Source organism: Paludisphaera soli (assembly GCF_011064595.1).
Taxonomy (GTDB): domain Bacteria; phylum Planctomycetota; class Planctomycetia; order Isosphaerales; family Isosphaeraceae; genus Paludisphaera; species Paludisphaera soli.
In genome coordinates this window covers 1-115,343 of record NZ_JAALJI010000018.1, presented here as the reverse complement: position 1 = coordinate 115,343, position 115,343 = coordinate 1, and the positions used below count along the sequence as shown (strand labels likewise).

Annotated in this window: 87 protein-coding genes and 2 pseudogenes (1 of these 89 running past the window's edge); 52 read left to right on the top strand and 37 right to left on the bottom strand. The window is 71.1% G+C overall.

The features are described from left to right. The 6 genes from G6O68_RS20945 to G6O68_RS20920 all read right to left on the bottom strand — a co-directional run. Window positions 1-1,842, bottom strand: the 5' portion of a protein-coding gene (locus tag G6O68_RS20945; RefSeq protein WP_165250591.1) for a type II secretory pathway, component PulD. 2,658 nt of this gene lie to the left of the window's left edge; only the first 1,842 of its 4,500 coding nucleotides appear in the window; the start codon lies at window positions 1,840-1,842; its stop codon lies beyond the left edge, outside the window. Window positions 1,843-2,243: 401 nt separating this feature from the next. Further along, complete coding sequence (locus G6O68_RS20940; RefSeq protein WP_165250590.1) at window positions 2,244-4,340, bottom strand: hypothetical protein; 2,097 nt, start codon at window positions 4,338-4,340, stop codon at window positions 2,244-2,246. Between the two features lie 86 nt (window positions 4,341-4,426). After that, window positions 4,427-6,250 carry a hypothetical protein gene (locus G6O68_RS32440; RefSeq protein ID WP_206108170.1) on the bottom strand — a complete coding sequence of 608 codons (1,824 nt, stop codon included), beginning with the start codon at window positions 6,248-6,250 and terminating at the stop codon, window positions 4,427-4,429. 102 nt (window positions 6,251-6,352) lie between these two features. Next, window positions 6,353-8,854 carry a type IV pilus assembly protein PilM gene (gene pilM, locus G6O68_RS20930; RefSeq protein ID WP_165250589.1) on the bottom strand — a complete coding sequence of 834 codons (2,502 nt, stop codon included), beginning with the start codon at window positions 8,852-8,854 and terminating at the stop codon, window positions 6,353-6,355. A gap of 502 nt (window positions 8,855-9,356) precedes the next feature. After that, window positions 9,357-12,692, bottom strand: coding sequence for a hypothetical protein (locus tag G6O68_RS20925; RefSeq protein ID WP_165250588.1), 3,336 nt, complete (start codon window positions 12,690-12,692; stop codon window positions 9,357-9,359). A gap of 700 nt (window positions 12,693-13,392) precedes the next feature. Continuing rightward, window positions 13,393-13,575, bottom strand: a complete 183-nt coding sequence (locus G6O68_RS20920) for a hypothetical protein (RefSeq protein ID WP_165250587.1) — start codon at window positions 13,573-13,575, stop codon at window positions 13,393-13,395. Window positions 13,576-13,756: 181 nt separating this feature from the next. Here G6O68_RS20920 and G6O68_RS20915 point away from each other — a divergent pair, with 181 nt between their 5' ends. Beyond that, a complete protein-coding gene (locus tag G6O68_RS20915; protein ID WP_165250586.1) occupies window positions 13,757-14,311 on the top strand; it encodes an RNA polymerase sigma factor in 555 nt (184 codons plus the stop codon). A 281-nt stretch (window positions 14,312-14,592) separates the two neighbouring features. Beyond that, on the top strand, window positions 14,593-15,216 hold the full coding sequence (locus G6O68_RS20910; RefSeq protein ID WP_165250585.1) for a hypothetical protein: 624 nt from the start codon (window positions 14,593-14,595) through the stop codon (window positions 15,214-15,216). 45 nt (window positions 15,217-15,261) lie between these two features. Here G6O68_RS20910 and G6O68_RS20905 read toward each other — a convergent pair whose 3' ends face one another. Beyond that, window positions 15,262-16,989: a calcineurin-like phosphoesterase C-terminal domain-containing protein gene (locus G6O68_RS20905; RefSeq protein ID WP_165250584.1), complete on the bottom strand. Its 1,728-nt coding sequence runs from the start codon at window positions 16,987-16,989 to the stop codon at window positions 15,262-15,264. A 601-nt stretch (window positions 16,990-17,590) separates the two neighbouring features. On the opposite strand from G6O68_RS20905, the gene G6O68_RS20900 reads away from it, so the two are divergent. The 6 genes from G6O68_RS20900 (at window position 17,591) to G6O68_RS20875 (ending at window position 23,831) form a co-directional block, all read left to right on the top strand. Beyond that, window positions 17,591-18,217, top strand: coding sequence for a PEP-CTERM sorting domain-containing protein (locus tag G6O68_RS20900; protein ID WP_240911420.1), 627 nt, complete (start codon window positions 17,591-17,593; stop codon window positions 18,215-18,217). A gap of 144 nt (window positions 18,218-18,361) precedes the next feature. Beyond that, window positions 18,362-19,102 carry a YqjF family protein gene (locus G6O68_RS20895; protein ID WP_165250582.1) on the top strand — a complete coding sequence of 247 codons (741 nt, stop codon included), beginning with the start codon at window positions 18,362-18,364 and terminating at the stop codon, window positions 19,100-19,102. Between the two features lie 279 nt (window positions 19,103-19,381). Continuing rightward, window positions 19,382-19,864 (top strand): hypothetical protein, encoded by a 483-nt coding sequence (locus tag G6O68_RS20890; protein ID WP_165250581.1) that lies wholly within the window; start codon window positions 19,382-19,384, stop codon window positions 19,862-19,864. Between the two features lie 401 nt (window positions 19,865-20,265). Next, on the top strand, window positions 20,266-21,123 hold the full coding sequence (locus tag G6O68_RS20885) for an SPFH domain-containing protein (protein WP_165250629.1): 858 nt from the start codon (window positions 20,266-20,268) through the stop codon (window positions 21,121-21,123). A 145-nt stretch (window positions 21,124-21,268) separates the two neighbouring features. Then, window positions 21,269-23,275 carry an SHD1 domain-containing protein gene (locus G6O68_RS20880; protein WP_165250580.1) on the top strand — a complete coding sequence of 669 codons (2,007 nt, stop codon included), beginning with the start codon at window positions 21,269-21,271 and terminating at the stop codon, window positions 23,273-23,275. Window positions 23,276-23,459: 184 nt separating this feature from the next. Then, window positions 23,460-23,831, top strand: coding sequence for a hypothetical protein (locus G6O68_RS20875; protein ID WP_165250579.1), 372 nt, complete (start codon window positions 23,460-23,462; stop codon window positions 23,829-23,831). A gap of 398 nt (window positions 23,832-24,229) precedes the next feature. Here the strand turns inward: G6O68_RS20875 and G6O68_RS20870 are convergent, their stop codons facing one another. Together G6O68_RS20870 and G6O68_RS20865 are read right to left on the bottom strand one after the other, a co-directional pair. Next, the gene (locus G6O68_RS20870) at window positions 24,230-24,970 is read right to left on the bottom strand and encodes a YebC/PmpR family DNA-binding transcriptional regulator (protein WP_165250578.1); all 741 of its coding nucleotides are present in this window, start codon (window positions 24,968-24,970) and stop codon (window positions 24,230-24,232) included. A 175-nt stretch (window positions 24,971-25,145) separates the two neighbouring features. After that, window positions 25,146-27,599: a tetratricopeptide repeat protein gene (locus G6O68_RS20865; RefSeq protein ID WP_165250577.1), complete on the bottom strand. Its 2,454-nt coding sequence runs from the start codon at window positions 27,597-27,599 to the stop codon at window positions 25,146-25,148. Window positions 27,600-27,835: 236 nt separating this feature from the next. On the opposite strand from G6O68_RS20865, the gene G6O68_RS20860 reads away from it, so the two are divergent. Both G6O68_RS20860 and G6O68_RS20855 read left to right on the top strand, forming a co-directional pair. Further along, a complete protein-coding gene (locus tag G6O68_RS20860) occupies window positions 27,836-28,228 on the top strand; it encodes a BlaI/MecI/CopY family transcriptional regulator (RefSeq protein ID WP_165250576.1) in 393 nt (130 codons plus the stop codon). Continuing rightward, on the top strand, window positions 28,225-35,181 hold the full coding sequence (locus tag G6O68_RS20855) for a M56 family metallopeptidase (protein WP_165250575.1): 6,957 nt from the start codon (window positions 28,225-28,227) through the stop codon (window positions 35,179-35,181). Before G6O68_RS20860 ends, G6O68_RS20855 begins: the two co-directional genes overlap by 4 nt. A gap of 9 nt (window positions 35,182-35,190) precedes the next feature. Here G6O68_RS20855 and G6O68_RS20850 read toward each other — a convergent pair whose 3' ends face one another. Then, a complete protein-coding gene (locus tag G6O68_RS20850; protein ID WP_165250574.1) occupies window positions 35,191-35,757 on the bottom strand; it encodes a hypothetical protein in 567 nt (188 codons plus the stop codon). Between the two features lie 285 nt (window positions 35,758-36,042). Here G6O68_RS20850 and G6O68_RS20845 point away from each other — a divergent pair, with 285 nt between their 5' ends. Both G6O68_RS20845 and G6O68_RS20840 read left to right on the top strand, forming a co-directional pair. Then, a complete protein-coding gene (locus G6O68_RS20845) occupies window positions 36,043-37,176 on the top strand; it encodes a DUF1559 domain-containing protein (protein ID WP_165250573.1) in 1,134 nt (377 codons plus the stop codon). A 37-nt stretch (window positions 37,177-37,213) separates the two neighbouring features. After that, a complete protein-coding gene (locus tag G6O68_RS20840; protein ID WP_165250572.1) occupies window positions 37,214-37,447 on the top strand; it encodes a hypothetical protein in 234 nt (77 codons plus the stop codon). A 75-nt stretch (window positions 37,448-37,522) separates the two neighbouring features. Here G6O68_RS20840 and G6O68_RS20835 read toward each other — a convergent pair whose 3' ends face one another. The 4 genes from G6O68_RS20835 to nusA form a co-directional block, all read right to left on the bottom strand. Then, on the bottom strand, window positions 37,523-38,371 hold the full coding sequence (locus G6O68_RS20835; RefSeq protein WP_165250571.1) for an endonuclease: 849 nt from the start codon (window positions 38,369-38,371) through the stop codon (window positions 37,523-37,525). A gap of 80 nt (window positions 38,372-38,451) precedes the next feature. Then, on the bottom strand, window positions 38,452-38,952 hold the full coding sequence (rbfA, locus tag G6O68_RS20830) for a 30S ribosome-binding factor RbfA (RefSeq protein WP_165250570.1): 501 nt from the start codon (window positions 38,950-38,952) through the stop codon (window positions 38,452-38,454). 164 nt (window positions 38,953-39,116) lie between these two features. Continuing rightward, a complete protein-coding gene (infB, locus tag G6O68_RS33345) occupies window positions 39,117-42,317 on the bottom strand; it encodes a translation initiation factor IF-2 (protein WP_261345609.1) in 3,201 nt (1,066 codons plus the stop codon). A 352-nt stretch (window positions 42,318-42,669) separates the two neighbouring features. Next, window positions 42,670-44,304, bottom strand: coding sequence for a transcription termination factor NusA (gene nusA / locus G6O68_RS20820; RefSeq protein WP_165250569.1), 1,635 nt, complete (start codon window positions 44,302-44,304; stop codon window positions 42,670-42,672). A gap of 430 nt (window positions 44,305-44,734) precedes the next feature. Here nusA and G6O68_RS20815 point away from each other — a divergent pair, with 430 nt between their 5' ends. The 3 genes from G6O68_RS20815 to G6O68_RS20805 all read left to right on the top strand — a co-directional run bounded on the left by G6O68_RS20815 (window position 44,735) and on the right by G6O68_RS20805 (window position 46,524). Beyond that, window positions 44,735-45,259, top strand: coding sequence for a Fur family transcriptional regulator (locus G6O68_RS20815; RefSeq protein WP_165250568.1), 525 nt, complete (start codon window positions 44,735-44,737; stop codon window positions 45,257-45,259). Next, window positions 45,256-46,128 (top strand): TatD family hydrolase, encoded by an 873-nt coding sequence (locus G6O68_RS20810; RefSeq protein WP_165250567.1) that lies wholly within the window; start codon window positions 45,256-45,258, stop codon window positions 46,126-46,128. Before G6O68_RS20815 ends, G6O68_RS20810 begins: the two co-directional genes overlap by 4 nt. Window positions 46,129-46,290: 162 nt before the next feature. Next, on the top strand, window positions 46,291-46,524 hold the full coding sequence (locus tag G6O68_RS20805; RefSeq protein WP_165250566.1) for a hypothetical protein: 234 nt from the start codon (window positions 46,291-46,293) through the stop codon (window positions 46,522-46,524). A gap of 45 nt (window positions 46,525-46,569) precedes the next feature. On the opposite strand, the gene G6O68_RS20800 is transcribed toward G6O68_RS20805, so the two are convergent. Beyond that, entirely contained in the window at window positions 46,570-47,310 is a 741-nt protein-coding gene (locus tag G6O68_RS20800) for a radical SAM protein (RefSeq protein ID WP_165250565.1), read from the bottom strand. Window positions 47,311-47,519: 209 nt separating this feature from the next. Continuing rightward, the gene (locus G6O68_RS20795; RefSeq protein ID WP_165250564.1) at window positions 47,520-49,274 is read right to left on the bottom strand and encodes a hypothetical protein; all 1,755 of its coding nucleotides are present in this window, start codon (window positions 49,272-49,274) and stop codon (window positions 47,520-47,522) included. A 353-nt stretch (window positions 49,275-49,627) separates the two neighbouring features. Between G6O68_RS20795 and G6O68_RS20790 the strand changes: the two genes are divergently transcribed. From G6O68_RS20790 to G6O68_RS20770, 5 genes are all read left to right on the top strand, one after another. Next, complete coding sequence (locus G6O68_RS20790; RefSeq protein ID WP_165250563.1) at window positions 49,628-50,593, top strand: SGNH/GDSL hydrolase family protein; 966 nt, start codon at window positions 49,628-49,630, stop codon at window positions 50,591-50,593. A 158-nt stretch (window positions 50,594-50,751) separates the two neighbouring features. Continuing rightward, on the top strand, window positions 50,752-51,135 hold the full coding sequence (locus tag G6O68_RS20785) for a hypothetical protein (protein WP_165250562.1): 384 nt from the start codon (window positions 50,752-50,754) through the stop codon (window positions 51,133-51,135). Window positions 51,136-51,197: 62 nt separating this feature from the next. Further along, window positions 51,198-53,486, top strand: a complete 2,289-nt coding sequence (locus G6O68_RS20780; protein WP_165250561.1) for a glycosyltransferase family 4 protein — start codon at window positions 51,198-51,200, stop codon at window positions 53,484-53,486. Window positions 53,487-53,573: 87 nt separating this feature from the next. Then, window positions 53,574-55,070 (top strand): glycoside hydrolase family 130 protein, encoded by a 1,497-nt coding sequence (locus tag G6O68_RS20775; protein ID WP_240911413.1) that lies wholly within the window; start codon window positions 53,574-53,576, stop codon window positions 55,068-55,070. Window positions 55,071-55,114: 44 nt separating this feature from the next. Beyond that, the gene (locus G6O68_RS20770; protein WP_165250560.1) at window positions 55,115-55,336 is read left to right on the top strand and encodes a hypothetical protein; all 222 of its coding nucleotides are present in this window, start codon (window positions 55,115-55,117) and stop codon (window positions 55,334-55,336) included. Between the two features lie 19 nt (window positions 55,337-55,355). Here the strand turns inward: G6O68_RS20770 and G6O68_RS20765 are convergent, their stop codons facing one another. From G6O68_RS20765 to G6O68_RS20755, 3 genes are all read right to left on the bottom strand, one after another. Beyond that, window positions 55,356-56,420, bottom strand: coding sequence for a glycoside hydrolase family 130 protein (locus G6O68_RS20765; RefSeq protein ID WP_165250559.1), 1,065 nt, complete (start codon window positions 56,418-56,420; stop codon window positions 55,356-55,358). 171 nt (window positions 56,421-56,591) lie between these two features. Further along, window positions 56,592-57,023, bottom strand: coding sequence for a hypothetical protein (locus G6O68_RS20760; RefSeq protein ID WP_165250558.1), 432 nt, complete (start codon window positions 57,021-57,023; stop codon window positions 56,592-56,594). Between the two features lie 101 nt (window positions 57,024-57,124). After that, window positions 57,125-58,252, bottom strand: coding sequence for a Gfo/Idh/MocA family protein (locus tag G6O68_RS20755; RefSeq protein WP_165250557.1), 1,128 nt, complete (start codon window positions 58,250-58,252; stop codon window positions 57,125-57,127). A 212-nt stretch (window positions 58,253-58,464) separates the two neighbouring features. On the opposite strand from G6O68_RS20755, the gene G6O68_RS20750 reads away from it, so the two are divergent. The 7 genes from G6O68_RS20750 (at window position 58,465) to G6O68_RS20720 (ending at window position 66,303) form a co-directional block, all read left to right on the top strand. Continuing rightward, window positions 58,465-58,944, top strand: coding sequence for an MOSC domain-containing protein (locus G6O68_RS20750; protein WP_165250556.1), 480 nt, complete (start codon window positions 58,465-58,467; stop codon window positions 58,942-58,944). Between the two features lie 45 nt (window positions 58,945-58,989). Beyond that, entirely contained in the window at window positions 58,990-59,487 is a 498-nt protein-coding gene (gene purE / locus G6O68_RS20745; protein ID WP_165250555.1) for a 5-(carboxyamino)imidazole ribonucleotide mutase, read from the top strand. Beyond that, a complete protein-coding gene (locus G6O68_RS20740) occupies window positions 59,484-60,647 on the top strand; it encodes a 5-(carboxyamino)imidazole ribonucleotide synthase (RefSeq protein ID WP_165250554.1) in 1,164 nt (387 codons plus the stop codon). Before purE ends, G6O68_RS20740 begins: the two co-directional genes overlap by 4 nt. A 226-nt stretch (window positions 60,648-60,873) precedes the next feature. Continuing rightward, window positions 60,874-61,836 carry a DUF3883 domain-containing protein gene (locus G6O68_RS20735; RefSeq protein WP_165250553.1) on the top strand — a complete coding sequence of 321 codons (963 nt, stop codon included), beginning with the start codon at window positions 60,874-60,876 and terminating at the stop codon, window positions 61,834-61,836. A 79-nt stretch (window positions 61,837-61,915) separates the two neighbouring features. Then, on the top strand, window positions 61,916-62,920 hold the full coding sequence (locus G6O68_RS20730; protein ID WP_165250552.1) for a vWA domain-containing protein: 1,005 nt from the start codon (window positions 61,916-61,918) through the stop codon (window positions 62,918-62,920). Between the two features lie 30 nt (window positions 62,921-62,950). Beyond that, on the top strand, window positions 62,951-64,720 hold the full coding sequence (locus tag G6O68_RS20725) for a VWA domain-containing protein (RefSeq protein ID WP_165250551.1): 1,770 nt from the start codon (window positions 62,951-62,953) through the stop codon (window positions 64,718-64,720). A 284-nt stretch (window positions 64,721-65,004) separates the two neighbouring features. Next, the gene (locus G6O68_RS20720; protein ID WP_165250550.1) at window positions 65,005-66,303 is read left to right on the top strand and encodes a BatD family protein; all 1,299 of its coding nucleotides are present in this window, start codon (window positions 65,005-65,007) and stop codon (window positions 66,301-66,303) included. Here the strand turns inward: G6O68_RS20720 and G6O68_RS20715 are convergent. Continuing rightward, window positions 66,278-67,504 (bottom strand): DEAD/DEAH box helicase, encoded by a 1,227-nt coding sequence (locus tag G6O68_RS20715; protein WP_240911412.1) that lies wholly within the window; start codon window positions 67,502-67,504, stop codon window positions 66,278-66,280. The genes G6O68_RS20720 and G6O68_RS20715 overlap by 26 nt on opposite strands. A gap of 341 nt (window positions 67,505-67,845) precedes the next feature. Here G6O68_RS20715 and G6O68_RS20710 point away from each other — a divergent pair, with 341 nt between their 5' ends. The 7 genes from G6O68_RS20710 to G6O68_RS20680 all read left to right on the top strand — a co-directional run bounded on the left by G6O68_RS20710 (window position 67,846) and on the right by G6O68_RS20680 (window position 73,841). Then, window positions 67,846-68,055 carry a hypothetical protein gene (locus G6O68_RS20710; protein ID WP_165250549.1) on the top strand — a complete coding sequence of 70 codons (210 nt, stop codon included), beginning with the start codon at window positions 67,846-67,848 and terminating at the stop codon, window positions 68,053-68,055. Between the two features lie 176 nt (window positions 68,056-68,231). Then, complete coding sequence (locus G6O68_RS20705; RefSeq protein WP_165250548.1) at window positions 68,232-68,624, top strand: hypothetical protein; 393 nt, start codon at window positions 68,232-68,234, stop codon at window positions 68,622-68,624. A gap of 294 nt (window positions 68,625-68,918) precedes the next feature. Continuing rightward, window positions 68,919-69,458 carry an RNA polymerase sigma factor gene (locus G6O68_RS20700; protein ID WP_165250547.1) on the top strand — a complete coding sequence of 180 codons (540 nt, stop codon included), beginning with the start codon at window positions 68,919-68,921 and terminating at the stop codon, window positions 69,456-69,458. Window positions 69,459-69,512: 54 nt separating this feature from the next. After that, window positions 69,513-70,301 (top strand): hypothetical protein, encoded by a 789-nt coding sequence (locus G6O68_RS20695; RefSeq protein ID WP_165250546.1) that lies wholly within the window; start codon window positions 69,513-69,515, stop codon window positions 70,299-70,301. A 4-nt stretch (window positions 70,302-70,305) separates the two neighbouring features. After that, on the top strand, window positions 70,306-72,210 hold the full coding sequence (locus G6O68_RS20690; protein WP_165250545.1) for a hypothetical protein: 1,905 nt from the start codon (window positions 70,306-70,308) through the stop codon (window positions 72,208-72,210). A 128-nt stretch (window positions 72,211-72,338) separates the two neighbouring features. Further along, a complete protein-coding gene (locus G6O68_RS20685; protein WP_165250544.1) occupies window positions 72,339-73,040 on the top strand; it encodes a hypothetical protein in 702 nt (233 codons plus the stop codon). A 57-nt stretch (window positions 73,041-73,097) separates the two neighbouring features. Then, on the top strand, window positions 73,098-73,841 hold the full coding sequence (locus G6O68_RS20680) for an endonuclease/exonuclease/phosphatase family protein (RefSeq protein ID WP_165250543.1): 744 nt from the start codon (window positions 73,098-73,100) through the stop codon (window positions 73,839-73,841). 19 nt (window positions 73,842-73,860) lie between these two features. Here the strand turns inward: G6O68_RS20680 and G6O68_RS20675 are convergent, their stop codons facing one another. The 11 genes from G6O68_RS20675 to dinB form a co-directional block, all read right to left on the bottom strand. Next, entirely contained in the window at window positions 73,861-75,165 is a 1,305-nt protein-coding gene (locus G6O68_RS20675; RefSeq protein WP_165250542.1) for an MFS transporter, read from the bottom strand. Next, a complete protein-coding gene (locus G6O68_RS20670) occupies window positions 75,162-75,935 on the bottom strand; it encodes a creatininase family protein (protein ID WP_165250541.1) in 774 nt (257 codons plus the stop codon). Before G6O68_RS20670 ends, G6O68_RS20675 begins: the two co-directional genes overlap by 4 nt. 129 nt (window positions 75,936-76,064) lie before the next feature. Continuing rightward, a complete protein-coding gene (locus tag G6O68_RS20665; RefSeq protein ID WP_165250540.1) occupies window positions 76,065-77,492 on the bottom strand; it encodes a redoxin domain-containing protein in 1,428 nt (475 codons plus the stop codon). A 9-nt stretch (window positions 77,493-77,501) separates the two neighbouring features. After that, complete coding sequence (locus G6O68_RS20660) at window positions 77,502-80,027, bottom strand: carboxypeptidase regulatory-like domain-containing protein (protein WP_165250539.1); 2,526 nt, start codon at window positions 80,025-80,027, stop codon at window positions 77,502-77,504. Further along, window positions 80,027-80,437, bottom strand: a complete 411-nt coding sequence (locus G6O68_RS20655; protein WP_165250538.1) for a BlaI/MecI/CopY family transcriptional regulator — start codon at window positions 80,435-80,437, stop codon at window positions 80,027-80,029. The genes G6O68_RS20660 and G6O68_RS20655 overlap by 1 nt, the downstream gene beginning before the upstream one ends. 285 nt (window positions 80,438-80,722) lie before the next feature. Then, the gene (locus tag G6O68_RS20650) at window positions 80,723-81,268 is read right to left on the bottom strand and encodes a hypothetical protein (protein WP_165250537.1); all 546 of its coding nucleotides are present in this window, start codon (window positions 81,266-81,268) and stop codon (window positions 80,723-80,725) included. 1 nt (window position 81,269) lies between these two features. After that, window positions 81,270-82,094: a sugar phosphate isomerase/epimerase family protein gene (locus G6O68_RS20645; RefSeq protein ID WP_240911410.1), complete on the bottom strand. Its 825-nt coding sequence runs from the start codon at window positions 82,092-82,094 to the stop codon at window positions 81,270-81,272. A 94-nt stretch (window positions 82,095-82,188) separates the two neighbouring features. Next, window positions 82,189-83,736, bottom strand: coding sequence for a glycine--tRNA ligase (locus G6O68_RS20640; protein ID WP_240911408.1), 1,548 nt, complete (start codon window positions 83,734-83,736; stop codon window positions 82,189-82,191). Window positions 83,737-83,805: 69 nt separating this feature from the next. Beyond that, window positions 83,806-84,582, bottom strand: coding sequence for a 2-phosphosulfolactate phosphatase (locus tag G6O68_RS20635; protein ID WP_165250535.1), 777 nt, complete (start codon window positions 84,580-84,582; stop codon window positions 83,806-83,808). A gap of 464 nt (window positions 84,583-85,046) precedes the next feature. Continuing rightward, a complete protein-coding gene (locus G6O68_RS32435; protein WP_206108167.1) occupies window positions 85,047-85,862 on the bottom strand; it encodes a DnaJ domain-containing protein in 816 nt (271 codons plus the stop codon). A gap of 45 nt (window positions 85,863-85,907) precedes the next feature. Continuing rightward, window positions 85,908-86,993, bottom strand: a complete 1,086-nt coding sequence (gene dinB / locus G6O68_RS20625; RefSeq protein ID WP_390625388.1) for a DNA polymerase IV — start codon at window positions 86,991-86,993, stop codon at window positions 85,908-85,910. Between the two features lie 272 nt (window positions 86,994-87,265). Here dinB and G6O68_RS20620 point away from each other — a divergent pair, with 272 nt between their 5' ends. Beyond that, window positions 87,266-87,490: a hypothetical protein gene (locus tag G6O68_RS20620; protein WP_165250534.1), complete on the top strand. Its 225-nt coding sequence runs from the start codon at window positions 87,266-87,268 to the stop codon at window positions 87,488-87,490. Window positions 87,491-87,585: 95 nt separating this feature from the next. On the opposite strand, the gene G6O68_RS33340 is transcribed toward G6O68_RS20620, so the two are convergent. Next, the gene (locus G6O68_RS33340; RefSeq protein ID WP_261345608.1) at window positions 87,586-87,714 is read right to left on the bottom strand and encodes a hypothetical protein; all 129 of its coding nucleotides are present in this window, start codon (window positions 87,712-87,714) and stop codon (window positions 87,586-87,588) included. Window positions 87,715-87,875: 161 nt separating this feature from the next. After that, a complete protein-coding gene (locus tag G6O68_RS20615; RefSeq protein WP_165250533.1) occupies window positions 87,876-88,427 on the bottom strand; it encodes a hypothetical protein in 552 nt (183 codons plus the stop codon). Between the two features lie 410 nt (window positions 88,428-88,837). Here G6O68_RS20615 and G6O68_RS20610 point away from each other — a divergent pair, with 410 nt between their 5' ends. Beyond that, on the top strand, window positions 88,838-89,725 hold the full coding sequence (locus G6O68_RS20610; protein WP_165250532.1) for a hypothetical protein: 888 nt from the start codon (window positions 88,838-88,840) through the stop codon (window positions 89,723-89,725). 47 nt (window positions 89,726-89,772) lie between these two features. On the opposite strand, the gene G6O68_RS20605 is transcribed toward G6O68_RS20610, so the two are convergent. Further along, window positions 89,773-90,618: a hypothetical protein gene (locus tag G6O68_RS20605; RefSeq protein WP_206108166.1), complete on the bottom strand. Its 846-nt coding sequence runs from the start codon at window positions 90,616-90,618 to the stop codon at window positions 89,773-89,775. A 649-nt stretch (window positions 90,619-91,267) separates the two neighbouring features. On the opposite strand from G6O68_RS20605, the gene G6O68_RS20600 reads away from it, so the two are divergent. The 12 genes from G6O68_RS20600 (at window position 91,268) to G6O68_RS20545 (ending at window position 107,349) form a co-directional block, all read left to right on the top strand. Beyond that, complete coding sequence (locus tag G6O68_RS20600) at window positions 91,268-92,614, top strand: hypothetical protein (RefSeq protein ID WP_165250531.1); 1,347 nt, start codon at window positions 91,268-91,270, stop codon at window positions 92,612-92,614. 165 nt (window positions 92,615-92,779) lie between these two features. Then, window positions 92,780-93,532: a 3-oxoacyl-ACP reductase FabG gene (gene fabG / locus G6O68_RS20595; RefSeq protein WP_206108165.1), complete on the top strand. Its 753-nt coding sequence runs from the start codon at window positions 92,780-92,782 to the stop codon at window positions 93,530-93,532. Next, the gene (locus G6O68_RS20590; RefSeq protein ID WP_165250530.1) at window positions 93,529-95,079 is read left to right on the top strand and encodes an acyl CoA:acetate/3-ketoacid CoA transferase; all 1,551 of its coding nucleotides are present in this window, start codon (window positions 93,529-93,531) and stop codon (window positions 95,077-95,079) included. The genes fabG and G6O68_RS20590 overlap by 4 nt, the downstream gene beginning before the upstream one ends. Continuing rightward, entirely contained in the window at window positions 95,079-96,233 is a 1,155-nt protein-coding gene (locus tag G6O68_RS20585; RefSeq protein WP_206108164.1) for an acetyl-CoA C-acyltransferase, read from the top strand. Before G6O68_RS20590 ends, G6O68_RS20585 begins: the two co-directional genes overlap by 1 nt. A gap of 30 nt (window positions 96,234-96,263) precedes the next feature. After that, window positions 96,264-97,652, top strand: a complete 1,389-nt coding sequence (locus G6O68_RS20580) for a GntP family permease (RefSeq protein WP_165250529.1) — start codon at window positions 96,264-96,266, stop codon at window positions 97,650-97,652. An 86-nt stretch (window positions 97,653-97,738) separates the two neighbouring features. Continuing rightward, entirely contained in the window at window positions 97,739-98,266 is a 528-nt protein-coding gene (locus G6O68_RS20575) for a c-type heme family protein (RefSeq protein WP_165250528.1), read from the top strand. 399 nt (window positions 98,267-98,665) lie between these two features. Further along, window positions 98,666-99,775, top strand: a complete 1,110-nt coding sequence (locus tag G6O68_RS20570) for a fatty acid desaturase (RefSeq protein WP_165250527.1) — start codon at window positions 98,666-98,668, stop codon at window positions 99,773-99,775. A 1,019-nt stretch (window positions 99,776-100,794) separates the two neighbouring features. Then, complete coding sequence (locus G6O68_RS20565) at window positions 100,795-102,006, top strand: endo-1,4-beta-xylanase (protein WP_165250526.1); 1,212 nt, start codon at window positions 100,795-100,797, stop codon at window positions 102,004-102,006. Window positions 102,007-102,068: 62 nt separating this feature from the next. Next, window positions 102,069-102,284, top strand: coding sequence for a hypothetical protein (locus tag G6O68_RS20560; protein ID WP_165250525.1), 216 nt, complete (start codon window positions 102,069-102,071; stop codon window positions 102,282-102,284). A 138-nt stretch (window positions 102,285-102,422) separates the two neighbouring features. Continuing rightward, a complete protein-coding gene (locus G6O68_RS20555; RefSeq protein WP_165250524.1) occupies window positions 102,423-103,325 on the top strand; it encodes an alpha/beta hydrolase in 903 nt (300 codons plus the stop codon). A gap of 66 nt (window positions 103,326-103,391) precedes the next feature. Further along, complete coding sequence (locus G6O68_RS20550; RefSeq protein ID WP_390625387.1) at window positions 103,392-104,993, top strand: glycoside hydrolase family 43 protein; 1,602 nt, start codon at window positions 103,392-103,394, stop codon at window positions 104,991-104,993. Between the two features lie 391 nt (window positions 104,994-105,384). Further along, on the top strand, window positions 105,385-107,349 hold the full coding sequence (locus G6O68_RS20545) for an alpha-L-arabinofuranosidase C-terminal domain-containing protein (protein ID WP_206108163.1): 1,965 nt from the start codon (window positions 105,385-105,387) through the stop codon (window positions 107,347-107,349). Between the two features lie 94 nt (window positions 107,350-107,443). Here the strand turns inward: G6O68_RS20545 and G6O68_RS20540 are convergent, their stop codons facing one another. Next, window positions 107,444-108,634, bottom strand: a complete 1,191-nt coding sequence (locus tag G6O68_RS20540) for an AraC family transcriptional regulator (RefSeq protein WP_165250522.1) — start codon at window positions 108,632-108,634, stop codon at window positions 107,444-107,446. Window positions 108,635-108,787: 153 nt separating this feature from the next. Between G6O68_RS20540 and galT the strand changes: the two genes are divergently transcribed. From galT to G6O68_RS20520, 4 genes are read left to right on the top strand one after another with little or no spacing between them, the layout of a single operon-like run. Next, window positions 108,788-109,840: a galactose-1-phosphate uridylyltransferase gene (gene galT / locus G6O68_RS20535; protein ID WP_165250521.1), complete on the top strand. Its 1,053-nt coding sequence runs from the start codon at window positions 108,788-108,790 to the stop codon at window positions 109,838-109,840. After that, entirely contained in the window at window positions 109,833-111,284 is a 1,452-nt protein-coding gene (locus G6O68_RS20530) for a galactokinase (RefSeq protein ID WP_165250520.1), read from the top strand. Before galT ends, G6O68_RS20530 begins: the two co-directional genes overlap by 8 nt. 1 nt (window position 111,285) lies before the next feature. Beyond that, window positions 111,286-112,794 carry a phosphoglucomutase gene (locus G6O68_RS20525; protein WP_165250519.1) on the top strand — a complete coding sequence of 503 codons (1,509 nt, stop codon included), beginning with the start codon at window positions 111,286-111,288 and terminating at the stop codon, window positions 112,792-112,794. Window positions 112,795-112,854: 60 nt separating this feature from the next. After that, window positions 112,855-114,636: a sodium:solute symporter gene (locus G6O68_RS20520; RefSeq protein WP_165250518.1), complete on the top strand. Its 1,782-nt coding sequence runs from the start codon at window positions 112,855-112,857 to the stop codon at window positions 114,634-114,636. A 159-nt stretch (window positions 114,637-114,795) separates the two neighbouring features. Here G6O68_RS20520 and G6O68_RS20515 read toward each other — a convergent pair. Together G6O68_RS20515 and G6O68_RS20510 are read right to left on the bottom strand one after the other, a co-directional pair. Beyond that, window positions 114,796-115,185 (bottom strand): annotated as a pseudogene (locus tag G6O68_RS20515) (DUF1501 domain-containing protein); the annotation flags it as partial. Window positions 115,186-115,202: 17 nt separating this feature from the next. Continuing rightward, window positions 115,203-115,343: pseudogene (locus G6O68_RS20510) on the bottom strand (IS5/IS1182 family transposase); the annotation flags it as partial.

The window sequence follows — 115,343 nt, the reverse complement described above, 5'->3', positions numbered from 1 at the left end:
GACGCTCTCGACGTCGCTGGCGCTCTGCATCCGGTCGTTGACGACGGCCCGACCGGCGGGATCGCCGATCTGGTCGGTGGTCAGGGACTTGAGCAGCTCCTGGACCTTGGCCTGGAGGCTCTCGTCGAGGACCGAGCCGGCCGAGGCGACCTCGGTCAGCAGGTTCCTGGCCCGATCCTTCTCACCCTGCCGCATCGCGGTGAGGGCGGACTCGTACAGGCTGAGGGCGCCCCCCTGCTCGGCGAGGCCGACCTGGGCGGACAGCTCGTCGGCCTCGTCCTCGAGGCCGAAGCCGCCGGCCTTGACCTGCTCGGCGAGCTGCCGGGCGGCCGCGTAGTTGCCTTCGGAGTAGAGGGCCTTGGCCTGGGACAGCATCCGATCGCCGGGCTTGCCCGGGGCCGCGTCGGCGTCGACGTCGGCGAGGGCCGGGGCCGCGGCCGGAGCCGGGGCGGCGAGGTCGTCGGCGTCCGCCGCGAGGGCGGGGGCCGGGGCCTCGGCCGGGGCCGGGGCCGGGGCGGCGAGGTCGTCGGCGTCCGCCGCGAGGGCGGGGGCCGGGGCGAGTTCGAGTCCCGGCGCGTCGAGAGCGGGCTCCTCGGCCCCGCTCTTCTGCACCTGGTCGTCGATCCGCGGGGAGGCGACGGCGAGGGCCGGCAGGCCGGCGCCCTGGGCGCGGAGCCGGTCGGCCTCGGCGAACTTGGCGGCGGCCGCGGCCTGGTCGCCCTTGGCGAGCAGGGCGTCGGCCTCGCGCTCCACGGTCTCGGCCGGGGCGGCCGCGACGGTCGGGGCGGCGTCGCCGGCGGCGCGGGCCATGGCGACCTCGTGCAGCACGGCCTCCGCCCGGTCGGCGGTCAGGGCCGGGACGACGTTCATGCGCTGGGCCTGGCGGGCCTTGGACTCGGCCTCCGCCAGCTTGCCCGCCTTCAACAGCTCGCGGGACTCCTGGACCAGCACGTCGTAGACGCCCGGGCTGGCCTGGTCCCGGCTCGGCGTGCCGCGGATCGCGTCACGCTTGCGGAGGGCGCGGGCGGCGGCCGCCACCTTCTCCGGGTTGTCCTCGAACATGCCGTACGACAGGTTCCAGCCCTTGACCTCCAGCGCGATGGCCTCGGCGACCTCGAACTTGCGGTCGTCCAGGGCGGTGCGGGCCTCCTTGAGCTTGGCCTTGGCGGTCTTGTGGTCCGCCACCTGCACGGCCTTGCCCGCGGCGGCCGGGGCCCCCTTCGGGCGGGCCTTCGCCAGCGACGCGCGGGCCTTGGCCGGCGTCACGTCGAAGAGCCCCCACTTGACGTTCAGGGCCTCGGCCTCGGCGATCTTCGCCTCGGCGGCGTCGTAGTCGCCGAGCAGGATCTGCTCGCCGGCCTCCTGCAGGAGCCAGCGGCCCCGCTGCTTCGCGTCCGGGTCTTCGGGCCGGGCCGAGGCCGGGGCCGATTCCGTACGCGAGACCGGGCGGGCCTCGGCGATCGCCGGCGACGAGGCCGACGGCGTCACCGCCGCGGCGGCCGGCGTTGCGGCCGGCGCCGGGGCCGGGGCGGCCGCCAGGACCGTCCCCTTGACCTTCTTGAGCTCCCTCGCATATTCGTCGAGCAGGGCCTGGTGGGCCGGCTCCAATTGATCGCGATACAGCTGGGCCGCATCGAGATACTTGGCGGCCAGGTCGAACTGCCCGCCGTTGAAGAGCTTGGCCCCCGCCTCCAGATACTTGACCGGGGGCGCCGGCGACGGCTTCCGGGCCGTCGTCGATGACGGCGAGGCGACCGCGTCGTCGAGGGTCGCACCTTCCGTGGACGCTCCCCCCCCTGCACCGAGGACCATGATGAAAGTGAGCGTTCTGAGCCTTCTCAACGCGACCTCCTTTCGCCGCCACGCGGACGACCGCCTACATCCCTGAGAGCGGCCTTCGTTCGAGTCCCACGGCGAGAGACAATTTGTGCGGCAGCTGCGCCCGGAACCCGTCCAGGTACACCAGGACGGGGTCTTCAACCCAAGTGAAACGAAAATCCCTCCCGACGCGTCGAGTCGAGGTGTTCATCCAAAGGGGCGCGTCGAGAACGGGAGAAGATGCGGCGGTGTGTACCTCTAATGAGAGTTTCGGTCAAGACGGGGGGTCGACTTTTCCCGAAAACGCGGAAAATGCCGGCCGCTCCGACGAGGCAAGAAAAAACGCCCCCGCCGGCTGTACGGCGGGGGCGTCTCGGGTCGTTCGGTCGGTCGGTCGAATCGGACGGGTCGGAGAATCTCGGGGATCAACGACGGCCGCGGCCGGTGCCGCCGCCCATCATCCCGGAGCCGCCCATCATCCCGGAGCCCATCCCGCCCATCATGTCGCCGTAGCCGCCCCCCATGGAGCTGGAGCGGACCTTGTCGGACTCCTTGAGCTCGCGCTTGTAGTTGCTCTCGACGTCCTTGCGGACCTCGTCGGGACGGTCCTCGGCCTCGTCCCGGAGCTCCACGGCCCCGTCGGGACGCAGCAGCAGGGCGACGGCCGGCTGGGCGATCACGTTGCCCGGGAAGTCCTCCGGCAGCGGCTTGAGGCCGCCGGCCACGTCCAGCACGATCAGGTGGCTGTTGAAGTCCACGAGCTTCGTCTTCTGGCCCGTGCCGTCCGACGTCGGGATCGGGGCCGATCGCGGGTCGCCGATGATCTCGCCGGGGCTGGCCTCGAAGTTCCGGGGCAGGATCATGCCGTCTTCCGGGTTGAACTTCACGACCTGGAACACCACCTTCATCTCCGACTTGGGCGTGGCGGGGAGCGTCCCCATCGCGTAAGCGGTCACGTCCGGCGGCATGTGGACCTCGGCCGTCGTCTCGCTCCAGGGGCCTGGCAGCGTCTCGGACTTGGTGTCCACGCCCGGCGAGACGTCGTCCCGGCTCAGGTTCGGGTTGTAGACCACGATCCGGACCCGGTAGCGGTAGCTCTCGTCCGGCTGGGCGGTGAAGTCCAGGGCGCGGATCATCACCTTCTCTTCCTCGGACCGCCAGAAGTTGGCCAGGGTCTCGGTGGCCCCGCCCCCCATCATGCCGGAGCCGCCCATCATTCCGCCCATCTCACCTTCCATGCCCATCATGCCGGCCATGCCCATCATGCTGCCGGAGCCCCGGCCCATCATGCCGGAGCCGCCCATCATGCCGGAGCCGCCCATCATGCCGCCCATCTCACTTTCCATGCCCATCATGCCCCCCATCATGCTTCCCATCATGCCGCCCCGGCCCATCATGCCTCCCTGGCCGGCCGCGGTCGGGTCGGGGATGTCCTTCAACTCCTTGGGGACCAGGCTGGCGATGTGGACCTTCTCCCAGAGGCCGGTGGTCAGGAACGGCAGGGGGTCGACGAGGTTCGAGGGGCGGACGGTATCGGGGGCGAGTTCCTCGTCCTCCATCGGCAGGTTGTCGAGGATTTCCAGGTTGCGGTCGGCCGAGACGTCGGCCCAATCGCTCCAGGAGCCGTCCTTCTGCTTCGCCTGACGCTGGACGTCCAGGCGGGAGTAGTTGGGGTGGGCGATCGCCGGGTTCTTGAGCGCCGAGCGGTAGTTGTCGAGCATCTGCTTGTGGTCGAGGGTCGCGGTCAGGGCGACCCAGCGCAGCCCCTTGGTGATCTCCTTGGCGGGCGGGCCCTGGCCCTTCGTGGCCGGATCCTCGGGCTCGTCCTTGGCGGGCGCGTCCTTGCCGGCCAGGCGGGCCTGCATTTCACGCTTGCGGCGTTCGTACTCGGCCTTCTGGGCCTTCTCCTCCTCAGGGGTCCGAGGGGCCCCGCCCATCATGCCTTCCATGCCCATGCCGCCCATTCCGCCCATCATGCTTCCCATCATGCTCGACGAGCCTCCACCGCCGCGACGACCGCGACGGTTGCGGCGGAAGGTGGTGGACTTCGGCGGCTCCTTCGTCTCGGTCTCGACGATCCGGTTCCCTTCGGCGTCGAGGGCGTACACGAGCGCCCCGCCGCGGCCGGGATAGGCGAAGACGTCGGTCGGCGCGATCAGTTCGGGCTGGTCGCGGATCAGGCCCGCGCCCGGTTCAGGTACCACCCACTCGCGGCGGGGCTTGAAGTCGGCCGCCACGAGGACCATCTGCGACGACTTCTCGGCCTCCTTGGCGAAGTCGGAATTCTTGAGGCCCCCCTCGGCCAGGGTCTCGACGATCTGATCGGTCGGGACCTTGCGGCGCAGGTTGGAGTCGGACTGCTCGGCCGCCTTCTTGATCTGCTCTGGCGAGACGTCGATCGTCGGCCGCTGCAGGGCGCTGACCAGACACAAGACGAAGAGGACCGAGGCCAGGGCCACGGCGATCTTGTCGCCGAACCTCAGGCCGAAGTTCTTGAGCTTTTCCGCAGTGGCGTTGGCCATGCGAGGATCTCCGTGAGAAGTGAGCCCCCCGGGTTTGGGGAGGACCGTGGTCGATCGGGTGGTTCGCTCCGCCGCGAGGCGAGGGGTCAGGGTTGGGGGGCCGCCGCATCCGCCTCGGCCGGCTGGGCGGGCGCGGCCGGGGTCGCTTCCGCCTTCGGCGCCTCGGCCGGCTGGGCGGGCGCGGCCGGGGCCGCTTCCGCCTTCGGCGCCTCGGCCGCGGGGGTCTCGGCCGGGGGCGCATCCGTCTTCGGCGCGTCCGCCGGGGCCGCTTCCGCCTTCGGCGCCTCGGCCGGAGTGGCCTCCGTCGGCGAGGCGTCGGCCTTCGGGGTCTCGGCGGCCGGAGTCTCGACGGCCGGGGTCTCGGCGGGGGCTTCGCCCGGGGTCGTTTCCGCAGTCGGTTCCGCGGGCGTCTCGGCCTCGGCACCGGCCTCGCCCAGCGAATCGGTCGCCGCGGGCTCCAGGGCCGGATCGTTATAGAAGCGGGCCTGACCGTAGACGGTGACCTCGACGATGTTGAAGTAGGCGTCGAAGTTGACGACGGGGCGGGAGGCCGCCAGGGCCTTCTCGTCTTCCTTGCGCTTCTCGGCGCGGTTCTCGCCACGCTTGTCGACGCCCTTCCGGGTGTTCATTCCTCCCATGGCACCCATGCCGCCCATGCCGGGGCCCATGCCCCCCATCATTCCGGCCATTCCCATCTCGTCCATGCGGCCGCCGCGGCCACCCATCATGCCGGACATCATCCCACCATAACCCTGCATGCCGCCGCGACCGCGGCCACCCATCATCCCCATCATTCCCATCATGCCGTAGCCACCCATGAACTGCTCGCCCTTCTCGGGTTTCGTGACCTTCTCGGTGGGTCGGAGCAATTCGAAGTCACGGACCTCGATGGACATGGGCGAGTTTTCCAGCTCGACGAGCAGATCCTGGACGTGGTCCTGATCGACGAGCACGGTCAGCATGATCGGCAGGATCTTGTACTGGGTGGCGTTCTCGGGCTTGAGAAAGAGGACGCTCTCGGCCTCGTTGGTGCCGGCCGCGGGGCCGCCGCCGCCGCCCATCATTCCACTACGGCGACTCATCGCCTCGCCCATCATGCCGCCCATCATCCCCATCTCGCCCATGCCGCCGGTTTCTTCCTCTTCCTCGGTCTCACCCGGGGCGAGGATGGATTCGGCTTCTTCCAGCTCCTCGCCGGCGGCGAGCGAACGCTGGTCCTGGGCCAGGGCGCTGCCGACTTCCAGGGCCTTGATCTCCTTGATGTAGGCGGAGTTCCAGTCCTTGGCGCCGCGGTTGACGGCGGCGATCACCTCGAGGGCGGTGCGCTGGACCCAGAGCCGTTCCTGGGCGGACCAGACGTCGCCGAGGCGGGGGGGCTTGGAATTGAGGTCGAACTTGACGGGGCGGAGGAGTTGCTCCTTGGGTGCCGAGGCGACCACCCCCTCACCGGTCTCGTAGTCGAACGGCCGGAAGACCTTGAAGACCTGATCGACGTAGGGGTCGTAGGCCTCGACGTAGTCGACGATGGCGAGCGTCACGGCGCTCGGGGCGACGTCCTCAGGCCACTTGCGGCCCCACTTGGTGAACCGCTCCGAGACGGTCTCGGGCCAGGTCAGGAGGGGTGCCTGGCGATCGTAGAGCTTCCGCCAGGCGGTGTCGACGTCCTTGGTCAGGACGGCCGTCTTCTGCTCCACGATCGGGGCGAAGTCGCCGGTGGGGACGGTGCTGCTGGCATACTGCTGGACGTCTTTGTAGGCCGACGTGATCTTGCCGGTCTCGTCGGCGGTCTGCTTCTGGACCGGGCCCGAGCCGAGGACGTACGCCCCGGCCGAGAGCATGGCCGCGATGCAGACGGAGATCCAGAATCGGTACCGGGCGATCTGCCGGAGGATATCCTTGACTTGATCCATGATGGGCAACCTCGATCGATGGGCCGGGGAAGGGAAGGGGCGAGGCCGCCGGCCGTCCCGGGGCCGATTCGGCCCCGGGGACGGCGACGGCGTCTCGATGGATCAGGACTTGGGGGCGGCCTCGGCCGGTGCCGCCGCGCCCTTGGCGGCCGGGGGCGTCGCGGCGCCCGGGGCGGCGGGGGGCGTCGCTCCCTTGGCGGCGGGGGCACCCGGGGTCCCCGGCGCGGGGGCGCTCAGGGCCTTGGTGATGGCGCTGTCGATCTCGTCGGACTTCTTGGTGGAGGCCTTCTCGATCTCGGCCTCGGACACCGGGATCGTGACCGCCGAGTTCCCCTTCTCGGCCTCGCTCATCTTGCCGACGATCTCCTGGAGCTGGGCCTTGCGGGCTTCCAGCAGCTCCTCGGGGGTCTTGTCCTTGTCCTCCTCGCTGGGCGCGGGAGGGATCCAGACGAACTGGAGCAGGAAGTCGGTGCGGGTGAGCTTGCGGATGTTCTTCTCGGCCTCGGCGTTCGGTCCGCCCATGCCGCGCATCCCGCCGGGGCCCATCATGCCGGGCATCATGCTCCCCATGCCCATCATACCTTCCATGCCCATGCCGCCCATCTCACCCATTCGGCCGCCCCGGCCTCCCATCATGCCGGAACTCATGCTCCCCATCATACTCCCCATCATCCCGCCCATCATTCCCATCTCGCCTGCGCCGCCTTCTTCAACCGGAGGAGCGGCGCGGTCGAGGAGGGGGACGGTCCGGCTGGCGAGGTTGTTGGTCTGGCTCCCCTTCTCGTTGGTCCAGTTCTTGTCGGTGTTCATCCAGGCCAGGGCGACGTGGGTGACGCCGTAGAGCCGCAGCGAGGGGGAGTTGAGCTTGCGGAGCACCTTGCGGACGAGAAACTCGTAGGGGCCGAAGTCGACCCGGCGGGGGTCGTCGACGGGGAGACGGAGCTGCTCGGCGTTGGGGTACGGGTTGTAGTGGTGCGCCACGACCTGGACGATCCAGCCTTCGCCGGTCGGCGGGTTCTCGGCGTCGTAGGGGTGCATGAGCCGCTTGTAGAGCGGGTCGAGCTCGTCGAACCAGTCGACGGCGAGGTCGGTGCGCCAGACCGGCATGATCCGGTCGATGTGGAGGCGGAGCTTCTCGATCAGGTACTCGTTCTTGGGCTCGTTGGGGTTGAGCCCGTAGTCGGCGACGGGGTCGGGGAAGTAGCCGCTGACGGTCTTGAGGAAGGCGGGCCACATCCCCTTGTTGGAGGGGTCGATGATCAGGGCCTTGCCCTCGTCGTACTTGGCCTGCCACTCGGACTTGGCGGTGTCGAGGCCGCTCTTGATCGACGCCCCGTTCTTGGAGACGCCGGTCGCCTGGTCGACGGCCGACTTGAACTGCGGGGTGGAGATCTTGGCGAGCGCCCGGTAGTCGCCCAGCACGAACAGCGAGCTGAGGCCCAGCATGATCAGGGCCGAGGCGGCCAGCGCCCAGGGCTTCTTGGCCCGGATCAGGCGGATGGTCTCCATCTCCGGCGGCAGCAGGTTGGTCCGCAGGGCCGACCGGCCCGCCCCCTGCAGCGCCAGGCCGTAGGCGACGGCGAACGACGCCAGGTTGTCCTGGAACTGGGGCGCCGCCTTGACCTCGTCGCCTTCCAGCCTCTTGAACTCGTCGACCTTCTCGACCTCGTGGCTGAGGTTCTGCTGGAGGAACTTCTGGAGCCCCGGCAGCTTGAAGCCGTTGCCCAGGCCCACCACCTTGCGGATCTTGGCCGTCCGGTTGATGCTCGAATAGAAGCCGATCGAGCGGTTGACCTCGCTGGCGAAGTCGTTGAACACGCCCCGCATGGCGGTGAAGATGGCGCGGGGGTCGGGGGCCTTGGTGGCGTTCCGCTTCAGGTGCTCGGCCTTGGCGAAGGTGAGCTTCAGCTCCTTGGTCAGGGCCCGGGTGAAGTGGTTGCCGCCGATCGGCACGTTCCGCTGCCAGATCCGCACGCCGTCGGTGATGATCAGGTCGGTGTTGTCGGCCCCGATGTCCAGGAGGACCACCGAGTCCTTGGAGCCGCTCCCCTTGATCTGGTCGTAGGTGATGTAGTTGTACAGGGCGATCGGGGCCATCTGGACGACGTCGACCTCGATGCCGGCGACGGTCAGGGGGAGGATGGCGCGGGCGATCTGGTCCCGCTTCATGGCGAAGAGGCCGACCTCGGCCATCATGAACTCGTCGTCGTCCCCCTCCTCGTCGTCGTCGCCGATCTGCTGGTAGGCCCAGACGACCTCCTCGAGGGCGAACGGGATCTGCTGCTTGGCCTCGAATTTGACGATGTCCGGGATCCGCTTCTTCTCGACCGGAGGCAGCTTGATGAACTTCACCAGGCCGGCCTGGCCGGGGACGGCGATGGCCACCCGGCAGCCCTTCAGGTCGTTGCGGTCGGTGAACGTCGCCAGGGCCTCGCGGACCAGCTCCTCGGGGTCGGCGTCGGGCTGGCTGAGGAGCTTGGGATACTCGATGAAGTCGAACGCCTCGGCGGTGACGTGCTCGGCGTCCCCCCCGGGGGCCAGCTTGAGCGCCTTCAGCGCGGCCTGGCCGATGTCGATCGCCCAGACGGACTGGATCTTCGCCATGAGGTGAGACTCCTCTCGGGTCGAGCGGACGGGAGGCCCCGATCGGCGTCGGGCCGCCCGCCGTATCGTCAATATGCGTCGTGGATTCGGTTCGTGAATGCGAGAATGGCGGCGGCGGGGGAGGGGCGTCCGGCCGGCGTGTCGGCCCGCGCCCTCCCTTTCTCAATTCCTTCGATGCGGCGCCGGGGCGGAAAGTTCCGACGTCTCCCGGATTTCCGGGGCCGACGACGGGGCTTTCGGCCCGCGCCGGCGCGGCCTCCCGGCGAGCCGGGCCCTCGAACGAGTTTAGCACAACGCCGAGGGGCCGCTTCGGCTTCCGGCGTCCGAGGACCGTAAGTGCATCATCCCCGGGGCCCGCTGTCAACGACGGAGCGGCGACGGGCGTCCGCGGGCCCTGCCCGGAAACGCCGTCGATCGCCTTTCGGCCACGCGCCGCGACGCCCCGCTCGCCGGCCCCCTTCGACGTGACGGGTAGGGGCCGGGCGGCGGGAACGACCTTCTTTCAACGTCGGCGGGCGGGGTTTTGTTCAGGCGACCCGGCCGTGGCGGGGAGCCGGGGGTCGGGCAGGCGGGGGACGCGGGACTCGCGGCGGGGGTCGGGGGCGGAATCGGCCGAGGCGGCGGAGGTCGAGGCGGCGGCGGCGTCCTCGGCGGCGGGTTCGTCGCCGGCGAGGCCGTCGGCCGGGTCGACCGGGAGGTCGCCCCGATCCTGCTCGACCAGCTCCACGCGGAAGTCGTCGAACCAGGCCTGACCGTAGCCCGCCAGGCCGAGGGTCACGTTGAACTCGCCATCGGCCGGGGCCTTGCGGAACAGGACGACCCGCGACCAGTTGACGATCGGGGCCGTGCTCCGGAACTGGAGGGCCTCGCCGCCGAGCGAGTCGCGGACGATGATCCCCCCCGCGCCCGCGGCCGACTCGATCGGCCGGCGGACCAGCACCGAGATCCGGATCAGGTTGTTGGCCCGGACCTTCAGGGTCGGCGAGCGGACGGCGACCAGGGGGTGGTCGACGAACGGCGGCAGGGTGGTCTCCAGGTCCTTGGGGTTGATCGGGGTGGCGTTCATGCGGATCGCCGTGTTGCCGTCGTCGGACGGGGCGTCGGGGGAGGCGTCGGGGTCGGTGCGCGAGACCCCCACGTCGGGGGCGACGACGGCCATGGTCGGCTTGATCCCCTCGGCCTCGTAGCTCATGTTCATCCAGCCCTCGTCGGCCATCGCCGCGGGGTCGTCGAACGCCCCGGAGGGGACGCGGTTGGCCCCGAACTCGTAGCCGGCCGCGCCGCGGATCCAGTCGAGCCAGACGTAGAGCTCGGGGAGGGTGGCGAACGTCGTCAGGGGGGGGCAGCTCGTCGGCTTCATCAGGACCGGCGGGTCGGACCGCTTGACGGCCCGGAACTCGCGCGGGTCGGGCGAGAAGGCGTCGGACGGCACCGCCTTCGACAGGGCGGTGTAGGCCTGGACCCAGTGGGCGAAGGCCAGGATGCGGAGCGGACGGTGGGCGCGCCGGGCCTCCTTCCAGGCCAGGCCGAAATCCTCGCGGTCGCGGGCCTCGCGGGCCGACTTGATGCTGGCCTCGGCCCGCGCCAGCAGCTCGGCCGCGTCGTTGAAGGGCTTGTCCAGCCCCAGCGCCCGGCGCTGGGCCACGTCCTCCTGGGAGGTGATCGTCACGCCGTCGGCGGCGAGCCGGCCGTTGATCTCGGCGACCTGCTGGAGCATCAGCTCGGCCTGCTCGATGGCCAGTTGCACGGCCGTCGGCCGGGCCCGCGCGATGGCGACCTCGATCCGGTCCTTCAGCGCCATGTCGGTCGTGCAGAGGATCATCGAGGTGACCCCGAACTCCCCGAGCGTGACGTAGGTCCCGCCCGGGCCCCGCTTGTGCTCCAGCACGTCCACCCCGCCGGGGCTGACGTCGAACGCCTCGACCCCCTCGGGGAGGATGGCGCGGACCACCAGGTCGCGGGTGGCCAGCTGGTGGGGCTGGTACTGGACGTGGTCGGAGTAGTCCGACATCAGCAGCAGGGCGCCACGGCGGTCCACCGAGATCGCCGCCGCCTTGTGCCAGGGCTTGGCCTTGGCCTCCGGTTGCAGCCGCACCCGCGTCGTCGGCATCGACCCCGGCGGCGGCAGGTCCGACGGCGGGGGGTCGAAGACCGAGTGGACCGGGATCGGGTCGGCGCTCCGGGCGAGGATCCCCTGGACCAGGTCGATCTCCATGTTGAGCAGGGCCGACTCGATCAGCAGGGGCCGGCCGGCGGGGCGGGTGAGGTCGGCGTCGCCCTGGAAGATCAGCCCGCGGTAGCCGGCCGCGAGCGCCAGGTAGGTCATCAGCCGGAGGTGCTCCGGCAGGGGCCGGGGGACGCCCCAGGCGGGGGGCGGGGCCTCTCCCCAGATGTTTTCCACCAGGGCCCGGGGGGCCGCGGCCGGGATCATCGCCCAGTAGAGTTGGCCGGCGTTCGCCCGGGCCGTCAGCTCCCGGCGCTGGAGGAGGAAGCGGTGGAACTCGGTCTGGTCCTGGGCGGCGGCCCAGTGGTTGGTCGGGATCGCGATCGTGTCCAGGTTCGAAGGCGCGCGGGCGTAGAGGGGGAGCTCGCCCCGGACCTCGCCGACGGTCAGGCGAGAGAAGGTCGGCGGCAGGGCGTGGAGGGACTGGATCAGCTCGCGGGTCCGCTTCAGCTCCTCGTCGCGGAACTTTCGCTCGCGGTTCCGGCCCAGGTCCTCGCCGATCATCCAGAAGGCGGCGGCGTCCTTGAACGGATACTCCTTCACCTCCCTCAGCCGGGCGTCGGTCCCCTCGCCGGCCTTCGGACGCGAGAGCCGGGGCATCAGCGAGAAGCCGTGGTCGACGGCCTCCTGCAGGCGGTCGCGGTCGGCGTCGTGGGAGTCGACCAGGACGTCGAACCCGTATCGCCGAAGCTCCACCACGTCGGCCCCGGGGGCCTCGACGGCGGTCGGGAACCAGGGATGCCGGCGCTGGTCGTCCTCCAGCCGGCTGAGGTAGTTGCGGTCGAGCCGGATGCGGTCGTACTTCCCTCGCGGGGCGTCCTCGGCCACGGCCGCCGGGGCCGACGCCGGCGCGGAGGCGTCCGGCAGGGCCTCGGCCTCGGGGCGTTCCGGCCGTACGCCGGGGGGCGTCCACGAGGCGGCGACCTCGGGCGCGACGGGGCCGACCTGGAGGTCGTCCAGGAAGACCTCCGCGCCCCCCTGGCCCCCCATCAGGTTGACCACCACGCAGTCGATGTAGGCCCCTTCCAGCGGGACCGGCCGGTTCGACGACGCCCGCAGCACGCGGGCCTGACGCTCGACCGCGGGGGGGATCTGGGTCACGTCCAGCGTCTGCCAGCGGTCGACCCGGTCGAAGACCGTGCCGGGGACCAGCACGAACGACGGGGCCCGGCTCTCCGGGTCCACGTCCTTGGGGAGGACGACCCGGACGAACAGCTGCGCCCCGGCCCGGTTCGCCCGGACGCTCAGCGACGCCTCCAGGGCGTCGGTGACCGGGATGTTCGGCAGCGGGTAGCTCACGAAGAACTGGCTGCCCGGCTCGGCCTCGAACTGGAACCGCTCCGACAGCCGGCCGTCGTGCGCGGCGCGGTCGGACCGCTCCTGGGCCAGGAGGTTGATGGTAGTGTCGGTGTGCTCCCGACGCCAGACGGCGGCCGAGCTCTCGAACCCATCGTGCAGGACGCCCGGCGGCGGCGCGGCCGCCGCCTCGGGCGCGTCCGCGGGCCCCACCGACGCCGGCCCCTGGGCCGAGGCCCTGGTCCCGATCCCCGTCCCCGCCAGCCCGGCCGTCAGGACCAGGCACCAACCCACGCGCGATCGTCGCCGGCTTCGCATCGGCTCGAGACCTCCCTGTACTCGGGCCACCCTCCACGGAATCCTTCAGGATCGCGGATCTTATCCGCCCCCCCGAAAACCGAGAAGGGCAAGAGCCGCCCCTCGCCGAGGGCCCACCCCGCGCCTTCGTCCCGAAGCCCTGGGCCGCTCCCGCCTGTCGCCTGCCGTTGGCTTCGATTGGGTTCGTTCGCCAACAGAAAATCAACCGTAAACCTATACCCAACAATGCTTTAACATCGATACAAAATTGGGTTCGTTCGACGCTTCCTCACTGGCTTTTCGCTCGGACACGCCGAGATTCGCGGGGCTCCGGGCCCCTCGCGGGGTCCGCCGTCGCGTGGGCTCGAAAAGCTGGAGACGGATTTTCCACCCGGCCCCAGGAGGAATTGTGCGCGCGCAGGGGCCACGTGGGATTCGGAGGGCGGAAAAGCGACGTCTCGGCGGGGACGGGCCGAAGGTCATCCGCCTGGGACGCTCCTCACTCGACACCACCGCCTCGAGGTCGTCGACGGGCGTTGAACCGGGTGCCACGGGTTCTGCGAACCCGTGAATCGGCGTCGGGCCGGTCCCGAGCCACGGCCGAGGTCCCCGGCCGGTCCACGGGTTCTCCGAACCCGTGGCACCCTGAGGCTTTCCGCCACGCCTTGGTGGTGTTGAGCGAGGGGCGTCCCGCCTTGCCGTCGCGGGATCGAAGTCGTCGTCAGCCCTTCTTGGGCTCGCCGGCCTTATGGTGCTCGCCGCGTTCGCGCTCCTTGTCGGCTTCCTCGGGCGCGGGCCCGGGATGGCCCATGTCGCGGTTGCCGCGATCGGTGGTGGCGCCGCCGCCGTCGATGGCGTCGGCGTCCTTCTCGAACTGGTCGTGCTTCTTGGGATCTTCGGGCATGGGATCGCTCCGTTCGCAGTCAGGGGGTCTGTTCTGGGAGAGGACTCGACAGGTGAGGGCAGGGGAGCAACTCCCGGACCCATCGGAATCTTTTCCCCTGCGTGAGCCTCGGATTGAACCGACGGGGGTCGGGGTGCGACCTTGATCCAGGCGGGCCGGCGAGCCCGTCGACGAGGGCCCCATGACGACCGACGCCCCCGAAAACCTGCGCGAAGAGATCCTGGTCCTGAAGCACCGGCTCGGGGACGCCTCGGCGTTCGACGAGCTGATGCGCCGTTGGGAGCCCCGGCTCCTCTACTATCTCCGCCGGACGACGCCCCAGGAGGCCGACGCCTGGGACGCGCTCCAGCGCACCTGGATGGCCGCCTTCCGCGACCTCCGGGACCTGAAAGACCCGAGAGCCTTCCGCGCCTGGATCTACCGCGTGGCGCGGAATCAGGCCGTGAGCCACCTCCGCTCCGAGCAAGCCCGACGAGGCCGCATTGAGGAACTCGACCCGGACGAACTCCTCGACGACGCCTGGGCCCCCGACCCGGCCGACGCCGAGGCCGTCCACGCCGCCCTCGCGACGCTCAGCCTGGCGCACCGCGAGGTCGCGACCCTGCACCTCCTGGAGGACATGCCCCTGGCCGAGATCGCCGAGGTCGTCTCCGCCCCGATCGGGACGGTCAAGTCCCGCCTCCACCACGCCCGGCGACGGCTGAGAGCGGCGCTGGCCCCGTCACGGGCGCCGTGAATGCCTGCCGGAGGGGGAACGTAATCGGAATTCGCATATCTCCCCTTCCCCCCCGGGTGGGGGAAGGTGGCCGAAGGCCGGATGAGGGGGACCATCAAGGCGGACGCACCGAGAGCCTACGGTCTCGATTCGTCTCCCTGACGGCGGGCCCGCCTGATCCTCCGGACGGCTCCCGTGCTGGTCTTCCCCCTCATCCGGCCCTACGGGCCACCTTCCCCCGCCAGGGGGGAAGGGCGTTTTCGCACAAATCCATCGTGCTCATACCAAGGGACATTTCAGCCATGAATACGGGTAACGATCTCACCCTGGGCGAGCGACTCATCCGCGTCGAGCCCGAGGACGCCGAACTCCGGCGCCGTTACGAGGAGGGCAAGCTCGCGCTCCGGGAACGGCGGCTGACCCCGGCCCAGAAGGCCGCCGGCTGGTTGAGCGCCCCGCTGAACCTGGGGCTGGCGCTCCTGGTCGTCTGGCGGCTGGGGGGGGCCGGGCCGGGGATGCCGCCGGAATGGATCGCTTTCCACGTCGCGGGCGCGGCGGGGTTGCTGGCGGTCGGCGGCTGGACCTTGCACGTGCTGCTCGGCGGCGGGCGCGTGACGTGGCGGGCCGATCGGGCGTTTCAGGTCGTCGGCGTGGTCGCGGTCGTCGCCCTGGCCGCCGCGGCCTTCGAGGTCGGCCGCTCGCTGGACGACCGTCGAGCCGCGTTCGGGATGCTCGGCGTCGCCGTCGTGATGCTGGCCGGCGCCGGCGCCGGGCTGGCGGTCGAATGGGCCCGTCGCCTCCGGCTTGAAAGCCGGGTCGCGGCGCTGGAGAACGAGCTGCGGCTCGCCGAACTGTCTCGCGAGGTGGCGGGGCCTCGCGACGGTCGGGCCAGGCCCGGGAGCGACGAGAGCCCGGCCCCCTCGTGATGGAGGAGGGCCGGGCTCGTCGGGGCTTCAGGCGGTCGGCGTCGGTCAGTTGCCGGCGGCGGCCGGCTGGGCGGGGGCGGAGTCGGAGCCCCCGGCGATCCGCACGGCGCGGCGATCCTCGAACGTCTTGCCGAACATGTCGGTGGCGCGGACGTGGATCAGGTGGGTGCCCGGGGCGGGGACCTCCGCGCCGGCGGCCAGCCTGGCTTTCCACAGGTGGGTGGACTTGGCCGGATTCGGGAGCTTGCGGCCGGGCGGGGGGTTGGGGCCCTCCTCCAGCTTCTTCATGGCGAGGTAGTACGGGTCGGCCTCGCGAACCTGCTCCATCGGCCGCCATTCGCCCGAGTCGCCGAGGCGGATCTCCACGGTCGACTTCTCGTTGCCGGCGAAGACGTTGACGATCGCGTCGGTCTCCGCGAGGGCCCCGGAGGCGACCTCCTCGGGGGCGTGGATGTTCATCTGGTGATCGGCGGGGCGGCGGGCGGCGTGGAACTCCACGTCATATTTGGGCCCGTCGAACGTGACGATCGAGTAGCCGTTGGGGGCGCCGTCGGACATCGTGGCGTTGGGGATGCCGTTCTCGTCCGGCGCGCCGGACCACCAGCTCCCGCAGACGGTTCCGTGGACCAGGTGGTGGTGGGGGTTCTCGGCGGAGAAGCCGTCCTCGGGGCCGAGGAACCGGTGCTGCTGCTGGTGCAGGTGGGCCGAGATCGACAGCGAGTGCGGGCGCTCGGCCAGCAGCTTGAAGATCTCGCGGCGCTCCTCGACCTCGGTGATCGGGATGTGCATGGTCAGGACGACGAGCTGGTCCTTGGGGGTGTTCGCCAGGTCGTTGCGGAGGAACTCCATCTGCCTGGCGCCCAGGCCGCCGTGGTACTTCCCCTTGGATTTCTTGTCGTTCGGGTCGGCGGCGACCCAGATCACGTCGTCGAGGACGACGAAGTGGACCGGGCCGTGGTCGAACGAGTAGTACGGCGGGCCGAAGTAGTGCTCCCAGGTCTCGTCCGAGTAGCGGTCGTCGGCCGCGTCGAAGTTCATGTCGTGGTTGCCCAGCACGTTGTACCAGGGGAGGCCCAGGAGCGCGATCGACTGCTTGAGGGGCTCGAAGACGGACAGGTCGTTGAAGACCACGTCGCCCAGGGTCATGCCCAGGACCGCCCCGTGCTTGCCGGCGGCGATCAGGGGCTCGATCACGTCGTGGGTGATGTACTCGACCTCCTTCACGTCGCGCGGCTGGGTGTCGCCGAAGAGGAGCAGCTTGAACGAGTCGGGCTCCTCCCGGGGGACGAGCGCGAAGTCGACCGAGGCGGGCAGGGGGCCGGTCGGCGCGACGCCGGGGAAGTGGGTCTTGGGCGAGCCGCCGGGCTTGTGGTTGTAGGAGAACTTCGGCAGCTGCTCGCCGTCGACGGGCGTCATCCAGTTCCGCGGCTTGATGACGAACAGCATCGTGTCGTCGTCGACCGGCAGGGTGTAGCGGCCCGAGTCGTCGGTGCGGACGACGTCGCGGCCGTTGGAGACCCGGACGCCCGGCAGGCCCGGCTCCCCCTCGTCGCGGACGCCGTCGCCGTCGCGGTCGTGGAAGACCAGGCCGGTCGCCGCCTGTCCGACGGGGGCCGCCGGGGCGGGGCTCGGCGAGGCGTCGGCCGGGACGACGGCCTCCGTCGGGTTCTTCGGCGCGCCGGGAGCCGGCGCGTTGGGCGCCTGCTGGGCCTGCGCGAGGCCGAGGGCGGCCATCAAGGCCAGGGCCAGGGCGGCGGGGGGGACCATTCTCATGACGGCGGATCTCCGGCTGCGGGTTCCAGGCTGGCGTCGGGACGGACGGTCCATTATGGGCCCGTTTCGAGAGGGTTTCACGAAGCGTGGGAGAAAATCGGGGGGCGATCCGACCTCGACCGCGTCGCGAGTCCGGCGGGATCCGGACGGCCGGGGGCTCCGCGAAACCCCCATCCGCGGCGGGGCCGCCTCGCAGGGCTCACCGAAGTCGACATGAACAACTCATGATGCCTCTACAAAACATCGCGTGGGATCCCCGAATCATCCGGAGTCACAGCCGAAACTACTGCCCAATATCAACTTGCGGAGGAACCGACCGATCCTCGATAAGGCCGGCGGATTCTCGCTCATCCTCGGATGGCGAGGGCTCCGAGCCCCGGCTATCGTTCAACACAGATTCACCCGAGCGATCCGTTGGATGTCGGACCTTGGATCGGACGACCGATCCGGGCGACGGCTCGGGAGCTCGGCGGACAGGGGTCGCGAGGCGGACGATTTGTCGAACTCCGAAGCGCTCGGTCCAGGAAGTTTCGGTCGATTTCCCCACCACCTTCGATTTGCGATTGGAGAACTGGCACCTATGAAGATTTCTCGCTTGTCCGTGCTCTCGCTGGCCCTCGCCCTGCTGGGCTTCGCAGCGGCCCCCGGGCTGTCCCGGGCCGATTTCGTCGTCGTCAAGGCGAACGTGCCCCAGGTCGACGAGAACGTGCTGCTGACCAGCGGCGAGGTCGGCAACACGATCACCGGAGTCACCAACCAGACGAACACCGGCGTGTTCATCACGTCGGCCGCCCAGGTCCTGGAGTCGCCTTCGAGCGGCCAGGCTCGGGTCGAGGCGGAGACCGGCGACCTGCTCGGGCTCGATTCCATCAACCTCGCCGGCGGTGCGACCTTCACCAGCCTGATCTTCAACCTGTTCAGCGGCAGCGGCAGCGTGGTCTTCACGATCAACGGCTTCGACGCCTTCAACAACCCCGAGCAGTACACGTCCTCGGCTTTCGCCCTGGGCAACGGGCAGAACTTCTTCACCATCACGGCGATCAACGGCGAGCGGATCAGCAGCGTCGGCTTCTCGTCGCCCGGCGGGATCGACGACGTCCGCCAGCTCCGCATCGGCGGGATCGCCCCCGCGGTGCCCGAGCCGGCCTCGGTCGCCATGTTCGGCCTCGGGGCGGGCGCCCTCGGCCTCGTCGGGGCCGTCCGTCGCCGCCGCGCCACGACCGCCTGAACCAAGCCGCAAGCGGATCTCGACCGAAGGCCCGGCCCCCGCGATGGGGCCGGGCCTTTCGCCGCGCGAAAGAGACGGATGGCCGGCCCCTCCGCGGCACGCTAGACTCGGCTCCTCGCCCTCACGGCGAAGGGGAGCCGCGACATGACGGACGCGATCGACCGCATCGGCCCGACCCTCCGCCCCGCCGGCCGCACCTCGATGCGCCAGCGCTGGGCGGACCTGCTGTTCCTCCACTGGCCCGTCCCGGCGGCGGTCCTCCGGCCCTTGATCCCCGAGGCTCTGGAGGTCGACGAGCACGAGGGCGTCGCCTACGTCGGCCTGGTCCCGTTCACGATGACCGGGATCCGCTTTTCGTGGTCGCCGCCGGTGCCGGGGACCTCGCGGTTTCACGAGGTCAACGTTCGCACCTATGTGCATCACCAGGGTCGCGATCCGGGCGTCTGGTTCTTCAGCCTGGACGCCGCCAACGCGCTCGCCGTACGGGTGGCGCGGCGGTTCTGGAGCCTGCCCTACCATTTCGCCAGGATGGGCCTGAGCCGGGCCGCCGGAGGGATCGCCTACCGCTCCGAACGCCTCTGGCCGGGCCCGACCCCCGCCGGCTGCGACCTGGCTTACCGCCCCAAGGGGACGCCCCGAGCCTCGGCCCCCGGCACGCTCGAACACTTCCTCGCCGAGCGTTACATCCTCTACACGACCCACCGGGGCCGGCTCCTCGCGGGCCGCGTCCACCACGCGCCCTACCCGCTCCAGCCGGCCCGCGTCGACGGACTGGAGGAGTGCCTCCTCGCCGCCGCCGGGCTGCCGCGTCCGGACGTCGCGCCCCTCGCCCATTACGCGAGCGAGGTGCGCGTCCGCGTCTTCCCGCTGCGCCCCGCGGGGTGAATCCGGCCCGGCGGTCGATTCGCGGCTTCCCCCGTTCGCCAGCTTGTCCCGGTCGCGATCGACGACCGACGTCGCGTCCCTGACGTCGACGGATCAGACCGGCCCGGCCCCGGCCGCCGAGGGCGCGGGGGACGAGGTCGCCCGGCCCCGCCGGAATCCTCATCGCCCCGGATCCTCCAGCGGCGAGCGGCCCTCCGGCCGGCTTCGGTCCTTGCTTTAGGACGAAATCCGGCTAATCATGAACGCATGGATTCCACCACTTTGTAAGGGGGAGGAGCCATGACGAACACCAAGTTGGTTACGGGCTACATAACAAGGGAGCGATGGGTCCTCGGAAAGACCCCCAGGGAGATGGCCTGGCTGCTGGGGTTCGACGAGAGACGGATGGCCGAGGGGGCGGAGATCTTCGCGCTGCTCATGCTCCCCTCGAACGACCATTTCGCGTTCGTTGGACACACGCACTGGTCGGGCGGGAAACCGGCAGGCGGGCCGGTCGAGTTGTGGCCGGCGCAGTACGAGGAGATCGATCGCCGTTTCATGCGGGGCCCCGAGGTCCGGGCGAAGGACAACGTCCGGGCGACCTGGACGTTGACGGGGCCGGACCGGCTGATCAAGGTCGAGACGAAGACGAAGCACGACAAGAACTTGCCGTCGAAGGTCCAGTACCCTCCGGGCGCGGGCGTCGAACAATGGAAACTGCTCGTCGGTTGCCTCGCCGAGTTGGTCCGGGAACTGGGCCCCGACGAGAAGTACCGACCTTGAGTCGACGTCCTGTCGTTGCGAAACGGGTGAAAAACGGTCGATTTTCGCTTCCGCCGACCGGGGCCCCGTTAGGGTCCGGTCCGAAGGCTCAGGACGAAGCTGCACCCGGTCGTCGACTCGCGCGGCGGACCACCGTCGGCCGTCGCCACGGCGGGCCGCGCCCGGCCGCGACGGCGGCGGAGGCGGGTCTCCATCCGTTCCCGCGCGGCCGCCGCCGGCCTTCGCGTCGAGACAGGGGACGCCCCTCTTCGGCCGCGTCGTCGTCCCGCGCCCATTGCGGGCAATAATTCCGGGTCCCTGGCGAAGACACGGGCGAGAACGACGCAACCCAACATCAGAAACAAACAGGAATTCCGACGATGGATGCGGATTGGGAAGGTACCGGCAAGGCGACGATCCAGATGCGCGAGGTGCTCGTCGAGCCGCGGTCGGGCATGAGCGTGCTCTCCTGGTTCGGGGCCTTGCTGGCGGCCGGGCTTCTGTTCCTGGCCGTGGCGATCGGCACCGAGAACGGCGTCTTCGTGGTGCCGGCGCTGGCGGCGGGGGTGGCCCTCTTCTTCGGGCTCATCGGGCTGTTCACGGTGGGGCCGAACGAGGCCAAGGTGCTGCAGCTCTTCGGCGACTACCGCGGCACGGTCCGCGAGCCGGGGCTGCGATGGGTCAACCCGTTCTTCACCAAGCGCAGCGTGTCGCTGCGGGTGCGGAACTTCGAGAGCGAGCGGCTGAAGGTCAACGACCTGGCCGGCAACCCGATCGAGATCGCCGCGGTCGTCGTCTGGCGGGTCGTCGACACGGCCGAGGCCCTCTTCCACGTCGACGACTACAACGACTTCGTCCACGTCCAGAGCGAGGCCGCGCTGCGGAACCTGGCCCTGAACTACCCGTACGACCCCCACGTCGACGGCGAGATCGCCCTGCGGAGCCACACGGCGGAGGTCGCCGAGCACCTCAAGACGGAGATCCAGGAGCGGCTCGTGCAGGCGGGCGTCCTGGTGCTGGAGGCCCGCATCAGCCACCTGGCCTACGCCCAGGAGATCGCCCACGCGATGCTCCAGCGCCAGCAGGCGGGGGCGGTGATCGCCGCCCGGACGATGATCGTGGAGGGCGCGGTGGGGATGGTCGAGATGGCCCTGGACCGGCTCTCTCACCACAACATCGTCGAGCTGGACAACGACAAGAAGGCCGCCATGATCGGCAACCTACTCGTCGTCCTCTGCTCCGACCGGGGCACCCAGCCGACGGTCAACGCCGGCAAGTGAGGCCCCCGCGAAACCCGCAACGTTGCACGCTTGAACCTCCCGCGCCGCCCCGATAGATTCGACGCCTCGGCACGCCTCGATCCCACGTCGCGGATCGGGGACGCGGCCGGGGCGTCTCTCCATTTCGCGTCTCGGGGGCCTGGTCATGCGCGGATTCCCCTCTTGGGGTTCGTGGCGGCGGTGGGCGATCGGCTGCACGTTCCTGCTGGCGACGGGCCTCGCCCCGCCGGTGACGGTCCGGGCCGACGAGCCCGAGTTGCGCATCTGGAAGGACGTCAGCGGCCGGTTCAAGATCGAGGCCCGGTACGTCGGCGTGGAGGGGGAGAACGTCACCCTCCGTAAGGCCGACGGGAAGGAGATGCAGGTCCTGCTGGATCGACTCTGCTCGGCCGACCGGAATTACGTCGCCGAGCAGCAGAAGAAGCTGGCCGACGAGGACCCGTTCAAGCCCAAGGAAGCCGCCGATCCGTTCCAGCCCAAGGCCCCCGCCGGCCGCCCCGGCGCGATGGCCCGGCCATCCCGAGCGACCGCGGCGAGCCCGCGTCAGCGCCCGGCCCCGACCAGCGGCGAGCCCGAGGAGATCGAGCCCGACTGGTCCTCGGCCCAGCTCGCGGGACTCCCTCCCGACGGCGACTGGAAGGTCGCGATCGCGCCCGCCGCCCCATCCGATCCCGCCGCCGCCGCCGCGCGGCCCCGAGGCGTGCCGATCCCCGGGACGACCAACTTCTTCGAGCGTCGCAAGGGCTACGTCCTGAACGCGCCCGGCACCCACGCCGCGATCGGTTACACGCTGGACGACCCCAAGCCCGGCGTCACTCGGCTGGTCCTCTGCGACCTCAAGGCCGGCAAGACCCTGGGCGTGGCGAAGGCCGAGGGCGTCATGTCGCCCGTGGCGCTCTCCGACGCCGGCGACCGGGCTCTGATGCGCAAGGACGAATTCGGCTTCGGCAACGCCGACAAGCTGGAGTTGTGGGAGCTGACGCCCCAGGGGCCGACGCGGGCCTGGCGCATGGCCCCCTACGGCGACGTGCAGGGGCCGGCGCGTGACGTGAAGTGGGCCGCGTTCCTCGGGCCGGATCGGTTCGCGACGGTGGGGGGCGGCAAGCTCGTGGTCTGGGACGCCGAGCCGGTGCGTCCCACGCTGACCCTCTCGGTGGCCGACGGCTGCCTGCCGGCCCTCTCGCCCGACGGCAAGTTCCTGGCGTTCGCCGGCGACGGCAAGGTCGGCCTGCTCGACGTCGAGGCCGGCCAGGTCGCCGCGCTCCAACCCCTTCCGGTCCAGCACGCCCCCTGGCCGACTTTCGGGTTCAGCCCCTCGGGGAAGAAGTTCGCCTGCATCACGGCCGGCAAGGCGTTCGTCTGGAACGCCGAGGACGGCGTGCTCCGGCGCGAGATCGCCCTCCACCCGATCGCCGTCACCCCCGACCAGCCCCCCGCCTGGGTGGACGACGAGCATTTCCTGGCGGGCGGCCGCTACCTGATCGACGTCGAGAGCCAGGTCAAGCTCTGGGAGTACCAGGGGCCCGAGGCCGCCGTCTGCGACCGCGACGGGCTCTGCTGGTTCCTCCTGGGCGCGGGGCACAACCAGCCCGGCGCCCTGGTGCCGGCCCGCCTCCCCCAGCCGAGCGTCCTGCAGACGCTCAAGCAGGCGCTGGCCGACCCGAACTTTTTCATCCTCCGCCCGGGGGCGACCGTCTCGATCGACGCCTCGGCCGTCCCCGACGCCTCGCGACGGGGCAAGGTGGTGGAGTCCCTGACGGCGAAGCTCGCCGCGATGCAGGTGAAGGTGGCGCCGGGCGCGGCCCTGGTGCTGCTCCCGGCGGTGGAGGCGGGCAAGGAGGAGGAGATCTCCTACCGGACGATGGGGCTGGGGTTCCGGACCGACACCTTCAAGGTCCGCCCCCAGATCAGCCGGATCAAGATGACGTATCAGGGCAAACCGGCGTGGGAGTCCGGCTCGTCCACGCTGCCGCACTTCGAGATCGCCCATCTCGGCCCGAACGAGTCGCTGGCCGACCACGTCAAGAAGTTCGAGCAGCCCAACTACGCGTTCTTCGAGAACGTCGAGCTGCCCCGCCTGCTCGCCCGGCCGGGCCCCAGCGGCTCGTCCACGCTGGGCGTCTCCCAGGTCTCCACGGCGGGGGTGCGCTGACCTCAACCGGCCTCGGAGATCATCGGGACGGCCTGCGCTTCAAGACCGTCCCGGGATCGAATCGATGACCCAGCAGCCGCGAGCGTGCTCGCCGGGTTCGCAGCAGTGCGATGCCGTTCCCTCGCTGCTGTCGAGGGTATGATGGCTTTCCGCCAAGCCTGTACTTGCATCGGAGGAATGCAGGATGCCCGTCATGCCGGAACCCTCCCTCCAGCCGCTCCGGATTCCGACCGGCTGGGAGATCCAATGGAACATGTTCCTTGATACCGAATCCGGATTTGAAGCCGACGATCATGCTTCAATTGGATTCGGCGAGGACCTTCTCCAACTGGTACATGGGCGGAATTCGGTCCTTATCGACCTCGGGTGGTATCCCGACGGCGACCCTCATGGCACCTTCCGCCTTCTCGCGATCCGGAAATCCCCCGACGACACAAAGATGTCAGTCTCTTGGGCTAATCCACTGAAGATGTTGGAGAGTCGCTCCAAGGCAGAGATCGTGCAAGCGGTCGAAGACTGGCTTCGGCATTTTGCTGAAGTCGCCAAACAAGGCTAATGGCGATCAGGGCTCCGCTCCTAAAATCAACGTATTTATATACAAATAAATTTTCTCCTCGACTCGTGAACGCTTTCGGACGGGGGAGACGGACGGATTGTAGGAGGATGACTGGCCCCGACCCTGACAACGACAGATCCGCAGGACCCGGCCTTCACCGCGTGAGCCTCCGCCACGCCCCGGTTCTCGGCCGACGCCCTCCGCGCGATCGCCGAGGTCGGCGCCTCGCACCTGGCCGGGTTGTACGTCTCGTCCGCCCGATCCTGATCGGGCCTGCCCTCCGTGACGAGGGGTTGGCGAGAGGGGCTAGGCCGCCCCCCCTACGGGCCAACGATCGACGGCGCCGCTGACCTTCCCTCCGGGCGACTCAGGACCGGGAGCGGAGGTCCGGGCTGGCCTCAGTCCGCGAGGACTTCCTCGGGGATGTTGTCGTTGGCGTAGACGTTCTGGACGTCGTCGTTCTCGTCGAGGAGGTCGCGGAGCCTGAGCATCTTCCGACCGGCGTCGACGTCGAGGTCGACGTAGGTGGAGGGGATGTAGCTGGTCTCGGCGCTCTCGGTGGGGATCTTGGCGTCTTCGAGGGCCTTCTGGACGACGTCGAACTGCTTGGGGTCGCAGGTGACCTCGAAGTAGTTCTCGACCAGTTCGACGTCGTCGGCGCCGGCTTCGAGGGCGACTTCCATCAGGGCGTCCTCCTCGACGTGCTTGGGGTCGACGAGGAAGAGGCCCTTGTAGGTGAACAGGTAGTTCACGCAGCCGGTGGCGCCGAGGTTGCCGCCGGCGTTCTCGAAGATCCGCCGCAGGTCGCCGGCGGTGCGGTTGCGGTTGTCGGTGAGGACCTCGCAGAGTACGGCCACGCCCGAGGGGCCGTAGCCCTCGTACATCACCTCTTCGAAGTTCTCCGCGCCCAGCTCGCCGGTGGCCTTCTTGATCGAACGCTCGATGTTCTCCTTGGGGCAGGAGAACTGCCGGGCCTTGTCGATCGCGTAACGAAGGCGGAGGTTGGCGGCCGGGTCGCCGCCGCCGTTGCGGGCGGCCACGTAGATCGCGCGGCAGAGCTTGCTGAAGAGCTTGCCCCGCTTGGCGTCGACGGCGCCCTTGCGATGGGCGATGTTCGCGGAGTGGGAATGTCCTGCCATCGGGGATCTCGGCTCCTCTCTCGGGCGGCCGCGCGGCCGGTTCGCTTCACGCGTCACGTCGAAGTTCGGTCGGCGTCGACGACGACGGGCCGGCGACTCGATTCGATTCGAGCGCCGGCCCGGGGGGGGGTCTATAGGGGGCCGGGTCGACCGGACGCGGCCCCGGGGATGCGGGTCAGGGGGTCTGGCCCGTCGAGGGCATGGGGCCCTGTTCGAGGGAGTCGAGCGAGGCCAGCTTCTTGCGGATCTCCTCCAGGCGCTTGTCCGGGGGCTCGCTGCGGGCGGCGGCCTGCTCGGCCTCGCGCCACCAGGTCCGGGCCTTCTCGACCTCGCGGAGCTGCAGGTAGACGTCCCCCAGGTGGTCGGGCAGGGTGGCGTCGGGCGAGGAGAGGCCGCGCTTCTCGGCCTCCTTGTGCAGCTCGACGGCCTTCTCCAGTGGCTCGACGGCCTCCTGGTACTTGCCCTGCTTGAACAGCGCCCAGCCCAGGCTGTCGAGGTACGCGAAGTTGTCCGGGTCCTCCTTGAGGGCCTTGCGGATCATCGCCTCGGCCTTCTCCAGGTTCTTGCCCTGGTCGGCGTAGAGGTAGCCCAGGTCGTTGTTGACGCCGGGGTCCTCCGGGAACTGCTGGAGGACCGTCTCCAGCTCGGCCTCGCCCTTGGCGTAGTCCCCCTGGTTGACGTAGACGATCGACAGGTTGGAGCGGATCAGCTTGGCGATCTCGTCCTTGCCGGCGTTGCGCGTCAGCATCTCCTGGAAGAACTTGGCGGCCTCGTCGTTGCGGCCGTACTTGGTGAGCAGCCCGCCGAGCATGAACTCGTACATCGGGTTGCCGGGCTCATCCTTGATGAGCTTCTCGAAGATCGGCACCGCCTCGTCGATCTTGCCCAGCTCGGCCAGGAGGTTGGCGGCCTGGGCGCGGGTCTCGGAGTCGGTGGGCTCGATCTTGACGGACTCGCGGGCGATCTCCAGGGCCTTCTCGGCGCGGTCGGTCTTGCGGTAGAAGCTCGCCAGGAAGAACAGGTAGCGGGGCTTGCGCTCGCCGGGATACTTGGCGAGCATCTGCTCCAGGGTCTCGGCCGCGTCGCCGAACCGCTCCAGGCGGCGCTGGGTGTCGACGACTTCGAGGTAGATCTTGGGGTTGGGCGAGCGTTCCAGCATCAGCCGCTGGAGCTTGAGCAGGCGTTCGAGCCGGGGGGCCTTCTGGTCGCCGCGGTCGGGGTTGGCGATGATGCTCAGGACGGTGAACGCGGGGGCCTGGGGGAGCGCCGGGGGGTCGGCGGAGAGGAGCTTGATCCCCTCGTCGAGCAGCTCCTCGGCCATCGCGTCGTCGGTCGCCACGGCCTGGAGCTGGGGCATGACGGCCTCGAACCCCTGGGGCCGGCCGATGGCTTCGCAGAACACCTTCAGCAGGTCGCCGGGCTTCTTCCGCTTGAGCAGCGACGCGGCCAGGGCGCGGTAGGTCTGGGGGTTCGGCTGGCTGGCCAGCAGGCCCTTGTAGAGCGCCTCGGCCTTGTCGACCTGGCCGGTCTCGCGGTAGCGGTCGGCCAGGACGTATTGCAGCGGCACGTTCTTGGCGTCTCGCTGCGCGGCCTCTTCGAGCCGGGGGGTGATCTGGTCTTCCTGGTTGAGGGCCTTGAGCACCTTGGCGAGCAGCTCATAAGCCTCGACGCCCTGGGGCTGCCGCTTGATGTAGCGGTCGACCAGCGCGAGGGCCTTGTCCCCCTGGTTGGCCTTCAGGTAGGTCTCGGCCAGGAGCAGGGGGATCTGGGGGTTGGAATCGTCGTAGACCAGCCCGCGCTCGAACGCCTTGACGGCCAGGTCGTCGCGCTTGGCGGCGAGGAAGACGATGCCGAAGTCGCGGTAGGTCGAGGCCGGTTCGTTGCCGAGGATCCGCGCCACGTCGGCCGGGGCGAGCTTGTTCGACTCCTTGTCGTCCAGCTCGGCCATGACCTTGGCGTAGGCGTCGGCCGCCTTCTCCGGGTCGCTCAGGCCGGTGGAGTAGAGCCGGCCCAGCTCGAACCAGGCCACGATCCGGCCCGGCGAGTGGGGCTCCAGCTTGGGGTTGGCGAGCACCTCCTGCAGGAGCGTCTCGCAGGCCCGCAGGTCGTTGCGCTGGAGGTGGAACTGGAATAGGCGCTCGAGCGTGTCGGTGTCGCCGGGCTCGGCGGTCAGGGCCTTCTTGCCGAACTCGACGGCGAGGTCGGGCCGGGCCAGGGGGCCGACGTAGAGCCGGCTCAGGCGGCGGGCGATCGCCGTCGATTCGGGGTCGAGCTTGTACGCCTCCTGCAGCACGTCGGCCGCGTCGGCGAAGGCCCGGCGGTCTTCCAGGGCCCGGGCGGCGGTGTAGAGCCGAACGGCCTCGATCCGCTTGCGGTCCTCGACCGTCTGGGGGTTCTGGGGCACGAAGGGCTTCGGCGGGTCGTCGCCGAGGCGTTCGTAAAGCTCCGTCACGTCCGGCCTGGGGGCGGCCTCCGCCGGGGCGGCCCCCTTGGGAGCGGGGGCCTCGGCCTCGGGCTTCGCCTCCTGGGCGCGGGCCCGGCCCGCGCCGGGGCCGACCGTCCAGGCCGCCAGCGCGACCGCCGTCCAGCCCGCCCGACACGTCGCAGACCATCGGATCGGCCCGACCATGTTCACCTCTCCCCGTCCTCGATGGAGCCCGTCGGGATGACGGTCCCTCGTCCTCATCCCAGCCCGGCGGGATCGCCGCCGAGACTACCAGTCCATCGTATCAGCACCCGACGGAGCCTGCCAAGACGTCCTCAACCCCCGGACCCTCCCCGCCCGAACGCCGCCCCCTTGACCGGATCGTTTACTCTGGTAAATTTACCCCAGTCAACGAACCGAGGCTCCGGGAGGGACCCGCCATGGGCGAGACGCAGCTGGGCCGGATGCAGTTCCGGATCATGCAGGTGTTGTGGGACCGGGGCAGGGCCAGCGCCCGGGAGATCACCGACGCGCTCAACGAGCGCGAGCCCGTCGCGCACAGCACGGTGCAGACGCTCCTGCGGCAGCTCGAAGCCAAGGGGGCGGCCGGCCACGAGGCCGACGGCCGGACGTTCGTCTTCTTCGCCAAGCTCAAGGAGGACCGCGTCAAGCGGACGGCCACCCGCGACCTGCTGGAGCGGGTCTTCGGCGGCAACGTCGGCAGCCTGGTCGCCCACCTGATCAAGGACGAGGGCCTGTCCCGCACCGAGCTGGACGCGCTCCGCAAGCTGATCGACGAGACCCGCAAGGGCGGGGAAGGGGGTGCGAAATGAGCGACGCATTCCTGGGCGCCGCCCTGGCGGCGGGGGGCTTCGGCCTGACCTGGCTGGCGCAGTCGTCGGCCCTCCTGCTCCTGGGGTTGGCCGCCGGGCGATGGGCGAAGGCCCGCGGCCCGGCGCTCCAATCGATCGTCTACCGGACCACGCTGGCGGCCGTCCTGCTCGGCCCCGTGGCCTCCGCGGCGCTGGCGGCGATGGGCTTCGACGGGATCGCGATCCGGCTGCCGGAGTTCGCGCCGGCCGAGCCGCCGGCGGCGACGATCGCCGCGATCGAGCCCGAGCCGGCGCCCCGCACGGAGCCGATCGCGGTGCGGGCGGCCTTCGACGAATCCCCGCGCGAGCCCGCGCCCGAGCCGTCGTGGACGCCCCCCGCGAGGGAAGCCCAGGCCCCGATCGAGGCCGTCGCGCCGACGACGCCGGAACCGGAGCCCGGCCGTCCCGAGACGATCGCGAGGGCCGCGGCCGCCGGCGTGGCGGCCTGGGCCTTCGGGACGCTGTTGCTCCTGGCGCGGATGCTCGTCCAGCAGATTCGGATGCGAGGGCTGCGGGCGACGGCGGCGCTCGTGGAGCCGGAGCTGCAGGCGACCTGCGACGAGATCGCCGGCCGGCTGGGCGTGGCGCCCCCCCCGGTGCGGCGGAGCCCGTTCCTGCCGAGTCCCTGCCTGGACGGCCTGCGACGGCCGATGATCCTGCTGCCGGAGGGGGCCGACGACCCGCGCGACGCCTTCGTCCACGAACTGGCGCACCTGGCCCGCCGCGACGCCTGGTGGAACCTGGCGCGTCGGCTGGCCGTCGCGGCGCTCTGGTTCCAGCCCTTGCTGTGGGCGCTCTCGCGACGCCTGGAGTCGTCGGCCGAGGAGGTCTGCGACGACGTGGTGGTGGCCTTCGGCGCCGACCGCGCCCGCTACGCCGAGCTGCTCGTCGACCTGGCCGGCCGGGCCCTGCCGCCGCTGGGTCCGGGCATGGTCGGCATGGTCTCGCCGCGGTCGCTGCTGGCCCGCCGCGTCGCGCGGATCCTCGACGCCTCCCGCCCGCTCATGACCCGCGCCGGCCGCCGCGCCCTGCTCACCGTCTTGGCCATCGGCCTGGCCTCCACCGCCGTCGCCGGCCTCCTCCGCGTCGGCGACCGCCCCGCCGCCGAGGAGTCGGCCCCGATCGAGGACGACCAGGCACCCGCCCCCGCCGATCCCACTTTCAAAACCGAACCGATCCGGGGCCGGGTCGTCGACCAGGCTGGCAGTCCCGTCGCGGGGGCGGGCGTCACGGCCTGGAGCATGCGGGAGGGGCGCGTTGGTCCGGGCGGGGTGAAGCTCGGATCGTACGAAGAACGACGAGGGACGACCGACGACGAGGGCCGCTTCGAGCTGGCCGGGTTCGACACGCCGCCGGCCGATCCGAAGTATCCGATGCGCCTGGTCGCCGTCGCGAAGGGGCACGGCCCTGGGACGCTCGGGGAAGACGGGACTGTGAGGCTCGGCGTGCCCGGTCCGCCGATCGACGGCCGCGTGGTGGACGCACAAGGCGGGCCGGTCGCCGGCGCGAAGGTCCGGCCCCAGAACGTGTACTTCCTGCCGGCGGGGAAGCAGGCCGACCCGGCCGAACCCTGGCGGATCGGCGACCGGACCTTCCTGGACGACCTGCCGCCGTCCGGGTCCGAAGTGTCAACCGATGCCGAGGGCCGCTTCCGCATCGAAGGGTTGGGGCGCGATTCCGTGGCGATCCTGGCGATCTCCGGGCCCGTTGCGGCGAGCCGATACGCCCTCGTACTGACCCGGGCGATGGACCGGGCCGAACTCCCGAACACCCATTCTTTCCAGGACGGCCGGCTCGGCGATCGGTCGTTCACCGAGATCCACGGCGCCGCCTGCACGCTCGTCGTCGAGTCGTCGCGGCCGATCGAAGGGTTCGTCCGCGACGCCGACGACGGATCGCCGATCGCCGGCGCGTTCGTCACCGCGAAACCGGTCTTCAACTGGCCGAGCCCGGTCGACGAGGCGAGCGGATGCCGAACCGACGCCGAGGGCCGCTACCGGCTGGAAGGCATCCCGATCGCGGGCGACCGGGCTCGCAATCTGTTCGTCTACCCGGCCGTGGATCGGCCCTACTTCGCGGCGGAACGGCTGGCGCTCCCGCCCGCCCCCGAGGCCGGTCCGACTACGTTCGACGTGAAGCTCAAGCGCGGGGCCTGGATCGAGGGCCGGGCGCTCGACCAGGCCGACGGCAAGCCGGTCGCCGCGCGGGTGGACTACGTCCCGATGGAGGACAACCCGCACGCGCCGGACTACCTCCCCGCACCGCCGGGCGCCGTCTTCACGTCGCGGCTGCACGGCGAGCGCTTCCGCACCGACGCCGAGGGCCGCTTCCGCGTGCTGGGCATGCCCGGGCGCGGCGTGGTCCTGGTCAAGGCCGACGACCTGGGCTACCGCGTGCGGATCGGCGCCGAGGCGATCGAGCGCCTGAACGACGTGGACCGACTGGCCACCTACCTGCGGATCGCCCCCGGCTCGTTCCACGCGATGAAGGCCGTCGAGGTCGCCGACGCCGCTCCGGCGTCCGTGGGGGACGTCCGGCTCGTCCGGGGCGGCTCCGTGCTCCTCAGGTTCGTCGACGAGGCCGGCGCGCCGGCACCCGCTCGGCTCGTCTCCGGACGTCTGCCGAACAGCCTGGACGAAGAGGGTTTCGTACTGGAACAGGCCGAGGCTCGCATCCTGGGCCTCGACCCGGGCGAGGTCCGCACGGTCATGCTGCAGAACTTCGACAGGAACCTGGGAGCGATCCTCACCGTCGCCGAAGGCGATCCCGAGCGAACCGTCGTCGTGCCCCCGACCGTCCTGGTGACGGGCCGCATGGTACATTCCGACGGAAGACCGGCGAAGGGCCAGGTGGAGGTGGAAGCGCTGGCCCCCGACCGCCGGCCCAGGCCGTCGATGGCGATCTCCTCGTCCGACATCGACGCCGAGGGGAGGTTCCGCTGCGTCGCCTACCGAGGCGCCCCGATCCGGGTCTTCGCCATGAACCTCGTCCGCGAGAATCCGAACGGCGGCCGCAGCCATTCCACGAAGAAGGTCCCCGGCGGCTTCGAGGGCTTCGACCTCGTGCGGGATCGGGAGGTCGACGCGGCCGGGCCGATCGACCTGGGGACGTTCGACGTCGATACGGGCAAGCCGGCCGAGGCCGTCGCCGGGGCTGAGGCCCCGAAGCCCAAGCCGATCCGGGGCCGCGTTCTGGACGCCGACGGCCGGCCCGTCGCCGGTGCGGCGGTGGTCGGCTGGCGGTATCTTCCGGCGAAGGCTCGGGCGGTGGAATTGCGGGAGGATGCGTCCACCCAGTCGATCGAGGTGCATCGCGCCACGACGGATGCGGACGGAAAGTACGAGATCCCCGGCTTCGCGCCGATCGCCGAGGAGGGCCCCCGCGACCCGAGGCAGAGGGACGCGCAGGTGAGCGTGCTGGCGGCCGCGCGAGGCTTCGGCGCGGCGCTGGCTCGCGACGGGGAGGCGCGACTGCCGGGCGGGGATCAGCCGATCGACGGCCGGGTGGTCGACCCGCAGGGAAAGCCCGTCGAGGGGGCGCGGGTGCGGATCGCTTCGGTCGAGGCGCTCGCGGCGGGCGCGACGGCCGACGCGGTCGAGCCCTGGAAGCTGACCGGCCGATCCCAACTCCCCGGCGAGCCCCTGGCGGCGGCGATCGGGGCCGAGGGCCTGACGACCGACGCCGACGGCCGATTCCGCGTCGAGGGCCTCGGCCGCGACGCGCTGGCCTACGTCGAGGTGACGCGACCGGACGTCGCAACGACGACCTTCCTCGTCCTCGCGAGGGCCATGGAGCCGAGGCGTCCCCAGGAGCCCAGGCAGGTCGGCGGGACCCGGGTCGTCGACCGGCTGTCGGGTCGGCTGATCCACGGGTCGACATGCACCCTAACCGTCGAGCCGGGCTGGATCGTCGAGGGGGTCGTCCGCGAGGCCGGGACGCGCGAGCCGATCGCCGGCGTCGTCGTCGGGGTCGAGTCGGAACGGTCGCCGCAGATCCCCCCGCGATTCTCGGCCGCGACCGACGAGCAGGGCCGTTATCGGATCGTCGGCGTCCCCCGCGTCGTGGGGGACGGCCCCCGGCTGTCGGTCCATCCCCGGGCCGAACAGCCTTTCTTCATCCGGCGGGGCGTGGAGACGAAGCCCGACGTCGACGGCCGGGCGACCTGCGACGTCGAACTGCACCGCGGCGTCTGGATCACGGGCCAGGTGATCGACAAGGCCGACGGCAAGGCCGTCGCAGCCACGGTCGACTACGTCCCGGCCATCTCGAACCCCAGGGCGGGGGACTACCTGGAGCCGCCGTCGATCGGCGGGCACACCGAGAAGACCGAGCTGCACGGCAAGCGGTTCCACACCGACGCATCCGGCGCCTTCCGCGTGCTGGGCATCCCCGGCCGAGGGATCGTCGCGGCCCGCGCCGAGGACGAATCGTACCGGCTCGGGACCGGGGTCGAGGCCGTCGGCAAGAGCCGCCAGGGTACGACCCTGCCGTGGGACTACTTCGGCATGGTGCGCGCGTTCCACGGCTACCAGACGGTCGACGTCCCCGAAGGCGCGACCACCTTCGCCTGCGAGGTCTCGGTCGAACGCGGCCGGTCGGTCGTGTTGAAGTTCGTCGATGAGGCGGGGGCGCCGGTGTCGGCGCGGATCGTGAGCGGTCGACAGCCGGAGAGGAGCGGGATCCCGTCCCGCTCCCCGGCTACCGACGGCGTGACCGAGGAAGCGGTCGAAGGGCTCTCCCCGGGCGAGGTGCGGAAGATCGCGATCCAGTCGCCGGACGGGCAGCGGGGGGCGAGGCTGACCATTGCCGCCGACTCCCCCCACCGTACGGTGCTCGTCGGTCGGAAGGTCCCCATCACCGGCCGCCTCGTCCGGGCCGAGGGCCCTCCGTTCCAGGCGCGGATCCTCGTCTCGTTCAGCACCAACCCGAACGGTTTCGGCGAGTTGATCGAGCCGATGAACCCCATCGACGAGCAAGGTCGGTTCCGATTCCTCGCCGACGTGGGGGGGCCCTACAACGTCTCCGTCGCCAACGCCCAGGAACAAGGCAGCGGTCTCCGGGTCGCCAGGGACAGGCTCACGAACGGTTTCCAGCGTTTCTTCCTCACCCGCGACCTGGTCATCGAGCCCGGCAAGCCGATCGACTTCGGCACGTTCGACGTCGACAAGGGGAAGCCGGTTTTGATCGACGCCGGTGCGGGGGCCGTCCCGATCACCGGACGGATCGTCGACCGCCAAGGGAGGCCGGTCGCGGGGGCGATGGCGACGATCGAGGGGATCCGGGCCCCGAAGCAAGGGGACCTGGCGGCGTGGCTCGAAGAGGCGAGGGCGGGGGAGGACGGGTCGATCGCGGGCCGCCTGCTGGCCGAGGCGGGGGAGGCCAAGGCGCTCCTGGGTCGCCGGTTCGCCACCGACGCCGACGGCCGGTTCCGGATCGACGGGATCCCGGCGGAGCGAGTGGTGCGGTTGGCGATCGCGGGCGACGCGATCGCCTACGCGGAGATCGACGTCGTCACCCGGCCGGGACCACCGACGCCCGCGCCCGGCTTCTCGAACCCATACGGGGCCGAGCCGATCGTCGTCCACGGCCCGGACTTCACGCATACGTCCGCGCCGAGCCGGCCCATCGAGGGGATCGTCACGGACGCGGCGACCGGCGTTCCGATCCCCGGCGCGGAGGTCCGCAGCTACCGCTTCGCGGGCTCCAACTTCGTCGCGATCACCAGCCTGAGGACGACGGCCGGGCCCAACGGCCGGTTCCGCCTCGTCGGCATGCCGTCGGGCGAGGGGAACGTGATCCTCGCGATGCCCGCGACGTCGATCGCGCCTTCGTCCCCGACCACCTCCGCGACGCCCCACATGTTTCGCGAGATCCCGATCCCCGACGCGCCGGGAGACGGCCCGATCGAGGTCTCCGCGGCGCTGCACGAGGGCCTCTGGATCCTGGGACGCCTGACCGACGAGGAGACCGGCGAGCCCATCGCCGGCGCCGACGTGCACTACCTGCCGCTGCGGACCAACCCGTTCACGCGCGAGCTTCCGGAGTTCGACGAGTCCGAGTTGGGCGCCTCGCGCCCGGAGGGCCGCGACTTCCGCGAACTCAACCGCACCCGGGCCGACGGGTCGTTCCGCATCGTCGGCCTTCCCGGGCCCGCCGTCGTCGGCGCGGTGGAGCCTTCGCCGATGCGTCACATGCAGGGCCAGGGATATGACGAATCGACCCGGAAGCTCGCTCCCGGCGGTCGGCTCGACACCTACAGCAACCCGAATCAGCCCAGCTCGGCCTGGCCCACCGTGATGAAGCCCATCGACCCGCCGGCGGGCGCGAAGACCGTGGTCGTCGAGCTTGCGGCGACGCGCGGGGCGTCGGTGCGCGTCCGGGTCGTCGACGATCGGGGCGAACCCGCGACCGGGGCGGAGATGTACGGCCGGACCCGGCAGGGGGAGCCGGCGTCCGAGACGCAGGAGGCGAGCGAGTTCGAGGTCCTCCACCTCCGCCCCGACGAGACGCGCAGCCTGTCCCTCCGCCACGAGGGGAAGGGCCTTGGCGCGGTCGTCGAACTGCGGCCCGGGGACGACACGAAGGGCCCCGTCGAGGTCAAGCTCGTGCCGCTGGCCCGGATCGTCGGCAAGGTGACCGACGTGGACGGCTCGCCGGCCTCGGCCGCCGCGGTCCACGCGATCGTCGCCGCGGGCGTCAACTTCGGCTTCCGGTCGATCGCGAGCGTCGCCGACGCCGAGGGCCGGTTCGCCGTCGCGGCGCCCGCCGGGTGCAAGTACGTCCTGATCGTCTCGAAGGGTGGGCTGGCCGCGCCGTTCGCGGGCCGGAAGGACGCCCTTCGGACCGCGCAGCGCGAGGTCGAGGTCGAGCCCGGCCGGACCGCCGACGCGGGCGAGATCCGGCTCGGTCGGTAGGCGGGCCGGTCAGGGCGTCTTCAGCTCGACGACGGTCATGGTCGTCGTCTTCTTCGCGGCGGGGACGCGGGTGACGGACTTGACGAGGAGGCCGGGGAGGTCGTCGGCGTACCAGGCGCGGACGTGGGAGGGTCCGGCCTCGGTCTGGCCCTTGGTGTCGAACCACTCGGCGTGGTAGGTCCGGCCGGCGGCCTCGACGTCCTCCTCGCCCTGGGCGTCGAATTTCTGGGGGCGGCCGAGGCGGGCCCGGTCGACGCCGGGGAGCAGCGCGAACGTCCGGCGGTGGGTGAACTCCTGGGGCTCGGAGCGGGTCGAGCCGGCCGCCGACTCGGTCTCCACCACCTCCTCCACGACGGCCTTCCGGTCGTCGAGCGACTTGAGCGTGCGCCTCCTGGTCGCGACCAGGCGCTCGCCCCCGGCGTCGCCGGCGGTGTCCTCGCGGACGACCACGGTCGTCCCCGGGCGTTGCCGCGCCCAGCTCGCGTAGATCGGGTTCTCCACCTCCTCGGCCCCCGCCAGCGACGTCCCCAAGGCGGCGAGGGGGATCAGGACGGCGAGCATATCGACGCGACGCATGGCGATTCTCCACGGCGAGGGCGACGGCGCGAGGCCCGACCGTCGGTGCCTCGACCCGTGCGAGGATAAGCGAGCGTGGATCGCCTCGCCACGCGATTCGAGGTGTCCGGAGCGGACTTCTCCAGAGCTTCTTCGCTTAACCATGCGACATTCCCCGACCCCGCGCGGGACCTTCGAAACCGGGGGATAGGATGCGACGCGTGGGCTGCTCCCGCCCCCATCTTCGTGTCTTCCGATCGATCGTTCCCCTGGTTGCGAGGTGACGAGACCGTGTCGAGGAACCGCATGAGCCTGCGCCCGACCCCGAGCCCCCGCCCGTCGCGGGCCGCCTTCACGCTGATCGAGCTGCTGGTGGTGATCGCGATCATCGCGGTCCTTATCGCGCTTTTGCTCCCCGCCGTGCAGTCGGCCCGCGAGGCCGCCCGGCGGACCCAGTGCACGAACAACATGAAGCAGATCGGCCTCGGCTGCTTCAACTTCGAGAGCGTCAACGGCTACTTCCCCCAGGGCCCGTTCGACGGCCACCCCCAGGCCGTGACCAGCTCGGGCGCGCCGGACCCCGGCGGCTACAACTACGACGAGGTCTCGCCGGCCTACGGCGGCACGACCTGCTGCAACTCCTGGCACCCCGAGGGCTGGAACCAGTTCTTCAAGATCCTCCCCTACGCGGAGCAGCAGGCGGTCTACAACCTCGCCAACTTCTCGATGCTCCCCTACAACGGCGGCCAGAGCTTCAACGGCGACCTGGACGTCTCGCGGGTGGCGATCGCCTACCAGTACTGCCCGAGCCGCCGCTCCCCCCAGCGCTACGGCACCGACCAGGCGACCGCCGTGGGCAAGAACGACTACGCCGGCTGCGCCGGCTTCTTCACCGGGCAGTCCATCGACTGCGACTTCGGCGTCGCCGAACCCGGCCGGTTCATCCCCCCCGCGCCCAACGGGGCGACGCCCAACAGCGACGAGCGGTCGACGATCAACCAGGCCAATACCGGAGGCCGGAAGGGGGCGATCGCCTGGTCCGGGCGCGGGGCCAAGCGTCGGCTCGCCGAGATCTCCGACGGCACGAGCAACTCGATCCTGATCGGCGAGAAGGGCCTCCCGCCCGACCGTCACGCCGCCGAGGGGGGCGACAACGAGCGCTGGAACAACGCCGGTTGGGATGAAGACGTGGTCCGATGGCATTTCGTGCCGGTCGCCGATCGGCAGGCGCCCAACGGGGCCGGGGCCTGCGCCACGCCGCCGACGCCGGGGGGCAATTCGATCTGGCGTCGGACCTTCGGCAGCTCGCACCCCGGCGGGGCGAACATGCTCCTGTGCGACGGCTCGGTCCGGTTCGTGAAGTTCACCGTCGACGCCGGGACGTTCCGCAAGCTGGCCGTCATCGACGACGGCGAGCCGATCAGCAGCGACTCCTACTGACGCCGACGCGACCCATCACCCGCGAGGGACCGACGCCATGAAACGACGCCGACACGCCGCGATCTTCCTGCTAGCCGCGGTCATCCCGGCGGCCTGCGACGAGGGGGGACACCCCCCGATCGGGCCCGACAAGCTCCCGCCGCTCTCGGCGGAGGACCTTCAGACGATCCGCGCCGAGGACGCGCGGATCGAGGCCGAGGAGCGGGGCACGCCCGTCCTCCCCGTCAAGAAGTCGAAGGCGACCGCGAAGCCGGCCCCGGCCGCCGACTGACGCTCGCACCTCGCCACGCCCTGGGAGGCCCCGCGTCGGGATCGGCGCGGGGCCCTCGCACTCGCGGGTCGGGGGTCATTTGCCGCCGGGCTTGCCCTTGCCGCCGCCCTTCTTGGGGGGCGTGGGGGGCTCCTCCTTGGGCGGGGACTTCTTGGCCTTGGGGGCGGGCTCGGGGGCCGGGGGGGGGGCCTCCTTCTCCCGGGCCTTGTCCTTCTCCTTGGCCTTGGCTTCCTTGGCAGGGGCCGCGGCGGCCTCCTTGCCGGGCTTGGCGGGCTTGCCCGCGTGCTCCCAGCGGGGGGCCTTGGGGTCGGTGGCGACGGCCGCGTCGCGGGCCAGCTCTTCCAGGAGGTCGACGAACTCGGCGCCGCGGTTTTTGGGGATGGCGCGCTCGATCAGGCCGCGGAGCGAGGCGACGTCGGGCTCGTGGAGGCCGAGGCTCTCGAGCGCCTTGCGGGTGGCCTCGTCGATCGGGATGGCGTGGCCGCCGAGGGCCTGATGGACGACGGTGGCGGTGACGTAGTCGGAGTGGAAGGCCTCGAACGGCTGGAGGGTCTTGAGGGCCTCCTTCAGCGGCTTCTTGGCGAGCTGTTCGAGGGCCGTGAAGCTGTACGTCTTCTCGAAGAGCTGGCGGAGGAACCGGCGGATCCGCTGGGCGCGGGCGGCGGGGTCGGGCACGTCGGCCAGGGTCTCCTGGAGTTCCTCCAGCGGGCTGACGCGGACCTCGTTCCAGTCGACGAACTGGTCCTTGAACCGGGAGAGGGCCTGGTTGGCCTGCTCGCGGGTCGTGTCCTCGTGGCAGATCCCGTAGACCACGGCGTCGATCACCGAGAGCCGGGCGGATGCCGGCTCGGCCTTGGGCTTGTACCGGCGTTTCAGGTAGGCCTGGAGATCGGCGAGATACTGGGTTTTGCTTTGAGTCGCCATGGACCTGTCGGGGGTTGGGTGCGCTCGCGTCCGGGCCGGGCGGGCGACGCCGGCTCCGCCGTCGGGGGGGGCGGGGACGCTCAGGAATTCCGGGAGTGGTCGTCTTGGTTCGAGGATCCGGGCCCGTCGGGGGCCTCGTCGTCCTCGTCGAGTTCGTCGTCGTCGTCGTCGTCGAGTTCGTCGTCGTCGAAGCCGTCTTCATCCTCGCCGAGTTCGTCGTCGGGGCCGGGCTTGCGGTCGGCCGAGACGGCCTCTTCGATCAGCCGGCCCATCTCGACCGACTTCTTGACGCTGTCGTCGAGCTTGAAGCCGAGGATCGGGGTGTAGCGGATCTGGAGCCGGGCGGCGACCCGCGCCTGCAGGAAGCCGCAGGCGCTGCGAAGGCCCTTCATGGCCAGGTTGCGCTCGGTCTCGTCGCCCATGACGGTGACGAAGACGGTCGCGCTGCGGAGGTCCTGGCTGACCTCGACGTGGAGGACGGTGACCCCCCGGATGCGAGGGTCGGCCACTTCGAACAGGACGGCCGAGGCGACCACCTCGCGAATGGCTTGGGCGATCCGGAGGCTGCGGTGGGAGGGCATCGGCGGTGCGTTCCTCGGTCGGTCGGTCTGGTCTCGGTTGGTCGGGTCGGGCCCGCGTCCCCTCCGACGACGAGCGGGCCGGCCGGCGGGCGTCGGGGGACGCTCCGGCCGGCACGGCCCGGCGTGTCGCGGCGGAGGCGGGGGGGCCCGCCTCGGCCCGGCGATCAGAGGGTGCGGCGGATCACGTCGACCCGGTAGGCCTCGATCACGTCGTCGGCCTTCACGTCGTCGAAGTTGGTGATCTTGATGCCGCACTCGAAGTTCGCGGGGACTTCCTTGACGTCCTCCTTGAACCTCTTGAGGGCGTCGACGGCGCCCTTGTAGATCTCGCGGCCCTCGCGGATCAGGCGGACCTTCGCGGAGCGTTCGATGACGCCCTGGGTGACGAAGCAGCCGGCGACGGCGCCCACCTTCGAGATCCGGAAGACCTGGCGGACGACGGCGCGTCCCAGGTGGACTTCCTTGATCTCGGGGACGAGCATGCCCTCGACGGCCTTCTTCACGTCGTCGGTGACCTGATAGATGATGTCGTAGCGGCGGATCTCGATGTCTCGCTCGTCGGCGAGGGAGATCGCCCGGTCCTCGGGGGCGACGCGGTAGCCGATGATGATCGCCTGCGAGGCGTCGGCGAGGATGACGTCGCTCTCGCTGATGCCGCCGACCCCCTTCAGCAGGATGCGGATCGGGACCTCGGCGTTCTCGAGCTTCTCCAACTCCTTGATGATGGCCTCGATCGAGCCCTGGACGTCGGCCTTGACGATCAGGTTGAGCGACTTGACCTTGCGCTCGGCCATCCGGTTGTAGAGGTTCTCGAGCGTGACGGTCTGGCGCTCGGCCTGGGCGGCGTCGCGGGTGCGGAGCCGGCGGGTCTCGGCGACCTCGCGGGCCCGGCTGAGGTCGTCGGTGACGGCGAAGTTCTCGCCGGCGACCGGGACGACGTCGAGGCCGGAGATCTCGACGGGGAACGACGGGCCGGCCTTCTCGACCGGGCGGCCCCGGTCGTCGAAGAGGGCCCGGACGCGGCCGTAGCCGTCGCCGCAGACGACGACGTCGCCGACCTTGAGCGTCCCCTCGCGGACCAGGACCGTGGCGACGACGCCGCGGCCCTCCGAGATCGAGGCCTCCAGGCAGGTGCCGGTCGCCGGCCGGTCGGGGTCGGCCTTCAGCTCGTGCAGCTCGGCGATCGTCTCGAGGGTCGCGAGCAGGTCGGAGACGCCTTGGCCGGTGGTGGCCGACGTCTTGACGACCTCGACGTCGCCGCCCCACTCGACGGGGTTGAGCCCCTGCTGGGCCAGCTCGCCGTAGATCTTGCTGATGTTGGCGTTGGTGTCGACGTTGGGGATGTCGATCTTGTTGAGGGCGACCACGATCGGCACCTCGGCCGCCTTGGCGTGGGCGATGGCCTCGACCGTCTGGGGCATGACGCCGTCGTCGGCCGCGACGACCAGCACCACGATGTCGGTCACGTTGGCGCCGCGGGCCCGCATGGCGGTGAACGCCTCGTGGCCCGGGGTGTCGACGAACGTGATCGGGTTGCCGTTGTAGTCGACCTGGTAGGCGCCGATGTGCTGGGTGATGCCGCCGCTCTCGCTCTCGACGACCTTGGCCGTGCGGATCCGGTCCAAAAGCGAGGTCTTGCCGTGGTCGACGTGGCCCAGGATCGTGATGACCGGCGGCCGGGGCTTGAGGTTCTCGGACTGCTCGACCGGCGCGAAGGCTTGCATGAAGTCGTCCTCGGCCGTGCGCTCGTGCGTCACGTCGAGGGTCATGCCGAACTCCATCGCCAGCATGATGGCCAGCTCGTCGTCCAGGTTGGCGTTGATGGTCGCCATCTGGCCCATCGCCATGAGCTTGCGGAGCAGGTCGTTGGCCTTGACGCCGAGCGCCTCGGAGAGGGTCCGGACGGTGATCGGGGCCTCGACCTCGGCGTGGGACTTCCGCGCCTGGGCGGCCGAGGCGTGGCGGCCTCCGGACTTGTGGTGGGGCCGGCGGCCGGAGCGGCCGCGGCGGGCCTCTTCGTCCTCGTTGAGCAGCGCGGCGGCCGGCTGGGGCGAGCTGACCCGGCGGTCCGTGGCCCGCTCATTGCGGCGGGCGCGACGGCCGGCGCGGTCGGCGGAGGAGCCGACGCCCTTGCCCTTCTTGCGGTCGTCGTCCTCCTCGGCGGGCGGCGCGAGCGGCGGCGGGGCCTGGCCGAGGGGCCCGGGGGACGGGCCCCGGGCGACGGGGCCGCGGCTGGGGCCGCTGGCGGGGCCCGACGGCGGCGCGCCGGGGCGGCCGGGGGCGGGACGCGCCGCGAGGCCGCCGGGGCCTCCCGGCCGGAGCGGGCCGCTCGGCCTGGGGGCCGCCGTGGCGTTGGGGCCGATCTGGCCCGCCCGCATCATGGCCAGCATGTCCTCGCGGGTCATCCGCTTCTCGGGCCGCTGGGTCTTCTCGGCCGCGGACGAGGCCGAGGCCGGCCGCGACGGCGAGCCCGCCTGGGGGCGGGGCGGCCCCGACGACTGCAGGGGGGGCGCGACGGGGGGGAGCGGGCGGCGCGGCCCGGAGGCGTCGCGACGCGCGGCCTCGGCGGTCTCGTCGGCCGGGCGTCGGCCCTCCTCGCCGGCGCGGCGGGCGGCGGGCGGGGGGGCCGAATGCGAGCCGGTCCGCTGGACCGGGGGGCGGATTCCCGCCGAACTCATGTATTCGCTCCGCTTCAGAGGTTGGAAGGAGGGGGGCCCGCCCCCGGCCTGCTGGGGGGAGGTCGGCGAGGGGGACTGGCCGGCGGCGGGCTGCGGGGCCCGGGATTCGCCCGGACGCGGGCCGGCGCCGGCGGCGCGGTGCGGCGTGTGGCCGGAGAGCGGGCCGCTGGGCCGGGAGACCGGCGGAGAGCCGGCCCCGGCGCGACCGGGGGCGGGCGTCGGCGTGGGGCCGAGCCGGCCGGCCGACGGGGCCGGGGTCGTCGCGGCCGACGCGGCGGGGGCCGGGGCGGCCGTCGCGGCGGTCGAGGGCGTCGCCGTCGTGGCGGCGGCCGGAGACGTGGCGGCGGGGGGGGGCGTCGCGGCCGCGGGCGTGGGGGCCGAAGCCTCGACGGCGGGCGCCGGGGGCGGGGCGGCCTTGGGGGTGGGGGGCGTCTTCGTGGGCGGGGCTTCGGCGGCCTTGGCGGCCGGACGCCGCGGGGATTCCTCGACGGGCGCGGACTTGGCGGCCGGCGCGGGGCCCCCCTTGGTCTCGCGCGTCATCAGGTCCCGGATCTGCTCCACGGTTGGGGGATCGACCACGGCCAGGGCGTTCGCCTTCACGTCCAAATTCCACTTCTGGATCCGATCCAGCAAGTCCTGGCTCTTCAATCCCAGCTCTTTCGCCAACTCGTGAACACGCGTGGACAAAGGCAACTCCTCCCGGAACCGGCTCCGGCTGGCCGCGACGGCCGCGACCCCATACGAAAGTCTCTGATCGATTCGATTGTAGCGTGGCGACCGGCCGCGCGGCGAGCCCGTTCGCGGGCGTCGGCGACCTTCCGGGTGTTCCAAAGGGCACCCGGGGGCGGCGGGGCGCGTCGCCGCGAGGGGCGTCGGGGCCGAGGTCGGGGGCCGGCTCGCCTCGGGGCGCGAGTCGGTGCGGTATGGTCCGGGTCGGTTTGGGGGAGTCGAGTGCGGCGATCCTCGATTACTGGGGCTGCGTTGCCGCCGGCGTCCGCCGACGGTCGGATCCTCGCCCGGGGCCCGGGCCGGCCGGGGCTCAGGGTTCCTCGTCGTCGGCGGTCTCGGCGACCTCGGGGTCGCGGCCGGGGTCGGCGTCCAGGGTCGGCGGATCCTCCCCTTCGACCGCGTCGGTGACGAGCCGGAGCGTCTCGGTCTGCTCGGCGTCGTCGGGCGCCGAGGTCACCTCGCGGCCGTTGGACGTCAGCCTGCCGGTCTCCTCGGCCAGGGCGACGTCGCGCCGCTCGTCTCCCCCTTCGGACTCGCCCCCGTCGGGGTCGTCGTCCTCGGAGGCGTCGGGGTCGACCGCGTCGCGGAGGTCGGCGGGCAAGGCCGACTCGAGATCGCCGTCCGTCCCCGGATCGGATTCGTCCTCGGGCCCGTCGAGCGGGCCCCCTTCGCCGTCGGCTTCGACCTGGCCTTCGCCCTCGAACGCCTCGCCCTCGGCGGGGGCGGCGGCTGGGGCCGACTCCTGGCCGTCGGCCAGGGCGGCGGCGGTCCGGCCCGACTTGCGTCGGGGGAGGTCGTCGGTCTGTTCCTCGGCCAGCTCCTCGGCGCGGGAGACGACGGAGGCCGCCAGCTCCTCGTCGAGGCCGTCGATCGTGTTGACCAGGTCGGCGATCTCCATCACCGACAGGTCGTCGTAGCTGAGGATCCCCTGCTCGACGAGCCGCTCGGCCAGCTCGACGTCGACCCCCTCGATCTTGGAGAACGAGCCGACGGCCTTCTCGATCACCTCGTCCAGCTCCTCGGCCGTCATGATCTCGACGTCCCAGCCCACCAGCTTGGACGCCAGGCGGACGTTCTGGCCCCGGCGGCCGATCGCCAGCGAGAGCTGGTCGTCGCGCACCAGGACGATCGCCCGGCCCAGCAGGTGGCAGAGCATGACCTCGTCGATCTCGGCCGGCTGCAAGGAGTTGGGGATGAGCACCTGGAGCGACTCGTTCCAGCGGACGATGTCGATCCGCTCGCCCCCCAGCTCGTCGACGATGTTCTTGATGCGAGTCCCCCGCACGCCGACGCAGGCGCCGACCGCGTCGATCTTGGCGTCGATCGAGGTCACGGCCACCTTCGAGCGGTATCCGGCCTCGCGGGCCAACGCTCGGATGGCGATGGTCGAGTCGGCGATCTCGGGGATCTCCAGCTCGAACAGGCGGCGGACGAAGTCGGGGTGGGTCCGGCTGAGGATGATCTTGACCCGCTGGCCCACCTTGCGGACGTCCAGGATGATCGCCCGGATCCGCTCGTTGGGGTGGTAGCTCTCGCCGGGGATCTGCTCGCCGCGGGGGAGGATCGCGTCGGTCTTGCCCAGGTTGACGATGACCGCGCCGCCTTCGAAGCGCTGGACGGTCCCCGTCATGAGGTCGCCGCGCTGGTCCTCGAACTCGTCGAACAGGCTGTCGCGCTCGGCCTCGCGGATCTTCTGGATGATGACCTGCTTGGCGGTCTGGGCGGAGATCCGCCCCAGCTCGGCGGGGTCCATCCGCACGCCGTCCTTGGTCGCCTCGATGGCCCCGCTGTCGCGGTCGATGCGGACCTCGATGTCGCCGGCGTCCGGGTAGTGCTTCCGCGCCGCGGTGGCGAGCGCCGACTGGATCCCGTCGAACAAGATCTCCTTGGAGATGTTCTTGTCGCGATGGATGCTATCGACGATCCGGACCAAATCGACGCTCATTCCTTCCCTCCGAGGCGTGCTTTTGAGGTTCACTCGACGGCGGCGCGGCGGATCCGGCGTCGGCCGGGGCGGTTGGGCCGCCTCGGCGAGGCCGGGCCTCGCCCGGGGACGGGCGGGGCTCGGGTTGATGCCGCGATACCATCGAGTGGGCAGCGCCTCCTGGGTCGACCGCCTGCGCGTCCGCCGGCCGCACGTGCCGGACGAAGGCGCAGGGACGAACCCAACCCCGCACGGGCCGAGCCGGAATCCACCGCTTTCCGGAGGCCCCGGCCCTGTTGCATCCTACCCGCGTGTTGACAGTTCTGTCAAGCGTCCGCACAATAGCGTGGAGAGCCCCGACCCCGGGGACGTCGATCCCGACGGGGATCGAGCCGGCGTCCGACGCGGCGGGGTCGTCCGGCCCCGCCCCATCGTCCGCCACGGAACCGCGATGACGCCATCCCGCCTCGATCACGACGCCGTGCGCGACGCCCTGGAGGCCGCCGGGCTGCGTCCCACGCCCCAGCGGCTGGCGGTCTACGACCAGCTCGCGGCGATGGACGAGCATCCCACGGCCGAGGAGGTCTTCCGGGCCGTCCGTCCCCGAAGCCCGCGGATCAGCCTGGCCACCGTGTACAAGGCGCTCGAGGCCCTGGTGGCCGTCGGCGCGGCGGACCGCCTGGGCGCCGAATCGGCCGCCGGGCCCGCCCGCTACGACGCCCGGGGGGATCGCCACTACCATTTCCGATGCCTCCGCACCGGGACCATCCACGACCTTCCCACCCAGTACGACCCCAGGCTGATCGAGCAACTCGACCCCACCCTCGCCGAGGACCTCCGCCGCCGAGGCTTCCAGGTCACCGGCTATCGCCTGGAACTCCTGGGCTTCCAGGTCCCCGGCCGCGATCGCGAACGCCCGGGCGAGGACGAAGACGAGCCCGAGACCGAGCCGCGCCAGGGCGACCACGACGCATGACCGACACCCCGCAGGCCCCCCGCAGCCGTCGCGAGCCCGGCCCGACGCCCCCTCTCGAACCCCTGGTGGACACGCACGCCCACCTCGACGACCCCCGGCTCCGCCCCCAGCTGCGCGAAATCCTCGCCCGGGCTCGCCGCGCGGGGGTGATGCAGGTCGTCGCGATCGGCACGACGGCGGCGGACTCCGCCGACGTCGCGGCCCTGGCGTCCGAGCACCCAGGGGTCTTCGCCGCCGTCGGCTTCCAGCCCAACAACGTCGTCGAGGCCGTGGAGGGGGACTGGGCCCGGATCGTCGAGCTGGCCTCGGCCCCTCGGGTGGTCGCCCTGGGGGAGACGGGCCTCGACCGCCATTGGGACCGGACGCCGTTCGACCTCCAGCGGGACTGGTTCCAGCGCCACCTCGACCTCGCCCTCGAGCGCGACCTGCCGGTGGTGATCCACTGCCGGAACTGCGAAGCCGACATCGTCGCGCAGCTCGCCGCGATGGGAAGCCCGGTGCGCGGGGTCCTGCACTCGTTCACGGGCGACCGCGACCAGGCCGAGGCGTTCCTGGCCCTGGGGCTCCACATCTCGTTCGCCGGCATGCTCACGTTCGGGAACAGGAACCTCGACGCGCTCCGCGAGGCCGCCGCCGCCGTGCCGCTCGACCGCCTGCTGGTCGAGACCGACAGCCCCTATCTGACGCCCCAGCCGCTCCGAGGACGCGGCAACGAGCCGGCCTACGTCGCCTGGACCGCGCGCAAGCTCGCGGAAGTCCGAGGGATCGACGAACGCGAATTAGCCCGTGCCGTCACCGCCAACGCCCGGGCGTTGTTCCGGCTCCCCGAGGCCGACGTCCTGGTCGGACATCCCCCGGAAACCCCCTAAATTTTCCGTTTCGGCCCGGCATTTGCCATATCCTTTCAGCGATCCTATGATACTCCGTCTCGACGGATCGACCGGGTTCGCGTTTAATACGCGCGGTGCGATCCTTCGAAGCCGCAACATGTCGAACTGTCGCCGCGCCTCCAGGCCGGGAGCGTTCTCGAGATGGACCTTAAGCACATCATCGCCGTGTCCGTCGTTTCGATCCCCGTCCTCGCCCTGCTGCTGAGCGGCGCGTTCATCGCGTCGCGGAGCGGCGTCGCCCGGGTCTCGTCCGCCAAGGACGTGCGCGTCATTGCCGGCAATTTCTCGGCGATGCTGCTGCGCGTAGCAGGCTACGTCGTGGGGCTCATGCTGGTGCAGCACTTCATCGGGCTGCGGTCGACCTTCGGCTGGTGAGCCGGCGTCGGGTCGATCCCCGCTGAGATCCTGCGACCGGCGCGATCAGACCCCACGCGCCTTCGGGTGCCAGAGGATCTTGTGGAGCTGCACCTGGAGCCGGATCGGCAGGCGCGTCTCCAGGATCCAGGTCGCCAGCTCGGTCGGGTCCACGCGGCCGAAGACCGCGCTCATCAGGACGGGGCAGCGTCGGGCCAGCTCGTGGCGGCGGACGACGTCGACGGCCCACTCGAAGTCCTCGCGATCGCCGAGGACGAACTTGACCTCGTCGGTCGGCCGGAGCCGGTCGAGGTTGCTCCAGACGTTGGCGTCGACCTCGCCCGAGGCCGGCGTCTTCACGTCCAGGATCACGCGGACGCGCGGGTCCACCCGATCCGTGGCCACGCCGCCGCTGGTCTCCAGCAGCACGGTCCAGCCCCGGTCGGCCAGCTGCGCCATCAGAGGATAGGCCTCGTCCTGGAGCAGGGGCTCGCCGCCGGTCAGTTCGACGAGCCCTCCGCCCAGTTCCTCGACGGCCGCGACGACCGCGTCGAGGCCCATCGGCTCGCCCTGGTTGAAGGCGTGGGGCGTGTCGCAGTAGACGCAGCGCAGGTGGCACGCGGTGAGCCGGACGAAGACGCAGGGGAGGCCGGCGAACGTGCTCTCCCCCTGGATGCTGCGGTAGATCTCGTGGACCATCAGGGTCCCCGCCGTCCTCCCCGCCAGCGGCCTGAGCCGTCGCGCGAGCGCGGCGTCGCGGGCTTCGGGGGAGGCGGTCCGAGGATCGGGCGGGGCGACTTCGTGCATGGGGAGATCGCGGGGCTTTCCTGCGGCGTCGAGGGACCTCGCGCGGCCCGTCCGCGACGGCCGCGCCTCCACTCCGAGGCGCGCGACCGTTCGCCGACGCCCCAGTCAAGCGTAAGGTTTCGCCCTGAGGAACGCCATGCCAGCTCAGAGCGGACCGGCCGCCGGCGTGGTCGCGACGGCGGCCGGGGGCCGTGGGAGCCTGGCGAAGCTCAGCGCGGGGCCTGCCCCTGCAGGTTCTGGAGGACCGGCAGCATCCCCTTCTCGAAGACGGGCACGACGGGGCTCGGGACGGAGAGCCGGAATTCGTACCCGTTGGGGGCGGCCGGGGTGAGCGAGAGGCCGAAGTAGGCCGGCTCGCTGGGGAGGTCGGCGAGGTCCTTCAGCTCGGGCTTGTTCGCGGTCGCGGCCAACTGCGTCGCCATCATCCGGACGAGACCCTGGGCGCTGAGGATCATCAGGAAGCTCGCTCGATCGGCCAGGGCGGACCGCACGGCCTGGAAGGCGGGCTGGTCGCCGACGGACTTCCCGCCGTCCAGGAACTGATCGATCTGGGCCCGGGCCCGATCCCAGTCCGGCGTGGTCGCCTGGATGACGCGGCGGTCGTCGGTGCCGATCCAGTAGCCGAGGGCGTCGCCGCCCATCATCGCCTTGAGGCTCGCGGAGCCTTGCGGGTTCCCGGCCGCGAGCTTGGCGAGCTTCTCCTCGTCGAACGTGGCGACGATGTGGGTGAAGCGAATCCCCCGGTGTTCCTGGACGTCCCGCTCGATCTTCACGTCCTTGTAGACGTTGAGCGGACCGTCCGAGCCTTTCATCCCCGTGAGCATGGCCTCAGTCGCGGCGATGTAAGCCTTGGGATCCGACGTCTTGATGACATTGAACCCGCGTAGGCCGCCGTCGAACGTCATGGTGCCGAGCGTCTCCAGGCGGCCCAGCTTCTCGAAGCCTTCCAAGGCCCGGGCCGTCGCGGGGTCGAGCTTGCCGCCCGGGTTCATCATGCTCAGGCTCATGGCCTGCCATTTCTGGATGGTCGACGCCTGCATGTTCATGAAGACGTAGAAGCCGGCGTCCGCGGGGAGCCTGCCCAGGTCGGCCAGTGTCGCCCCGTCGTCATCGGCCGGCTGCGCGGAGTCGGCCGCCGCCTTGAGGTCGAGCCGCCCGGCGAGGCGGAGGCCCTCGGCGGCGAAATCGAGGCCGAGGGTCAGGGCCTCGGCGTCGCCGAGCGAGTCGAAAAGGCCTCCGTAGAGGTTCTTGACGAAGTCCATCGAGCCCGGGTTCGGCGACGCCTGGGCGGCCTGGTCGAGTGCCGCCATGAACGTCTGCCGGCCCTGCGCGATCTGGTCGGCGTAACGCGTCGCGAGCCGGGCGACGTTGACGTAGAGGCCCACGTCTCCCGACAGGAAGGGCCCGGCCAGGCCGGGGGTGAGGGTCGCGTCGAAGGCCTTCTCCGCGGGACTCGCCACCGCGGCGACCAGCGAGCGGTCCGGGCCGACGGCCGTGAAACCGGCCCCGTCGAAGGCGTACCACGAACCCTCGCCATGGGGATCGTCGAACTCGTCGACCCCCCCGTCCTGCGGCCGGAGCGCGGGCTCCTTACCGGAGCCGAGCGCCTTGAGCACGGCCTTGGAATCGTCCTCCATCACCAGCACGGCGAACGGCAAGACGCCGTCGGGCCCGGGGGGCACGGCGCGGATGAGGGCCGCCCAGGGGGTCTTCGCGGCGTCCTCGCCGAGCTGGCCCCGGAACTGGTCGAGGAGCTGGGTCAGGGCGGGGACCGCCGTCTCGGCCGCGCGGGGGCTCATAGCCCGGAGCATGTCGGTCAGGTCGCGGGAGGTCGACTCGATCCCCCGGCTGCGGACGACCACGTCGATATCGCCCGGGACGACCTTGAGCCAGGCGGGCGCCGGCTCCGTCGGGGCCTGCGCCAGCGTCACAGTCAGGAGCCACGCAGACAGTTGCGCGATCATGATGGGTCTCTCCGCTAATTGCGAAGGGCGAGCCGGGGACTCGTCCGGTCCCGGGCTTCTCGTCCGCACGAACCGACGAGTCGTCGCGGCCCTCGTGTGCCCATCACTGTAGAGGGGGCCATCGATGACTGCAAGCGAACCAACGACCGAGCCCGCCCCGGATTCCGCGGAATTCGACCGAACGGATCGTGATCACTCGTTATGGACTTGCGAAGGTCCCAAAATGTCCCTAGAGTGCCACCCTCGCCATACCTTGGAAGGATGCATGGCGGGGGCCTCCGCCCCGGAGGGGCGATCGGCCGGACGTGCGAACGTCTCGACTCGAAGCGACGAAGACGAGGAGCCTGAAGATCATGGACGTGACGAAGCGTGGGAAGTCGGCCCGGCCGGCGATGTGGGCGGCCTGCCTGATGGTCGTCCTCGGGATGGGCGTCGAGGCGGAAGCGGGGATGTACTCGGGGCTCGTCGTCTTCGGCGACAGCCTCTCGGATTCCGGAAACACGTTCGCCGCGGCGGGCTTCCCGCCGTCGCCGTACCACGAAGGTCGGTACTCGAACGGGCCGATCTGGACGGATTACCTGGCGGCCAAGCTGGGGGTGGCCGCGCCGACGCCGAGCGTCCTGGGCGGGACGAACCACGCCTGGGGATACGCGCAGTCGGGCGACGGCTTCAGCTATCCGCTGGGCCCCGGCGGGCCGGGCGTCCCGAACCTGCTGACGCAGGTCGGCGGGTTCCTCCTCGGCGGCGGCACGCTGGCCCCGGACCAGCTCGTTTCGGTCTGGGCGGGCGCGAACGACTTCCTGAACAACGGCGTGACCGACTACCTCCAGGTGGCCGACAACGTGGCGACGGCGATCACCGCGCTGGCCGCCGCGGGGGGGTCGAACTTCCTGGTGGGCAACCTGCCGCTGCTCGGCCTGCTCCCGCTGGAAGCGACCACCACCCCCGAGCAACGGGCGGGCCTCAACATGCTCACCCTGGCGTTCAACGCCGCGCTCGCGGCGCGGATCGAGGGCCTGAAGGCGACCTTGCCCGGCGTCCGCATCTTCTTCAACGACGTGAACGCCGAGTTCCAGCAGATCCTCGCCGACCCCGCCGCCTACGGGCTGACCAACGTGACGGACGGGGCGCTGCCGAGCGGGGTCCTGGACGGCCAGGGCTACCTGTTCTGGGACGCGGTGCACCCGACGACCGCGATCCACCAGGTGATCGCCGCCCGCGCCTTCGCCGCCGCCGTGCCCGAGCCCTCGTCGGCCGCGCTTTTGGCGATCGCCGGCGTCGCGGCTTTCGGCGCGGCTCGGCTTCGCCGCGCGGCCTGAAGCCGACGCCCGATCCGGGGGCCGTCGCCCGCCCGCCCGCCCCGCGCCGCCCCGCGGCGGGTTTCGTCCCTCTGGCGGAAGAGGCGGGCGACGGGTATCCTCAAGCCGGTGCCTCGCCGGTTTTGTGAACCGTCGGCGGGTCCGAGGGGGGTCGTCCCATGAGGCTCGCGAGCGTCTTCGTGCTGATCGTCCTCGCGATGCGGGGCGGCGAGGCGTGCGCCCAGTCGGCGCCGGGCTCGCACTTCAACCGCACGACGAGCGGGGGGGGCGGAGCCTCGACGTCGTCGCCCACGGCGTCGCGACGGGCTTACGCCGGGTTCGAGCGGACCGCGTCGGCGTCGCGGCTCGGGGCCGATCCGCTGGCTCCCTACACGTCGAGGCCTCGCGCGGGCTCCGGGAGCCCTTCGGTCGCGACGCCCCCGCCGGCGCGCGGGCCGGCCCCCGTCGTCGTCTCCCGGAACTACTTCCCGAGCGGGAGGTCCGGCCAGGTCCGGCACCACTGCACGCCCTCGCGGGCGGGCGTCTACGGGAACCGTCGTTGAGTCCGACAAGGAAAGCCGCCGGCCGGCCCGTCAGGTCCCCCCGGCATGGTCCGTCAGGTCCTATGAACCGAACCAGCGAAGTCCGGAAGATCGCGTTCCTCGGCGACTACCTGCCGCGCAAATGCGGGATCGCCACGTTCACCCACGACCTCTGCACGTCCACGGCCACTCAGTTCCCCTCGGCCGACTGCTTCGTGGTCCCGGTCAACGACCTTCCCGAGGGGTACGACTACCCCCCCGAGGTCCGGTTCGAGATCGAGGAGCAGGAGCTGGACTCCTACCTTCGCGCGGCCGACTTCCTCAATTTCAGCAACGCCGACGTCGTCTGCCTCCAGCACGAGTACGGCATCTTCGGCGGCCCGGCGGGCAGCCACGTCGTCCGGCTGCTCCGCAACCTCCGGATGCCGATCGTCACCACGCTCCACACCGTCCTCAAGGAGCCCGACGCCACCCAACGGCGGGTGATGGACGAGATCCTCGACCTGTCGGCGCGGGTGATCGTGATGTCGGAGCGGGCCAAGGCGTTCCTGCTGGACGTCTGGAAGACGCCCGAATCGAAGATCGACCTGATCCCCCACGGCATCCCCGACATGCCGTTCGTGGACCCGGCGTTCTACAAGGACCAGTTCGGCGTCGAGGGGAAGCACGTCGCCTTGACCTTCGGCCTGCTCTCGCCCAATAAGGGCATCGAGTACATGCTGGAGGCGATGCCGGCGATCCTGGAGGAGTTCCCGGACTTCGTCTACATCGTCCTGGGGGCGACCCACCCCAACCTCGTCCGCGAGCAGGGGGAACGCTACCGGATCAGCCTGGAGCGGCTGGCCCGGAAGCTGGGCATCCGCGAGAACGTCAGCTTCTACAACCGGTTCGTCGAGCTTCCCGAGCTGATCGAGTTCATCGGCGTGGCCGACATCTACGTCACGCCCTACCTGAACCCGGCGCAGATCACCTCGGGGACGCTGGCCTACGCCTTCGGCTGCGGCAAGTCCGTGGTCTCGACCCCCTACTGGCACGCCGAGGAGCTGCTGGCCGACGGCCGCGGCGTGCTGGTGCCGTTCGCCGACTCGCAGGCGCTCTCGACCGCCATCCGCGACCTGCTCCGCGACGACTCGCGGCGGCACGCGATGCGGAAGCGCGGCTACCTGATGGGCCGCGAGATGATCTGGAGCCGGGTCGCCCACCAGTTCGTCGAGTCCTTCCAGCAGGCGCGGCGGAGCCGGCTGGACGTGCCGATCAAGCCCCTGGCCGTGCGGACGCTGGCCGAGCAGCCCCTGGACCTCCCCGGCTGGCGGCTCGACCACCTGGCGCGGATGAGCGATTCGGCCGGGATGATCCAGCACGCCACGTTCACCATCCCCAACTTCGCCGAGGGCTACTGCACCGACGACAACGCCCGAGCCCTCCTGCTGACGGTGCTGCTGGAGCAGCTCGGCCAGAACTCGTCCCAGACCGCGCGGCTGGCGTCGACCTACGCGGCGTTCCTGAACTACGCGTTCGACCCGCCGCGGGGGCGGTTCCGCAACTTCATGAGCTTCGACCGCCGATGGCTGGAGGACGTCGGCTCGGACGACAGCCACGGCCGGACGATCTGGGTCCTGGGGGCGTGCGTCCACCGTTCGCAGCGGCACGACCTCCAGTTCTGGGCCTCGCACCTGTTCGACCGGGCCCTCCCCGGTCTGCTGGAGACGACCTCGCCCCGCGCCTGGGCCTTCGGACTCCTGGGGGTCTGCCACTATCTGCAACGGCTCGCCGGGGCCCGGCCCGCCAGCCAGGCCCGCGACCTGCTGACCCAGAAGCTGCTCCACCTGTACGAGGCCGTCGCCAACGACGGCTGGCGCTGGTTCGAGAACAGCCTGACCTACGACAACGCGCGGCTCTCCCAGGGCCTGATCGCCAGCGCCCGCAACGGCGGCCCGCCGGAGGCCCTGAAGGCCGGCCTGGATTCGCTGGCCTGGCTGGCCGGCCACCACAAGGCCCCCTCGGGCTGCTTCCGCCCCATCGGCTGCAACGGCTTCTACGTCCGCGACGGGGAGCGAGCCCAGTTCGACCAGCAGCCGGTCGAGGCCCAGGCCATGGTCGCCGCCTGCCTGGAGGCCTACCAGGCCACCGAGGACCCCGCCTGGCTCGCCGAGGCCCGCCGCGCCTTCGAATGGTTCCTGGGGGGCAACGACCTGGGCCTGGAGTTGTACGACGCCAAGTCCGGCGGCTGCCGCGACGGCCTCCAGGAAGACCGGATCAACCAGAACCAGGGCGCCGAGTCGACCCTGGCCTTCCTCCTCTCCCTCGCCGAGATGAAGCTGATCGAGAGCGCCCTCTCGCACCAGCGGCAGGTCCACGTCCAGGCCACCTGATCCGCCCCGGTCGCCCGATCCCCCTCGCCCGTCCCGTCCCTTGACACCCCCCCTCGAACCGCCAACCCCGATTCAGGATCCTCCCGCATGGACGTCGCCATGACCACGGCAAGCCCCGACGCCGTCGGCCGCCATCAGCTCAGAGTGGAACGCACGGGGATCGTCCTGCGGCCCAACAACAGCCGCGTGGTGATCCGCCCCTTCCAGCCGGCCGACGACCGTCGCGTCGAGCGCATCATCGGCCGGGTCTGCGCCCTCTCCGAGCCGCAGGTGGAGGCCCAGCTCGACGACGTGATGCAGGAGTTCCACGACCGCCACCAGAAGATCCGCCGGTTCTTCCTCGAACGCTTCAACGACGTCCGCCGCCTGATGCTGACCGACCAGCCGATCAGCGAGGCCCGCCGGCTCCTGATCGGGGCCTACTTCACCCAGGAGTACGCCCTGGAGTCCGCGGCGCTCTTCAACCCCTCGATGGTCTGGGCGCCCGACCAGTCGGGCCTGCCCGACGGCGCCAGACGGTTCATCATCAGCCTGCGGGCGACCGGCGAGGGCCACATCTCGTCGATCACCTTCCGCTCCGGCACGGTCGACGCGGATCGGAAGATCCGCCTGGACGAGCCCACCCGGTTCGTCACCGCGCCCGACCAGGTCCCCAACACGATGTACGACAAGGTGCTGTTCCTCCGCAAGCTGATCGAGCTGCGGATCGACGGCGCGTTCGCCGAGCAGGTCCTGGACACCCTGGGCGACCGCTTCACCTACCAGCAGCTCGAGGCCGCGATCGCCCGAGCCCTCCACCAGAGCCGCCCCCGGCACCACGAGGTGGAGCCGCTGGCGCAGGGGATGCGCACCCTCGTCCGGGCCAACTACGAGGTCGCCTTCGAGCCCGACCTGAACGTCTCCGAGCGGATCATCTTCCCCAGCTCCCCGACCGAGACCAACGGCATCGAGGACGCCCGCTTCGTCGAGTTCCGCGAGGACGACGGCTCCACCAGCTACTACGCCACCTACACCGCGTACGACGGCAAGGTCGTCCTCCCCCAGCTCCTGGAGACCCAGGACTTTCTGCACTTCAAGGCCAGCACGCTCAACGGCCCGGAGGTCCGCAACAAGGGGCTCGCCCTCTTCCCGCGCAAGGTCAACGGCCTCTACGCCATGCTCTCGCGGCAGGACAACGAGAACATCTTCCTGATGTACTCGGATATGCTCCACTTCTGGTACACCAAGGTCCCCATCGCCAAGCCCACCTACGCGTGGGAGTTCGTCCAGCTCGGCAACTGCGGCTCCCCCATTGAGACCGACGCCGGCTGGCTCGTCCTCACCCACGGCGTCGGCGCCATGCGGAAGTACGCCATGGGGGCGTTCCTGCTCGACAAGGACGACCCCTCCCGCCTCATCGGCCGGCTGGAGGAGCCCCTGCTGGAGCCCAACGCCAACGAGCGCGAGGGCTACGTCCCCAACGTCGTCTACTCCTGCGGCGCGGCGGTCCACGACGGCGTCCTGATCATCCCCTACGCCATGTCCGACTACGCCAGCACCTTCGCCACCATCCCCGTCGACGACGTCCTCAAGGCCATGGTCTGAGCCCGGCTTCGCGTGCCAGGATTCGGGAGGGAGAGAAGGGCCCCATGCCCACCGACCGCTACAACAACCTCGCCGCCTTCCGGGCGTTCCTCGACGCCAAGCTCGTCGACCCCGGCAACGACCTGACCCTCGACGAGGTCCTCGCCCTCTGGGACGCCGAGAACCAGACCGACGCCGAACGCGACGAGGCCCACCGGACCGTCGCCGACGGCCTGGCCGACGCCGCCCGGCGGACCATCGGCCGGGACCCGAGGTCGCGGACCTGATGCGGGCTCGGCCGGGCCGTCAGACCGCCGCCAGCGTCCCCATCAGGTCGTCCCGCCCGAACTCGACGACGGCGGTGGACGAATCGGCCGCGCCGTAGTAGACGAGCCAGCCGTCCGGGGACTCGACGATCCCGGTGGGGAAAACCACGTCGTCCACGAATCCCCGGCGCTCGAAGTCGGCGGTGGGCTCGAAGATCGAGCCGGGGGTGCGGGCGAGCACGCGCGAGGGGTCGTCGCGGTCGAGCAGGAGGACGCCGGTGGAGTAGGCACCGACCTCGCCCGGCTTCGTCGGCCGGCGGTTGCCGTGGTAGATCTCCAGCCAACCTTCTTCCACCCGGACGGGGGGCGTGCCCGCGCCGACGCGGCCGGACTCCCACGAGCCGCCGCCGCCGTGGAGGCAGGCGTGGCGTCCCCAGTGCTTCAGGTCGGGCGAGGAAGCCACCCACATCTCGGGGCGGTTGAACGGCGTCGCCGGGTTCGGCCGGTGGATCGCCGCGAACGCGCCGCCGATCCGCTCGGGGAAGAGCACCACGTCCTTGTTCTCGGAGCAGAAGATCACGCCGTGCCGCTCGAAGCTCCGGAAGTCGACCGTCGACGCCAGCGACGTGCAGGCCCCGTGGCGCGACACCGACACATAAGTGAAATAGTAGCGCCCGTCCAGCTCGGTGAGCCGCGGGTCCTCGACGCCGAACTCCTCGATCTCCCCCTCCGGGACGAACCGGACGCCGGTCGCCTCGCGGACGGAGCGGCCGTCCCCCAGGCGGACGACCTGCAGGTGCGACGTGAACGTCAGCCGGACCAGCCCGTCGGCCTTGCGCTCGACCACGCGGGGGTCGATCGGGCGCAGCTCGTCGTCCGGCGTCCAGTCGACCGTCAGCCCCGCGTCGGCGTCCCAGCGGGGCAGGGGGGTGAACCCCGGCCGCACCTCGCGCGGACGCTCGGCCACCCGGACGAGCATCATGACCTCGCCCCCCGCGCGGATCACGCCGGGATTGAAGACGCCGACGACCTCGAAGTCCTCGCGCGAAGGCTTCACGTCGGCCGGGGTCAGCAGCAGCTTCTCGAATCGTCGCGGCAGGATCATGGATCGCTCCATCGGTGTCTGTCGGCGTAGGGCCGGCTATGGAACCGACCCGCCGGCCGGCTCCAGCTATTTCGAAAGGCCGCACGTCGCGATCGAAATCCACCGTCGACGATCGCGCGACCGGGTGGGCGTCCAGATCCCGGCCGTCCAGGCCGGCGGCGGCGTAAACGTCTAGGGATACTTTATCCACCGGAAGCCGCCAGCCATGCCGCCGTCTTTCGCGAATCGCTCGAGCGATTCGATCGCCTGACTCTTGCTGACGACCTGATCGGCGGGGACTTCGTCCGGATACGGACGGTTGATCATCCTGAAACCACCGGCCCCCTCGCCGCCCGACGACATGACGAACGTTTCGCCGCCCTCGTGCGCATACACCGTGCACGTATAACCGTCGGGGCCGCTTGCGACTTCCATGGCCTTCCCAGAATAGGGGTATCCCGACCCTGGTTCCGGCGCCGCCTCGGAAACCAACAGGAGGGGACGACGACCCCTGTCCAGGCTGTCGAGCGCCTCCAGGACCGTCGAGAACGAGCCGATCTCCTCGCCGTCGTAGACGTTCGATCCTCTGCGCCTGTCCTCGACATACATATATTTGATGAACATCGGCCTCACCATCCCAGGAACCGGCCTCGCCCATGGGGCGAAGGGGCGAGTCCGGCGGCCCTCCAGTCGTCCATCCCCTCGCCTGGGGTGAAGGTGCACCATCACGCCGAGGCCTGCGCCAGCCGGTCGGCCTCGCAGGCGAGGGCCAGGGAGTCGCGGCCGTTCATCTCGGTGATCTTGCGGCGGTGAGAGCGGTCGCGGATCCAGGCGACCTGGTCGGTCATCACCGCCCGCAGCAGCTCGCCGTAGCGATGCGACTTGATCACGCCCTCGCCCCAGGTCAAATCCAGGTTCTGGTACACGTCAAGCGTCTTGTGACGGGCGGCGCAGGCGCGGTCCTTGGGGGCGTAGCTCGCGGTGCAGTCCAGCCGGGCGCCGGGGAAGATCTCGCGGAGGGCGCGGGTCTGGGCCTCGTCGGCGACGGCGTGGACCTTCACGACGGTCGGGATCCAGCCGTAGAGAGTCACGTCGCCGCGTTCGAAGACGATCCGCATCTCCTGGCGGTCCATCCGGCCGGGCTGGTGGAAGCCGTGGTAGAAGTTGATGAGCACGTCGTTCGGATAGCGGACCGAGCACTGGACCTGCTCCTCGATCGGCTTCGCCGAGCCGGGCCGGAGCCCGCGCTGGGCGGCGACGACCCGACCCTGGCCGAGCCAGCCGGCGAAGAGGTCGAAGAAATGGACGCCGTGCTCGACGAAGATCCCGCCGCTCTTCTCGCGGTCCCAGAACCAGTGCTCGGGGCCGAGATTCTCGTCGGAGGCGTAGTTCTCGAAGAAGCCGTGGATCGGCTCGCCCAGGACCTTGTCGGCGATGAGCCGCGAGACGGCGTCGTACACCGGGTTGTAGCGCTGCATCAGGTTGGCCGTCAGCAGGCGGTCGGCGCGGCGGGCCTCGGCGATCATCTCGTCGGCCTGCTCGACCGACATCGCCAGCGGCTTCTCGCAGACGACGTGCTTGCCGGCGCGCAGGGCCTGGATCGCCTGCTCGTGGTGCAAAAACGGCGGCGTGGCGATGTACACCAGGTCGACGTCCTCGCGGGCCAGGAGCGACTCGACCGATTGCACGTCCGGGATGCCGTAGCGCCTGGCCGCGGCGATGGACGCCTCGCGCGCCGTGCCGGCCATCGCCACCGGCCGGACGCCGGGGACCTGCTCGTACTGCTGCAGCGCGTAGAGCCCGAAGCCCCCGCAGCCGACCACCCCGATCCGAACTTCCTGCTCTTCCGTCATCCGCCCGACCTCCCTTTGGCGTGTGCCCCGCGAACGGGCCTCATTGTGACCCCGACGACCGGCCCGGTCAATTCGCCCGAAAGCCCCGGCGCATCCCGAAACGAGGTGGGCAGACCCGCCCGCGAGGCGGATAATAGGTTGAAGAGGCGGCGGCGGACGTCCGAATGAGTGTCAAGTCCCCCGCCGCGAATCGACCGAGGAGACGCCGCGCCATGACGGAGACGACAGCCGGGGCCGGTTCGGTGACCGCCCTGTTCATCGGCCCGGAGACGGGCGAGCCCATGCAGGCCGTCGACGAGGTCGTAGCGGTCGTCGAGCACGGGCTGCAAGGCGATCGCAAGTACCGTCGCGAGGGCCGCCCCGCGCGGAAGAACGGCCCCGACCGCGAGGTGACCCTGATCGAATCCGAGGCCGTAGCGGGCGTGAACCAGGACGGGATCGAGCTGACTCCCCTGGAATCGCGTCGGAACATCCTGACCCGGGGCGTCGCCCTGAACCCGCTCGTCGGTCGCGAGTTCCGCGTCGGCGCCGTGCGGCTCAAGGGGCTCCGGCTCTGCGACCCGTGCGACCACCTGGAATCACTCACCCGGCCGGGCGTCCTGAAGGCCTTATCGAACCGGGGCGGGCTGCGGGCGCAGGTGATCGAAGGGGGCGTCATCCGCGTCGGCGATCCGATCGCGACGGCGGAGTGACTTCGGGAAATCGCGACGACGAAGGCCGCAGTTGAAGAGAGGGTCATGACCGAGCAACCGAGCGAACCCCCCCTCGTCGGCGTGGTGATGGGGAGCAAGTCCGACTGGGAGACGATGCGGCACGCGTCCGAGCTGCTGGACGAGCTGAAGATCCCCCACGAGGCCCGCGTGGTCTCCGCCCACCGCACGCCCGACCGCCTGTTCGCCTACGGCCGCGAGGCCGAGGGCCGCGGCCTGGAACTCATCATCGCCGGGGCCGGCGGCGCCGCGCACCTGCCGGGCATGCTGGCGGCCATCACGATCCTGCCCGTGCTCGGCGTGCCGGTGGAGAGCAAGACCCTCAAGGGGATCGACTCGCTCCTGTCGATCGTCCAGATGCCGCGCGGGGTGCCGGTCGGCACGCTGGCCATCGGGGCCTCGGGCGCGGCCAATGCGGCGCTCTTCGCGGCGGCGATCCTCGCCCGCAAGCACCCGGCGGTCCGCGAGGCCCTCGCCGCGTTCCGCCAGGCCCAGACCGACGCCGTGGGAGAATCGCCCCGATGAGCGCCGGAAACGACGCGAGCGACGGCGTCCTGCATCCCCCCGCGTCGATCGCGGTGATCGGCAGCGGCCAGCTCGGGCGGATGTTCATCCAGGCCGCCCAGCGCATGGGCTACGAGGCCGGCGTGCTCAGCGCCACGGCCGAGACCCCCGCCGCGCAGGTCGCCAACTGGACCGTGCTCGGCCCCCCCGACCACCTGCCCGCGCTCCGCGCGCTGGCCGATCGGGCCGAGGCCGTGACGGTCGAGTTCGAGAACGTCTCGGCCCCCGCGCTGCGCTGGCTGGCGCGGCGTCGGATCGTCCGGCCCGGCTGGCGGACGCTCTGGGTGAGCCAGAACCGGCTCCGCGAGAAGACGTTCCTCGCCCGCCACGGCATCCCCCACGCCCCCTGGCGGCCGGTCCGCACGCCTGACGAGCTGGCGACGGCCGTCCGCGAGCTGGGGACGCCCCTGATCCTCAAGACGTCCGACTCCGGCTACGACGGCAAGGGGCAGGTCCTCGTCGAGCGCGAGGCCGACGCCGCGTCCGCCTGGGGAAGCCTGGGCGAGACCTCGTGCGTGGCCGAGGGCTGGGTCGAGTTCGCAGCCGAGGCGTCCGTCGTCGTCGCCCGCGGCCGCGACGGCCAGGCCGCCGCCTTCCCGGTGGGCCTGAACCACCATGAGAAGCACATCCTGGCCACCACGACGGCCCCCGCGCCCGTGGGCCCGATCGTCGCCCAGGAAGCCCGCGAGACCGCCCTGGCCGTGGCCCAGGCGCTCGACGCCGTGGGCGTCCTCTGCGTCGAGTTCTTCCTGACCGCGGCCGGCCGGCTCCTCGTCAACGAGATCGCCCCCCGCCCCCACAACTCGGGCCACCTGACGATGGAAGCCGCGTACACCAGCCAGTTCGAGCAGCAGGTGCGGGCCCTCTGCGGCCTCCCCCTGGGCTCGTGCGACCTGGCCTCCCCGGCCGCGATGGTCAACCTCCTCGGCGACGTCTGGGCCGACGGCGAGCCCAACTGGTCCCGCGCCCTGTCCGACCCCGGCGTGAAGCTCCACCTCTACGGCAAGCGCACCGCCAAGCCCGGCCGCAAGATGGGCCACATCACCGTCCTCGACCCCAGCCCCGAGCAGGCCCTCGCCCGCGCCCTGGCCGCCAAGCGGGGGCTGATGGAGCGGAGTTGAAGCCGTTTCAAGCGGGGGTCAGCGGCGGCGAACGCTATGGTTCAGCCCGATTGAGGCAATCATCGACAAAGTGACGACAGAGGCCCGAGAACCTGTTGGCACCGTCCAATTGACCGCCGACTTCCATGCGACCCGAAGAGGGCAGGCCGCCATGACATCATCCCACACCGAAGCAGAGCCAGCGGATCCATTCGGTGTTCCACTGATCTTGTTCCGAGTCGGCTGGATGGAACGATACCAGGGCATCACCAGTGGAGACGCCATTTCGAGCGGCGGCTCGTACATCGCCGACCATGGGTTCGGCCACGAGATATTCAACTTCCTGCCTATCAGGGGCCACTTGTACGGCTATGTGCAGCCTCCGGGCAAAAGAGACAAATGGACCGATGCGCAAATCAACCTGACGCGCCTTGGAGCAAAGCCCGACGACGAGTCGATATCCGGTGTCACAGCGGTTTGGGTGGCGACGCTCCAGGGCCAAGGGGCGTTCGTCCTCGGCTGGTATAACAATGCGACGATATTTCGATCGTGGCAGCAGCCGCCTCTTGATTCGGCACGGATTCACGAAGGAGCGGACCTGGGGTTTTACGTCACGTGCGACGAAAAGGACGCCATACTGATCCCGCCGGACGAGCGCGTCTTCTCGGTTCCGCAACAAGTGAGGGGCGGATTCGGCCAAGCCAATATCTGGTACGCAGACGACCACGAACTCAACCGCCAATTCCGAATCGACCTATTACGCTACATCGCAACGAGAGAATCGACCGCATCATCCGATATTTTGGAGCAAGGTTACCGTCAAACGGATCCGCTGCTTCGACGGAGGGTCGAGCAAGCGGCCATAGACCTGACAATTTCACACTACGCCCAACTCCACTATCGGATTCGCTCGGTCGAGCGAGATAACGTCGGCTGGGATCTCGAAGCGAGCCGGGACGGCAGAGACTTGAAGCTGGAAGTAAAGGGCCTATGCGGGGGGGAAACTCGAGTCGAGTTGACCCCGAACGAATACCAGGCGATGTCGCAAAATGCTCAGACATACCGCTTGTGCATCGTCACCAACGCCCTTGACAAACCTTCGTTGGAGATTTTCTCTTACTCGAACGAAGCAGGGTGCTGGAAGGGCACATCGGGAAGAACGTTGAACGTCGTAGAGTCCGTTGCGGCGAGATGTTCAGTCCTCGAATAGCGAACCTTGACAGCGGTTTTCCGCAATCGTCATGAGATCGACAGCGACCCGCAGGGAGCGAAAAGCGGGGAGACAAATCATGCGACTCGCCCAGCCGTACTGGCTCATCCTCCTGGGCTTCGCGGTCCTGCCGCTGGCTCGCGAGCGGATGCGCGGGCGGGTGGCGTGGCCGGGGCTGTCGGGGTTCGCGGGGGGCGGGGCGGGAGTCTCGCCTTGGGTCTGGGTGGCATGGCTCCCGGCGGTGCTCAGGGGGCTGGCGATCGGGACCTTGGCGGTGGCGATGGCGCGGCCGCAGACGGTGGGCGGGGTGGTGCGGATCGCGGCGAAGGGGGTCGCGATCGTCGTGGCGATGGATCAAAGCTCCAGCATGAACACGGCCGACTTCCCGGCCGACCGCGACACCCGCCGGATCGCCCGACTGGAGGCCGCGCGCGAGACCTTCGCCCGGTTCGTGGAGGGCCGCCCCGAAGACCTGATCGGGCTGACGACGTTCGCCAACTATCCCGACCTCGCCTGCCCGCCGACGCTCGACCACCGGTTCCTGATCGAGACGGCGGCAACCGTGCGACCCGCCCGGCCGGGCGACGACGGCACGAACATCGGCGACGCCATCGCCTGGTCGCTGGAGGCCCTGCAGCAATCCTCGCCGGCCCGGAAGGTGCTCATCCTGTTAACCGACGGCAACAACGCGCCGGCCGTGCCGAAGCCGCTGGCCCCCGAACGCGCCGCGGAGCTGGCGCGCGACCTCGGCGTGACGCTGCACACGATCGCGATCGGCCGCGAGGGGGGCGTCGTCCACGGCGTCGACGCGGCCGGGCGGCCCACGATCGCCGAGCGCGAGGGGCCGAACGTCGAGCTGCTCGACCGCTTGGCGGAAACCACCGGCGGCCGATCCTTCCGCGCGACCGACGCCGACGCCCTCGACAACGTCTTCCGCACGATCGACGCCCTGGAAAAGAGCCAGATCCGCGACGAGGTCCGCACGCGGTACGATGAACAGTTCGCCCCGTGGGCGTTCGCCGCCGTCGGCCTGCTCGCGCTCGACCGGCTGCTGACCTGCGGCCGGCTGCGACGGCTCCCCTGACGACCCCCGATCGAACCGAGGCCCCGCGTCATGGACTTCCAGAACCCCGAGCGCCTGTGGCTGCTGCTCGGCCTCCCCCCCTTGATCCTCTGGGCCTGGCGGTCGGCCCGGCTCCGCGAACGAGGGTGGCGGACGCTCGGCCGCTGGGGCTCCGCGCCGGGGGACCGCTCGATCGGGATCCTGATCGCCGCGAGCCTCGCCGTGCTGGCGCTGGCGCGGCCGCGGATCGGGTTCGCGCCGGAGGACGCCGTCGGCCCTGGGCACGACGTGGTTCTTGCCTTCGACGTGAGCCGGAGCATGGCCGCCGAGGACGCGACGCCGAACCGCCTGGGCCTGGCCGTCGAGACGGCGAAGGGGCTGATCGGGGTCCTGGCGCGGGATTCCGCGAACCGCTCGGCGGTCGTGGCGTTCGCCGGCCGGGGCGTTTTGCGCTGCCCGCTCACCCAGAACATGGGCGCGGTCGTCGATGCGATGGACCGGCTCCGCCCTGGCGATGCGAGGCCCGGCGGCACCGACCTCGGCGCGGCGCTCGACGCGGCCGTCGAGGCGTTCGACCCGGCCGAGCCCGACGAGGGCCGGACCGTCGTCCTCTTCTCCGACGGCGAGGACCACGAGGGCCGCTGGGAACGCCCCTTGGATCGGGCGATCGCGAAGGGGGTCGTCGTCCACACGATCGCCCTGGGAGACGCGGAGTCCGGAGCCCCGGTCCCCTCCGGGAAGCCCGACGGGCCGCTGATCCATCAGGGCGAGACGGTGGTCTCGAAGCGGGACGACGCGGCGCTGGGGGCGATCGCCGAGCGGAGCGGTGGGGCGGCGGTGAGGCTCGGACTCGCCACGGCCGACCTGGGGCTGCTGTATCGAGAACGCATCGCGCCGGTGGCCATGGCGCATCGACGGGCGTCGCGGGCCGGGGAACGCCCCGAGCGCTTCCCCCTGTTTCTGGCCCTCGCGGTGGGGATCCTGATCGCCGCCTGCCGGCCCGGCGATCGCGGCGGACGCCCTCGAAGCGCCCCCCGCAACGCCGCGCGGGCCGCCGTTTTCGGCCTGGTCGCGATGACGCAGTTCGGGGCCGGCGGCCCCGCGCCGGGGGGCGTCGCCGAGCTGGTCGCTCGGGGCCGGGCCGAGTACGACGCCGGCCGTTTCGCCGAGGCCCTCGCCGCGTTCGACGAGGCCGCCGCGAAGGTCCCCGCCAGCCCCGTCCCCGCCTACGACGCCGCCGCGGCGCTCTACCAGCTGGGCCGGCTCCCCGAAGCCCTCGCCCGCTATGAGGCGGCCCGCGAGCCGGCCGACGTCGCCCTGCGGACCCGCATCGACTACGCGCTGGGCAACGTCGCGGTCGGCCTCGGCGACCTCCCGGGCGCGATCCGCCATTATGATTCGTGCCTGGCGTCCAGGGCCCCGGGCGAAGCCCTCGACGTCGTCCGCCGCGACGCCGCCGAGAACCGCCGCTTCGCCCTCGAACAGCTCCGCGCCGCCCTCTCCCGGCCCGACGAGGACGCCCCCAGCCCGGACGCCCCCCCCGACGCGGCGCCCCGGGCGAGCGACGCCCAGCAGGACGAGGGGCCGGGCGACGACCCCGACGGCGACTCTCGCGACGACGAGGCAGCGGACCCGCAGGGGAGCGATCGCCCGAGCCCTCGCCAGGGGGGCGGCGCCGGCGGCGACGCCCCCGCACCGCCCGGCGCGTCTCCCGAGGAACGCCTCGACGCGGCCCTCGACCAGATCCGCGACGCCCGCAAGCGACGCCTCCCCGACGAGCAACCGCCCGACGAGACTCGCGCGGGCGGCAAGGACTGGTGAGGCGGATCATGACGCGAACCTTGTTCCCATGTTCATCCCCTTCCCTCCTGGTGGGGGAAGGTGGCCGAAGGCCGGATGAGGGGGACCATCAAGGCGCACCGCGCGAGGAAGCGACGGCGTCTCGACCCACCTGTTTCTCCGGCGGCATTCGTGCTCGTCCCCCCCTTATCCGGCCCTGCGGGCCACCTTCCCCCGCCAGGGGGGAAGGGGTTGGATTCCTGTCCTTCGCCGTGATCTCGGCCCTCCTCATGCTCGGCCCGAACTTGCGCGCGGAGGACCTGACGGTGCGCGCCAGGTCGAGGGTGGAGCGGATGTTCGTGGGGCAGGGGGTGGAGGTCTTCGTCGACGTCGCGGCGCGGGAGCAGCGGCCGAAGCTGACGCTGCCCGCGCTCAAGGACGCCCGGATGTGGAAGGTCGAGGAGGCGTTCCGGCCGCTGGGGATGACCGCAATCGGCGGCAGCGTCTCCAGCGACAACGCGTTCTCGACGCGGTTCCGGCTGGTGGCGACGGCCCCCGGTCGGCTCGAAGTCCCCCCCGTCGTCGCCACCCTCGGCGAGCGATCGGGCCGGAGTCGGCCGTTGCGGTTCACGGTCGAGAATCCGCCGGTCGCGGGCCGACCACCCGGGTTCCTCGGGGGCGTCGGCGAGTTCACCGCGACGGCCGAGGTCGACCCTCCCCAGGTCCGCGTCGGTCAAGAGGCGACTTATCGGATCCGGGTCCGCGGCCCGGGAGCGTGGGGGATGGCGGTCGGGCCCGACCTGTCCCGGCTGCGCCGGAAGGAGATCGAGCCCCGGGTCGATCGGCTCGCGGACGAGACGAGCGACGAGCCCCCGGAGCGGGCGTTCGTCTACCGGGTCCGGCCGATGAAGCCGGGCGAGGTCGTGCTGCCGCCGGTGCCCATCGCCGCGTTCGACCCCCGCCTCGGCGTCTACACCACCCGCGCGGCGAACGGCGTCCCGCTCAAGGTCGTGGCCGCGCCGACGTTCGACGCCGGCGCTCTCGACTACCGTCCGCCCGCGTCGGGGCCGTCGCCGAGGCGGATCGCCGCCGGGGCCGCGCTGGGGGCGGCGGCGATCGTCGCGGCCGGGCTGTTCGCGTCCCGCAGGCGAGTCGCCGAACGCTGGCGGCGATGGTTCCCGGACGCCGGCCGGTCCGCGAGACGTTACGCGCGCGCGGCGGGCGCGGGCCTGGACGAGGCCGGGACCGAGACGGAGCTGGCGCGGCGGACGATCGAGGCGCTGGTGGAGTACGCGCGACGGGGCGCGGGCAGGCCCCCCGGGGCGTTGACGCCGGGCGAGGTCGAAAGGGCCGTGTCGGCGGCGAGCGGCTCGGGCGGGCTGGGTCGCCGCGCGGCGGAGGTCGCCGCGCGTTGCGATGAGATCCTGTTCGCCGCCCGGGGAGCGGGCGGCGGGTCGAGGCCGGGCGAGGGGGGGGGAGACGGCCTGAAGGAGGACGCCCTGGCCCTTTTCGAGGCTCTCGGGCGATCGGGCGGTCGGCGGGCCGGAGGCGAGGCGCGGCGAGGCGGGGACGGAGATGCGGGACCTCCGCCCGGTCGGATCAGCGAGACGAGAACGAGCGGTTGACGACGGTGTTGAAGAGTTCCTTGGCCTTGGGGGCGTTGGCGGACTGCCGGACGACCTCGAAGCCCTCGACCCTGTGGGCCGGGATCACCTTGTTGATGAGGGTCTCGATCTCGGTCAGCGGTTCGCCCTGGTCGGGGCCGACGAAGAGGTAGGCGACGCCGTCCTTCCCCATCCGTCCGGTGCGGCCGATGCGGTGGACGTAGTTCTCCGGGTCGTCGGGGATGTCGTAGTTGACGACGTGGCTGATGCCGGCGACGTCGATGCCGCGGCCGACGACGTCGGTGGCGACGAGGATCGGGATGGAGCCCGCCCGGAAGCCGGCCATCACGCGGTCGCGGGCCGTCTGGGCGAGGTCGCCGTGGATCGCCGCGACGCCCGGGATCGTCCGCCGGAGCCGCTCGGACAGCCGGTCGGCGCCGCGCTTGGTCCGGGTGAAGACGATGCACTGGCGGGGCTTGTCGCGCTTGAGCAGGTGGACGAGCAGCTCCATCTTCCGGTCGTGGTTGACCGAGATGTAAAACTGCTGGATGGTCTCCACCGAAGGCTCGTCGGTCGACAGGTTCAGCTCGACCGGCTCGTGCATGTAGCGGTGGCTGAGGGTGCGGATCTCGGGACTGATCGTCGCCGAGAGCAGCAGGGTCTGGTGGGGGATCGGGAGCTGCCGCATGATCCGCTCGATGTCGGGCCGGAAGCCGATGTCGAGCATCCGGTCGGCCTCGTCGAGGACCAGGTGGAAGATGTCCCCGAGGTATAGCGTGTGGCGCTCGATGTGGTCGAGCACGCGGCCGGGGGTGCCGACGGCGATGTCGAGGCCGCGGCTCAGGGCCCGGATCTGGCGGTCGATCGGCTCGCCGCCGTAGAGCCCGCAGATCGCGACGTCGGCGCGGTTGGCCGCCAGCTTCTTCAGCTCGACGACGATCTGCTGGGTCAGCTCGCGGGTCGGCGCGAGGATGATGGCCTGCGGCCCACGGCCCCGGGCTTCGAGCATCTCGATCAGCGGGATGCCGAAGGCGGCGGTCTTGCCGGTCCCCGTCTTGGCCTGCCCCAGGACGTCCGAGCCGTCGAGGGCGTGGGGGATGAACTCGGCCTGGATCGGGGAGGGGGTGTGGTACCTGGCGAGCGTCAGGGCCTTGAGCATGCTGCCGCTCAGGCCCATCGAGCGGAAGCCCGCGACGGGCGCCTCCTTGACTGAACGAATCAAACAATCCTCCGAAAAAAACTCTGCGGATGCTTCTGGGGAAGGGTGTGATGAGGGCCGCGCCTCGCGCGACGCCGTTCTCGATTCAATTCTTCATGGTCCAACTTAGCAAGTCGGCGCCCCCCCGTCAAAGCCAAGACGCCGGCCGCGCGGGGATGGTTCGAAAACGCGGCACTCGCCCCGTCCGGAAATCGTCGCCGGGCGCTTGCCTCGGGCGCGTCCGGCGATGGACAATCGGGGCCGGGGCGGGCCTCGGCCGGCCCCGGCCCGGAGCGGGTCGTCGGGACGGCCGGTCGTCCCCTCGCCCCGCCGGGGAGATCGACCCCGCGACAAGGAGAGCCGACGTGTCCGACAACGCCGCCCAGTCTCCCGACCTCCAGCAGAAGTACCGCCAGTTCCTGGACTTGATGCCCCTGACGATCGCCCTGGCGGGCCTCCACGTCGCCGAGGGCCGGCCGTTCACCGAGGACCAGATCGAGGGCCGTGGCCTGACCATTAAAATCGCCTATCGGGTGGCCCGCAACGTCGCGAAGGAATGCCTGGGCGGATCGTAAGACCGATGCCGGTCGCATTCGTGCGGGGCCGGGATTCTGGGCCCGAGCCCTGTTCGATCGGCGCGGGGGGATCCGATAAGAAGCCTGACGAACATGGCCGATGACGGTCGCAGGGCACAACCCACGCCCGCCATCCCTTCGCCATCGGCGACCCCACGCGAAAGGCCCCCTCCGCGATGATCACGACCCAGTCCTCGACACCACGACCACGTCGCCTCCGCGCCGCCATCATCGGATTCGGGCTCGACGGCGGCGACGACGTGCAGCGCCTGACGCGAAGCGCCCAGTGCCTGGTCGTCGGCGGTTCCGCGGAGACCCACGCCGAGATGCGCGAGGCCGTCAGCCGGCTCGAGTTGGAGCTCGAGGAGATGCAGTGCGGCCTGGGCGACCTCGACCCCGACGACCTGGCCGAGCTGGCCTTCCGCGTCGACCTCCCCGAACTCCAGCAGATCGCCTTCCGGCTGGAAGAGGGCCTGGAGCGCCAGGGCCGCGAGTTCATCGACCTCTCGGCCGACGAGTTGGCCGCCCTGCTCGACCTGGAAGACACCGAGGCCGCGGTCGGCTCCTGAGCCGGCCCGGCGCGACCTCCTCCATCCCGATCGCCGTCGTCGTCGGCGGCGTCTCGGCCCTCTCGCGGGGGATCGAGACGCCGCCGACCGGCGTTTCGGGGCCGCCTTGCCCGCCCGCCCGATCGGCCGCTCCCGATTCGCGCCGGCCCAAGAATCGGCGAGAATGGGCGAATCGCTGAAACGGAGCCTCGCCCCCCCGGGTAACACCCCTCGACCGGCGCGTGGTCGGCGAACCCCTGGGGACTCAGAGACGGGCGGACGTGCGGGGCGATGGACCGGGCGGGCTGATCGACGATGGACGACCCCTTGCTGGTCGAGGCGCTCCGATCGGGCGACCCCCAGGCCCCTCGCGAACTGATCGCGCGGTTCCAGGGGGTGGTCTTCGGCCTCTGCTTCCGGATGCTCAACCACCGGCACGACGCCGAGGACGCGATGCAGGAGACGTTCGTCCGGGCGCTCCGGGGGATCTTCGGCTTCGACGCGAGCCGTCCGATCCGGCCCTGGCTCCTGGAGATCGCCGCCAACCGCTGTCGCACCTCCCTGGCCACGCGGGCGCGACGCCCGCCCCCGGCCGAGCCCTCCTGGATCGTCGATCAGGCCGGGGCCCGCGAGGCCCCGCCCGACCCCGACGACCTGGCCGGCGAGCTGGAGCTGGCGCTGGGGCGGCTGCGGCCGGAGTACCGCCAGGTGTTCGCGCTCTTCCACGAGCAAGGGCTGTCCTATGAGGAGGTCGCCCGGGCCGTCGGCCGGCCGATCGGGACCGTGAAGACCTGGCTGCATCGCGCCCGCGCCGAACTCGCGGGCCATCTGGCGAGCCGTGGGGTCCGCTGCTGAGCCGCCCGCGGAGCCCATGACTCGTCTCGACCCGAACCGGACCGGACTCGGACCATGAACTGCCGCGATTTCGACCAGGTGTGGAACCAGCTCCTCGACGCCGAGTCCGGCCGCCGCCTCGGGGGCGTGCCGACGCTCGACCGCGAGGCGGGCCTCCGCGAGCACGCCGAGGCCTGCCCGTCGTGCCGGCTCCGCCATCGCCAGTTCGAGGCCCTGCGGGCCGCCCTGCGATCCTGGTCCGCCCGGCCGCTCCCCGCGCCGGCCGACGCGGCGGCGTCCGCCGACCGCATCCTCGAGGCCGTCGCCTCCGCGCCGCCGTCGCTCGCCGCGTCCCGCGCGTCGTCGCCCGGACGGCTCGCCCGCCGCGCGGGCCTCTTCGCCCTGGCCGGGGCCGGGGCCGCCGCCGCGGCGGCCTTCCTGGCGATCCCCCGACCCGACCCGGGCCGGCCCGTCGGCCGCCCCCCCGCGTCGTCGGCGACGGCGACGGCGTCGAGCGAGCTGCGGGCGGCGGTCGCCGACGCCCGGGACGCCTCGTGGCGGCTCGCCCGGACGGCCTCGGAGCCGGCCGCGCGGCTGGGGCTCGCCATGCTCGACGCCTCGCTCGCCGCGGGCGACGCCGCGACGTCCGGCGGTGGGTCGCCGTTCGCCGAGCCGATCCCCGCCTTCGACGCCTCGAGCTTTCGGCCGCCGCTGCTGGACCACGTCGGCGACTACGCCGCGGCCGGCGTCCGCCCGCTCTCCGATACGGCGAGGCAGGCGTTCGGCTTCCTGCGGTCGCCCACGCTCGCGAACCCCGCGGCACCGCCGCCCCCCGCCACCCCCGCCGTCCCCGAGGGAGCCTGACGCCATGCCGAACATCCCTTCCCCCCCCGCCGAACCGGGCCGTCGCGGCGTCCGCCGCGCCGTCGCCGGGATCTTCCTCGCGCTCGCCGCGGCCGTGGTCGCGACCACGGCCTCGACCGCGCGGGGCGACGCCCCCGCGCCGGCAGCCGACGAGCTGCTCCGGCTGGTCCCGGCCGAGGCCGGCGCGGTCCTCGCGCTGGACGACATGAGGGGCCGATGGGGGGAGATCGCCGGCTCCGACCTGGCCCGCGAGGTCCGGGGCCTGCCCGCCTTCCAGGCCTGGCTCGAATCGCCGACCGCCGGCGACTTCTTCCGGGCCCGCGACCACATCCTCGGCTTCCTGCAGGTCACGCACCGGCAGGTCCGGGACGACATCCTGGGCGACGCGGTGGTCCTGGCGATCTTCCTCCCCGAGGACCGCTCGCTCGACCCCTCGCACGCGCGGGGCCTGCTGGCGCTGAAAGCCCGCGACCCGGCCCTCGTGCGGAGGCTGATCGACCGGATCAACGAGGCCCAGCGGGGCGGCGGCGAGCTGGCCGAGGTCGTCGAGGCGGGGCGGGGGGGGACCGCCTACGCGACCCGCCGCTATCCCGAAGGCTCCGGGCAGCTCCCCGAGTCGTACGTCCTGTTCCCGGACGGCGTCTTCGCGTTCTCGAACTCCGAGGCGTTGATCCACGAGGTGATCGACCGCAAGGCGGACGCGGCCCGCGGCGGACCGTCGTTCGTCGACGCCCCCGGCTTCCGCGAGGCGGCCGACGGCCTCTCGGGCCGGCCGCTGGCCCGCGCGTTCGTCGCGCCCGAGTTCCTCTCCCGCGTCTTCGAGGGGCTGCCGCAGGGGGGCGACCCGGACGCCCGACGGGTGGTCGAGGCCGCCCGCAACTATCTGGGGGCGATGAGCCGCGCCGGCGCGGCGCTGACGGTCGAGGACTCCCGGGTCCAGCTCCGCGTGGTCCAGGCGTTCCAGCCCGAGCCGTTCCGCCGCCTGGGTAGCTCGGTCTTCGCCCCGTTCCGCACCGGGACCGAGGGGATCGGCCCCGGCCCCCGGCTGCTCGACCTCCCCCCCTCGGCCGTGGCCGCGGCCTCGTTCCGCGTGGACGTCCCGGGCCTCTATCGGTTCTTCGTCGGCCTGGCGCCCGAGAAGGAGCAGCCCAAGATCGCCAAGCTGGAGTCGATCGCGGGCGCGCTGCTGCTGGGCCTGGACCTCCGCGAGCGGGTGCTGCCCGCCCTCGGCCCCCGGATGGTCGCCTACATCGAGTCGGACGCGAACAGGTCGGCGACGCCGGCCGGCCCGAACTCCCCCCGGTTCCCGGCGGTCGCCGCGATCGAGATCAACGAGGGGGTCGCGCGCGACCTGGCCGTCGGCGGGCCGCGGCCCTCGACGGCCGCGGCCCTCGACAACGCGATGAAGGGGGCGCTGGCGGCCCTGTCGCTCGACGAGAGCCGGGCGCCGGCGACGGCCCGGGTCGTCACCCGCGACGGCGTCACCGCGCTCGACGTCCCCTATCCGTTCGCCTTCGCGATCGACTCCCAGGCGCGCCGGCTGATCGTGGGAAACTCCGCGGAGGCCGTCTCGCGCTACCTGGAGGCCGGCGCCGACGCCCGGGCCGGGGCCCGCTTCCGATCGATCCAGGCCGCCGCCTTCCCCGACTGCGAGGCCTTCGCCTCTCTCGACCTGGCCGCCCTCGTCGAGGTCGCGGCGCGGCACAAGGACAGCCTCGTCGCGGCGACCGCCCGCCGCCAGGGCCGTCCCGAAGCCGACGTGGCGCCCGAGATCGATCAGGTTCTCGGCCTCGCCCGCCTCTTCGACGCCGCCTATCTCGCCGGCCGGGTCGACGTCCCGCGCTCCCGCGTCGAGCACCGCCTCGGCCTGATCCCCAGGTCGGCGGCCTCCTCGACCGCCACGCCCTGAGGCCCGCCCCGGGGCTCGCGCGTCTTCCCGTCCGGGAGGCGATCCGGCTATCCTGGTGTCGGCGGCCGTCCTATCTTCGATGACGACCGCCGACGCCCCGTTTGGCCCGCTGGAGCCCGCGTCCCACCGTGAAAATCCTCTACCTGAAGCCGGAGCACGGCCGCCCCTTCTTCTACGCCGACCCGTCCGAGCTCGCCGTCGACGAATCGGCGAGGCCGACGGGCCTCCGGGGTTGGGCCGAGCGCAAATGGGACGAGATGGAAGCCCGCTGGAAGGAGTCCGAAGGGACCGCCGCGCGGTGGTCGCGACGGGCCTGGGACTGGCTCCACACCTGGAAGCGCCCCGACGAGGCCCTGCTGGGCCGGCTCGGATCGGCCGACGCGATCGCCGTCCACCACCCCGCCTCAATCCCCGAGAGGAGGGCCCGCGCCGCCTGGAAACGCTACCTCGCCGGCCGGGCCCGCTCGCACCTGCTCTGGCTGATCGTCGACGGCCTCCTCGCCCCGGTCACGGGCCTGCTCTTGTGGCTCATCCCGGGCCCGAACGTCGTCGGCTTCTGGTTCACCTACCGGGCCTTCAACCACCTCACGATCGTCCGCTCGCTCCACCGCGCGCGCTGGAACTCCCCACCGCCGACGTTCCAGGCCGACCCGGCCCTCGACGCCCCGGTGGCCCGCGACGGCGACGCCCCCGGACATCCCGCGGTCGAGGACGCCGGCAGCCTGCGCGAGCACCTCGAACGCCGCCGCCCCGAGGACGACGCCGCCGAGCCGCACGACGAGCACGACGACCCCGCCGAGTCGGACGTCCGGCGCGCCGGCCGGGCCTGACCCGCCCGCCGAATCGCCGGATCCCCCGATCGACCGTCCGGAGCCCGCCGCGAAGCCATGAGAATCCTCAGCTACAACATCCACAAAGGGATCGGCGGCCGCGACCGCCGCTACCGGCTCGACCGCGTGATCCAGGTCGTCGAGCACGAGAACCCGGACCTGATCTGCCTCCAGGAGGTCGACCGCTCCGTCCGCCGGACCCGCCACGACGACCAGCCCCGACTGCTCGTCGAGGCCTTCCGCCCGGCCGCGCACCTCTACCAGCTCAACGTCAAGCTGAAGGAGGGGGGCTACGGCAACCTCGTGCTCTCGCGATGGCCCCTGCGGTCGCACCACCAGGTCTCGATCCGCCTTCAGAAGCGCAAGCCCCGGGGCGCGCAGATGTGCGTCGTGGAGACGCCTGAAGGGCCCTTGCACCTGGTCCACTGGCACCTGGGGCTGGCCGAGAAGGAGCGGCACTGGCAGGCCGAGCACCTCCTGCAGCACGCGCTGTTCCGCGAGTGCGGCCAGCTCCCCACCCTGATCATCGGCGACTTCAACGACTGGCGCAACACCCTGGGCCACAAGGGGGCCCTCGGCCGCGAGGGCTTCCACCAGGTCACCGCCCCCCGCTCCCGGTTCCGCTCGTTCCCCGCCTACCTCCCCATGACGGCCCTCGACAAGGCCTACACCCGCGGCCCCGTCGCCGTCCGGCACGCCCGGATCGCCCGCACCCGCCTCGGCCGCGACGCCTCCGACCACCTCCCCCTCGTGATCGACTTCCACCTCGAACCCCACGCCGGGCCGACGCCGGGCCACTGACCCGGCCCGCCCCGAGGCCCTACGGACGGGGCGTCGACCCGACCGCGCGCCGCGGCGGGTTCCACAGGAGGACCATGATGACCAGGGCGACGATCGGGACGAGCCCGGCGAGGCAGGTGGGTGCCGCATACGAGCCGGTCTGGTCGATCCAGCGGCCGATCCCCTTCTGCATCCACCCCACGGCGATCCAGGCCGTGAAGCTCAGGAGCCCCGTCACCCGCCCCATGTAGCGGACCGAGATCTCCTGCGTGAAGGCGTAATACATAGGGAACTGCCCGAGCGAGCCGAAGCCGACCGCCAGCAGGATCGCCAGCAGCACGCCGGACGCCGGCAGGTACGCCGCGATGCACCCCAGCGCGGTCAGGATGATGCAGATCGCGAAGGTCGCCATCCGCGCCCCGTGCACCGACACGCCCCCCGTCGCCAGCCGACGCGAGAGCACGCCCGCCGCGATGCAGCCCACCCCCGCCGCCAGGTAGTAGGCCGAAGAGAAGAGCTGCACCGCCTGCTTGCCGTAGCCGTGCTCCTCCTCCAGTAGCTTCGGCATCCAGGCCCGGAAGTACTGCCAGGTGAGGTTGATCGCCACCACCACCACGATCAGCACGGCGATCCGCCGGACGGCCGTCCCGGAGTCGGCCGTGGGGACGTCGCCCGCCTCGCTCGGCGCGGGCTCGTCGGCGGGGGCCTCCAGATCGCGCGGGCGGATCAGGATCAGCCAGGCGGCGACCCAGACGACCCCCAGGGCGCCGATCACCCGGAACGGCGTCCGCCAGCCCCCCATCCCTCCGGAGTTCAAGACCAGAACGATCAAGGGGGTCGCGATCGCCCCGATCGAGGCCCCGCTCTGCAGGACGCTGTTCCCCAGCGCCCGGTTCCCCCGCGAGAGCAGCCGTTGCGAGGCCGCCAGCGCGCACGGCCACTGTCCCGCCTCGAAGAACCCGAGGAGGATCCGATACGTCAACAATTCCCCATAGGTCGTCGCGTACCCGGTCAGGAAGCCGACCACCGACCACGCCAGCAGGATCGCCGGGTAGAGCCAGCGCAGGCTCAGCCAGTCGACCAGGAACCCGGTGGCGACTCCCCCCGTCGCGAAGGCGATGCCGAACCAGAACTCCAGGTTGCCGTAGTCCTCGTTGGTCAGCCGCAATTCCTTCTGGACGTCGCCCGCCTGCTGCGCCAGCGCCTGGCGGTCCATGTAGTTGAGCGCCGTCGCCAGCAGCATCAGGACGCACGCCGCCCAGGTCCGCCACGAGAGAGAGCCGTCGGCCTTGGTCGTCGGGGTCGGGTCCGGGAGCACGGGGATGGTCGTCTCGTCGCGATTCATGCGGAGCCCTCGATCCCGGACCAGGTCCGGCCGTCCCATGCGATCACCCGGTCCAGGAACGCGGCCACGTCGGCCGAGAACCGTTCGAAGAGGCGTTCGCCCTTCTCGGCCGAGGCGTGGCGGGGGTCGCCGATGTGCCCCGTCGCGCTGCGGTCCTTCGTGGTCCAGCCGTGAGCGGCGGGGGCGAAGCCGTCGGCGCCGGAGACCCTCGCCAGCCCCTCGATCGGCCCCACGAGGTGGGGCGCGAGCCGGAGGATCATGGAGGTCTCCCACTCGCAGGCGTGTTCCATGTGGTCCTGCACGAACCCCGGGCCGAGGTTCGGCGGCTGCGGGCCGACCGACCAGTAGGTGGCCGAGAGGAGCAGCAGGTCCTTGCGGTCGCGGTGTCGCTGGCGGGCCTCGAACACGGCCTGGCTCGACGGCACGATGTTGCCGCCGTGGCCGTTCAGGAAGACGATCCGGCGGAAGCCGTGGGCCAGGAAGTTCTCGATCAGCCCGCCGAGCAGGTCGAGGTAGGTCCGGGGCTCGGCCGAAAGGGTCCCGGGGAAGTCCATATGATGATGCGAGTTGCCGAGCCAGAGCAGGGGGGCCCAGACGACCCGGTCCCCCATCGCCTCGGACGCGCGGCGGACGACCTCGCCGAGGAGCATGCTGTCGGTGAACACCGGCAGGTGGTGGCCGTGCTGCTCGACGGCCGCGATCGGCGCGACGATCGGCACGTCGCGCGAGAGCGCTTTCACCTCCGGCCACTTCAGGTCCTGCAACCGCATCGCGGGGCCTCCTCGCCCGGGATCGAGCCTCGTCGCCCCGCGTCGTCCCTCGACGACCCGGCGGCACGGCGACCAGTGTAGTCGACCGCGCCGCCGGTTCAAAGCGTCGTATCCCGCGAGCCGCCCGCGTTATTTCAGGAGCTTCTCCAGGACCCCCTCCACCTCCTCGACGCCGAGCCCGACGTGGACCAGCCTCCCGTCGGGCCCGATCAGGAAGAAGGCGGGGACGGCCCCCACCGCGTAGCGGGCGCGGACGTCGGCGTCGGCGGCCCCTTGCATCCAGGCCCCCTTGTTCGTTTCCGCGAACCGCCGGGCCGCGTCGGCGTCCTCGTCCACGCTCAGGCCGAGGATCGCCAGTCGGCCATCGCCGTGGTTTTCGTGGATCCTGCGCAGCACCGGCAGGCTCGCCGCGCAGGGGGCGCACCAGGAGGCCCAGAAGTCCACCAGGACGTATCGCCCGCGCAGGTCGGCCAGCCTCGCCGCCCGGCCGTCGAACGAGTTGAACGCCAGGTCGGGCGCGGGCTCGCCGACGCGGGGGGCCGGCACGGTGTCGACCGCGAGGTCCCCCAGGTCGACCGTCCCGTCCCCCTCAATCCGGAACGAGACGACCCTCCGCCCGACGGGGCTGACGAGGCAGCCGCCGTCGGGGGGCTCGAAGAGGCGGAGCGCCAGGTCGTAATCGCCGGCAGGCAGGCCGTCGACGCGGAACCGGCCGTCGGCGTCGAGCTTCACGAGCGCGTGGTCCCGCGTCGCCAGATACGCCATCCCTTCGGGCGTGCTCGCCCAGGCCTCGTCCCAGCCCTTCCCCGCGTCGAAGCCGATGGCACGAACCTCGGGCGTGGGCTCGACCCCGGCCCCCCTGCGGACCAGGTAATTGAGCGCCTTGGGCAGCTCGACGCGCCCGTCCCCCTGCGGCAAGACGCGGCCGACGACCGTCGCGCCCGCGCCGCCGATCTCCACCTCCACGCGCCCGCCGGGCTGGAGGTCCAGCGGCAGGGACCGGCCCGAGGTGAGCGGCGAATCGCGCCAGACGGAGAATTGCGGCCTCACGCTCGACGGGATCGGCGGCAGCTTCGCGAACGCGAATCGGCCCTCCTGATCCGTCTCCACGTCGTAGCGTTCCTGGATGCGAGGCCGTCCGAGCACCGAGACGCGGGTCGGCTCGACGCCGACCCAGGTCGTCGCGATCGGCCGCCCCGCCTGCATCAGCCGGCCCTCGACCCGCGCCCAGGGGCGCAGCGTCAGGTCGCCGGGCCGCACCTTGGCCTCGTAGGCCCCCTCGGCGTACCCCTTGGGGTGCCGGGCGACGAGTGTGTACCGCTCGAACCCCGCCGCGAACTGGAAACGGCCGTCGGCGTCGGTGCGGGCGCCCAGCGCGTCTTCGGCCTCGCCGGTCTGCGTCTGGTAGATCAACGCCTGCGAAGGCGTCGCCATCAGGACCTCGGCGCCCTCGACGGGCCGGCCGTCCAGCAGCACGCGGCCCCGAAAGGGCGGCGCGGGGTCGAGGCGGAAGTCGAAGGTGGGGTCGGGCTCGTCCGCCGTGACGGCCGGGCTCATCGCCGATCGCTATCCCGGGGCCTCGACCCGCACGCGGAAGGCGACGTCGGCGCGGTCGCGCCGGATCGTATACGAGCCGTCGGGGAAGCCCTTCGCGTCCCGACGCACGACGTGCAGGAAGCCCGGCCGGAACTCCAGGACGGGCATCGCGACGAGCCCCGCGACGGGCTTCCCCGTGGAGGCGTCGACGGCGGATCCGGCGATGCGACGTCCGCCCACGACGACGACCTTCTCGGAACCATCGGCGGTCAGCGCGACCTCCTGCGAGAACTCGCCCGGTTTCGAGAACTGATACGTCACCGAGTCGTCGGGGGCCCAGGTCCATCGGTAGACGCCCTCGCCGTCGGCCTTCTCGGGGATCTTCGTGTCGACGACGTTCGGGTGGCGGTGATTGTACAGGGCCTCGCTTCCCCGCCATCTCCGGATGCCGACGTGGACGTCCGGGACGGGCGATCCCGCGCGGTCGACGAAGCGGACGCGAAGCTCCTTGCCGGGCCGGAGTTGAAAGTTGACCGACGCCATGTCGGGCCCGAGCGCGACGGTGCGGGTCTCCGGCATCCAGCCCTCGGCCACGACGGTCAGGCGGGTCGAACCGGCCGCCAGCGCGGGGAGTCGGAACGAGCCGGCCGCGTCGGTGAGCACTTCCTGGCTCCCCTCGTCGAAGTAGGGGTGATCCCCCCAAACCACCACCGCGCCGGCGACCGGCTTGCCGTCGGGGTCCGTCACCGTCCCGGCCGCCCGCACGCCGCCCCGCATCGTGATCGTCGCGGTCTGGTCGCGGAGCGACGTCATGTCCACGCCGTTGAGCTTCTGCAAGCCGCCCCACCCGTCGTCGGACTGGTAGCCCGGATGGCTGACGAACAGCAGGACCTTCACGTCGTCTCCGGGCGGGGCGTTGTCGAGCGCCCAACGACCCTGGGCGTCGGTGATCATGGCGGCTTCGACCGACCCGGTCGCGCTCTCCGAGAGCCACATGTCCGGGCCCACGCGGGCGCGGTCCGAGCCCGGCGGGCGGTCCAGCATGACCTTCACGGCGGCCCCCGGGATCGGCGCGCCGGACTCGTCCCGCACGATCCCGCCCATCGCAGTCCCTCGCTCCATCCGGAAGATGAACTCGGCGGGCAGCGACCCGTCCGGGTCGTCGTGTTTCTCCCAGTGGGCGAAGAGCGGGACGTGGCCGCCGGCCCAGGCCCACATGCGGAAGATCTCGACGCCCTCGAGGACGGGGATCCGGATCTCGCCGGCCTCGTCGGTCGCCTCGCGGAACTTCGGCGCGGCCTGTTTCGGGTCCTTGAGCCAGACCGACCGTCGGACGACGACGCCGCGCATCGGCCTTCCGTCCGGGCCGAGCACGCGGACGAGCATCGAGCGATCCTCCTTCTTCTCGGGCTCCTCCCCGGCGACCTTCGCGGCGACGAACCGAGTGCCCGAGGCGACCGCGCCGAGGGCGAGGAATGCGAGGACCACGAGGCACGCCAGCGACCGGCTGTTCTTCGTCATGGTCTTCCTCCTGGGGTCCAAAATGGCCGCGATCCGGCGCTCCAGCTCCCCCTGGCGGGGCAGGATGCCGACCGCGACGCGGGGGGCCTTCGCGTCGATCGAGAACTCCGCCAGGTGGAGCAGGGTCTCGCCGTAATCGAGCGGGTCGCGGCCCTTCAAGACGTGGTTGTCGCTGAGCGCCTCGCGGGCCCGGGCGAAGTCGCGGGCCAGGGCGTGGATCGTCGGGATCGGCCAGTAGAGGGCGCGGGCCAGCTCCTGGGCGAGGATCGACAGGTGATCGTTCTTGAGGATGTGGGCCGCTTCATGGGCCAGCACGTCGCGCATCGCCTCGCGGCCGATCGCGCCGACGAGCCGCTCGGGTAGGACGACGACGGGCCGCCCCAGCCCGGCCGCGAACGGGGCCGCCGCCTCGGCCGAGGCGACCAGCGCCGGAAGCCGGGCCAGCCCCAGGTCGCGGCAGACCTCGCCCAGCAGCAGCCGGAGCGCCGGCTCGTCGACGGGCCTGGCCTCGCGGCGGATCCGCCGGACCTCGCGGAAGCTCCGCGCCAGACGCAGGAGCAGGAAGGCCGAGCCGAGGCCCCACGCGACGATCGCCGCCGACGCGAGCCGCCGCCGCGGCCGGTCGGCGGGCCGCGACGAGCCCGCGTCCGGGACGGAGGTTGCAGGGGCCGCCGTGACGACGGGTCGGGGGCCGGTCGACGCGGCGAGGGGTTCGCCACGGGGCGAGGGCGGGGGCGAGGGCAGGGGGGGAGGCGGCGCGACCGGGGCGACTCCGGCGCGGGGGAGGATCGCGGTCGCCGGCATCTCGGGGAGGAGGGGGACCGCGATCAGGCTCCGGCCAGAACCGAGGAAGGCCGCCGCCAGCGCCGGCATGGCCAGGCAGCACCCCAGGGCCGAGGTGAGGACCAGGTGTCGCGCCGGCGGTCGTTTCATCGCGCGGGCGGCCAGCCAGGCCGACGCCGAGAGGGCCGCGACGCCGACGGCGACGATCCGGGCGAAGTCGAAGACGCCGAGTCCGCCGAGGAGTTCACTCATCACGCGTCCCTCCCCTTCCCGCGCCGGGCGCGAGCTTCGGAAAGCATCCGGCGGATCCGCTCCAGCTCGTCGGCGTTCAGCCCCCGATAGTCCAGGAGGGCCGCGACGAGGGCCTCGGGCGAGCCGCCGCAGACCGTCTCGACGATTTCGCGGACCTTCCAGCCGACGGCCGCCGTCCGGGGCTGGATCGCCGAGTAGAGGAACGTCCGCCCCTCCTCGCGATGCCGCACCCAGCCCTTCTCCTCCATCCGCTCCAGGAGCGTCCGCACGGTGTTCCGCGCGACCTCCCGCGTCGCCGAGAGGATCCGCCTCACCTCGGAGGCCGAGACCTCCTCATGGTCCCAGACGATCTCCATGATCTCCCCCTCCGCCGGCGTCAACTCGGCCGGCCCCCGCGCCGATTCGGCCATCCCACGCTCCTTCGACTACAACTCGTCGCCACACGCGGCTCCAGAATGGCTACAATGTGTAGCCGTGTCAAGCGCGAGGGGCCGTGGGATCGGGATTTCTCGATTCGGGGAGGTCGACCGTGAAAATCCTTCCCCCCTGGCGGGGGAAGACCAGCACGGGAGCCGTCCGGAAGATCGGGCGAGCGAGCCGGCGCCTATCGTCCTTCCTCCCTGGTGGGGGAAGGTGGCCGACTTGAGATCGCCCTCATCCGGCCTTTCACGTCCCTCGGTCGACCCGGCCGCGGATCAGGCGGCGTCGGGGCGGGGGGACTGGGCGAGGAGGTCGGCGAGCTCCTCGGGGCGCTGGCTGCCGATGAGGAGGCGGGAGCCGTCGTTGAGGGTCAGGCGGACGCCTCGGTCGCCGCGGGCGGTGAGGGCGCGGTCGCCGTCGGTGCGGCGGCGGACGCCCCAGCCGCCGTAGTCGACGAGGGGTCGATAGTCGACGACCTCGCACGTCTTGACGTCGGCCATGGCGATCGTCCGGCGGTAGATGGGGACCCAGCCGTACCAGACCGTGACCAGGTCGGCCGTGGCCTCGGTGGTCATGTGCAGGACCGTGACGATCAGGAGGAAGGGGAGCCCCAGCCCGGCGGCCAGGGCCAGGCCGAACTCCAGCGACCAGGCGTGCGCGACCAGGCCCGCCACGTCGGCCCGGTGGGTCCAGCCCAGGATCGCCAGTCCGCAGAGGACCTCCAGCGCGCCGATGAGGGCGTAGACCTTCCAGTCGAAGTATTGCTCTTCGTGGAAGACGGCCGCGGCCGGTTGCATCGTCGCCACGCTCGACACGCTCAACTCAACGCCCCCCTCGCCCCGAGGCGTCGGGCCCGGACTCGTCGTTCCAGCGGCCCAGCGCCCGGGTCGTCGCCTGGTGGCCGAAGTCCGCGACGCGGTCGACCGGCGAGGCCCAGAGCGACGGGTTGAGCACCTCCAGCGAGACCGGGCCGTCGTAGCCGATCGCCCCCAGGTGGTCGAGGATCGGCCCGATCTGGAAGTCCCCCTCGCCGGGGAAGATCCGGTCGGCGTCGCCGGCCAGCTCGCGCGGGGTCCCCCCCAGGTCGCAGAGCTGCACCCAGGCCAGGTTCTCGCGGTTCAGGTAGGCGAAGTCCTCGAACTTGCTGGGCCCGGTGTAGTAGTGGAACAGGTCCAGGCAGACGCCGACGTGCGGCGAACGGCACTGGGCGATCAGGGCCAGGGTCGTGTCCAGGCTGGCGCAGAAGGCGGCCCCCTTCTGGAACTCCAGCGCCAGCTTCACGCCGTGCTTCCCCGACAGCTCGCCGGCCTCGGCGAGCGAGGCGACGGCCAGCGGGTAGTCGTCCTCGTTCAGCGTGCGGTTGAAGTCGACCGCGACGACTAGCACGGGCACTCCCAGCTCCTGCAAGAGCGCCAGGCGGCCGCGGAAGAGGTCCCAGTGCACGCCGCGCTCGGCCCCACGCGAGAGCAGGAGTCCCCCCTGGCCGGCGGCGGCGGCGGGCGTCAGGCCGTGCTCGGCCAGGAGCGCCTTGAGGTTGGCCGTGGAGTGGTCGCGGAGGTAATCCTCGACCTTGGTCAGCCACAGCTCGACCTGCGTCCAGCCCCCCCGGGCGTAGGCCTTGAAGTCGGCCTCGAGCGGGGCGTTCATCGTCGTGGCTTGGCTGATGCAAGGCTTCATGGGCGACGCCGACTCTCGGGGACGGGCGGGACGTGGGGGGGGCGATCGACGAGGGGTCGTCGCGTCACTCGGGCGCCGACTCCGCCGCGGGCTCGGCCGCCGGGACCGGCTTGCCGTCGAGCAGGTCGCGCAGGGCGTGCACCGCCCCGGCGGCGGGGACGCGCCACTGGCGGCAGGAGTCGCGATCGCGGAACGTGACGGTGTCGTCGGTCGTGGTCTGGCTGTCGACGGTGATGCAGAACGGCGTGCCGGCCTCGTCCTGGCGACGGTAGCGACGGCCGATGGCGCCCTTCTCGTCGTACGAGACGTTATGGCTCTTCTTCAGCTCGCGGTAGATCGCCTCGGCCTTCTCGGGCATGCCGTCGCGTTTCACCAGCGGGAACACGGCGGCCTTCACCGGCGCGATCCTGGGGTGGAACTTCAGCACGGTCCGGGTCTCGCCGGCCACCTCGTCCTCCTGGTAGGCCTCGCACAGGAAGGCCAGGGTGGCGCGGTCGGCGCCGGCGGAGGGCTCGATGACGTGGGGGGTGAACCGCTCCTTCTTCTCCTCGTCGAAGTAGGAGAGGTCCTTGCCGCTGAACTTCATGTGCTGGGTCAGGTCGTAGTCGCCGCGGTGGGCGATCCCCTCCAGCTCGCTGACGCCGAACGGGAAGGCGTACTCGATGTCGGCCGTGGCCGTCGAGTAGAACGCCAGCTCCTCGGCGTCGTGGTCGCGGAGCCGGAGCTTCTCGGACTTCAGGCCCAGCCCGGTGTACCAGGCGAACCGGGCGTCGCGCCAGTACTTGTACCAGTCCTTCGCCTCCTCGGGGCGGCAGAAGAACTCGATCTCCATCTGCTCGAACTCGCGCGAGCGGAACGTGAAGTTGCGCGGGTTGATCTCGTTGCGGAAGCTCTTGCCCACCTGCGCGATCCCGAACGGCAGCTTCACCCGCGCCGTGTCGACCACGTTCTTGAAGTTGGCGAAGATCCCCTGCGCCGTCTCGGGCCGCAGGTACGCGACGTTCGACTCCGACTCCAGCGCCCCGACGTACGTCTTGAACATCAGGTTGAACGAGCGCGGCTCGGTGAGCGTGCCGGCCTCCTCGGTGGAGGGGCCGATGACCTTGATCCGGTCGTCGGCGGCGATCTCCAGGTAGGGCGTGACGACCGGCGGGTCGGCGGGCTTGCCGAACTTCTTGGCGAGCTTCGCCGCGCGCTTCTCGGCCGGGCCGGCGGCCTCCTCGGGCGAGCCTCCCAGGCCGGCGAGCCAGGCCTCGGTCGGCTCCCCCTTGGCGTTGGTCGCGGGGAAGAGGTAGGCGAAGACGTACATCTGGTCGGCCCGGTACCGCTCCTTCGTCGCCCGGCAGTCGACCATCGGGTCGCTGAACCCGCCGACGTGCCCCGACGCCTCCCAGACCCGCGGATTCATGATGATCGAGCAGTCCAGCCCGACCATGTCGTCGCGCATCTGGACGTTGTCGCGCCACCAGGCGTCCTTGATGTTCCGCTTCAGCTCCACGCCCAGCGGGCCGTAGTCCCAGAACCCGTTGATCCCGCCGTAGACCTCGCTCGAAGGGAAGATGAACCCCCGCCGCTTGCACAGCGAGACCAGCTTGTCCATTTCCAGTTCCATCGTCGTTCCTTTTTCCCCTTGGAGGCCGAAGCCGCCCGCCTTCTCTTCTTGTCTCGTCTTCTTCGCTCGCTAGTCCGAGAGCACCAGCCGCAGCGGGTCGCGGGCCAGCTCGACGACCGCCCGGCAGTCGGCGCGGTTGAGGGTCGCGGCGAGTTCCACGTCGTCCCCCAGGCCGAGTTCCACCACCCGACGCCCGCCCTTCCCGCGCCTCAGGTAGCGGACCAGGGGGGGCTGCTCGCCGGGGCGGTCGCCGAGGGCCTCGTAGGACCGGACGATTTCCTGGACGTGCTCCCACATCCCCCGGGCGATCTCGGCCTCGTCGTTCCCCAGCTCGTGCTCCAGGTCGACGAACCGGCCGGCGAACGCGCCGGCGAGCAGCGCGTCCTCGTAGCTGATCGCGCCGTCGGTCCCTGCGCAGACCAGGTGGATGGGCCGCTCCTCGTGGATCAGCCGCTGGACGGTCGGCGCGAAGTTCACGAACGCGCCGATCAGGACCGTCTCGGCCTCCAGGCAGGCGAGCAAGGCGCGTGTGCCGTTGGTGGTGGTCATCACCAGCGTCTTGCCCCGGCAGGCGTCCGTCGTGTAGTCGCCCGGCGAATTCCCCAGGTCGAACCCCGCGATCCGCTCGCCGCGACGCTCTCCCCCCAGCAGGGCCGTCCCCCGGGGGAGCCGCGCGGCGATCGTGCGAGCCTCGTCGATCTCCCCGCAGGGGATGACCGCGGCGCAGCCATGCGTCAGGGCGTGGACGATCGTCGTCGAGGCCCTTAGGACGTCGATCACGACCGCCACCCCGCCCCGCAGGGCCCCGGGCGGTATCGTCGACGGAAGCAGATGCACCGAAACCATCCCGACCCCCTCCCGTCCCGGCCCGGCGGACCGCCGCCCGGATTTCAACCAGCGATTATGTCACAGCCGCCCCCGCCTGGGGAGCCCCCGGCGCTCCGGCCGCCGAATCGAAGCCCCCGGAGCCGAACGGTGACGGTGGACGAGGGTGAGCGCCGCCGGAGCCTCGATCCAGATCCCAACACCCATCTCCACATGGCGGGGGAAGCTGGACAGAAGGGCGGGATGATCGGGGGACGAGCCCGGGAACCGTCCGCCATAACCGATGACGGCGAAGCCGAATCGATCAGCGTTCGGTCATCGAGCATCCCTGAATGCGTCCCAACATCCAGGAGTCCCACCCATGGTGCGAAAGGACTCCCGGCCGGAGCCGGATCGGGCGATCGAGCCGTCGCCGTTTCGCTGGGCTCGTCCGCGAGCCGCCGGCCATTCCCCCGCTCGCCCTCGACCCCGTCGCGGACGCCAGCTCAGGCGGGCTTCGCCGGGTCGTCGGGCGAGGAGAAGTAGGCGACGGCTTCGCGATACGCCCGCTCCACGGCCTGGAACTCGGCCGGGTTCCCGCCCGCATCGGGGTGCTTCTCCCGGGCGAGTCGTCGGTAGGCGGCCTTGATCGACTCGGTCGAGCAAGGAAAACCGACGTCGAGCACCGCGCACCAGGGGTGCCGAGAGGTCAGGTCCGCATGGACGCCCTGGATGCCCTTCTCCTCGCTGGCGTAGAAGTACGAACCGCGGTGCGGCACCCGCCCCTCGCGCCTCAGCATATCGCGGTCGACGGCCAGCGTCCGCGGCTTCGGCGCCTCCGGGCCGCCGGCTTCCCTGCCGTGCCACTCCTCCTCGCGGAAGGGCTCCCGGTCGATGTAGAGCTTCCCGGCGGTCTGTCGGACGATCCGGTGCTTGACGATCTCGACCTCGCCGCGGGAACCGGCCTGCTCGCTCTCGGACGCGGCGTACAGGAAGGCCAGGCGGGCTGGGGCGTCCGCCTTCGCCGGGGCGCGGCGACTGAGCCGGCTCTTCGGCTTCTCCCGGGCCGCGCCTTCCTCGGTTCGGGCCGGCCCGCCGCGCTTGAAGGCCGACGCCCACTTCGACGGCAGCCGCTTCGCTCCCGCGCCGGCCGATTCGACGGCCCGGCTCTCGGCCGCCTGCGCCGACTTCTCATACCCGGTCGCCAGGGGCTTGGCGGCCTCCCTGGCGTCGGACTCCGAGGCCCAGACGATCCAGCACCAGCGCCCGATCCCGACCGAGCAGCAGGCGTAGGCCGCTTCTTCGTCCTGAATCCTGTCCACCGAACCGCTCCGTTCCTGAATCCTGAATGGGGAAGACGAGGCCGGTCATCCTTCGCGATCGCCCCGCGAGGGGAGGGCCGCGTCCGCTTCCAGCGGGAGGCGGAGCTGCCGGCCCTCGTGCGGCTCCGCGTCGACGTCGAGCGAGGAGAGCGTCACGCCGAGCAGCCTGATCCCCTTGCCGACCGGGAAGAGCGGCTCCAGGAGGGCGGACACGAGGCCCTCGAACGCGGGACGCGACGTGATCGGCGCGTCGCTGGTCCGACTGCGGGTGATCTGCCGGAAGTCGGAGTACTTGGCCTTGAGCGTCGCCGTCCGTCCGCTGACGCCGGACGCTTCGCAGCAGGACCACACCTTGGCGATGAGCGGCTCCAGGGCGGCGCGGGCTTCCTCGGCGGTGAAGAGGTCGGCCCCGAACGTCGTCTCGGCGCCGATCGACTTGCGGACGCGATCGGGGCGGACGGGCCGTTCATCGACGCCCCTCGCCAGCGAGTAGTAATACGGGCCGGCCTTTCCGAAGTGCTCCTGAAGAAACGCCAGTGACCGGGCCCTCAGGTCCCCCCCCGTGTGGATCCCGAGCGCCTCCATCTTCGCCCGGGTCACGGGGCCGATCCCGTGGAACTTCCCCACGGGGAGGCCCTCCACAAAGGCCGGCCCCCGCTTCGGGGTGATGACGAACAGGCCGTCGGGCTTCCGCTCGTCGGACGCGATCTTGGCGAGGAACTTGTTGTAGGAGACGCCGGCCGACGCGGTCAGGCCGGTCTCGCCGCGGATCCTCGCCCGGATCTCCTCGGCGATCGCGGTGGCCGAGGGGCTCGCCTTGAGGTTCTCGGTGACGTCGAGATAGGCCTCGTCGAGCGAGAGCGGCTCGACCAGGGGCGTGTACTCGGCGAAGATCGCGCGAATCTGGTGCGAGACCGACCGATAGACGTCGAACCGCGGCTTCACGAAGATCAGCCCGGGGCACTTCCGCTTCGCGCTGATCGAGGACATCGCGGAACGGACCCCGAATCGGCGGGCCTCGTAGCTGGCGGCCGCCACGACGCCCCGCTCGCGCGATCCGCCGACGGCCACCGGCTGGCCGCGAAGTTCCGGGCGGTCGCGCTGCTCGACGGAAGCGTAGAAGGCGTCCATGTCGATATGGATGATTTTCTGTTGCCGTTCCGGGCGAACCACGTTCACGCCCTCGTTCCCGCTGATCGCTCGCCGAGGCCAGCCTCCTCCGCATCCGAGAGGGGGACTCCGGGAGTCTACCACAAGCGACGCCAAGGAGTGTACAAAAAGTACGTCGGGGTGCCACCGGGAATTCCGGGCCGTCCGAAGGCCCGGCCCAAGATCGTGGCCCGACGGACGAATCGCGGGGTGAGGCCTCGTCGACGAGGTCGGCATCCATCTCGGGAGGCGACATGACCACGCCGCGATGTTCCAAGTGCTCACACGCGATGGACGAGGGCTTCATCCTGGAGCATACCCAAGGGGGCTATCTCCAGGCCCAGTGGGTCGCGGGGCCGCCTCAACGCACCTGGTGGATGGGCCTGAAGATCCGGGGGCGGGAGGTGCGGCCCATCGTCTCGTTCTGCTGCTCCCGGTGCGGGCACCTGGAGTCCTACGCGAAGCCCGACGGGGCCTGAGCGGCCCCTCGGCTTCGAACGAGGAAGACGCCTCGCGCCGGGCCGAGGCCGGGGGCGGGCGTCTTCGCGAAAGGCCGAGTCGATTGGAGCGCGGCTCAGCGGTTGAAGGCCTTGGCGATGCCGTAGACCACCACCGCACCGACGATCCCTCCGCCGAACAGCATGTACAGCATCGAGTATTCGATCGCGGCGTGGAACACGGGGATTTGCGTGAGAATATGCATCGGATTCGCCTCCCGTCAGGAATTGGGGACCTGCCCCCCGACGCGGCCGACCGGGTCGGTCACGGACGAGGGAACATGCGTTTTCATGGTGTTTGAAGAACGCAAACCCCGCGCCAAAACCTCGGGAGCGGGGAATGGCGGCGATCCCGGACGGTTGGGATTCAGTCGATCGTGGCGGGCTTGCGGGCGGAGGCCTCGGCCTTGCGGGGCTCGGGCTTCTCCTCGTCCTCGGCGTCGCCCTCGGAAGCCGCCTTGCGGCGGTCGGCGGCGGCCTTGCGGCGGTCGGCGGCGGTCTGGCGGGCCTCGGCCAGGGCGCGTTTCTGAGCGGGGGTCAGCACGTCCTCGCAGTCGGCCATCAGGCGTTCGCGCAGGTCGTCGGCCTTCTTCTCGGCCTCCTGGATCTGGGGCTGATAGCGGGCCTCCAGCTTGTAGATCGACTCCTTCTGCTCGGCGGTCAGGCTCAGGCCGCCGAAGTACATGGGGACCCGGTGGGTGGGGTCGGGAGCGGAGCGGGCGGATTTGGCCTTTGGCGCGGGGGCTTCGTCCTCGTCGGCGGCCGGCGCGGCCTTCTTGGCGGTCTTCGCCTTGGCCGTCGGGGCCTTGCGAGGGGCCTCCTCCTGGGCGATCGTCGGCGGGACCATGCCCGCCAGGGCGAAGGACATCAGCGTCGCGACGGCGGCCGAGGCCGTCGTCTTCCGAACCAGGCTCGTCATGGGACCGACCTCTCCGGGAGTACGAGGGTAGGGGACGGGCGTCAAGTGCCGACCCTTTCCCAAAGGCTAGTTCATGGGCCTTCGCCGTCGCAATCCCGGAGCCCGCAATCTTGATTGATTGCGGCGATTTCTCAACAAGGCACGCGATTCGCTAGGGTGCTGGACGACAGCCGATCGGCGTCGAGGCGTCGCCGCCAAGATCCGGGCCGTCCGCGACGAACAGCTATCCGGCCCCGCGGATCGACCCGAGTGGGGTCGACGGTGTCCGTCCGGACGCCCTCCCGAGGCGGGGGGGCTGAGGCTTTACCCTGATCTGGCCGGGCGTTACGATCTTCGGCAGGTCGGCCCCGGGCCCACGCGCCGCCGGGTCGTCGTCCCCAGCATCTCGCCGCATTGGAGAATTTCCCGACATGTCCACCGACGTCAAGACCACCGAAGTCCCCACGCCCGCGCCCCGTCGTCGCGAGAAGGGGATCAAGATTTTCATGTGGCCGAAGGTGATCTACATCTTCCCGTCGGCCATCGTCGCCTTGATCTGCGCGGTGGGGATGTACTGGCTGCCGAACAAGACCTACGACGCCAGCGTGCCGCCGACGCCGGTGATCGTCGACGACGCGACCGCGAAGGCCAATGCAAACGCCACGCCCGCGGTCCTGGACCCGAACGCCCCGGCACCCACCGCCAACGTCGTGGCCGGCCCGCCGATGACCCGCCGCGAGCGGTTCAACACGCCCCAGAACCTGCTGGGCATCCTGTTCCTGTCCATCCTGGCGTTCAACCTGGTGGTCATGGGGCTGGACTTCCCCCGGTTCGAGCTGGTGGGGCTCATCCTGGCGATCCTCTTCGCGATCTTCTTCGTGCTCTGGCTGGGGGCGTTCTTCGACCTCGACCTGATGCGGCCGATCAACACCCTGCTGGGGTCGATCTACACCTTCGCCAACGCCGGCTTCTACCTGGCCTACGCGCTGATGGTCTTCGGGGTGATGTTGGTGGTCTACACCACTCGTTGGCTCGACTACTGGGAGATCCTCCCCAACGAGATCCTCCACCACCACGGCCCGCTCAGCGACCTCGAACGGTTCCCGACCTTGAACCTGAAGTTCGACAAGGAGATCCCCGACGTGCTGGAGTACCTGATGCTCGGCTCGGGCCGGCTGGTCCTCCGGGTCCCCAACGTCCAGCGCGAGATCATCCTGGAGAACGTGCTGTTCATCAACTCCAAGGAGGAGGCCCTGAAGCGGCTGATGAGCCGGCTCGACGTCCGGATCACCACCGACCAGGAGACCCCCCTGGTCTAACCCGCACGCCCCGCGTCGTCCCGCCCCGGCCCGATCGGCCTCGCCTATCAGTCGGGCCGGGAGGCACGGGCGGCGGCGTTGGCGGCCGTCAGGTGGGGCCGCCAGAGGGCCTCGGGGGCCGCGGCGAGCGGGGCCTCCACCGGATCCTCCAGAAGCTCCTTCAGGATCGCGCCATTCAGCACGTCCTCGATGTCCCGGAGCCGGCGGGCCACGAAGGCGCCGTCGAGCACCCGGTGGTCGTAGATCAGCTTCACCATGACCCGGCCCGCCTGGGGGTCGATCGGCCCGAAGGTCAGGGTCGTGGTCAGGGGCGAGATCGGGTGGATCTGCTCCGCCCCCAGGGCCCCGTAGCTGCTCAGGCCGAACGTCCCGAACCGCTTGCAACGCTTGAAGCCCGAGATGTTCAGCGTGCTCCACCACAGGAACCGCCGCACCGGCCGCGGCACCCGGCTGAACCGCAGCGCCTGGCGGAAGAAGCCCACTTCCTCCAGCGGACGATTCTTGTACTCCAGCAAGGCCCCCTGGAGCTGCACCAACGACTGCCGCTCCGGCGCCCGGAAGAGCCCCACGAACACCCCGTCCTCGCCGTCGTACTGGCGCTCGATCGCCACGGCGCAGTTCATCCAGGGATGCTCATAGATCCGCGGCCAGGGGAACTCCAGGTACGACCGACGCAGCGGCGAGTGCTCCGCCCCCACCAGCGCGTACGCCTTCATGAACAGGCACGACCACGACGGCCGCATCGGGTGCGCGGCCCGAGGCCCGGCCAGCGCCGAGACGTCGAACGCCCGGCTCACCGGCGCCGAGGGGATCTTGTGGGCGAAATGAACCAGGTCCCCGATGAACCCCCGCGGTCCGGTCGGCGACAGGTATCGTCCCTTCGGCTCGTGCATCCATGCACCTCGCTCAAGACGACGAATGGAAGGCGGACTGCTCTCGGGAGGCCTCCGGCGAGGCGAGTCGCCCGGACCCCCCGGCGGCGTCAGTTCTCGACGACCGCGAATCAAGGCCCGGAGGCTACAACAAAACCCCCCGGGTGGGAAGCCGAAGGCCCCGGAATGCCCGCCCCGGCGACCTCGCGTCGCCCGGCCCGGCCTCACCCCCGGATGCCCCTCGTCCCCGTCCGCACATCCCTTCATGTCGGCCTGCCCCGCCCCGCGAGTCCAACCTCTTTGCCGCACCGCCGGGATTGGGCCGCTCCGCAACGAGAACCGGCCGCCGCAGACCGCGCAACCAACTTCTCGGCAATCATTTCCGACACAGGAACCCCTGAGACCGACGACGGAACGCCCATCGAGGGACGGCTTGTCGCACGGCCCGCCCCCCGGCGACGGAACCCGGCCGTATCGGTTTCCGGGGGGTCGAAAGGGCTCGCCGCGACCCGGAAGCGGGCCTCGCCGAGCCCAAGCGCGCGGTCGGCGGGGCCACGGCGAGGCGGAAGGGGCCCGCGCCCGGGTAGAATCGAGAGGCCCTCGACGCTGGAGGGGCCGGCGGGTCGGGCGATTGGGCCGCCCGCGGCCGAGCTGGACCGGGAGTGAGACGATGAAGCTGGAACTCTGCCCGCGCGTGACGGACCTGCCGCCCTTCGCCGTGGTCGATCAGGAATTCGACAGGCCGCGCGAGGCGGACGTGCCCGCGGCGGTGGTCCGGGAGCTGGCGAGGCTCTTCTCAGACCGACAGGCGCTGGCCGGGAAGGTCGTCGGGCTCACGATGCCCAGCCGGGGGATCCGCGACATCCAGGCGGTCGTCCGGACGGCCGTCGCCTTCCTCAAGCCGCATTGCCGGGAGGTCCGGATCCTCACGGCGATGGGCACGCACGGCGGCGGGACGGCCGAGGGCGAGCTGGAGATGGCGGCCTCGCGAGGGGTGACCGACGCCGAGGTCGGCGCGCGGATCTTCTCGAGCATGGCGACGCGCCACATCGCCACGGTGGGGGATGTCGAGGTCCACGTCTCGGAGGATGCGCTGGCGTGCGACCTGGTGGTCCTGGTCAACCGGATCAAGGAACATACGGACATCGACTGGCCCACGCTGCTCCCGGAAGGGTGCTACGGCTTGGAGTCCGGCTTCGCGAAGATCCTGGCGCTGGGGCTCTCGAAGATGCGGGCGATCGAGATGCACAAGCATATCCCCGGCATCGGGCTGGGCGCCGCCATCGAGATCTCGGCGCGCCGCACGCTCGGCGGCACGGAGCTGAGGATCGCCGGCGGCCTGGGCGTGGTCGAGAACGGCTTCGACGAGACGGCCGAGATCGTCGGCGCCCCCGTCGACACGGTCGACCGCTTCTTCGCGATCGAGGCCGCCGCACTCGAGCGTTCGAAGGCGCGGATGCCCTCGCTGCCCGTCATGGACCTCGACCTTCTCTACTGCGCCTATCTCGGCAAGGACAAGTCGGGCCAGGGCATGCACACGAAGACGATCGGCCGGTCGCCTTACGGGTACGTCCAGGGGCGGGCGTGGAAGTCGTCGATGCCGCGGATCCACACGATCATCGGCGGGCGGCTCACCGAGGGGAGCCACGGCAACGCGATCGGCGTCGGCCTCTGCCAGTTCATCACGCGGCGATTCGACGAGGCCGTGGACTGGGAGCGGACGGCCGTGAACTGCCTCTCGGCGCTGACGCCCAACCAGGCCATGCGGCCGATCGTCTGCGAGAACGATCTCGACGCCCTCAGGCTGGCCCTCGCCGTCTGCCCCTCAGGCCCCCGAGGCGTCCGCGCGGCCCTGATCCACAGCACGCTCGAGATGACGCGGCTGCTCCTCACGCCCGCGGCGATCGCCGACCTCCCTGGCGGATCGCGCGCCCGGGTGGTCGCCGCCCCGGAGCCGCTCCGCTTCGACGCAGGGGGTTATCTGGAACTCGACCGATACTGGGGCGACAGCGATTAGGCGGATCCGCCGGACGGCCGCGCGAGGGGTCCGGAGACCGGTCGCTTGTGGGGCGGGCCGGCGGCGGATAACCTCGCTTTCGAAATCGGCGCCGCATGGCGGCGGACCGCGGACGAGGCTCCGCAGCACGTCGCCGACATCGGGAACACTCCGGAGTTCGTCACAGTGATCGGGATCGACCTCGGCGGCAAGGTGGCGCTCGTGACCGGCGCGGGGCAGGGGCTCGGGCGGGCCACCGCGGCTCGCCTGCATGCCGCCGGGGCGAGCGTCGTCGTCAATTACCCGCCGGACGAGAGCGGCCGGAACGCGGAGCTGGCCCGGGAGGTCGCCGCCAGCTTCGGCGACCGGGCCGTCGCGCTGCCCGCCGACGTGCGCGACCCCGCGCAGGTCGACGACCTGACGGCGGCGATCCGCGACCGATTCGGCCGGCTCGACGTGGTCGTGAACAACGCGGCCGTCATCCGCGACCGGACCGTCAAGAAGATGACCGACGAGGACTGGCGGGCCGTCATCGAGACGGACCTCACCGGAGTCTTCCACGTGTGTCGCGCGGCGGCCGCGATCCTGTCGGACGGCGGGCGGATCGTGAACCTCGCCTCGATCTCGGGCGTGGTGGGCTTCTTCGGCCAGGCCAACTACGCGGCGGCCAAGGCCGGCGTCATCGCCCTGACCAAGGTCCTGAGCAAGGAGCTGGCCTCGCGGCGGATCACGGTCAACGCCGTGGCCCCCGGGGTGGTGCTGACCGACATGGGGAAGACGATCCCCGAGGAGGTCCGCGCCCGGATGCTGGCCGAGATCCCGCTCGGCCGCTTCGGCGAGCCCGAGGAGATCGCCGACGCAATCCTGTTCCTCGCCAGCGACCTGGCGTCCTACGTCACCGGCCAGACCGTCCACGTCAACGGGGGCTGGTGGTCGTGAGCAGCCGCATCGGGCGGCTGCTCTGCTCGGCTTCCGAGGCGGCCGAAGTCATCGAGGACGGCCAGACCGTCGTGAGCGGCGGCTTCGTCGGCGCGGCGCACCCGGAGGCCCTCACCGAGGCGATCGAGGCCCGTTTCCTCGGCTCCGGCCGTCCCCGCGGCTTGACGCTGCTCTACGCCGCGGGCCAGGGCGACGGCGTCGGCCGGGGGCTGAATCACCTGGGACATCGGGGGCTCCTGGCTCGCGTGATCGGCGGGCACTGGGGGCTCGCCCCCCGGATCGGCCGGCTCGCCCTCGCGAACGAGATCGAGGCCTACAACTTCCCCCAGGGGGTCATCTGCCACCTGCTGCGCGACATCGCCGCCGGCCGGCCGGGGTGCATCACCGCCGTAGGGCTGGGGACCTTCATCGACCCGATCCATCAGGGCGGGCGGCTCAATGCGCGGTCCACGGCCGAGATGGTCAGCCGCATCCAGATCGACGGCCGCGACTGGCTCTTCTATCGCGCCATGCCGGTCCACGTGGGCCTGATCCGAGGCTCGGCCGCGGACATCCACGGCAACCTCCTGATGGACGAGGAGGCGATCGTCGGCGAGGTCCTGGCGATCGCCCAGGCCGTCCACAACTGCGGCGGCACGGTGATCGCCCAGGTCCGGCGGCTGCTCCCCCACGCGGCGCCGCCGATGTCGGTGCGGGTCCCCGGGGTCCTGATCGACCGCGTGGTCGTGGCGGCCGCCGAGCAGCACGACCAGACCTTCGCCGAGCGGGACAATCCCGCGTACTACCGCGCGGCCGAGGAGGACGGCCCGGTGCGGCGACCAGAGCTGCCCGCGGGCGCCCGGCGCATCATCGCGTCGCGAGCCTGCGACGAGCTGAGGCCGGGCGCGATCGCCAACCTGGGGATCGGGACGCCGGAAGGCGTCGCGCTGATCGCGGCCGAGCGCGGGCTCCTCGGCGAGGTGACCCTCACCGTCGAGAGCGGGCCCATCGGCGGCGTCCCGGCCGGGGGGCTGAGCTTCGGCGCGTCGTCCCACCCCCAGGCGATCATCGACCAGCCGGCGCAGTTCGATTTCTACGACGGCGGCGGCCTCGACTTCGCCGCCCTCGGCGCCGCCGAGATCGACCGTCGGGGGAACGTGAACGTCTCGCGGTTCGGCGACCGGCTCGCGGGCGTGGGGGGCTTCGTCAACATCTCCCAGAACGCGCGACGTGTGGTCTTCTGCGGCACGCTGACGTCCGGCGGGCTCGAGATCGAGGTCGCGCGGGGCCGCTTGCGGATCGTCCGCGAGGGCCGGTCCCGCAAGTTCGTCGCCGACGTGGCGCAGCTCTCGTACGCCGCCGACGTCGCCCGGCGCAAGGGCCAGGAGGCGCTCTACGTCACCGAGCGGGCCGTGTTCCGACTCGCGGACGAGGGCCTCGCATTGATCGAGGTCGCGCCGGGGATCGACCTCGCTCGCGACGTGCTCGACCAGATGGAATTCCGTCCGATCGTCCGACAGCCGAGGCTCATGCCGGCTTCCTCGTTCGACCGGGACACCGGAGGCTGATGATGGCGGGAGTCTGCATCGTCGCGGCGCGTCGGACCGTCCTGGGACGCTTCCTCGGGAAGCTCAAGGATGCATCCCCGGTCGACCTGGCCTGCGCGGCGGCCCGGCCGGTCCTGGAGGGGGTCGACCCCGCGAGCGTCGACCAGGTGATCGTGGGCAACGTCCTGGGCGCGGGCCAGGGGATGAACGTCGCGCGCCAGGTCGGCGTCCGGTCGGGGCTCCCGTCGGAGGTCCCGGCGTTCACCGTCAACATGATGTGCGGCTCGGGCCTGCAGGCCGTGCGTCTGGCGGCCCAGGCGATCCAGGGCGGGGAGGCGAGGGCGATCCTCTGCGGCGGGACCGAATCCATGTCGGGCTCGCCTTATCTGGTCCCGAGGGCCCGTCAGGGCCTGAAGCTGGGCGACGCCGCGCTGGTCGACTCGATCCTCCGCGACGGGCTGGTCGACGCCTTCGACGGCCGCCACATGGGCCTGCTGGTCGAGGACATGGCCGCATCCCGCAGCATCGGCCGTCGTCGGCAGGACGAGTGGGCGGTCCGAAGCCAGGCTCGCTACGCCGCCGCCGAGGCCTCCGGCGCCTTCGCCGACGAGCGGGTCCCGCTGCGAGGCCTGGACGCCGACGAGCATCCCCGGCCCGGAGCGACGCTCGACGCGCTCGCGAAGCTGGGCGGGGCCTTCGCGACGGACGGCTCCGTGACGGCCGGGAACGCCAGCGGCATCAACGACGGCGCGGCCATGCTGCTCCTGGCCGATCGCGAGTTCGCGGAGCGCGAATCCTGGCCCATCCTCTGCGAATGGGTCGATTCCGCCCTGGTCGGGTGCGAGCCGGCCTCGATGGGCCTCGGCCCGGTGTACGCCCTGCGGCGGCTCTGCGAGCGGACGCGCCTGACGCTCGCGGAGTGCGACGCGATCGAGATCAACGAGGCCTTCGCGGCGCAGGTCCTCGCGTGCCTGGACGATCTCCAAGTCGACGAAGGGTCGGTGAACCGCTGCGGCGGGGCGATCGCGCTGGGACATCCGATCGGGGCCAGCGGGGCGAGGTTGGTCGTCCACGCCGCCCACCAGATCCACCGGGGGGCGGCGCGGCAGGCGGCCGTCAGCCTCTGCGTCGGTGGCGGCATGGGCGTCGCCGCCCTTTTGCGCCATCCGGACTGATCCTCGAACCCCGTATTGGAAGGAGCGCCCATGGCGATCGAGGTCGGCGCCATCGCCCTGGCCCTGGGCTTGTTGATGTTCGTCGCCTATCGCGGCCTGCCTGTGATCCTCTTCGCGCCCCTGTGCGCCCTGCTGGCCGCGGCGCTGTCCGGCCTGCCGCTCCTGCCCAGCTACACCGACCTGTTCATGACGGGCGTGGCCGGATTCGTCCGGTCGTTCTTCCCGCTCTTCCTGCTGGGGGCCGTCTTCGGCAAGCTCATCGACGGCAGCGGCTCCGCGGCCGCCATCGCCGCCGCGACGATCCGGGCGCTGGGGACGCGTCACGCGATCCCGGCGGTGGTCCTCGCCGGGGCCGTGCTGACCTACGGAGGCGTCTCGCTGTTCGTCGTCGTGTTCGCGGTCTACCCGCTCGGCGCGGCGCTCTTCCGGGACGCGGGGATCCCCAAGCGGCTGCTCCCGGCGGCGATCGCCTTGGGGACTTTCACGTTCACGATGGATGCGTTCCCCGGCACGCCACAGATCCAGAACATCATCCCTACGCGGTTCTTCGAGACCGACGCCTACGCGGCCCCGCTCGTGGGCCTGACCGGAGGGACCCTGGTGCTGATCGGCGGCCTGACCTGGCTGGATCGGCGTCGGGCCTGGGCGGAAGTCGCGGGCGAGGGCTACGGCGCCGGCCATATCCACGAGCCCGAGGCCCGAGCCAGGGGCGACCTCCCGTCGCTCTTCGCGGCGGTCCTGCCCTTGCTGCTGGTGCTCGCGGTCAACTTCACCCTGAGCCGGACGGCCTGGTCGATCGACGCGTGGTATCCCGAGGCTTCGCTCCGAAAGGACTTCCCGGCGACCAACCCTCGGGAAGCGGCGCCGACATGGGCCGTCATCGTCGCCCTGTCGGTCGGGATCGCGACCACGCTGGCCTTGCACGCACGGCGGATGCGGGTCTCCCTGCCGGCCTTGCTCTCGACGGCGACGGCGGGGGCCCTGCCGGCGGTCTTCAACACGGCCTCCGAGGTCGGGTTCGGCACGGTCGTCAAGTCGTTGCCGGGCTTCGGCGCGGTCCGGAGCTGGGTGCTCGACGTCAGCGGCAACGTGCTCGTCTCCGAGGCCGTCGCCGTGAACGTGCTGGCCGGGATCACGGGATCGGCCTCCGGGGGCCTGTCGATCGCGCTGGAGGTGATGGGCGGGCACTACCTGGAGGCGGCCCAACGGCAGGGGATCAGCCCGGAGCTGCTGCACCGGATCGCGTCGATGGCCTCCGGCGGCATGGACACGCTGCCGCACAACGGGGCGGTGATCACGCTCCTGGCCGTCGCGGGCCTGACCCATCGCCAATCGTACCCGGACATCTTCGCGATCACGATCATCAAGACTGCCGTGGTCTTCTTCCTGGCCCTGTCGGCGGCGTGGCTGCCGGGCTGACGCGACGAGCCGACGACCGCACCCCTTCCGGAAAGCGACCGCTTCGGCGATGATCCGGGTTTCGCCCCCCTCTCCCGGAGATTCCCATGACCGGAAAGCCGCTCGCCGGCCTGATCGCAGGCGTGTTCGCCGCCACTCTGGCCGTCGCCCCGGGCGCCCCGCCCGACGAGCCGACCAGGGAAGCCGCCCCGACCGCCACAGCGGCCGAGGCCCGGCAGAGGGCGAAGCTGCTCCACGGCCTGATCCACGATACGCTCCAGGTCGTGCATGCCCGCTACTTCAGAGAGGGCGAAAGGCTCATGATCCCGGCGGCGGCGCTCAAGGACGTGTTCCGGGAGATGGAGGAGCGCGACGGCGTCCGGCTCCGCTGGCTGGTCGTCGACGGCAAGGCGATGAACATCGACCACGAACCGCGCGACGACTTCGAGAAGGCCGCGGCCGAGGCCCTCGCGGCGGGCGAAGCCGGGCACGAGGCCGCCGAAGACGGCCTCTACCGCTTCGCCGGCCCGATCATGCTGAAGGCCGAATGCCTGAAATGCCACATGCCGAGCCGCAGCAGCAACAGGCCTCGCACGGCCGGGCTCCTGATCACGATCCCGGTCGGCGAGCGATGAGACGCCCGCCCGGACCGCCCCGGCGAGGCCCGACGAGAGCGAGGCCGGACGCATGAGGCGGCCCGCCCTCCGATTCCTCCGGACGAACTCGTCCGAGGCTTCGGGGCGTCCGACGAGCGGGGCGGGGGTTCGCGTCCCGGCGGGGCCACTCTTGCGGCGGGCGCCGGACTTCGCCCGTGGATACGCGAACCGACTTCGAACCGTCGAAGACGATTCGCGCCGTCGCCCCGGCGGTTTCGGAATCCCGGGCGGTTGGCTGCGCTTTTGCATTAACCCATCTCCAGGCCTCGCAATCTGGGGAAAAGGCCGGCGCGCGCCGGTTCCCATCTCCTTTCAAGACCTGGATCGGACGAATCGCGGGGGTCGCTCCGCGCAACGCGTCCCCGATGGATATGCGACATGAGCGCCGAGACGGCCAGCCCCTCACCGACCGAGACAATCAAGCAGATCCCATGCGTCGCGCGGCGACGCCGCTATCTGCCAGGCTTGAGCAAGTTCCTCGGCTACTACGCCGCCTACCTGGCGCTCGTCGCCGGGGCCGTCGTCTTGCCGGGGTGGCCGGTCAAGGCTTTCTGCGTCGCGGCCGCGTCGCTCGCCATCGCGGGCCTCTACGTCCTCGGCCATGACGCGGGCCACGGCAGCCTGGTCCCGGGCTACCGACTGAACCGATGGCTCGCGCGCCTGGCCTTCCTCCCCGCCTACGCCCCGCTCGCCTCGTGGCACCGCGCCCATGTGTTCCTGCACCATAACTTCCTCCGCGTGCGCGGCAAGGACATGGTGTGGATGCCCTGGTCGCTCGACGATTACCAGGCGGCGTCTATCTGGAGGCGGGGCTGGTATCGATTCCTGCGGACGTTGCCGGGCCTGTCCTTCTACTGGACCGTGGGCAACTGGTTCCCCTACCTGCTGTTCCCGCCCGGTGCCGCGCTCGGCCCCCGGCTGAAGCAGTTCCACCTGGATCGGATCCTGGTCCTCGGCTTCGCCGGCGTCCTCTTCGCCGCCCTGAGCCTGCTGGCCCAGGCCGCCCAGGCCTGGCCCTGGGCCGAGCCGGTGGGGCCCGCGGGAGTGTTGCTCCTCGGCCTCGTCGCGCCTTACCTCTGCTGGACGTGGCTGGTGGGCCTGATCGACCTGGTGCACCACACGCACCCGCGGTCCATATGCTTCGCCGACTCGTCTGAGTGGGACTACTACGACGCCACCGTGAAAAGCACGGTTCACGTGATCCTGCCGTTCGGCCTCCACTGGCTGGCGAACAACATCCTGGAGCACAACGCCCACCACGTCGATCCGCGCGTGCCGCTGCACAACCTCTCGGAGGCCCAGGGTTGCCTCCAGGCCGCCTATCCCGAGGACATCCACGTCGAGCACCTGACCCTGGGATACACGCTCTGGCTCTTCCGGACGTGCCGGCTCTACGACTACGAGCGGCGGCGGTGGCTCGATTACGACGGGACGCCGACCAGCGAATCCATGAGGCCCGCGGCGTTCGGGGTAGCCGGTCCTTCCTGACGTCGCGGCGGACCGCCGGCCGGGGCCTGCCTCGCGTCCGGCCCTCGTTGCTCACGCCCCACATGACGGCCCGGGGCTTCGGCCGCGACCCGATGTCCTGGCGTCGGCCGACGTGCCGAGGCGGAGTATGCGCCCCGGACGGCGAGCGTCGACGGTGGGGCCTCGACGCATCAGGCCTGGCGGACGCTGTTCCCACGGATCGTGCTGCTCCGCCGCTCCTCGCACGGCCGGCTGAACATCCGCAGCCGGGTCAAGCTGAGCGCGGTTCCGGGAGCTGTCGAAACGGGCCTGGTAGGCGGATCATGCGCCGTAACAGGCGACTGCCTCTCGGGGTAGAGCTTCGCCCAAGCCGTTCGGTCCTTCCTTTGAGGTTGGGCCCGCGTTACTAGCGTTCTTGTTTGGGACAGAGTGCTTGTCGAGTCCCTTCCGGCCGCCGAGCCGGCTGATGCGTCCGACCTGGTGCGGCAACCTTGTCGCGAGGTTCTCGACCTGCGGCGGGAGATCGACGAACGGCGCCGGCAGGACGGCTCCTGGAAGGGGGATTGCAGCCACCCGCCCGCGATCGAGGGACTTCGCGCCTTACCCGAGCCGCGGCGCGTCCGCCCGCGGCGCGGCTCGAACCTCGCGGCCAGCGACACGGAGGATTGCGAGCAGCTCGAGGTCTGGGCGTATCGCCGATGAATACGACCCTGGCCAAGATCAACATCCGCCTCCGGTTGACCTGATTTCTCCCGAGTTGTGCGGAGAACGGCCGCCGCGTCCCGGCCGACATCGATCCGTCCCTGCCCCGGACCATGTCGTCGGAGCACAGCGCCGCGCCCTGGCGATCGCTCCCGACGACGGTCCCTGAACCCGGCCAGGCACGATCACCACAGCGAAGCCGAGACAGCTCAAGGTCCGACTCCCCCCTTCGTTTGCACGACAGGTTGAGCGAAGATTGACCGCACGGTCGAGTTCAACACATGCGGGCAACCGATTGTCCGGCTTCCTTGGTTCCAAGAACGGCGGAGGAAACACCGATGCTCGCTCGCAACCCCGGCCCGTGTCAGCGCCCTGGCGTCCGAGAGTGGTCGCCCCTGACGCTCGTGATCCTGTGGGCCGCCGCAGTGGCCGCCGAGGGCGCCGGACTGACCGAAGGACGCCTCGGCGGCTCCGACGAGCCGGCCGCCGTCACGGCGGCCGACCCCGAGGGTGAGACCTTGCGCCAGGCCGTGAAGGAGCGTTTCCTCCTGGGCGCGGCCGTCTCGTCCCGACAGCTCGGCGACCCCAAACTGTCGATGCTGGTTGCGGAGCAGTTCGATTCGCTGACCGCCGAGAACGAGTTCAAGCCGATGTCCCTCCAACCGCGGCCGGGGGAGTTCCGCTTCGAGGGCGCCGACCGGCTCGTCGAGTTCGCCCAGAAGAACGGAATGAAGGTGGTCGGACACACCCTCTGCTGGCACAGCCAGGCGCCGCGATGGCTGTTCCAGTCCCAGGACGGCAAACCGCTCCCGCGCGAGGAAGCCCTGGAGAACCTCAAGGCCCACATCGCCGCGGTCGCGGGCCACTTCCGGGGCAAGGTCCTCGGCTGGGACGTGGTCAACGAGGCGATCAGCGACCGCCCGGGGGAATACCTGCGCGACACGCCGGCCCGCCGCGCGATCGGCGACGACTACATCGTCAAGGCGTTCGAGTTCGCCCAAGCGGCCGACCCGAAGGCCGAGCTGTATTACAACGACTACGGCAACGAGAACCCCGGCAAGCTCGAGAGGACGATCCGGCTCATCCGCGAGCTCAAGGCCGCGGGGGTGCGGCTCGACGCCGTCGGGATGCAGGCCCACCTGCGGCTCGACGACCCGGACTCGGCCGATCGGCTGGACCGCGCGATCGAGGCCTACGCCGCCGAGGGGGTGAACGTCATGCTGACGGAGGTCGACGTCGACGTCCTCCCGCGCCGAACCCGGGGCGCGGACGTCGCCATCCGCGAGCAGGGCGGGGCCGACCCCTACACGAACGGGCTGCCCGCGGGAGTCGCCGAGGAGCAGGCCCGATTCTACGGCCGGATCTTTCGGGTCGTGCTGAAGCACCCCGATATCGTGACGCGCGTCACCTTCTGGGGCGCGCACGACGGTGCATCCTGGCTGAACAACTTCCCGGTGCCCCGCCGGACCAACCACCCGCTCCTCTGGGACCGGCAACTTCAGCCCAAGCCCGCGTTCGAAGCCGTCCTCGAAGCCTTGCGCACGCCCTGACTGGGCCTGGACATCCAAACCGCGGCCGCAATTCAGGGGTTTTCCCAACCGGAGGTGCTCCCATGACAGTTGCGTGGTTCGCCTTGCTGCTCCAGGTGCTCCAGGCCGCACCGCCCGCCCAGGCGGACGCCCCGAACGCCGACGCCTCGGTCCCCGCCTCCAGCAACATCCGAGGCGCCGAGTATCCGCGGATCCACCCCGACGGGCGCGTGACGTTCCGGATCAAGGCGCCCGACGCCCAGTCGGTCGTCTTCGGATTCTTCGACGAGCAGCGGTAGCCCGCGGAGAAGGGCGAGGGCGGGGCCTGGACCGCAACCACGAAGCCGCAGGCGCCGGGCTTCCACTACTACCGCGTCTTCATCGACGGCGCGGAGGTCAACGACCCCGGCAGCGAGACGTTCTTCGGGACGGGCAAGATGACCAGCGGCGTCGAGGTCCCGGAGAAGGGCGTCGACTATTACAGCCCGAAGGACGTGCCGCACGGCGAGATCCGCGAGCGCTGGTACTTCTCGAAGACGACCCAGGCGTGGCGGCGCATCTTCGTCTACACCCCGCCCGGATACGACGCCGACCGCGAGACGCGCTATCCCGTTCTCTACCTGCAGCACGGCGGCGGCGAAGACGAGCGCGGCTGGCCGAACCAGGGGCGAGTCGGCTTCATCCTGGACAACCTCCTGGCCGAGGGCAAGGCGCGGCCGATGCTCGTGGTCATGGAGCAGGGCTACGCGCGTCGGCCCGGGGATTCGGCCCCCTTCCCGGGCCCTCCCCGCCCGGCCGCGCCCGGCCAGGCGGCCCCCCCTCGCCCCGACATGGGCCGGATGTTCGAGGTGTTCGAGAAGGTGGTGGTCGACGACCTGATCCCCATGATCGACGCGACGTACCGCACGATCCCGGACCGGGAGCACCGGGCCATGGCCGGGCTCTCGATGGGGGGCATGCAGACGTTCCAGATCGGGCTCAAACACCTGGACCTGTTCGCCTCGCTCGGCGGGTTCAGCGGGGGCGGCGGGGGCTTCGGCGGCATGCCCTTCGACCCGAAGACGGCGCACGGCGGAGTCATGGCCGACGCGGACGCGTTCAACGGCAAGATCCGCCTGCTCTGGCTGGGCATCGGCACGACCGAGCCGGAGCGGATGTACGCCAGCGTGAAGAACTACCACGAGGCGCTCGAAAAGGCCGGCATCAAGCACGTCTACTACGAGTCGCCCGGCACCTCGCACGAGTGGCTGACCTGGCGCCGCTGCCTGAACGAGTTCGCCCCGCTCCTGTTCGCCGCCGCGCCCGCGCCCGACACCGCCGACTCGCCGGCGCAGCCGTGAGGGGCATAACAGGGCTCCAGGCATGAGCCCGCGGGTATGCGTGATACGTCGAGTTGGAACAGGAGGATGAAGATGCGCCCCAGGGTCGCGGCCGCCGTGCTCTCGTTGCTGATCGGGCCCGGCGCGGCGGACCGCCCGCTCGCCCACGCGCAGGAGGTCGGGGACCGGGCCGTCAACCCGATCCTCTGGTCCGACGTGCCGGACCTCGCCGACATCCGTGTCGGCGACAGCTACTACATGAGCAGCACCACGATGCTCGTGAGCCCGGGGCTGCCGATCATGAAGTCGAACGACCTCGTGAACTGGCGGCTCGTCGGCTACGCCTACGACGTCCTCGACGACGAAGACGCGTTGGCGCTCCGGAATGGGAGGAACGCGTACGGGGGAGGCTCGTGGGCGAGCAGCCTGCGACACCACGACGGCACGTTCTACGTCACGACCTTCTCCGGCACCACCGGCAAGACGTACATCTACCGGACCAAGGACCCCGAGGCGGGTCCTTGGGAGAAGACGTCCTTCCGGCCCTCGCTGCACGACCACTCCCTGTTCTTCGAGGACGACGGTCGTGCGTACATGGTCCACGGCGCCGGCAACATCCGCCTCACCGAGCTGAACTCCGACCTCTCGGGGATCAAGCCCGGCGGGGTGGACCGGATCATCGTCCCCAATGCCAGCGCCACGGCCGGCCGCAACATCGGCCTGCCCGCCGAGGGCTCGCAGCTCCGCAAGATCGACGGGAGGTACTACCTCTCGCTCATCACCTGGCCCCGCGGCGGCATGCGCACCCAGCTCACCTTCCGCGCCGACTCGCTGACCGGCCCCTACGAGGGCCGGGTCGCGCTGCAGGACCAGGGCGTCGCCCAGGGCGGCCTTGTCGACACGCCCGACGGCGAGTGGTACGCGCTGCTCTTCCAGGATCACGGCGCGGTCGGCCGCATCCCCTTCCTCGTGCCGGTGACGTGGGAGGACGGCTGGCCCGTCATGGGGGTCGACGGCAAGGTCCCCGCGGCGCTGAATCTCCCCGCGAGCACCCTCGGCGTGCGGGGGATCGTCGGCTCCGACGATTTCGATCGAGGCCCCGGAGATCCGCCGCTCCCGCTCGCGTGGCAGTGGAATCACAACCCCGAGGACGAGCACTGGTCGCTCACCCAGCGCCCCGGGTTCCTGCGGCTGACGACCGGGCGGGTCGACGCCGATCTCCTCGCCGCACGCAATACGCTGACCCAGCGGACCTTCGGCCCGACCAGTTCGGCCGTCGTGACCCTCGACGTGGCCCACATGAACGACGGCGACGTCGCCGGCCTGGCCGCGCTCCAGAGGCGATACGGCTTCGTCGGCGTCAGGGCGACGGGGGATGCGAGGTCCCTCGTCATGGTAATCGCGGAGGCCGACTCACCGACGGAGGTCGAGGTCGCGCCGCTTGCGCAGGACACCGTCTTCCTGCGGCTGGAGTGCGACTTCCGGGGTCGGAAGGACACGGCCCGCTTCGCCTATAGCCTCGACGGCGCGAGCTGGTCCGAGATCGGCAAGCCGCTCCGCATGACCTACACCCTGCCGCATTTCATGGGTTACCGCTTCGCCCTGTTCCAGTTCGCGACGAGGACGCCGGGCGGGTTCGTCGATTTCGACGATTTCCGCATCAGCGACCGGATCGACTCCCCCGAGTGACCGGCCTGATTCGGTCCGAGCCGACATGTCGCCGCACAACCGCTCGGTCGCTCGGGCTGCCGGCACGGCCGGATCCGGGGTGCTGCACGGGGAGCATATGCGGGGCTTCGCGCAAGGGCCAAACCCAGCCGAAGAAGGCCGGGGAAGGGCGGAGGGAGGGGTTGCGCAATCGTGGCATTTTTTTGCGCGGTCGCGGTCTTGTGATCGACCCGGTCGGGGCCTATCGTGCGAGAAAGCCGCGGCTGCGGTCGTGCGATGGGGAAAGCCGCGGGTCCGAGCTTCGCAGATCGAGTCGTGCAGATCGTTCCGTCACCGCGAGGCGCCCGCCCCGCGCCGTCGGCCCTGTCCCTGGCGAGGCCCCTCCCTACCGACAAAAGGCGTAGGTCCAGTCATGAAGAAGTCTACAGGCATGATGGCGTGGCTGGGATGCACGCTGTTGACCGCGGCGGCCCAGGCCAAGGACCAGCCGGCCGTGACCGTGACGGTGCACGCCGACCGCGCCGCCCCGGAGATCAACCCCTACACCTACGGCCAGTTCATCGAGCATCTCGGCCGTTGCATCTACGGTGGGATCTGGGCCGAGATGCTGGAGGACCGCAAGTTCTACTTCCCCGTCACCGCCAAGTACGACCCGTACCGGTCGCTGCGGGACACGGCGTTCCCGGTCGTCGGCGCCTCGCCCTGGGAGATCGTCGGCGCGGCCGACGCGGTGACGATGGTCGGCGAAGGCTCCTTCGTCGGCCGACACACCCCGCGGATCGCCCCGGGCGCCGCGATTCGTCAGCACGACCTGGGGGTCGTGAAGGGCAAGGGGTACACGGGTTACATCTGGCTGAAGGCCCCCGAGGGAGCCGCCCGCGCCGAGGTCGCGCTGGCCTGGGGCGACGGCGACGATCAGCGGCAGGCCGTCCGCATCGACGGGCTCGGCCCCGAGTTCACGCGGCACGAGCTGGCCTTCACCGCCGGGGCCGACACCGAGAAGGCGAAGCTGGAGATCCGCATCGAGGGCGGCCCGGCCCTGATCGGCACCGCCTCGTTGATGCCGGCCGACAACGTCCGCGGCATGCGGGCCGACACCCTGACGCTGCTGAAACAGCTCGGCGGCACGATGTACCGCTGGCCGGGCGGCAACTTCGTCAGCGGGTATGAGTGGCGCGACGGCATCGGCCCGCGCGACCGCCGCCCGCCCCGCCGCAACCCCGCCTGGACCGGCGTGGAGCACAACGACTTCGGGCTCGACGAGTTCCTCGACTTCTGCCGCGAGATCGGCGCCGAGCCGGTCGTCGCCGTCAACACCGGCTTCGGCGACGCCGACTCCGCCGCCCGGGAGGTCGAGTACTGCAACGGCCCGGCCGAGACGATCGGCGGCGGCATGCGGGCGGCCAACGGCCGCGCCGAGCCGTACGGCGTCAAGTACTGGTGCGTCGGCAACGAGATGTTCGGCCCCTGGCAGCTCGGCTTCATGCAGCTGAAGCACTACACGATCAAGCACAACGGGTTCGCCGAGGCGATGAGGGCCGTCGACCCCTCGCTCCAGCTCATCGGCGTGGGCGACCTCGACACGATCAACCGCCGCCACGACCCGGACGAGCGCCGCGGCTGGTCGCGCGGCATGCTCGAGGAGTGCGCCAAGTTCATGAACCTGATCTCCGAGCACTTCTACCGCGACGACAAGGCCAAGGGCGACACCCCCGCGCACGCCCGCCAGCTCGCCGACGCGATCCGAGGCAAGGCCGAGGGGCACCGCAAGCTCCAGAAGGAGCTGGGGCTGACGGGCCGCCGGCCGGTCCCCATCGCCATGGACGAGTGGAACTACTGGCATCGCCCGTACGTCTACGGCGAGCTGGGCTGCGTCTACGACCTGGCCGACGCCCTGGGCGTGGCCACCGGCCTGCACGAGTTCTTCCGCAACTCGGACGTCATTTCCATGGCCCACTACGCCCAGACGGTCAACGTCATCGGCTGCATCAAGACGACGAAGACCGCCGCCTTCTTCGAATCGACCGCTCTGCCGCTGATGATGCACCGCCACCACTACGGGACGATCCCCGTCGAGCTGACCACGGCCGCCGAGCCGGGCGGCCTCGACCTCACCGCCGCCCTGACGGCCGACCGCAAGGCGCTGACCGTCGGCCTGGTCAACCCGACGGACAAGGCCCGCACGGTCCGGCTGTCGGTCGAGGGCGTGACGCCGGCCGAGGAGGGGACCGCCTGGGCCGTCTCGGGCGACTCGCCGTCCCTGCGCAACGACCCAGGCGAGGCCCGCCTGGAGATCGTCGAGCGTCCCCTACGCTTCGACGGCAGCCTGGAGGCCCCGCCTCTGAGCATCACCGTGGTGCGGCTGCCGCTCCGCTGAAAAGTGACGAGGATCGCTCGACCGCATGCGACGACGCCTCGGGCCGCGCGCCCGCGGCGTCGTCGCACGTCGGCCTTCGGCGCGCCTCCCGGCGTCAGGAACGCCCGTCGGTCGGGTCGCTCCGCATCCGGCGGCGGTATCGCGCCGGGGTGGTGCCGAGCGCCTCGCGGAAGACCTGCGACAGGTAGCTGGCGCTCGTGAAGCCGGAGGCCTCCGCCACCTGAGGGATCGGCAGGTCCGTCTCATGCAGGAGCCGCAGGACCCTCTCCAGGCGGACTCGTTGGATCTCGGCGTGGATCGTCCGGCCGACGGACTTGCGGAAGCGGATCTCCAGGGCCCGGCGGGAGATCATCAGGTCGTCGACCACGTCGGCGACGCCGATCGGCTCGGCGGCGCGGTCGTGGATGAAGTGCAGGGCGGCGGCGACCTCCGGGTCGCCCTGGGCCTCGATGTCGCTCGAACGGCGGGTCACGACGTGCAACGGCTCGACGAGCAGGCGGCGCGGGCGGCGGACCCGGCCGCGCATCATGGCGTCGAGCAGGGCCGCCACGCGGTAGCCGCCCGGCTCGGCGTTCAGGGCCACGCTGGAGAGCGGCGGGTCGGCCAGCTCGCAAAGCAGCTCGTCGTCGTCGACCCCGATGACGGCCAGCTCCTCGGGGACGTGCAGACCGGCGTCGCGGCAGGCCTCCAGCACCTCGCGGCCCCGGTCGTCGTTGCAGGCCATGATGCCGGCGGGCCTCGGCAGGGCGCGCAGCCAGCGGGCCAGGGCCGTCTGCTCGCCCCCGCTCGACCGGCCCCCCCGGGGGGCGGGCGGGGAATAGACCAGGGGTTCGAGCCCGGCCTCCCGCACCCGCGCGCAGAAGGCCTCCCGCCGCCGGCGCGACCAGACGCGGCCCGTGACGCCGACGTAAGCCAGGTTCCGGAAACCCCGGTCGAGCAGGTGCTCGGCGGCCATCCGGGCCGCCGCGCGGGAGTCGGACGCCACCTCGCTGAGCCGCGAGAGCGGGTTCTCGGGCCGGAGCTGCTCGTCGGAGAGGTCGAGCACGATGGTCGGCAGCCCGGAACGGAGGATCGCCCGCGCCACGCGGGGCGTCTCGACGCGGGCGATGATCCCGGTGCCGCCCCAGTCCTTCATCCTCGGCAGCATCTGCTCGAAGTCGCCGGGGGTCACGTAGCAGCCCCAGGGTCCGTGCAGCCGCGCATAACGGATGATGCCCCGCAGCAGGTCGCGTCCGAAGCCGCGCGACGTCTCGACCAGCAGGGCGACTCGGGGCGTCTCGGCCATCAAGCGAACCTCCCGGCCCATCGTACGCGACCCGGCGGGGGGCTGCGCGATCGTCGCGTTTTTTTGCGCGAATGCGGCTTGGACGGCCGCGCCACGCCCCGTATCGTATCCGGTGGGTCGTCCGAGCCGAGAGCCTGGAGTGGGGTCGTCGCCATGACGTGGGAACAGCGCTGGCATCCCCTGCGCGAGGAATGGGTGATCGTCGCCGCGCACCGCAACAACCGGCCGTGGACCGGCGAGACGGTCGGCGGCGGGGCGCGGCAGGCGCCCGAGTACGACCCGAGCTGCCCGCTCTGCCCCGGCAACGCGCGGGTCGGCGGGGCGAGGAACGAGGCGTACGAGGGGGTCTTCGTCTTCGACAACGACCTGCCCTGCGTCGGGCCGGCCGCGCCGGGCGAACTCCCGTCGCCGCCGCCGCCTTACCGCAACCGCCCGGCCACCGGGCTGGCGCGAGTCGTCTGCTACACGCCTCGCCACGACCTGAGCCTCGCCGAGCTGGACACCGCCCACGTCGCCGACCTGCTGAGGACCTGGCAGGTCCAGTACCGCGAGCTGGGCGACCGGCCGGAGGTCAATCATGTGCTGATGTTCGAGAACAAGGGAGAGGTCGTCGGCGTCTCGAACCCGCACCCGCACTGCCAGATCTACGCCACGAACTTCGTGTTCAAGACGATCGAGAACGAGGCCGCCACCTGCCTTCGCCACTGGCGGGAGCACCGCCGCGTGCTGATGGAGGACGTCATCGCCGCCGAGCGCGCCGACGGTCGGCGCATCCTCGCGGAGAACGACACGGCCATCGCCTTCCTCCCGTACTTCGCCCGCTACGCCTACGAGACGTTCGTCGTGCCGAAGCAGGCCCACCAGAGCCTCGCCGACCTGTCTCCCGAGGAGGTCCGCGACCTGGCCGCCGTGCTCCACGAGGTGCAGATCCGCTTCGACAACCTCTGGCGGATGCCGTTCCCCTACGTGATGGCCCTGCATCAGGCGCCCACCGACGGCCGGCGCCACGAGGGGTTCCACTTCCACATCGAGTTCCACCCGCCGCTGCGCAAGCCGAACCTGCTGAAATATCTGGCCGGCCCGGAGATCGGCGGCGGCAGCTTCCTGAGCGACACCGCGCCCGAGGAGAAGGCGGCCGAGCTGCGGGCGGTGCCGGCCGTTCATTACGCCCACGCCCACGCCGACGGAGGCGGCCCCGATGCCTGACCCGGCCCGGCACGATCTCGACGACTTCGACGCTCGGATCGCCGGAAGCGGCCTGTTCGACCCCTCCCGCCCCCTGGCCCTTGCCCGGGCGCCGGGCCGGCTCGACGTGATGGGCGGGATCGCCGACTACTCCGGCTCGCTCGTCCTCCAGTGGCCCATCCGCGAGGCGGCCCTGGCCGCGGCCCAGCAGGCCGGAGACGGGACGCTGCGCATCACCAGCCTTCCCGGATCGGCGGGCGGCCCGGCTCGCTCGATCGAACTGCCGGCCGAGATCATCCTGGGCCTGGGCGACTACGAGAGCCTCGATGCGGCCCGCCTGCGGTTCGAGCGCAACCCGGCCGACCACTGGGCCGCCTACGTCGTCGGCCCGATCGCCGTGCTGCTCCGCGAGCGTCCGGGGCTGCTCCCCGATCGGTCGGGCGGCCTGCGGGTGGCCGTGCGGTCGGACGTGCCGGAGGGGAAGGGGGTCAGCTCGTCGGCGGCGCTGGAGGTGTCGGTGATGCGGGCCGTCGCGGGGCTGTTCGGCGTCGAGATCGACGGCGCGGAGCTGGCGCGGCTCTGTCAGGTGGCCGAGAACGTCGTCGTCGGCGCCCCCTGCGGCATCATGGACCAGATGGCCTCCGCGCTCGGCCGGGCCGACCGCTTGCTCGCGCTCCTCTGCCAGCCTGCCGAGGTGCGAGGGTTCGTCGCGGCGCCGCCGGGCGTGGCCTTCTGGGGCGTCGACTCGGGCATCCGGCACGCGGTCGCCGGGAGCGATTACTCCTCGGTCCGCGTCGGGGCCTTCATGGGCTATCGGATGCTCGCGGATCTCGCCGGCCTGGGGCCGATCACGCGGGCCGACGACGGCGTGCTGCACATCGAGGACCCTCGCTGGGGCGGCTACCTGGCGAACCTCGCGCCGGAGGAATTCGCGGCTCGGTTCGAGCCGGACCTGCCCGAGTCGATCACCGGGGCCGAGTTCCTGGCTCGCTACGGGGGGACGACCGACCCGGTCACGCGCGTCGACCCGGCCCGCACCTACGCCGTCCGCCTGCCGACGGCCCACCCGATCGGCGAGAACGCCCGCGTCCGCCTGTTCGCCGAACTCCTGGAGGGCGGGCCGGGGGAGGCGGAACTCCGCGCGATGGGCGATCTGATGGTCGCATCGCACGCGAGCTATTCCGCCTGCGGCCTGGGCTCCGACGGCACCGACCGGCTCGTCGAGCTGGTGCGCGAGGCCGGCCCGGGATCCGGGCTGTATGGGGCGAAGATCACCGGCGGCGGCAGCGGCGGGACGGTCGCCGTGCTCGGCCGGGCCGACGCCGGGGACGCCGTGGCGGGCGTCGCGCGGCGGTACGAGCGGGAGACCGGCCGCGAGGCCTACGTGTTCACCGGCTCGTCGCCGGGGGCCTGCGCCGTCGGGGTGCGGGTGCGGTTCGCCGATCGCGGGATCGAGGAGCGTTGACGTGGCCGACGACCTGAACCTCTCGATGTTCCGGGCCTACGACATCCGGACCCCCTCCGCGCTGTTGACCCCGGAGCTGTCCGGCCGGCTCGCGCGGGCCGAGGCGCGGTACTTCCGCGATGTGCTCGACGCGCCGGGGGTCGTGATCGCCCACGACGCCCGGAGCACCGGCCCGCGCCACCTGACGATGGCCGCGGACGCCTACCGCGACGCCGGCCTGGAGGTTGTCGTCCTGCCGGGCGTCTCGTCGACCTCGCTGTTCTACTACGCGGCCATGCGGCACCCGGACCTGGCCGCCGTGATGTTCGGAGCCTCGCACAATCCGGCCGGCGACACCGGCCGCAAGCTCCTGGCGCCGGGCGTCCTGCCGATCGCCCGCGAGATCGGCCCGGAGGGCGGCCTCGACCGGATCCAGGAGCTTTACCGGGACGACGCCTCGACCCTCGCCCCCCGCCGCGGGTCGATCCGCGCCGTCGAGCTGATCGACGACTACGTCGCCTTCAGCATGGAACTGGCCGGGGTCGAGCCCGGCGGCCTGGGCGGGGTCCGGGTGTTTCAGGACTATTTGTTCGGGGCCGCCGGCCGCGAGATGATGCTCGCGTTCGGCCGGGCGGGGGCCGAACTGGCCCCGCTGCACTTCGCCGCCGACGGCGCCTTCCCGCTCGGCGACCCCAACCCGGTCAAGCGGGACGTGATCGCCCCCGGCCTCGCCGCGATGCGCTCCTCCGGCGCCCTGCTCGGGATGTTCTTCGACGGCGACGGCGATCGGCTCGACGTCTACCGGGGCGACGGGACGTACCTGTCGTCGAGCTTCGTCTACGCGGCGATCATGCCGGAGATCCGCCGCCGGCACCCCGGCGAGGGGCTGGGGGTTTTCGCCGATTTGAAGTCGAACCCGCTGGCGATCGTCGAGATGGCCCGGTGCGGGGTGGCCGTCGACGTGATCCGCAACGGCCACTCGCAGATCAAGGAGAGCCTGGCCCGCGACCCGGCCCGGTTCGGGGCCGTGGAGGAGTCGGCGCACTTCTATGAGGCCTTCCCCCTCGACGGCGGCCGGTATTGCACGGAGAATACGCTCGCCTTCGCCCTTCGGGTCGCCCGCGTGTGGGGAGAGGCCCCGGAGCGGTTCGAGCGGCTCTTCGAGATCCAGGGGACCACGGCGCGCGAGCGGGAGTGGGGCTACAAGTTCCCCGACGACGCGAGCCGGGCCGCCGCCCTCGACGCGGTCCGCGAGAGCTTCGAGGGGCAGGGCTTCCGCTCGCTCTCGCGGATGAAGAACGGCATGGACCTCGAAGCCACCCTCATGCGCTGGGGCCTTCCGCTGGACGTCGACGAGCATACGCAGCTCGCCGACGACTGGCTGCAGGTCTGCCAGCGGATCTCGCAGAGCGAGGACGGCCTGGCGCGGTGGGAGGTCTCCGGGGCGACGCCCGAGCTGGTCGCGCATGTCAAGCGGCGGATCGCCGCGGGCGTCGCGGGGTACGGGGCCGGGTCGGAATACCAGGGCTGATCGGGATACGGCTTGCGGCGCCGCGGACATGCGGCCGCCTGGCTTCACCGGAGACTGCCGATGGAAACGCTCGACTGGATCATGATCGGCGGCTACTTCGCCCTGCTGCTCGGGGTGGCCTGGTGGGTGATCCGCCAGGGGCGCGACACGGCCGACGACTACTTCCTCGCCGGGCGGGACCTCGGCTGGTTCGTCGTCGGGACGTCGATCTTCGCCTCGAACATCGGCAGCGAGCACGTCGTCGGGCTGGCCGGCTCGGGGTTCACCGACGGCGTGGCGATGGCCCACTACGAACTGCACGCCTGGTGCCTGCTGGTGCTGGGCTGGGTGATGGTGCCGTTCTACATGCGGTCGATGGTCTACACGATGCCGGAGTTCCTGGAGAGGCGGTTCTCGGCGTCGTCGCGCTACCTGCTCTCGGCGGTGTCGCTGATCGCCTACATCCTGACGAAGATCGCCGTGGGGATCTTCGCCGGGGGCGTCGTCTTCGCCACGCTGACGCCCGAGTTGGAGGTCCGCCTCGGCGGGTTGACGCTCAACAGCTTCTGGGTCGGCTCGGTCGGGGTGATCGTGCTGACGGGCGTCTACACGACCCTCGGCGGCCTGCGGGCGGTCGCCTACACCGAGGCGCTGCAGACGATCATCCTCGTGCTCGGCTCGGTGCTGGTGACGTTCTTCGGCCTGCGTGCGCTGGGCGGCTGGGGGGAGTTGCGGGAGATCGCCGGACCGGAGATGTTCAACCTCTGGAAGCCGCTGGTGCCGGCCGGCGTGGAGGGCACGTGGCGGCCGGTCCTCGAGCGGGCCGCCGACGGGCAGGTCGTCCGCCAGGCCTGGTACTTCAACGGCAACTACCCCTGGCTCGGCATGCTCTTCTGCGCCCCGATCACCGGCCTGTGGTACTGGTGCACCGACCAGTACATCGTCCAGCGTACCCTGGGCGCCCGCAACGAGCAGCAGGCGCGGCGAGGGAGCATCTTCGCCGCGTTCCTGAAGCTGCTGCCGGTCTTCATCTTCATCATCCCGGGGATCATCTGCTTCGCCCTGGCGGCGAGCGGCCAGAACGCGGCGCTCCAGCAGGCGATGTTCCGCGACGGCGAACTCATCCGCGAGCAGAGCCAGGCGGCCTTCCCGCTGATGGTGCAGCACGTGCTGCCGGTCGGGGTGCGGGGGATCGTCGTCGCCGGGTTGCTGGCGGCCTTGATGAGCTCGCTGGCGGGCGTGTTCAACGCCTCTTCGACCCTCTTCACGATGGACCTCTACCAGAAGTTCCGGCCGCGCGTCACCCAGGCCGAGCTGGTGTGGGTCGGCCGGCTGGCGACGGGCGGGATGGTCCTGATCGGCCTGGCCTGGGTGCCGGTGATCCAGGGTGCCCGCGGGCTGTACGACTATCTCCAGGGCGTCCAGGGCTACCTCGCCCCGCCGATCTTCGTCGTCTTCTTCCTGGGGGTGTTCCTCCCGCGGCTGAACCACAAGGGGTGCCTGGCCGCGCTGCTGACCGGGTTCGCCCTGGGGATGTTCCGCCTGCTGGTCGACACGCCGATCTCGCTGAAGCTGTCCGGCTACGAGCAAGGGTATACCGAAGGCTCGTTCCTCTGGATCGTCAACAACATCTACTTCCAGTACTACAGCCTCCTGATCTTCCTGATCAGCGCCGCCGTCCTGGTCGTCGTCAGCTACGCCACCGCCCCGCCGGACTCGTCGCGGATCGAAGGGTTGACTTACGCCACGGTCAATGTGGAGGACCGGCGCCGGTCGCGGAGCAGCTGGAACTGGGTCGACGTGGTCGCGTCGGTCGGCGTGCTGGCGGCCATCTTGATCGCCTACCTGTACTTCACCCGTTGAGCCGATCGCCGGCGAGGGGCGCTCGTCCGCCCCTCGTTGCCCCGCGGGCCTTCCCCCTTTCGAGGAGTCGTTCGACGCGACAAGGGCCGTCCCCGAGGCGATTGAGATGGTTTGAGCCACCGGTGGCCTCTCACCCGACCCGCCTCGGCTCGCCTCCGGTCACGCGAGGATCTCGCGGACCACCCGGCCGTAGACGTCGTTCAGGCGGAAGTAGCGGCCGGAGTAGCGGTAGGTCAGCCGCTCGTGGTCCAGGCCGAGCAGGTGGAGGATTGTGGCGTGCAGGTCATGGTAGTGGACCTTGTCCTCGACCGCCGCGAATCCGAACTCGTCGGTCCGGCCGTGCGCGATCCCCCCCTTCACGCCGCCGCCGGCGAGCCAGACCGAGTACCCCTCGGGGTTGTGGTCGCGGCCGTCCGTCCCCTCGGTGTAGGGCGTCCGCCCGAACTCGGCGCCCCAGAAGACCAGCGTGTCGTCCAGCAGGCCGCGTGCTTTCAGGTCGGCGAGCAGCCCGGCGATCGGCAAGTCGACCGCCCGAGCGATCTTCTCATACGGTATCTATTTAGATCCTATCTCATTAGGCCGGCGGCGCGGTGGGTGATGTACGCGCATGCGAAGTGCAGCATCGCCTCGTAATTCTCCGCCTTCTTCTCCCACCGGATCAGCAATCGGCGGAAGCGATTCATCCAGCTATGCGTCCGCTCCACGAC

What these genes read in the sequence shown, in the direction of transcription:
- G6O68_RS20940 (WP_165250590.1), bottom strand. Translation starts at nt 4,340, where the DNA reads ATGGCCAACGCCACTGCGGAAAAGCTCAAGAACTTCGGCCTGAGGTTC.
- G6O68_RS32440 (WP_206108170.1), bottom strand. Translation starts at nt 6,250, where the DNA reads ATGGATCAAGTCAAGGATATCCTCCGGCAGATCGCCCGGTACCGATTC.
- pilM (WP_165250589.1), bottom strand. Translation starts at nt 8,854, where the DNA reads ATGGCGAAGATCCAGTCCGTCTGGGCGATCGACATCGGCCAGGCCGCG.
- G6O68_RS20925 (WP_165250588.1), bottom strand. Translation starts at nt 12,692, where the DNA reads ATGCGAAGCCGGCGACGATCGCGCGTGGGTTGGTGCCTGGTCCTGACG.
- G6O68_RS20920 (WP_165250587.1), bottom strand. Translation starts at nt 13,575, where the DNA reads ATGCCCGAAGATCCCAAGAAGCACGACCAGTTCGAGAAGGACGCCGAC.
- G6O68_RS20915 (WP_165250586.1), top strand. Translation starts at nt 13,757, where the DNA reads ATGACGACCGACGCCCCCGAAAACCTGCGCGAAGAGATCCTGGTCCTG.
- G6O68_RS20910 (WP_165250585.1), top strand. Translation starts at nt 14,593, where the DNA reads ATGAATACGGGTAACGATCTCACCCTGGGCGAGCGACTCATCCGCGTC.
- G6O68_RS20905 (WP_165250584.1), bottom strand. Translation starts at nt 16,989, where the DNA reads ATGAGAATGGTCCCCCCCGCCGCCCTGGCCCTGGCCTTGATGGCCGCC.
- G6O68_RS20895 (WP_165250582.1), top strand. Translation starts at nt 18,362, where the DNA reads ATGACGGACGCGATCGACCGCATCGGCCCGACCCTCCGCCCCGCCGGC.
- G6O68_RS20890 (WP_165250581.1), top strand. Translation starts at nt 19,382, where the DNA reads ATGACGAACACCAAGTTGGTTACGGGCTACATAACAAGGGAGCGATGG.
- G6O68_RS20885 (WP_165250629.1), top strand. Translation starts at nt 20,266, where the DNA reads ATGCGCGAGGTGCTCGTCGAGCCGCGGTCGGGCATGAGCGTGCTCTCC.
- G6O68_RS20880 (WP_165250580.1), top strand. Translation starts at nt 21,269, where the DNA reads ATGCGCGGATTCCCCTCTTGGGGTTCGTGGCGGCGGTGGGCGATCGGC.
- G6O68_RS20875 (WP_165250579.1), top strand. Translation starts at nt 23,460, where the DNA reads ATGCCCGTCATGCCGGAACCCTCCCTCCAGCCGCTCCGGATTCCGACC.
- G6O68_RS20870 (WP_165250578.1), bottom strand. Translation starts at nt 24,970, where the DNA reads ATGGCAGGACATTCCCACTCCGCGAACATCGCCCATCGCAAGGGCGCC.
- G6O68_RS20865 (WP_165250577.1), bottom strand. Translation starts at nt 27,599, where the DNA reads ATGGTCGGGCCGATCCGATGGTCTGCGACGTGTCGGGCGGGCTGGACG.
- G6O68_RS20860 (WP_165250576.1), top strand. Translation starts at nt 27,836, where the DNA reads ATGGGCGAGACGCAGCTGGGCCGGATGCAGTTCCGGATCATGCAGGTG.
- G6O68_RS20855 (WP_165250575.1), top strand. Translation starts at nt 28,225, where the DNA reads ATGAGCGACGCATTCCTGGGCGCCGCCCTGGCGGCGGGGGGCTTCGGC.
- G6O68_RS20850 (WP_165250574.1), bottom strand. Translation starts at nt 35,757, where the DNA reads ATGCGTCGCGTCGATATGCTCGCCGTCCTGATCCCCCTCGCCGCCTTG.
- G6O68_RS20845 (WP_165250573.1), top strand. Translation starts at nt 36,043, where the DNA reads ATGAGCCTGCGCCCGACCCCGAGCCCCCGCCCGTCGCGGGCCGCCTTC.
- G6O68_RS20840 (WP_165250572.1), top strand. Translation starts at nt 37,214, where the DNA reads ATGAAACGACGCCGACACGCCGCGATCTTCCTGCTAGCCGCGGTCATC.
- G6O68_RS20835 (WP_165250571.1), bottom strand. Translation starts at nt 38,371, where the DNA reads ATGGCGACTCAAAGCAAAACCCAGTATCTCGCCGATCTCCAGGCCTAC.
- rbfA (WP_165250570.1), bottom strand. Translation starts at nt 38,952, where the DNA reads ATGCCCTCCCACCGCAGCCTCCGGATCGCCCAAGCCATTCGCGAGGTG.
- nusA (WP_165250569.1), bottom strand. Translation starts at nt 44,304, where the DNA reads ATGAGCGTCGATTTGGTCCGGATCGTCGATAGCATCCATCGCGACAAG.
- G6O68_RS20815 (WP_165250568.1), top strand. Translation starts at nt 44,735, where the DNA reads ATGACGCCATCCCGCCTCGATCACGACGCCGTGCGCGACGCCCTGGAG.
- G6O68_RS20810 (WP_165250567.1), top strand. Translation starts at nt 45,256, where the DNA reads ATGACCGACACCCCGCAGGCCCCCCGCAGCCGTCGCGAGCCCGGCCCG.
- G6O68_RS20805 (WP_165250566.1), top strand. Translation starts at nt 46,291, where the DNA reads ATGGACCTTAAGCACATCATCGCCGTGTCCGTCGTTTCGATCCCCGTC.
- G6O68_RS20800 (WP_165250565.1), bottom strand. Translation starts at nt 47,310, where the DNA reads ATGCACGAAGTCGCCCCGCCCGATCCTCGGACCGCCTCCCCCGAAGCC.
- G6O68_RS20795 (WP_165250564.1), bottom strand. Translation starts at nt 49,274, where the DNA reads ATGATCGCGCAACTGTCTGCGTGGCTCCTGACTGTGACGCTGGCGCAG.
- G6O68_RS20790 (WP_165250563.1), top strand. Translation starts at nt 49,628, where the DNA reads ATGGACGTGACGAAGCGTGGGAAGTCGGCCCGGCCGGCGATGTGGGCG.
- G6O68_RS20785 (WP_165250562.1), top strand. Translation starts at nt 50,752, where the DNA reads ATGAGGCTCGCGAGCGTCTTCGTGCTGATCGTCCTCGCGATGCGGGGC.
- G6O68_RS20780 (WP_165250561.1), top strand. Translation starts at nt 51,198, where the DNA reads ATGAACCGAACCAGCGAAGTCCGGAAGATCGCGTTCCTCGGCGACTAC.
- G6O68_RS20775 (WP_240911413.1), top strand. Translation starts at nt 53,574, where the DNA reads ATGGACGTCGCCATGACCACGGCAAGCCCCGACGCCGTCGGCCGCCAT.
- G6O68_RS20770 (WP_165250560.1), top strand. Translation starts at nt 55,115, where the DNA reads ATGCCCACCGACCGCTACAACAACCTCGCCGCCTTCCGGGCGTTCCTC.
- G6O68_RS20765 (WP_165250559.1), bottom strand. Translation starts at nt 56,420, where the DNA reads ATGATCCTGCCGCGACGATTCGAGAAGCTGCTGCTGACCCCGGCCGAC.
- G6O68_RS20760 (WP_165250558.1), bottom strand. Translation starts at nt 57,023, where the DNA reads ATGTTCATCAAATATATGTATGTCGAGGACAGGCGCAGAGGATCGAAC.
- G6O68_RS20755 (WP_165250557.1), bottom strand. Translation starts at nt 58,252, where the DNA reads ATGACGGAAGAGCAGGAAGTTCGGATCGGGGTGGTCGGCTGCGGGGGC.
- G6O68_RS20750 (WP_165250556.1), top strand. Translation starts at nt 58,465, where the DNA reads ATGACGGAGACGACAGCCGGGGCCGGTTCGGTGACCGCCCTGTTCATC.
- purE (WP_165250555.1), top strand. Translation starts at nt 58,990, where the DNA reads ATGACCGAGCAACCGAGCGAACCCCCCCTCGTCGGCGTGGTGATGGGG.
- G6O68_RS20740 (WP_165250554.1), top strand. Translation starts at nt 59,484, where the DNA reads ATGAGCGCCGGAAACGACGCGAGCGACGGCGTCCTGCATCCCCCCGCG.
- G6O68_RS20735 (WP_165250553.1), top strand. Translation starts at nt 60,874, where the DNA reads ATGGAACGATACCAGGGCATCACCAGTGGAGACGCCATTTCGAGCGGC.
- G6O68_RS20730 (WP_165250552.1), top strand. Translation starts at nt 61,916, where the DNA reads ATGCGACTCGCCCAGCCGTACTGGCTCATCCTCCTGGGCTTCGCGGTC.
- G6O68_RS20725 (WP_165250551.1), top strand. Translation starts at nt 62,951, where the DNA reads ATGGACTTCCAGAACCCCGAGCGCCTGTGGCTGCTGCTCGGCCTCCCC.
- G6O68_RS20705 (WP_165250548.1), top strand. Translation starts at nt 68,232, where the DNA reads ATGATCACGACCCAGTCCTCGACACCACGACCACGTCGCCTCCGCGCC.
- G6O68_RS20700 (WP_165250547.1), top strand. Translation starts at nt 68,919, where the DNA reads ATGGACGACCCCTTGCTGGTCGAGGCGCTCCGATCGGGCGACCCCCAG.
- G6O68_RS20695 (WP_165250546.1), top strand. Translation starts at nt 69,513, where the DNA reads ATGAACTGCCGCGATTTCGACCAGGTGTGGAACCAGCTCCTCGACGCC.
- G6O68_RS20690 (WP_165250545.1), top strand. Translation starts at nt 70,306, where the DNA reads ATGCCGAACATCCCTTCCCCCCCCGCCGAACCGGGCCGTCGCGGCGTC.
- G6O68_RS20680 (WP_165250543.1), top strand. Translation starts at nt 73,098, where the DNA reads ATGAGAATCCTCAGCTACAACATCCACAAAGGGATCGGCGGCCGCGAC.
- G6O68_RS20675 (WP_165250542.1), bottom strand. Translation starts at nt 75,165, where the DNA reads ATGAATCGCGACGAGACGACCATCCCCGTGCTCCCGGACCCGACCCCG.
- G6O68_RS20670 (WP_165250541.1), bottom strand. Translation starts at nt 75,935, where the DNA reads ATGCGGTTGCAGGACCTGAAGTGGCCGGAGGTGAAAGCGCTCTCGCGC.
- G6O68_RS20665 (WP_165250540.1), bottom strand. Translation starts at nt 77,492, where the DNA reads ATGAGCCCGGCCGTCACGGCGGACGAGCCCGACCCCACCTTCGACTTC.
- G6O68_RS20660 (WP_165250539.1), bottom strand. Translation starts at nt 80,027, where the DNA reads ATGAGTGAACTCCTCGGCGGACTCGGCGTCTTCGACTTCGCCCGGATC.
- G6O68_RS20655 (WP_165250538.1), bottom strand. Translation starts at nt 80,437, where the DNA reads ATGGCCGAATCGGCGCGGGGGCCGGCCGAGTTGACGCCGGCGGAGGGG.
- G6O68_RS20645 (WP_240911410.1), bottom strand. Translation starts at nt 82,094, where the DNA reads ATGAACGCCCCGCTCGAGGCCGACTTCAAGGCCTACGCCCGGGGGGGC.
- G6O68_RS20640 (WP_240911408.1), bottom strand. Translation starts at nt 83,736, where the DNA reads ATGGAACTGGAAATGGACAAGCTGGTCTCGCTGTGCAAGCGGCGGGGG.
- G6O68_RS20635 (WP_165250535.1), bottom strand. Translation starts at nt 84,582, where the DNA reads ATGGTTTCGGTGCATCTGCTTCCGTCGACGATACCGCCCGGGGCCCTG.
- dinB (WP_390625388.1), bottom strand. Translation starts at nt 86,993, where the DNA reads ATGGACGCCTTCTACGCTTCCGTCGAGCAGCGCGACCGCCCGGAACTT.
- G6O68_RS20620 (WP_165250534.1), top strand. Translation starts at nt 87,266, where the DNA reads ATGACCACGCCGCGATGTTCCAAGTGCTCACACGCGATGGACGAGGGC.
- G6O68_RS33340 (WP_261345608.1), bottom strand. Translation starts at nt 87,714, where the DNA reads ATGCATATTCTCACGCAAATCCCCGTGTTCCACGCCGCGATCGAATAC.
- G6O68_RS20615 (WP_165250533.1), bottom strand. Translation starts at nt 88,427, where the DNA reads ATGACGAGCCTGGTTCGGAAGACGACGGCCTCGGCCGCCGTCGCGACG.
- G6O68_RS20610 (WP_165250532.1), top strand. Translation starts at nt 88,838, where the DNA reads ATGTCCACCGACGTCAAGACCACCGAAGTCCCCACGCCCGCGCCCCGT.
- G6O68_RS20605 (WP_206108166.1), bottom strand. Translation starts at nt 90,618, where the DNA reads ATGCACGAGCCGAAGGGACGATACCTGTCGCCGACCGGACCGCGGGGG.
- G6O68_RS20600 (WP_165250531.1), top strand. Translation starts at nt 91,268, where the DNA reads ATGAAGCTGGAACTCTGCCCGCGCGTGACGGACCTGCCGCCCTTCGCC.
- G6O68_RS20585 (WP_206108164.1), top strand. Translation starts at nt 95,079, where the DNA reads ATGATGGCGGGAGTCTGCATCGTCGCGGCGCGTCGGACCGTCCTGGGA.
- G6O68_RS20580 (WP_165250529.1), top strand. Translation starts at nt 96,264, where the DNA reads ATGGCGATCGAGGTCGGCGCCATCGCCCTGGCCCTGGGCTTGTTGATG.
- G6O68_RS20575 (WP_165250528.1), top strand. Translation starts at nt 97,739, where the DNA reads ATGACCGGAAAGCCGCTCGCCGGCCTGATCGCAGGCGTGTTCGCCGCC.
- G6O68_RS20570 (WP_165250527.1), top strand. Translation starts at nt 98,666, where the DNA reads ATGAGCGCCGAGACGGCCAGCCCCTCACCGACCGAGACAATCAAGCAG.
- G6O68_RS20565 (WP_165250526.1), top strand. Translation starts at nt 100,795, where the DNA reads ATGCTCGCTCGCAACCCCGGCCCGTGTCAGCGCCCTGGCGTCCGAGAG.
- G6O68_RS20560 (WP_165250525.1), top strand. Translation starts at nt 102,069, where the DNA reads ATGACAGTTGCGTGGTTCGCCTTGCTGCTCCAGGTGCTCCAGGCCGCA.
- G6O68_RS20555 (WP_165250524.1), top strand. Translation starts at nt 102,423, where the DNA reads ATGACCAGCGGCGTCGAGGTCCCGGAGAAGGGCGTCGACTATTACAGC.
- G6O68_RS20550 (WP_390625387.1), top strand. Translation starts at nt 103,392, where the DNA reads ATGAAGATGCGCCCCAGGGTCGCGGCCGCCGTGCTCTCGTTGCTGATC.
- G6O68_RS20545 (WP_206108163.1), top strand. Translation starts at nt 105,385, where the DNA reads ATGAAGAAGTCTACAGGCATGATGGCGTGGCTGGGATGCACGCTGTTG.
- G6O68_RS20540 (WP_165250522.1), bottom strand. Translation starts at nt 108,634, where the DNA reads ATGGCCGAGACGCCCCGAGTCGCCCTGCTGGTCGAGACGTCGCGCGGC.
- galT (WP_165250521.1), top strand. Translation starts at nt 108,788, where the DNA reads ATGACGTGGGAACAGCGCTGGCATCCCCTGCGCGAGGAATGGGTGATC.
- G6O68_RS20530 (WP_165250520.1), top strand. Translation starts at nt 109,833, where the DNA reads ATGCCTGACCCGGCCCGGCACGATCTCGACGACTTCGACGCTCGGATC.
- G6O68_RS20520 (WP_165250518.1), top strand. Translation starts at nt 112,855, where the DNA reads ATGGAAACGCTCGACTGGATCATGATCGGCGGCTACTTCGCCCTGCTG.